The sequence below is a fragment of the Paenibacillus polysaccharolyticus genome, assembly GCF_900102085.1.
Taxonomy (GTDB): Bacteria; Bacillota; Bacilli; order Paenibacillales; family Paenibacillaceae; genus Paenibacillus; species Paenibacillus polysaccharolyticus.
This window is the reverse complement of record NZ_FMVM01000007.1, coordinates 57,672-173,014: the sequence shown is the minus strand read 5'-3', so window position 1 is coordinate 173,014 and position 115,343 is coordinate 57,672. Positions and strand designations below refer to the sequence as shown.

The window sequence follows — 115,343 nt, the reverse complement described above, 5'->3', positions numbered from 1 at the left end:
GAGGGAATAATATTTCCTTCCAAAAGTGTAAAGCGACAAAAACAGCTATAAACATTTGCTATTCTAATGACGATAAATTATAGTACACAAGGTTTCCTGAATTCTTAATGAATTCTCGTACGTGATAAAGTATAATAAATTTAATGAATATGGGACTTTTGGTGTGTGACCAATAACCCAGTGTGAGGAGGACATATACAGTGAAAGCGGAAGTAATTAACCCATTCCTGGAATCTGCACGCAACGTTTTTGAACAGCTCATCCAGGTTTCGCCTTCCACCGGGAATCTTGGCGTCAAGAATGTAGAGTACATTGCTGACCATGTCTGGATCGTGATTGGAATGACGGGGCAGTTGAGCGGAAATATTGTTTTTGGTATACAAGAAACGGTGGCCTTGAAAATTGTTTCAGCTATGATGGGTGGTTTTGTCATTACCGAGATGGACGATATGAGTAAAAGTGCGATCTCGGAGCTCGGTAACATGATCAGTGGTAATGCAAGTACAATCCTGTCCAACCAAGGCGTTGTCGTGGATATTACGCCTCCTCAGGTTATGCAATCTGAAATTTTAGCCACATTTACTGCAACGAAGGCGCTTAGTATTCCTTTGTTGATGGATGGGATTGGACAGATGGATATTCAGGTGATGATCTCGTAAAATAGAAGCATAGGCCTTCATGAGGCCCAATGTGTTTTATTACGGGAGGACATCAACCATGCTGAAAGATCAGGTTGTTTTTATAACAGGAGCATCGAGTGGAATCGGTGCGCTCTGCGCGCAAATGCTGATCGAGGAAGGAGCCATCCCGATTTTGGCTGCCCGTTCGCGGGACAAGCTGGATCAGATTGGTGCTTCACTACAGGGGCGGCATGAACTGCTTACGCTGGATGTTACAGACAGTGAGCAGGTTCAGACGGCTGTAGATGCGATGTTACATAAATACGGACGAATCGATATTTTGCTGAATAACGCCGGATACGGAAAATTTGCTGCCATGACAGACATGTCTGTACAAGAATTCGATGAGATGATGGACGTGAATTATATGGGCATTGTCCGCTGTACCAAAGCAGTGCTTCCACATATGTTGGAACGGGGCAAAGGTCAGATTGTAAACGTTGCTTCGATGGCTGGCAAAATTGGTACTGCCAAATCAGCCTCTTATACAGCTACAAAGCATGCTGTACTTGGATTCAGTAATGCCTTACGTCAGGAACTGCGTAAGACGGGCATCACTGTGACGACGATTAATCCAGGTCCCATTGATACACCGTTTTTTGATCGTGCCGATCCTTCAGGGAATTACGTAAACAATGTGCGCTGGCTGATGCTGACACCACAGAATGTAGCGGGCCACATGATTCGCGCCATGAAGAAACGTAAGGAAGAAGTGAATCTGCCACGACTGGCATCAGCTGGCATTTGGTTGTATCAGTTGTTTCCTAGACTGGCTGACCGCTTGTCACACGGTGTAATGAATCAGAAGTAGAATGTAACGAGTGCACTATATATCGGATGAAGAAGGGCTCCGCCGAGGGGCTTTTCTTTTTTTTTGCGCAGACTTGAACATTTCGGCAATAAGATTTGGTAAGCGGGCTTTTTTCGCATATAATGAAAGGTAATGTGATGACAGGCTTTGTTTTAAGCGTACAAGCAGGTTTATAGGCGAAATGATATATTTACACGACAACGGAGAGAGCAGAAAGATCCTGAAGAAGCGGAGCGGTCGCCTGAAAGCTTTCTGAAAGAAAGCTGCATCGGAAGCATACGCATATCACCGGATTTCTCCTTAATATAAGGAATAAAAAAAATCTGGGGATAACAGTGATCGGAAGGAAATTCTGCTATCGAAGTGTTTAGTGTAAAACGAAAAAAATTGAGCCTGTAAATCATCAAAACGAATAAATTTAAAGGATGGAATACATGACGAATCAAACTTTTGCATCAATTGGCGTAGCAGAGGATCTGGGAGCATTGCTAGCTGAGCACGGCATTAACGAACCTTCCCCGGTACAGGCACAGACCATTCCAGTTATATTGGAAGGCAAGGATGTCGTATCCAAGTCGCAGACGGGAACAGGCAAAACGCTGGCATACCTGCTACCACTACTACAATCCATTAAAAGTGATATTAAAGGAACCCAAAAACTGATTATTGCACCAACGCAGGAACTTGCAATGCAAATCGTACGTGAGGCTCAGCGTTACGGTACGGGTCGTGGCATCGGTGTACAAGGTCTGATTGGCGGCGCTGCCGTGAAACGTCAGATTGAGAAATTGCGTGAACATCCAGAATTGATTGTTGGTACACCTGGACGGTTGAAGGAACTGATCACACTTAAAAAGCTAAAAATGCACAATGTATCGACGATTGTTATTGATGAAGCGGATCAGGTGTTTCAGCTCGGCGGTGTAAGTGACGTGGAATTTGTGCTGAAAAGCGCGCTGCGCGACCGTCAATTAATCTTCCTGTCAGCTACAATTGACGAACATACGGCTACACTTGCTAAGCGCGAGATGAAAGAGCCTGTTCATATCGGTATTGAACCGGATCGTGCGACGGCTGCCGGACTTGAACATTATTATTTTGTGGAAGAGAGCCGCAACAAGATCGATATGTTGCGTCGTCTTGTTAGACAGTATAACCCGGATCGCGCTATCGTCTTTGTGAATGCAACGGAGGACATCGGTGAGGTTGAGGCAAAAATGAATCACCTCGGGTTGTCCGCAGCTGCGCTGTACGGAGATGCCGACAAAGTGACTCGCAGCAACGTACTCGCCGCCTTCCGTAACGGCAAAATTCAATTGCTGATCGCCTCCGAGGTGGCGGCAAGAGGACTGGACATTGAAGGTTTGCCAATGGTCATCAACTATGACCCTGCTTTTGACTCAGAGCACTATGTTCATCGTGCAGGCCGGACAGGCCGAATGGGACGTTCAGGAATTGTATTGTCCATCGTCGATGAAACGCAAATTTTCATCATGCGTAAATTCGCTCGTGAACTCGGCATTGAATTGCAGGAGCGTACGTTGTTCGGCGGTAAAGTGTTGGTGGCTGATCCGCGGCCAGATACGCGTCCTGAAGGACATTCGTTCTCGCGGAAACCAGGACAGTCCCGTGATCGTAAGCCAGCTCAGGGGAACCGGAAGCCAGGGACGAGAGCAACCATTTCGAATTCGGGTCAGCGTCCCGCAAGCGGCAAGCCTAGTGCTAATGGAGGCCGCACAGATAGCGACCAGAACCGCAAAAACAAGGGAGCACCCAAGTGGAGCAAAGACAGAGCGCCGCGCTCTGAGGAATAATCGGATGAAAGGGGTGCAGGGATAGATGGAAAATGTTCAATCGCCTGTGCTGCAAATCAGCGGGCTTAGTGGTGGTTACAGTGCCAAACGGCCAGTGCTTCATGACGTGAATCTGGAAGTAGGCCGCGGAGAAATGGTCGGATTGATTGGATTAAACGGTGCTGGCAAGAGTACAACGATGAAACATATTCTCGGTCTGATGACTCCGCAACAGGGAGAAGTTCGGGTAATGGGCAAAAAACGGGATGAGGATGCACAGATCTACCAATCTGCGATGGCCTTTGTACCGGAATCTCCCGAATTGTATGATGAAATGACCGTCATGGAGCATCTGGAATTTACGGCGAGGGCGTACAATGTGTCCGAGGCGGATTTCAAACAACGGACAGAGAAACTGCTGAACTTGTTCCGCATGAATGAGAAAAGCACAAGTCTATCCACACATCTGTCCAAAGGGATGCGCCAAAAGGTCATGATTATGTGTGCTTTTGTGGCAGGACCGCCACTCTACATTATTGATGAACCGTTTCTGGGGCTCGACCCGCTGGGGATTCGTTCACTGCTTGATTTTATGCTGGAGATGAAAGCAGCCGGGTCTTCTATTCTGCTGAGTTCACACATTTTGTCCACGATTGAAAATTATTGTGATCGCTTCATTGTATTGCATCGTGGACATGTCATTGCTCAAGGAACACTGAACGAATTGCGTACGGAGTTCGGAGAGCCTGACACACCGCTGGAGCACATGTTCTATTCCCTCGTGCAAGGCAGGGATTAGTATGGATCTCAAGCTGTTATGGAAGCAACGTCGGACAGGTTTTTGGAATGGAATTTTACCTTATGTGGGCTATGTCATCCAGAGCGGTGTAGCGATGGTATTTCTGTTTCTCGTCATCGCTTTCTCCGCTTGGTATACATCCTTTGTACAGAATATTCCTGCGGGATTTCCGATTCGCTGGATTGCTTTATTGTTGCTGGCTCCGCTTGCACTGTTTAGCAGTTATCGTACATATCTGCTTCCGGCAGATATTGTCTTCTTGCGGCCGCAGGAGTACCGGATGCAGGATTATTTGAAAAACAGCTTTGTGCGTGGCGTAATTTATAAAATGCTGTTGTTACTTTTTGTATTTCTTACCTTGTGGCCACTCTATGTAAGGTCAGATGTAGATGCCAAACCACTGGGCTGGTCCATGTTGTTTCTCGTGTTATGGAAAGTGTTGTCCAGTTACGGTGCATGGCAAGAACTGAGGATGGTTCAAGCTGGGGCGTCCAAAGGATATCGGATACTCCGCTGGGCCATAGCTATCCTTGCCGTTGCAGCCTGGTTATGGCAACCGCCGCTACGCAGCCTTTGGTTTCTGTTACTACTGGCCGCTGTTTATATCGTTGCACTGCGTGTACCTGTCAAACACCGAGTCGCTTGGGAACGTCTGATTCAGGTGGAGCAGACACAAGCAGGCAGAGTCATGCGTACATTAGGCTGGTTTGTCGATGTGCCATCGTCCGGGCAAAAGGTGAACTCTCGCCGCTGGCTCAGTAAATGGGGCAATGGTCTTCCATGGAATGCGGGACAGGCTTATCGATATCTCATGACCAAAACATTTATTCGAACGGAAGTATTCACCATTGTTCTGCGTCTGATCATCCTGGGTATGTTGTTTTCCTGGTGGACGGCAGGCAGTTACTTCGGAATTGGGGTATATCTGTTCTTCCTGCTACTTACAGGCATTCAACTGGGGGTACTGCGCCGCAGTCACGGTGAATCCTTCTGGATCATGATCTATCCGATCTCAGGAGAGAGCCGCCGTTCACAGGTGCTCGGTTTCATCTTCCAATTGCATGCTATAGCCGCATTGCTCATGTGGTTGCCGATGCTGGCAGCAGGAATGGAAGGACTGAGTATAACAGGCATTGCACTCATACTTGGTGTACTTGTCATCGTGCTGATGCGTCGTTCGCAGGGTAGCAAATGGCTCAAAGAGGAAGAGGACGAGTAGAAGAACCAAAGTAGTCTAAGCTTTCGCTGAGCCTTCAGGTCTATTTATCACAAGTGAATTATACGTAGGAGCAAGAGAAGAAGGGTATTTCGGGCTGTATCCCGAAATACCCTTCTTTTTGATGTGTGCTGTAAACTCATGATGTCTTGCGCGTATACATAGCGAAGACGTATTAGTACAGGAAGGATTTTGTGATGATGACGAGCAGGATGAACAGTACGAGAATGGCACCAATGTTTGTGAATCCTCCAACGCCACAGTATCCGTATCCGCCTCTTGTATCTTCAACTTGGGACATGGGTCATACCCCTTTCGAGTGATGGTTTGGCACGCCCTTGCGTACATCGTATATTATGTGCCATAGCGTTAGGCTGATTGGGCCTCTGCCCGTGTATATGTCTTTTGGGCTTCTGTCCAGAAAACAAAAGAACCCTTCGGCGATGACATTAGCTTTCGCAATGTGCCGAAAAGGGTTCTATTTTTGAAACCGTCTAAATTAGAAGGTTATATTTACTTATATGCTATGTCGTTTGCAGATCCTGCACGCCGCGATAGATCGTATCGAACAGTTCTTGCAGACCTGCTTCCTCGATACAAGAGAAGGCAATCCGCAGATCGGATTCACCGAGTGCAATCGTGCCTACACCATATTGGTGCAATAAATGGCTACGGAGTGCTTCAGCACCGACTTGTTTCAGCTTCAGACACATGAAGTAACCGGAATTGAATGGATAATAATCCCATACGTCTCCATACTTACCGCTGTCCAGGATTGCTTTAACTTTGTTGGCGCGGCCTTTCATAATCTCAAACTTTTCTTGTTTCTGTGCTTCAAACTCCGGTGCTTTCAGCGCATCCAGAACAAAAGTCTGTGAAGGATGTGGCCCGCTGGAAATCGTTGCACGGATAATACCAAGTGTTTTTTGCTCCAATGCATGCAAAACAGCAGCATCTTCATGAGCAAATGTAATGAATCCTACACGGAAGCCCCATACGAATTCTTCTTTCGTTGCTCCGTCGATCTTCACCGTTAATACACGTGGATGAATATTGGCCAGTTTACCAAAAAGAGATTCATGAATGGAATCTTCAAAAAACAGACCGAAGTATGCATCATCTGTAACCACAACAACATTTACACCGGCTTCTGCAGCTTGACGAATGGCATCTACGATGGCATCTGCTTCTGCGCCGCCTGGCGTGTAACCTGTCGGATTGTTCGGGAAGTTCAGCAAAACAATGGCTTTTCCTTTGTCCTTCTGTGCAAGCAACGCCTGAAGCAGTCCGTTGCTGTTAAAGTTCAATTGATCATCAAACAATGGATAATGAATCAACTGGCCGTGTCGACGAATTCCGAAAGTCAGCTCGTAATTCTCCCAGTTTTTATCCGGATATATAACAGCGTCCCCTTCTTCAGTGAACAGGTCGGCTACGATGCTGAGTCCATGAGTTAGTGCGTTCGTTACAATCGGGTTTCCGAAAGATTTGCCTTCCAGTGAAGGGGTTTCTCTCAGCATCTTTTCTCTCCAAACGGTTCTTAATTCAGGTTTGCCTGCAGGAGGCGCGTAAGGATACAGATCCTTCGGCTGGAATGCGGACAACTTTTCCTGAATCACCGGAAGATGCATAGGCACTCCACCCTCCAGAGCGATACCGATCGTTGCATTATAGGTCTTGGCCAAGCTTGCTGCTTCCGCAGATTGACTTAAGATACCTTCTTTTGGAAAATAAATTTCTTTGCCGAGTTGTGACAGCATGGAGTAGACGTGACTGCTGCCGGCCTGAATACTTTCGTTCAACTGTTCAGCCAGTGGATTCATTTTTTTCATCCTTCCAAGTCTTTGTGATTCACTGCCTAACATTATAACACCTTGACATGGCCCCGTCACGGAAATTACGCAATATGACAGTTATATCACTTCACCGCGTTGTTGCGCGGGGTCAGAATGCAATATTAGCATAAATTTAAGGCTGGATCTGGCGTGTTACTCCTGATGGTACGGACAATATTTTCGCATCATTTCAGCCGTTTCATGATCCCGGCCTTCGTTTCGTTTATGCAATTCACCGCTGATATGATCAAATCGTTCAGGCGTCAGATTCTGCCCGAATTTAAACTTGGCGCTGAGTCGATCTGGTACGATTCGAACTACAGCAACAGCTTTGAGTCGCCCGGTGTAGCGGGAGTCTTGTGCATCAATCGGTACATAACCGCCTTGCGGCTGGAGTTTCTCCATAAACCGCTGCAGTACCTTGCCTTTAATATCAAGATCTTCTACACGCTCTGCCAGACCGGATGCCATGACACTTTTGAAAAACGAGGTTGCAGGACAAGCCAGTTCAGGATCACTGAAAAAAGAAGGAATCAGCGAGAATTCCTCCGCCACGGTAAAGCTGACGGACGAGTGCTGTTTGATCTGTTTCATTTTTTCCCCGGCTAAACTTCCATGAAAATAAAAGCAACCATCCATATATACAAAATTCAGCGGTGTAACTCTCGGTTCTCCATCCGGGCTGACGGTACCCAGAAACCCAAAAGAGCACTGGTCCAAAAATGTAATGATTTCCTGTTCCTCTTCTACCGAAAATTCTTTGCGTCTCATGTGATTTCCCCCATTATTTTAGTAAGTATTAGAACATGTCGGAATGTAGAAACCGTTAGAACATATCAGAAATAGGATTGCAGTATTGTTTTTCATGAAGATAACCATAAAACGAATATTGACAGTAAAATAGATCCAATTTACATTCATTTTTATAGGCCAATTGGGATGGAAGATGATCTTAAGCAGGAAGCAAGACTAGGAAAAGATAGAAGTAAACATAGAAGTAAAGATCAAGAAGACATGTTAAGGGGGAGAACCACATGGAATTATGGCTGCCACTTGATTCATACGAACTCCAATATCGATATAAATATCAAGCGTTATATCACGCACTGCGGGATGCGATCCATTCAGGTACACTGGAAGCAGGAGCACGTTTGCCTTCTACGCGTTTACTGGCAAAACAGTACGACATGTCACGCGGGTCGGTAGCCCAGGTATACGATATGTTGCTTGCGGATGGATATGTCCATGCTTATCCGGGAAAAGGAACCTATGTTACGGAATCCTTGTCCGTGCATCACAACGATCATAGCGAAGCGGTGTTGTCTTTATCTCCATGGGGAGAGCGTCTTCGCGAACTAACCGCAGAACACAAACGTTCACGTGAAGAGGTTCAACTGGAAAAGGAATCCGTCTTCAATTTTCGGATGCAGCGCTTGCTGCCAGAACATTTTCCAAAAGCCGAGTGGAAAAGTGCGCTCGCTGCGGTTCATCGCAGTGGCTGGCGAGATGTAGATGGTGCAGCCGGTGATCCAGAGCTACGGGAAGCGATTGCCGCACATCTTCGCTGGACACGTGGCATTCAAACGGAAGCCTCCCAAATCGTACTGTTCAGTGGATCGATACAAGGCATTACGCTGTTGTCACAATTACTCATTCACGAGGGAAGCCCGGTGGTGCTGGAAAGTCCCGGTTATCAAGGCGTTCTGCATGCGGTCAGATCCTGCGGTGGTGTAGTGATACCAGCTGAAGTTGATGAAGGAGGTATTATCCCGCAAGATTGGCAGGCACAAACGTTATTTGTCACGCCGACTCGCCAGTTCCCGACCGGAGCGGTACTAGGGCTGGAACGAAGGCGGGCCTTACTGAACTGGGCATCAAAACAAAACGCCGTTATTGTTGAAGATGATTATGACAGTGAATTTCGCTGGGGCGGACGACCGATTGAACCACTTAAGGTGCTTGATCGTGAGCAACGCGTGATATACATCGGTTCCTTCTCCCAAACGATGCCTGCTTCGTTCCGCCTCGGTTATGCGGTATTGCCAAGCAGTCTGGTCGAGCCACTTCTGGCTGCCAAAGCTCTGTATGAACCGGTGTCACCCGCGCTGCTGGAACAGCGTGCACTAGCCAGATTTATGACACGAGGTGGATATATGCGGCATTTACGTCGATTAACCCGGCTATATGGGGATCGGCATGACTTTTTTGTGGAGGAAATGAATCGGTGGTTGCCACAAGCCTTCACCATGCAACCAGGTGATGCCGGTTTGACCATTTATGCGATCTGGAACGGGGACCAAGCAAGTTATGAACGGTTTACCAGAGAGGTTCATAAAGAGGGCGTTTTGTTCCGGGATGTGGAGCAGTACCGCTTAACTCCGGGGCATGCTGCAATATGTTTCGGGTTTGCTCATCTGGAAAAAGCGGAGATTCGTGAAGGGATACGGCGGATGCAAGCCGCGTGGGAGAAGTGTACATTTTCGTTTCAGTGAATTCCGCTGTATAATGGGATAAGTGTTTAAAGAGATTAACTGTCAAGGGGGAGTGGCGACATGCTGCAGGCATCGCCGTCATCATTTGTAATTTTGCCCGCTGTCGCCAAAATAGTCTGTGAACCGGGCTGGAAGTGGCAGAAGCGAGAAAAACCGATGCAAAATTATGATTTATTTTACGTGTGGAGCGGTGAAGGCACGGTTATTTTGAATGATCAGCCTTACGAGGTTGGCAAAGGAAGCTGTTTCCTGTTTCGTCCGGGAGACCATACAAGCGCAACGCATAACAGGCAGAAACCACTGGTGCTTACATATATTCATTTCGATGTGGACGAGCCTGTTGTGGATGTGCCTCAGTCTTACCGTGAAGTGCAGGAGACTGTGGAGTTTGAGCATTTACTTGCACGTTACGTAAGGCTGTTTTTGTCCGATGTGTATGGACGTGATGAAGAGAGCAGGCTGATTCTGAAGCAGTTGATGATCCATTTACTGCGTGCGGATACGGAAGAACCTGTGGAGAAAAAGGTAAGTAATCAGTTGTCCGATGTGATTCAGGAGGTAGCGAATTATGTTCGCCAGCATCCCGGAATTACACATCGTGTAGAGGATCTGGCCGCGCGAGCCGGTCTGTCGCCGCGTTATTTCTCAATCAAGTTCAAGGAACTTGTCGGATCATCGGTACAGTCCTATATTATTCGTATGCGTATTGAACGGGCAGAACATCTTCTGGTACATACCGGTATGAACGTGACCGAAGTTGCGGATGCACTGGGTTATCGGGATATCTTTTTCTTCAGTCGTCAGTTCAAGCAATATACGGGCAAAAGTCCGTCAGAGATTCGTTAAAACCATGTCAGCGTCTCGTATGCAAACATCACAACGTTTCAATGCTGGATGGCTAGGGTAAGTAACTAGCATTCCAGATGACCTTACAAGGAGGAACATGTGATGATGAACGGAAAAAGACGGGTTCGTAGCCGTAGAAATTCCATTAAGGGATGCAGTATTTTTCGGAAACGCCTGCGCCGGCTGAAACCCGTTGAAGAACTGCAGGACGTATGGTTTTAACGTTTGGAGAGATGGCCACACCTTATAATGAACTGGCGTTCCAACCGGAGAGAGGCAGCGCCATGCATGTATACATGAAATGATATTGAGTTAGGCAATTTAGAATGGTAACATTTCATATCATGAATTATAGGCAAATGAAGGATAGAGAATAAAGAGGATGGCATAACACCTGATTGCAGGTGCTGAGCCATCCTCTTTATTTACGTATGAAATTAGGGTTGTTTGGGTTTCAGACGACCAAGTAAAGCTCCCATTTTAACGGAATCTCCAGGTTTCAAATCAGGGAGCGGTTCGAAGGTATCGGTCTGCATAAGCAGTACAACGGTAGAACCGAACTCGAAATAGGCCAGATCATCTCCCTGAGCCCAAGTCTGGGTGTCAATATCGGCATATTGAATACTGCTGACATTCATTGCACCCACTTTGACGACAGCTACTTCACCATAATCATGCTGAATATACGTAATAAGCCGTTCATTGCGGCTGAGCACGGATTTCATATGGGTGAGTCCGAAATCATTCACAGGATAAACTTTGCCTTTGATATGCTCGCTCTCCATCTTACGACCGCTGACAGGTGCATGAATGCGGTGGTAGTCGCGCGGACTGAGATAGAGCACAAAACCATAACCATGCTTGTACTTCTCCAGATGTGGAGAGTGGTTTAACAATTCAGCAAGTGTATAATCTTGTCCCTTTACATTCAGAATGGTTCCTGCAGAAATCGGGCCTGCTGCCGTAATTTTAGCGTCGACAGGGCTGATCAATGCATGTTCCGAAAGGTCTAGCGGGCGCATCCCGGGTTTTAATTTGCGAGTGAAGAAATCATTCAGGGAACGATATTCTTTCCAATCCTTCTCGGCTTCCTGTACAGGGATGTTATAGGTCCGGACAAAATAAGGGATAAATGCTTTGCTTCCCCGGCTTTTGGAGAAAGCTCCCACGGTCCGGGAGATCCATTTGCGCGAAGAAAGCTCAGTCATTAATCGCAACAGCGTTTTTGCCATGAATATCCCCCTTAGGGTTAATACAAACTTCAAGGCCGCAAAAGCGGCCATTCTGCATAATATTGACACAAATCACGAATGAAATCAATACAATCCACGATCATAGGTTTGTGGCTGTCTTGGAATGCTGGAGTTGTGATTGACGAGCAGACGTCCGTACGCCATTGGTTTGTTATATGTCATCTGCCAATGTTCCTGCATGCCAGCTTTACGAAACCCATATCGCTGATCCCTGCCATTGCATTCGATAAAGTAAATGCCTCCGTTTTGGGTCACGCCGAGGTCGAGGCCCAGATCAGCCAGATGAGGCAAGTTGGAAGCCAGCGTGTGAGCAATACGAAGGGCGACCATAGTTATTCGGGCTTGCAGCTGGAATAGCTCCGGACTCGGTTCGGCCAGACCAAGTGCTCTAGCAACAGTCATGACTTTGCCGCCTTGCGCGATGTTTGTGACAAACGTATGCGCCGGAGCTGCCTTGGCAAACATGCCAGTGACACTCCATACCCCATCTCCCCCGCGTTGCACGGATACTCTAAGATCAACGGGCCTTCCCTCATACCGGATAAGCGGAACCCGTTCTTCAATCAGATAAGCATGACGGAATATCCGCCTTAGTGTAGCGCAAGGCAACTGTCCCCGGTTCAGCTTGAAGGTGGCCCAGCCTTTACGCGATGCCCTCGTTTCACAGGTTAGTCTCCAATGTCCCTCCTGCTGGAAGAGACGCATAATGCCATGACCAATGCTGCCGCTACACGGTTTAATGACGAGATCCTTATGATGTTCCATCATGTAAGTGAGCGATTCGGGCGTTGCTTTGACTGCGTGTGGCAGATGATCTTTTAAAAAAAAGTCTTGCCGCAGCATATCATGCACATGGTCCTTCCGATAACGATTACGCACGTTATACACCTGGATGCCTTGCAGGAGCAAACGTGTAATCAGTCGTTGTTCCGCACGGCGAAGCTGGAGCGCACGGTTATGGATTACGGAAGGAAGCGGTATACGCTCACGGACGTAACGACCTTCTTTTTTCACATAAGCCAGACATGTTTTACGATCCAGATCGATATCCTCCAGCCTTAAAAAGCAAGGCGTTAATCCGTAACAGGCTGCAGCCTGTTCATAATTGGCGAGTGATTCCTGACCGGTCCTTCCGGCCGGTATCCCCCGGTACATGCGTGAATCGAACATAATGCCGATCGTTTCTTGGAGCATGACCGTTCCTCCTTCATTGTTATCGCGCAACCATGAATTTTTTCAGTATGCCGGCCTGTCAATGCATGGTTTTAACATCGCGATAACGCAGACCGGTGTGCAGAGGCACTTTTATACATCCGTTGATGTCCAGACATCTTATCTTATGAAACGAGCGGATGCGGGGCGTGGACAGCCGCCTTCTCTCTTCACTTCGTACAGCCTAATTACGCCAGTGTAGATGTAACGTTAACCTGAGTAGACAGGAATCTGATCAAGGATGTGCAAAAGTAGGGCCATAAAAGTGGCAGATGCCCAGCTCAAAGCATATGATGCCGGAGATGAACGTTAGGGGAAGGAGCTGGCCTCATGAGTAAAAAAGGCAAAAAAAAGGTTGTGACGCCTAAACTGCGTCATATCAGTCCCAAATTCAGGGAGCTGGATCTGATGGATCGGCGACTGGAATTCAGCAAGCCGGAAAAAACAGTGAAAAAAGAGGAGGTTTCGACTTCGGATAGAGTTGCCTCCAAGGAAGTTATTGCTGATACCGTAACGACATCTGATCAGACGACGCCAGATGCATCGGTCAATAAATCTGAAGTTGTGGTGGAAGCGCAAGACATAGTGCAGGAGCAACAGCCCCAACAGCCGCAACAAATTGCCCCATTAAATGCAGAAAAAAATAATGTGGAAAAGGAAAGCGCAGAAAAAGAACTTCAGATCAGAAGCATTGCGCACCTTCCAGTGAAAGAACAGGATAACCCAAGCCGTTCAACAGGCAAGCTGCGTTTTGAACAATTAAACCAGAACCAGATGCCAGGCTATGAAGGACAGTATATTTATACAGATGACCTCAGTGAGTTTGCCGTCACGGAAAGTAAGCTGGCTCCTTTTTCGGTGGACGCCTCCAAGCTGAAATCAGGAGCTGTAGGAAGCGAGGCGCTTCAGGATTATGCAGTAACAAGTATTCATATTGCGGATGGTGCGATTGTTTCTGCTAAGCTGGCTGAGGCTTCGATTGCGGAGGAACATCTGATTGATGGCTCTGTATCAGGTCACAAAATCAGAAATGCATCCATCGCTGGAGACAAAATCCGAGATGGGAGCATTACCTCACAGAAGCTGGGCAATCAGGTCATTGATGCAGCCAAAATAGCGGATGGCTCCATCGGCACAAGGCATCTGAGTCGCCTGCTCGTCACAGAGGAATTAATCCAGAATCAAGCTGTTACTGGTGAAAAAATCGCGATTAGCGGGATCGAGACCCGTCATTTAGCTGGTGGAGCTGTCCATACCTCGAAACTGGCGGATGATGCGGTCACCAGTGCCAAGATTCGTGATGGAGCGGTGACAGGTAGCAAAATTGAAGAGCAATCTATTGATACACGCCACATTCAGGCCGGTTCGGTGAAACAGTCTCATTTGGCTGAAGGTTCTGTTGGACGTAATCAATTGCTGGCAAGCAGCATCGGCAGCGAACAGATTGAGGATGGCTCGATTCATACACGGCATATTGCCGAGCATGCCTTGAATGGACGACATCTGGTGGATGGTTCGATCGGATCAGTACAGATTCGAGCTGCTGCTGTAGGGAGCGAACAGATCGGCAATGCCGAAATCGGTAGTGAGCATCTAGTCGATGGAGCGATCATTAGCAGCAAGCTGGCAGATCAATCGGTGGGAACAGCGAAATTGCTGGAGCAGGCGGTGACGGCTTCGAAACTGGCAGATCAAAGCGTTGTCGCTTCCAAAATATCCGATGAAGCTGTGCTCGGGAAACATCTGGCTAAAGGCTCGATTCGCGGGGAACATATTGCCAATCGAGGCATTACACCGGTTCATGTTGATAATGGTGCTATTCATTCCATACATTTGGCAAGTGGAAGCATCGAGACAACACATCTATCCGAGGGAAGTGTGTCTGCGGATGCACTGGCTTCAGGTGTTGTGCTGGAAAAACATCTGGCAGAATCTTCTGTAGGATCATTCCAATTGCAGGATGAAGCAGTCACAACCGCAAAGCTGGCATCAGAGAGTGTCACGGCTGATAAACTCGCTCCAAGTGCGGTTACAAGCAAAGCTATAGCCTCAGGTACGGTCAATTCGTCCCACTTGGCCAAAGCAGCCGTATCAACGGCTCATCTGGCTCCCGGCAGTGTGGATTCCGAAGCACTGAGGCCGTATGCAGTGAAAGCCGAGCACCTGACAGAGCATGCCGTAGGTGCCCCTCACCTGCAGCCGGGCAGTGTTCAGACCGATGCCATATCACGTGCGGCAATTACGACGGACAAAATAGCTCCGGGCAGCGTGACTTCAGCACAGATGGCAGGCGGTTCCATCTTTCCACCACATCTTACAGATCATGCTGTGACATCACCTAAACTCTCACCGGAAAGTGTCTCTACAGATAAGCTGGCTGATCTATCGGTCACCTCGGCCAAACTGGCTGACGGCAGTATCACTTCCGCCAAGATTATGGCTGAAAGCATCGTTGCCAAACATATCCCTGCTGAAACGATTCGTGGATATCACCTGAAGCAGCATACGATCTCGCTGGAGCATCTGTCCGATGAGGTGCGTACGCCAGAATTATTTGCAAACGGCAGCATCCCCGGTAGCAAGCTTCGTCAAAGAACAGTGACGACAGAACATCTGGCCACCGACTCGGTATCTGGTGAGGAATTACAGTACGGGGCAGTGGGAAGCGAACATCTGCAACGAGCATCCGTTGATTCCATGCATCTCGCTGAAGGCAGTATAAAATCAGATCATTTGACTGCTCAGTCTGTCCATAGCGCTCATCTGAGAGAAGAGGTCATTCGCAGTGAGCATATTACCGAGCAGGCGATATCTTCCAATCATTTGATGGCCGGAGCGGTGCATACAGAACATTTGGCTCCGCTCTCTGTAACAGAAGCACATTTACAGCCAGGGCTGATCAGTGGTTTGCATCTGCAGTTGGAATCTCTGGGTGCTACACACCTGCAGCAAGGTGCAGTTCAATCTCGTCATATCCAGGATGGGGCTGTTTTCTCCCACCATATTCAGGAGCGGAGTATTGGAACGGAACATCTGGAAGAAGAGTCTGTCCGTTCCGTCATCTTACAAGATGGTGCAGTTACTACTTCTAAATTGGCGGATGGCAGTGTAGACGGCAGTAAACTGACAGAAGGCACGGTATCCAGCATTCATTTGACCGATGAGAGTGTGCAGTCTGCCCATATCGCAGAAGGTGCAATCCGTGCGGATCATATCGAGGATGGAAGCATCACGGCAAGCCATTTGACCGAAGAAGCTGTAAGCACAGCTCATCTGCAAGATGGTGCAGTTACTACGTCTAAACTGGCGGATAGCAGTGTAGGCGGCAGCAAACTGACAGAGGGTGCGGTATCCAGCATTCATTTGACCAATGAGAGTGTGCAGTCTGCACATATCGCAGAAGGTGCAATCCGTGCGGATCATATCGAGGATGGAAGCATCACGGCAAGCCATTTGACCGAAGAAGCTGTAAACACATCTCATCTGCAAGATGGTGCAGTCACGGCATCTAAACTGGAGGATGGCAGTGTGGACGGCAGTAAACTGACAGAGGGCACGATCTCGTCTGTGCATCTCGCTGATCGTGCTATTGATGGCAGCAAGTTAAGTGAGCAAAGTATCACGTCCAGTCACTTAAATGATGGAATCGTGGGCACATCACATCTAAGTGAAGAGATCTGGAATGCAATTCGTCAGGTCAGTGCAGAAACGCTGGAACAGCTTGCCGAGTTCAAAAGGCAAGAAGCCATGCAGGAAGTACAACAGTTTATACAGTCGGTTGGCCTGCCTAACGAAGGTCTGTTTACCTGGGGAGATGATGCGGAGTCGTCGCCGGATGTGCCTGCTGAATTCCAAGCCGGAAATTTGAATCTTCAAGAGCTGCTTGGGCTATACAATGATTCGGAAGTAGATGCCGTATTAACGGAAGGCGAGTCTGCTACGGGAATCACTGAAGCTGAAGATGCATCGGATGGAGAAAATGCATTATCACCGGATGTAGCTGTCATAGACTTATCCAACTCTATCACCCCTCAAGGGGCTGATACAGAGGTGCCAGTCTCCTATACCCTTGAGCCTCAGTCGGTCAAACAAGAGCATTTGTGTGATGGTTCTGTAGGCAGTGAACAGTTGCAGACTGGTGCTGTTCAAGCCGAACATCTGGCATTCCAGCCGGTACGTAGCGTGAGTAAACAGCCTGCTGTGCAGCAGTTTGGCATGGAAGCTTTTGTTCTGCCGGAGAATGAAACGTGTACCGAAGTGACGATCGTTTTCGAAGAGGCGTTTGATTCGGAGCATTATGTTATTGTAGCCATGAGCAATGACCGTGGCTTCCAGGTATCGCTGTTATCCCAGAGTGAGGATGAAGCTGTGCTGGAAGTAACACGGACAGCAGATTGCAAGCATACGTATGGTTTGTTGTCCTGGATCGCAGCGGGGCCATCGGCATAAAAATATACAGAAGCGGTGTCCAGAGTATGTCCCGGACACCGCTTTTGCTTGGTAAGCCTGACCGTTCGGACATGAGGGGTGCCGGAACGAGGCTACTTTTTAACACAAGATATAGAAGGGAAAATAATAAGTTCAGCTTTACTTTTTGTGAAGGTCGCAGACACTGCACAGGATCAGTTAACGATTATAGTCCTACAGCTTGATAAGCTTTGGTGATGGCAGTAGCCTCGGCAGAATTCGCGCCGTAGAGGTCTTTGGCCGCCTGAATCGTTGCTGTTTTGGCAGCTGCAAATTTGGAAGTTGGTGTCAGGTAATTCACCAGTGTGCTGTAGAAGATACGCACTGCTTTATCCCGGCCGATGCCGCTAACGGTTACACCGTTATGTGTACCCCCTTGGGCAGCAAGGTAGAACGCTTTGTTGATAATACCGCTGTTGGTGTGCACACCGCCGTTATCTGCACTGCCAGTGTAACGGTCACTATATTTGTCAGGCTGGTTATACAGGGTAGGGTCGGCTAAAGAGCGCAATGCATCTCCTGGAATGTTAGGAGTATAGATGCCGTCACCCAGCAGCCAGTTTTTACTCTCAATGGTGTTACCCATAATATCAGCAAACGCTTCGTTTAATGCTCCTGGTTCGTTGCGGTATTCCAGATTGGCGGTGTACTCGATCACTCCATGTGTGAGCTCGTGACCCACAACATCGAGATCCCCGGAGAAGATACCGAACAGTGAGCCATCCCCGTCACCAAATACAATCTGTGCCCCGTTCCAGAAGGCATTGTTATAGTTGGAGCCATAATGTACTGTGGAGCGAATCAACAGACCGTTGCCGTCCAGGCTGTTGCGGTTAAATTTATTTTTGTAAAAATCATAAGTAGCAGCAGCATAAGCATGTGCATCAACAGCTGCACGGTCCGTCCACACGTTATTAGAGCTGGTAGACAATGTTCCTGGTAAAGAGGAGCGATTGTTTGCTGTATACGTTTGAATGCCTTTTCCACGAGTGGTATCTTTCAGCTGGTAGGTGCTGCCCGATTGCGTTGTGGTCAGCGTTTTGGTGTCACCAAACACCCCGGTACCTGTTCCTGTAGCAAAATTGATAATATCAAACTGGGATACGATGCTTCCGTCCACGGCGTTAATAAAATATTTGGTTCGCAGCGGGGCAGGTTCAAGCACGTTCACTTCGGTAATGTAAACCAGATAGGTTTGACCGTCATCTTCATGATGATAAATTTGGAGTTCAGCCTTTGGCTCAAGCTCCGGTGCACCTAACTCGCCGATCCGGGATGTCGCTTCTTCCGAGGCCACTTTAATCGCGTCCTCTGCACTGATACCAGGGATTCCGTCATTAGGAATCGCTTGTTCTTCAACAGGCGGAAGTTCACCAAGAGCAGAAGTCACAGCTCCCGTTTTGTCCAGATGGAGGGTCTGCTCGGCACCGTAGACCGGAATACCTTTGATGTACTGTTGCAGACGGAAGTGCCTTACACCGGAAGTATCCGTGTTACGTTTAATGATTTTGAGCTGGCCTTTGACGTCAGAGTTCAGGAACTGTTCCTGTTGACCAAGATAATTATAGATCGTTTCGTCAGGATTGTTGTTCAAAAGGATACTCTCCTCGGAGGCATAAGGGGCCTCAAGCGGAATGGATAGATCAGATGGCGCTGCAGCAGCAGAGGATACGGAAGCGAGCAAAAGAGCTCCTCCAAGAATTGTTGGCATAACTTTGGCAAATTTCATTGTTAACTCTCCCATTCTCATCATATTTTTTGGAAAAAAAGGGTTTATGCCTAACTCGGATGGATTTCCGTCTGCATCTGGCAGGGCGGAGTGAGGGGCTCAAACAGAAGTATGTTTAAGAAGCAGGGGTTGTCCCCCTAGTGATTGCGGCAAACCGAAGGTTCTACGGAGAACCGGGATGTTCAATCCGTGTGTGGAATGCGGGAAGAAGAAGTCGGGTTGGGAACGGCATCACTCCTTTCAAGTTCAAGGTCTGTTTGTGTACAAAACGGAGGAGATCAAACGTCTGAACTAACCGAAGGTCAATAAAAGGACAGAAAGAGGTTTTGGGAACGTGAGTTCTCAACAAGGTTAAAAATGTAAATTGTGTGGCTTGAATCGTATAGTATCACAGTGTAAAAGATTGGAAAAGATACAATTTTAAATTTTTTCGAAAATTGTGTCTAAGGACAGGGAAGAGATGTCATTTTTAAAAATATTGACGATTCTTGTCGATTCACAGGATGGGTGTACTTACACTCCTGCCCAGAACCTAAGTAAGATAAGGACATACGCCGTTTCCACTGCTCCACGAATACATAGAATAACGTGTACTCCCTTGGCATGATCAGGATGGATTGTGGGAGGTGAATTTGTTGCGGAAACAACGTAATAGAGCCAGTTTTGCAACAAAAACAAGAAAAAAGCATACCAGACGGGTATCTGAAAAAAGACGAATCCAATCGAGAAGGAAAAAGGGTACAAAGACCTATGTTTTCTCCTTACCACCTAACCACTCATTTCATGCGAACAATCGAAGAGAAGCACATGAGATGATTGGAGAAGTTACTGAGCAAGACAGAGAAGTTCTCCCGCAGCCTGTGCTATCGGTGATTATTCCAGCGATGAACGAGGAACGCACCATTGCTGCTGTAGTCCGTGAAGCGACACGTATATGCCGCGATGCGGAAGTACTGGTTATCGTAAACGGGTCAACCGATGGCACAGCCAATGAAGCTGAACGGGCTGGGGCACGGGTACTCCACTATCCTGAAGCGCTGGGACATGATGCAGGACGAAGAGTAGGGGCAGCATCAGCCCGAGGACAGATCCTGCTGTTCACGGATGCAGACATTCTGATCCCGGCCGAACATCTGGCACCTTTCGTTCAGGCTGTGCTAAATGGAGTCGATGTTGCACTGAACAATTACAACGGTCCGGTGACACGTAGCCCTGTTCATCCGGTCGTTGAAGCAAAACATATGTTGAACAGTCTGCTCTCCAGATCCGATCTTGGTGGTGCTTCTATGACAGCCATTCCTCATGCGCTTAGTAGGCAGGCACTTGAGATCATTGGCATATCTTCACTGGAAATTCCGCCACTTGCTCATGCCAAAGCGATATTCGGCGGCCTTCGGGTGCAAGCTGTTCATCATGTGCCTGTAGGCAAATGGAATGCTGTTCGTTCGACGAAACGAGGCGGTGCTGATCTACTTAGCCAAATCGTACTCAACGATCATCTGGAGGCGATCCGCTGGATGACAGATACACGGGGGCCACGGGGGGCTTACCCTGATCTGCAACGTGTTCGCAGTCTGGCTCAATAGGAAGTTGTAAGAAATGAGGGGTTATGCGGTAGAGACGGCAACATGCGGAGGTGACAGCGATAAAAACACGATCAGGAGTAAGGGCAAAGAGACGGACGCGAGCCAAGCGAATGGCGGCGGGCAGACCCCGGAGCAGAAAGCAAGCTGAGGGGAAACGCGCGCCACGTACCCAGCATCTTGGGTGGAGCCGGCGGAATGTCCGGAAGGTGATGCCGGATCTACGTCCATTTTGGAGAGCAGGCCAGCTTGCAGGCAAACAATTCAGGGCAGACTCCGACAACCTGAATAAACATGCTTCTGATACGTGGCAAGTACACGCGGCGAATCTGCCGGAACAGACTAGCTACGAAGCTGCATTGCAGGCAGGCAGGGTGTTTATTCAAGGCTATGCGAATTCCTCAGGCCATGTACCAGAGATTGTACCGCTTCCCCTCCGACATGTTGCTGCTGCCGTAGTCTGTGCCTGTAATGAGGAACGCACACTTGGGCAAGTGCTGGTACAACTAAGACGTCTACCCCTCCGCGATATTGTAGTTGTATTAAACGGTACGACGGATAACAGTCTGGAACACGTGCTTCAACATTCAGGCATTACACTTGTGTATGAACCGGAACGAGCCGGGCATGATGTGGGTCGGGCGCTTGGAGCCAAAATGACAGATGCAGAGACCGTTTTGTTTGTGGATGGAGACATGGTTATACCTGCGGAACAACTGGCACCGTTCCTGTTCGCGATTGACCGGGGGCAGGATGTAGCGTTAAACGATCTGACTTCTTTACTTCCTCCTTTTGCCAAGCAGGACGAAGTCAGCCGAATCAAAGCCTATTTGAACCATACATTAGGTCGACGGGACCTTGGTTCGAATTCGATGACCGCTGTGCCCCATGCCCTATCTAGGCGAATGATTCAGGCTGTAAAATCTGCTTCGCTGGCCGTTCCGCCGAAGGCACAGATGCTTGCAATCCAGCAGGGATTTAAGGTATCCGCTCCATGCCAAGTGGATGTCATTCGCTCAAACCGACTGCGTGCCGGGAACACGGGTAGTGGTAATGGTGTTGCCAGATTGATTCTTGGGGATCACCTGGAAGCACTGGCAACATGGATGGGTACGAGTGAATATGCCCTTCGGACCAACCTTCCTTCCCGTGCAGAGGTAGCGTACAGGAGGAATGTGAGATGACGCTGACCAGCATCATTATACCCACGTATAACGGACTCTCGTTGCTGAGGCCTTGTATCGAGGCTATCCGAACATACACAGGAGAAGCAACATCGTATGAGATCATCGTTGTAGATAATGGGTCGACGGATGGTACTGCCGAATATTGTGCCAAGGAACGCATCCGGTTTGTTCGTTTACCCGAAAATCGGGGATTTCCTGCCGCTTGTAATGCTGGACTTCGGGCTGCGTGCGGGGATGAATTACTCTTGCTGAACAACGATGTTACCGTTACATCATGCTGGCTCGAAAATATGCGCACAGCACTGTACAGTGAAGATGATGTTGGCATCATCGGGCCAGTCACGAACTATGCCAGTGGTATTCAGCAGGTGCATATGACGTTTCGGGATGTGCCACATTTTCAGGAGCTAGCCTCTGCCAATAATGTTTCGGATGTGTCCAGGTGGAAGGAAGTACGCCGAATCGTAGGGCTGTGTATGCTGATGAAACGAAGTGTACTGGAGGCCGTAGGCTGGCTTGACGAAGCGTATTCCCCTGGCCACTATGAAGATGACGACTATTGTTATCGAGCTAGGTTGCAGGGCTTCCGTTTGTTAGTATGCGGTGATGTCCTTGTACATCATCAAGGCAGTGCGAGTTTTCAAAAGACAGATCATACGGAATGGAAACAGTTGCTGGAGCGTAACCGTTCCATTTTCATCAATAAATGGCAAGTCGATCCGCGTGAATTTATGGACATATCCGATGAAGGAGGGAACAAGGAATGAAAGGTGTAATTCTTGCTGGTGGCACAGGAACCAGGCTGTACCCTCTGACCCGGCTTATCAATAAACATCTGCTTCCCGTCGGTAAACATCCGATGATTATGTATGGTATCGACAGGCTTCGTCAGGCAGGGATTGAGGATATTCTGATTGTTATCAACAAACATTCCGCTGGTTTGTATACGGAGTATCTTGGTGGCGGAGCAGATCATGGGGTCAGGCTGACGTATCGTATTCAGGAAAAGGCTGGCGGTATTGCCGAAGCGCTTGATCTGGCCTCATCGTTTGTTCTTCCGGGCGAAAAATTTTTGGTGCTTCTTGGTGATAATCTGTTCAGCGATGATTTGAAACCGTATGTAGAGCGATATATGCAGCAACCTGCGGGTACGGCGCGAGTGTTGCTTAAAGGAGTGGACGATGCGCGTCGCTACGGGGTGCCTGTCTTTGATGAACACCATCCGGAACGTATCGCGTACATTGAAGAAAAGCCAAGTCAGCCGAAGACCTCTTACTGTGTAACGGGCATATACATGTATGATGACCATGTGTTTAGCCTGATTCATAACATTGTACCATCCGCACGTGGAGAGCTGGAGATCACCGATGTAAACAACCATTATGCCTCCGGCGGCGGATTGGAGTATGACATTTTGCAAAAATATTGGAGCGATGCCGGCACATTTGAATCGCTCCAGGAGGCAGCTGTACGCATGAAAGGGCAGCTACCTTAACCGGAAATAACAGGATACAGCCGCGGTGCGTTGCGTGGATCGAAACCGATGATTGAATCAGATGATGGAAACAGATGATGGAAACAGAATCCTCGCCGGAGCCTTGAAGTAAGCTCCGGCGTTTTGTGCAACGACCGCGGTCTTTCTCTAATATGCTCAGGGGAAATCGTGTGAGAGCAGTGGTATTGCCGGGGCGAAGTAAGACTACGCAGGCAGGAGAATAACGTGTGAGGTGTTTTAGGGCGCACAGGCAAAAAGGGGCAGATTACAGGGAAGTGATGTCGGATGTGTAAGGTAGGGGGAGAGTAGAGAATAGAAGAGGTCTGGGTCATGCGAGTGGTGTGAAGAGTGGGGGCAGAGCGGTGCAAGTGAATAATGCAGGGAAGTGGGGCATGTGAAAGGTACTGTAAGAGCAGGGAGCAGCAAGGGCGGAAGCAGTACGGGTGGTGTGATCAGGATAAGTAAGGCAGGCCGGACTGGAGTTGTGTTGAGTAGGGGCAAGGCAAGTACGGCTGAAAGAGTTGGGAAAGCGAGTATGGCTGGAAGTGTGATAGTCGCTGGCAAAGCAGATCGGATTGGAAATGTGGGCAATGTGGGCAAAGCAAGTCGGCCTGGAGGCGGCATTAGGGTGGGCAAAGTAGCGAGGGCCCGGGGAGTGGGAAAGACGGACAAAGCGCGAAGAAGCAGCAGAGCCGCAGGTGAGAGAGCGAGCAGGGCAGGCGGGGCAGCGCTTGCCCCGCCTGCACAGAGCCGCCTGCGCCAAGGCCCCGCCCCGCGCAGGCGCGCTTCTGCGCAGGGCCGGCGCGCCGCGGCCCGCGCCAAGCAGCGCACGGCGATGCGCCGTGCGCCCAAGCCAGCACCGCAAGCAAGCTCGCCACAGGCGATGCCTGCCAGCGGTGCTGGCCCCGCCCCGCGCCAGACGACACACCCGCAGGGTGTCGTCGTGCCCGCGGGGCGGGAAGGCGCTGCCGCGAGTGCGGGCAGCGCAAACGGCGTGCCGCCGCCGGCTGCGGAGCATGCCGTGCAGGCGGCAGGGCCCGGCGGTTACGCCGCGGGTTACCGCGACGGCGTATTCGCCGGGGGCGAGGCGCTGGTGGCGCAGCACATCCCGCCGGATCATATTCTACCCGCTGTCGCGGCGGCAGATTTGATCGCGGCGGGCTTCCGCCAGTATGCGCCCAGCTTGACCCGGCTAACCAGCCCTCATGAAATGGCTGGTCACATCATGGCGGCGCTGGATGCGCAGCGCCCCCTGTCTGTCGTTCGCCTCGGTGATGGCGAACTGCTTACGCTGGCAGCAGACACCGTGCTGCCAGCTGCAGAAGTGCAGGAGTTGGCACCGTTTCTGCCTTATGCAGGGGTGCCATGCTCCACTCCTGACATCCGCGCGACGCTTGCGGAAGCGATTCGGGGTGCAGACTGGGTGGGTGTGCCCATCTCACGTGCTCCGACGTTTCAAGGACTATTATTCCCGGTTCTGCGCCATTTCGGAATCGATTGGTCCCGTCTGAAATTGACCAGTTCCACCATCAATTACAGTCTGCATCAGTCTCGTCTGTTGCTGCCGATCTTGCAAGGACGGCGTGTACTGCTGATCGGCAGCCAGGCGGCAGAGCTTGGAGCCTTGTTACAACTGCATGGGGTGCAGGTTACAGGCATCATCCCTGCGGTAGCAGGCATGGCAGATATTCCGAGGGTAATGCAGCTGACGTCTGAGCACACCTTTGATATCGCTCTGGTCGCAGCGGGCATCCCAGCGGTGGTGCTATGCAGACGTATCGGTGGAGAACTGGGCAGCGTTGCCTTCGATTTCGGACATTTGGCGGACAAATTAGTGACAGGGGAGCTTCAACTCTAGTGAGTTGTCAGGGGCAGGATCACCGGGACCCTGCCTCTGGCACGAGTGGAATGGAGGAAGCAACATGAAGAAATCGGAAATACAGCCTCATCGTGTACGAAAAAATAATCAGAGCAATTCACAGCAGAGCAGTCAGCTTAGAGTGGGCGCGCAGTTATCGGGTAGCCATCCTCATCGTAAGGGGACATCTGCTAAGATTCTTCTTCATGCAGCCGATGGCCGTAATCGGCGTAATGCTTCACGGAAAGGCAAAAGGAGTCATCGTATTCTTCGAAACACCAAGTTATACAAGCAAGGATATAACCGAGGTTACGAAGATGGTGTTCTTCAGGGACAGAATTCATTCGGAATTGTGTTTGAAGGTGTCAGCATCATCATTCCCACCTACAATCAGCGGGATTATGTACTGCAATGTGTGTCAAGCATTGAGAAACATACCCCCGCTCCTTACGAAATCATCGTTGTAGACAATGCTTCTCAAGATGGTACGGCCGATGCACTGCTTCGCAAAGGCGGTATGGTGAGGGTTGCTGCACTGGAGAAGAATCGGGGCTTTGCCGGAGGCGTTAATCAGGGTCTGATGATGGCAAAGGGACGGCATATCGTTGTGCTGAACAATGATACTCTAGTTACCCCGGGCTGGCTGGAGAATATGATGACGTGCCTTAACAGCGATCCACAGATTGGTGTCGTAGGACCTGTAACGAACTACATTGGCGGAGATCAGCAGATTGAAGTGCCTTATCGTGAAGTAGAGGACATGTGGTCTTTCGCTGCGAACCAGAATCGTCCCGACCCGGAGAAACATCGAGTGACGGATCGGCTCGTCGGATTCTGCTGGCTGTTTTCCAGAGATTTGTTTGAGCGGGCAGGGTATCTGGATGAGGGTTACGCCGTAGGTAACTTTGAGGATGACGATTGGATTGTACGGGTGCGGATGTTGGGATACCGACTTGCTGTAGCAGGTGACGCCTTTATTCATCATTTTGGAAGTGTCAGCATGAAAGCGCTCGGAGAGCAGGACTTTAACACAGTGAACAAGGGCAATGAACAATTTTACAGTCAAAAATGGGGAGATCCCCAAGCGCTCATCGCGGAAACCTCCAGGCTGGCACAGACTCCGCACTCAGACCCTCAAACTCGATCTCAAGCGAACGTATCTTCGTTAGCGGCAAAAGGTGATTTACGCCAGAGGGCCGCAGGTTCCTCTTCTGTAAACAGTCCTGCAACATCACCGCTCAGACGAAGCAGTGATTTCTATCCCGAAGGTGCATTTCTTGTTGATCTAAAGGGTGATGTCTATGTACTAAGAAGCGGTCAGCGCCGAAAGCTGAACATTCCTGTTCCGCGCGGCATCTCGCCGGTGCTGGTAGCCAAACCTGATCTGCTGGGCATACCTGCGGGTGAACCGCTGGTGTCCGCCGGAGATATTCGGAACGGGTCGTTTGAACCTGACTTTCCTCTTGCCGTAATCTCTCCTGATCCTGGCGTGGCACCTACTGACTTAAGTATTGTATCTGTTGCTGATACACCGGAAGTTTGGTATCTGGTCACCGAAGGTAAACGCAGGAAGTTTGTATCCACCTATGCAGCGGAACGTTGGGGAATAAGCTCCAGACATGTGCATCAAATATCAACCGAACAACTCCATTCGATCCCGGAAGGATGGCCGATTATTGCTCCGCCCCAGTTGCTGAACAAGGATTTGTGATGGCCACCGCTCGTGGTTTGAAGCAACATGTAAACATGCGGAATGAACAACACTGAAGGGTGCGCTCTTCTTGGGCTAAACGCTCAGCTGATCTGTTCATTCCGTGTGAGGTCTTTCAATAAGAGTTATATAATTAGTGATCAGAGCAAGACTATTATATCTGTAAATACATATATGAAGTTGAAAGACTAATTTACTTCTAGGGAGCCGTAGGTAACGCATGTTAATAAGCTTGGAGGCTGAAAATGAAAAGAGCACTTTTTATTACTTTCTTAATCTTATTTATTCTCTCAGGGTGTAATGATCATGAAAAAATAGACATTAATTCACCATCTTACATGTTTAGCGAAAACTCCGGGATCGCTAGTGAAGTAAAAGTAAATTTAAATGGAATCTTTAACAAAAATGAAAATGCTTTTGAGGGATATTTATCTATCAATGATATGGCTTTCGAAAAGGTAATCTTCATGCATAAATCTTTGCTAATATCTTATGAAGGCGCAAAGAGAACCGTGTTAGGAGATATTTATTTAGATAAACAGGCTAATCAATTCGCAATTATTATTACAGAACCTGAACTATACACGAAATTAACGAATGAAAAATATCAGAATGAAGGGTTAGTTATCAGTGCTCCTGCATCAAATCTAGAAGAAGCAAAGACGATTGAGGAGAAATTAAAAGCATTGGAGTGAGTCTAAACTCACTCCTTTTTTTGAATCAAAATGGATACTGAATGGATAAATCAAAATTTAAATTTATTTTTTCTATTTTGTTATAGGATTGTTCTATTAGCAGAACCATTGACGATGCAAGGGGACGGGAGTACATTTATAGCCATAATTCTTATTTAACAGATTGGAATTAATGGTATATTTCGATCCGGTCTGTCTGATGATCTGGAACTATATTTTGGAAATCGGAGGTATGTCGATGTCATCATCCCAACAATGCGGCAGGATGAAGCAATGCTGTCTGAACGGAATGGAATAAGTCTAACAAGGCTAATGCAACAGGAGCACAGCGGTTATTTTTACATGGGTGCCATATAGAAAAAATCTATTAGAAGCACAGTTGACCGGTTCGGCGGGGCAATGATAAGCTGTGTGAAATTAAAACAAACCAAACTCATAGGAATAATCAATTTTGATTTCGAGACTCAATCATTTATTTAGATATGCCACATTTTGGTACCATCAAATTACCTTATTTCAGGGAAGGCGGAGTGTACATGACAGCAAAACGAAGTTTGAAATTTGGAGCGATCATTCATGGTGTTGGGGGAAGCAACACAACCTGGAGACATCCGGAGGTTCTATCTGATGCCAGTGTCAACTTTGGATTTTACAAACGTCAGGCGCTGAAGGCAGAAGAGGGCAAGTTTGATCTGGTATTCATTGCAGACGGCCTGTATATTACGGAAAAATCCATTCCTCACTTCCTGAATCGCTTTGAACCGATCAGCATTCTTTCCGCTCTTGCTGCGGTAACTTCACGCATTGGACTTGTGGGCACACTCTCCACATCCTATAGTGACCCCTTTACAGTCGCCAGACAGTTCGGTTCGCTTGATCTGATCAGTGATGGTCGTGCAGGCTGGAACGTGGTGACATCTCCCTTGGAAGGTACCGCAAAAAATTACAGCAAAAGCAATCATCCAACACATCCGGAACGTTACCGTATTGCTAAGGAATATTTACAAGTGACCAAAGGCTTGTGGGATTCATGGGAAGATGATGCATTTGTAAGAGACAAGGACAGCGGTGTGTTCTTCGATCCTTCGAAACTACACACGCTGAACCATGAAGGGGAGTTCTTCTCTGTACAGGGGCCATTGAACATCGCTCGTTCACGGCAGGGACAGCCGGTTATTTTCCAGGCAGGTTCCTCAGAGGATGGCAAAACACTGGCGGCACAAGAAGCCGATGCCGTATTCACTGGACACGATAACATTGAAGATGCAAAGGCGTTTTATAAGGACGTCAAAACACGGGCAGCTTCCTATGGGCGTTCAGCACAAGATATTGTTATTTTGCCAGGCATTAACCCGATTGTGGGACGGACGGCAGAGGAAGCGGAACAGAAATATCAGGAGATCGCGAGCCTTGTAACCATTGATAAAGCATTGGACTACTTGGGACGTTTCTTCGAGCACCATGATTTCTCCCAATATCCGCTGGATGAACCGTTCCCTGAACTGGATGGCATAGGCAGCAACAGCTTCCGCAGTGGAACAGACAAGATTAAAAAAGATGCCAAAGAACAGGGGTTAACGCTGCGCGAAGTTGCTCTACGGGCTGCAACACCACGAAGTCAATTCCTGGGCACACCGGAGCAGGTCGCAGACAAGGTTCAGGAATGGTTCGAGGCAGAAGCGGCAGACGGATTCATTATTGCTTCGGAGTTGCCTAGCGGATTGTCCGACTTTGTCGAGTTGGTGGTACCTATTCTGCAGGAACGCGGCCTCTATCGCACGGAGTATGAGCATGATACGCTGCGTGGCAATTTGGGTGTCCAGGTGCCTGTAAACCGTTATACAGCAGCAAGAACACAGGAAGAGTCGAACATTATCTAACCGAATGCCGAATGTCCTCTAAATCGAACATCATTCAATGGATTTAATTCATGTTATTAAGACGCGATAAATCTAACCCGTACTCACAATCCGATGCGTTCAGATCAAATAACAATATGATGCAATATAAGTTCCATCCAGTACAGTACAGTACAGTACAGTACAGTGCAATACAAGTAAAATCCATCGTTTAAACGAAGCACAAATGCATCTGGATCCATAGGATTAATAAACTCAATAAAGTCTTCTTGCTCTAAAACCTACTTTTCTCATAGGAAATATAAAATATATACAAGTTTGCTTGGCGTACACATTAATGACACCTGTATACACAGAGGGGGAAGCGATATGAACAGGTCTATCTCATGGACAAAAGTGGTGGCGTTGGCAGTAGCATTGGTGATGGTTTTGTCCGGATGCGGAGCAACATCAGGAGGCAAAACCAGCGGTGCGGCACAGGCTTCCGCCGACGGGGGTCAGGCTGGTAAAGCGGAAGGGGGTAACCTCACCTTTGCACTGGCGACTTCACCGGATACACTCGATCCGCATCGTAGCGGTCTTGCTGTAGCCGTACGAGCGATTCGCACGATCTACGACAATCTGGTGGTTCAGCTGCCAGATGGGTCTATTAAACCTTGGCTTGCCAAGGAATGGAGTGTATCGAAGGATGGCAAAAGTTATACCTTCAAGCTGCGTGAAGACGTGAAATTCCATGATGGAACTCCGTTTAACGCCGAAGCGGTGAAGTACAATCTGGATCGGGTCATTGATCCTGCCACCAAAGCTGCCAATTCCCTTGCCCTGATTAGACCTTATAGCTCCTCCAAGGTCATTGATGAGTATACGATCAAAGTTAATCTGAATGCACCTTCGCAAGCGTTTCTCGGCAACCTGAGTCAGGCATTACTGGGAATCGTGTCTCCAACCGCTGCGAAGAAATATGGAGATCAACTGGGCAAAAATCCGGTAGGCACAGGCCCGTATACCTTTGTGAAATGGGATGAAAACGCGGATATCGTTGTAGCCAAAAACAAGGATTACAACTGGGGCCCGGAAACGGTCGAAAACAAAGGCGCTCCTCATATCGATACGATTACGTTTAAAATCGTACCGGAAGAAGCAACACGTATCGGAAGTGTGCAAAGCAAGCAGGTGCTTGCCGCAGAGACCGTGCCGCCGCAAAATATCGCCGCCCTGAAAAGTGATCCGAACCAGCAATTGTTGCAAGCCAACACCGTTGGACTGCCGTATACCCTCTTTTTCAATCTACGTAAGGCACCTTGGGATGATGTAAAAGTAAGGCAAGCGGTACAATCCGCTGTTGACGTCGACTCCATTGTGAAAACCTTGTATCTGGGTAACTACGAGCGCGCATGGTCTGCCTTGTCTCCAGGCATTCTCGGCTATGACAAGGCACTTGAAGGAAGCATCTCCCCGGATATCAACCGTGCGAACCAGCTACTGGATGAGCAGGGCTGGGTTAAGGGAGCTGACGGGATTCGTGTCAAAGACGGGAAGAAGCTAACTTTGCGTTATGTAGATGGCTCCCCTAACCGGGAGAAACGCAATGACATTGCTGCCATCATCCAGCAACAGCTGAAACCGCTGGGCATTGCGGTAGAAGTGGTGATTACCAAAGACATTGCTACCGTGATCTATCAGAACTGGGATTATGATCTGTACGGCAACAGCCAGGTCAACTCCGATCCGAATGCCTTGTACGCCTTCTATCACACCAGTGCGGAAGGGGAACGTCCGACATTATCCGGTTTATCTGATCCAAAGATCGATCAACTTCTGGAGCAGGGAGCGGTAGAGACGGATTCGGCGAAAAGGGTAGATATCTACAGTCAGATTCAGAAATATCTCATTGAACAAGCGGTTATTTTGCCAATCTACGTATTTCCGTATACTGTGGCTGCATCCAAAAACGTGGAAGGTATCAAGTTCGATGCACTCGGTTATCCACTCTTTAATGATGTACGTATCCAGCCATAATGCAAATTGCGTTATCCAGTCTCATTATTCCAACACGGCGTACAGCCTGTTGTGGTTTCAGAAAGGAGCCATCCGGTATGATTCAACTGATCTTGTCACGGTTAGCAACGTCGCTTCTCGTTATATTTGGAGCTTCGGTGCTGGTGTACTGCATCATGTATCTTCTGCCGGGTGATCCGGTGCTGTTAATGCTGGACCCGTCCTCGGCTACCCCGGAGATGATTGCTAATCTCCGGGTACAGCTTGGGCTGGATCAACCGTTTTATATCCAGTTTGCGAACTATTTTGGCGATATGCTACGCGGGGATTTTGGTCAATCCATGGTTAACTCCGACCCGGTATTGCCCAAAATTCTGGAACATTTCCCGGCAACGCTGGCATTGACGGCACTCAGTTCGCTGATTGCCATCACCATCGGAATTACACTTGGCGTTCTGTCGGCCATTCACCGGAATGGTGTGATTGATGTTGTGGCTCGGCTCGTTGGATTGTTCGGCATCTCGATGCCAACGTTCTGGACCGGCATTCTGCTTATTCTGTTGTTTTCCGTACAGCTCGGCTGGTTCCCGGCGATGGGGTCGGACGGATTCAGTTCATTGATACTTCCGGCGGCTACACTTGGACTTGTCGGTGCAGGATTTATTGTGCGCATGGTGCGTAACAGCATGCTTGAAGTGATAAATGAGCCGTTTATCGTTGCTTTACGGGCCAAAGGATTGTCTGAACGGGCCATCATGTATGGTCATGCACTGCGTAATGCCCTGATCCCCGCCGTAACGGTCATCGGTATGTTAATTGGGGATTTGCTGGCAGGAACCGTGGTGGTAGAGACGGTATTCTCCAGACAAGGAATTGGTCGTATTATTGCTGATGCGCTAATGGCTAAGGATCTGCCGGTGGTACAGGGCGTTGTATTTTTTACATCGATCATCTATGTCGTGTTGAATTTGCTGGTAGACATCTCGTATTCGTACATTGATCCTCGGGTTCGGAGAGCTGTCCGTTCATGATCCAGATCAGGAACACCGCATCAGGAGCGTGCAGAATGTGAAGAAGCAGGAGAAGGAGGCGTTCATTTTTATGAGCATGAAACCTTTGGCGGGACACAAAAAGACATGGGCAGGAAATGCCAGAAGTACCGGAAGTACCGAAATTGTCGGGAAAGCTCGCCTATGGAGATGGAATCGCCTGCCTTGGCAGCGCCGTGTTTCATCCGTAGTATCGCGGTTATTTTTGTACACGGCGCTGCTCATCGTCATCTTCACTGTGGCCTGTGCCATCGTGCCTGGCTGGATCGCGCCTTATGATCCAACACAGATGATGACGGATGCCATTCTACAGGCTCCTTCTGCTGCACACCTATTCGGTACAGACTATTTCGGCCGAGACATCTTCAGTGTGGTTGTGCATGGCAGCCGGGATTCCTTGCTGATCGGTTTTGCTTCCGTGCTTGTTGGTGGTCTCGTCGGCAGTGCTCTTGGCATCCTTGCGGGATATACAGGAGGACTGGTTGATACGGTAACGATGCGGGCGGTGGATATTCTTATGGCCGTACCAGGCGTATTGCTCGCCTTATCTGTTGCGGCGGCGCTTGGGCCAGGACTGCTGAATATTGCACTGGCTGTTGCAGTAGCTTCGATACCAGGTTATGCAAGGGTGATGCGCGGTCAGGTGATGTCTGTCAAAAATCTGCCTTTCATTACAGCCACACGTTCATTGGGCGGTTCCAATGCCCGCATTTTCTGGAAACATGTCCTGCCACATTCCTTGTCTCCGCTACTCGTAATGGCAACGCTGGGTGTAGGTACATCCATCCTGACTGGGTCTGGACTCAGTTTCCTTGGGCTCGGGGTACTGAAAGAAATTCCGGATTGGGGTGCATTGCTGTCTCAAGGGAGAGGTTATCTGACAGTAGCTTGGTGGATTTGCACATTCCCGGGTCTGGCCATTACGCTGTTTGTTCTGGCTGTCAATCTGATTGGAGACGATATTCGCGACAGGCTTGATCCCAAAGTAAAAGGAGCGGCTTGACCGCTTTTCCAAGGAGGAAAATAATATGTCACATGTTGTCATTATCGCCGGAACCCCGTCCAAGCGTTCACGATTGACAGGACTAACGGATTATAGCAGCCATACGTTAAGCAAAGCTGGTATTTCCGTTGAAGTGATTCAGGTGACCGATTTGCCCGCTGAAGATCTGGTACAGGCAAAGTTCGACAGCCAGGCCATTCAGGATGCACTTGCCATTGTGGATGGAGCAGATGCCGTTATTGTGGCTACTCCGGTATATAAGGCAGCCTATTCGGGCGTGCTCAAGCTGTTTCTCGACCTGATACCACAAGAAGGACTTCGGGATAAGGTGACTCTGCCTCTTGTCATTGGCGGTTCAATTGCACATTTGCTTGCTATTGATTATGCTTTGAAGCCTGTGCTTACCGCACTCGGCGGACGATATATCCTTGGCGGTGTATACGCAGTGGATCAGGGAATTGAACGCAATGAGGACGGAACATTTACACTTGCAGCAGATATTACCGCACGGTTAGATCGCTCTCTGGAAGAATTACGATTGACACTGGAAAAGGATGGGATTACGATATCCTAAAACCAAGTTTTTATATAGGAAAAATAAGTAGATGCGGAGGCGCCCATGAATATAGAGAACATTGAAGCGTTTGTATATATCAATCACTACGGAAGCTTCAATAAGGCGGCTGAAGTACTTTTCTTGTCCCAGCCTTCGGTTACGGCACGTATCCAATCATTGGAAAGGGAGCTGGGATGCAAGCTGTTTGACCGACTAGGCAAGCAGATTGTGCTGACGGATGAAGGCCGCAAATTTTTGCCTTATGCGCAGCAGGTGCTGCAAGTGATCCAGAAGGGTAGACAAAAAATCCAACAGCGTAGAACGACACCTGAGGCACTACGCCTCGGAAGCACAGTGTCCGTGTCCAATTATGTCATTCCCGATTTTCTGCCCAGAATCAAAGAGTCCTATCCTGAAGTCAACATCAAACTGACAACAGCAACAACGGATCAACTGATTGCCAAACTGCTCGGTCAGGAGATAGATCTCGCGTTTGTGCGCAAGGTTATGCACCCTGCGATCCGTACCGTTGCTTTTTACGAAGATCCGATACAGCTATACGTGTACAGAGGGCATCCTTTCATTGAAAGCGGACATGTCAGCATGGAGGCGATCCGGAATGAAAAGCTGGTCTTTTTCGAGTGTGGCTCATTGGACTGGCTCCGCATTCACCGGGCCTTCGACTCCCTGGAGTATCCGCCGGATATTACATATCATGTGGATAATTCGGAAACAGCAAAAAAATTGGTTATGCAAGGTGCAGGCATCGCTTTTCTACCAGGGTTAACGGTGAAGAAAGAGGTACAACGTCAGGAGCTGTTTCCGATTCAAGTCCATGAGGTGGCAGGTGTGTCGCTGCAGATCAGTGTGGTGACTTTAAAAGAAGAATATTCGCCATTTGCAGAGCCTTTTGGAGAACTGCTACGGCAATTATAGATGGACTGACAAGGCGAACCAGATTTCAACGTTATAAATTGGATAAATGAAGCTTGAAAGGAGGGCCCAGGATGAAAAGTGATCTGGAGCAGACGAGAGGAAAGCTTGTGCAGCCGGAGGAAGAGAAGCAGCAAGTTGAGCAGAGCGAGCTACAGCGGGAAGCAACGCAGACTTTGGATCACCAATATGTGTTGCCATGGGTAGAAGATACGGAACAAGAGAAGGAGTTCGCGGCACATCTGACTGCAATTCGGCGGCATCTTCATCGTAACCCCGAGCTGTCTGGTGAGGAAAAGGAAACGACAGCAGCTATTCGCAGCTGGCTGGAAGAGGAAGGTGTTCGCCTTGCCGATGAGTATAAACTGCGAACAGGGCTTGTTGCTGAGGTAGGGCAGGGAAATGGCCCTGTCGTAGCGCTGCGAGCGGACATTGATGCCTTGCCTATTCAGGAGGAAACCAAGCTGGAGTTTGCTTCGCAGATTGCGGGCCGAATGCATGCATGCGGGCACGATGCGCACACCGCTATTTTGATTGGAGCTGCAGGGTTGCTGAAACAGCGTGAATCCAGTTTGCCCGGGAAGGTGCGATTGATTTTTCAACCGTCAGAAGAGAAGGCAACAGGTGCCCGCCAAGTTATCCAGAGCGGCGCACTCGCCGATGTTCAGGCTATATTTGGTTTACACAATAAACCGGATCTGCGAGTAGGCACAGTGGGTATTCGCGAAGGTGCATTGATGGCAGCAGCGGATGGATTTGTCGTTAAAGTGCAAGGGGTGGGCACCCATGCGGCTGTACCTGAGGCAGGCATCGATCCGATTGTGGTTGCTGCACATATCGTTACCGCATTGCAAGCCATTGTCAGCCGGAATGTAGGTGCTCAGGAGAGTGCAGTACTCAGCGTTACGAAAATAAACAGCGGTACAGCCTGGAACGTTATTCCGGAGGAAGCGATACTTGACGGCACAGTGCGCACATTTGACGAGAAGGTGCGCGCCCGTATCCGGGAACGTTTCAACCAGGTCGTAGCTGGTGTGGCTGCAGCCTACGGCACAACGGCGACGGTACGCTGGATTCAGGGGCCACCTGCTGTGGTCAATGATGCATCGCTGGCATTGGACGCAGAACAAGTCGTGAGTGAACTTGGGTTGAATCGTGTCAGACCGCTGCCTTCGCCGGCAGGAGAGGATTTTTCCTTTTATCAAAAAGAAGTGCCGGGTCTGTTCCTCTTTCTCGGGACATCGGGACCGCACGAGTGGCATCATCCGGGCTTTGATGTAGATGAGCAGGCTTTGCCAATTGGTGCACATCTGCTGGCAGAGCTGGCTGAACAGGCTTTGAAACGTCTGCAAGCCTAAATGGCAGTGATGTTGAAAAAAGTTGGACGTTTAATTTTGAATTCAAAATATATTCCTATTCTCGATCTGTAACATTTGTTTCAGAGCTGGCGCTAGTCGTCAGCTCTATTTTGTTTTATGTTCAAAAAATCGGGCAATCCGCAGAAACTTTTCGGTTATTCTAACACCGGAGTGTACGCATAAAATCAGGTTGTACAACAGGTATAGATGGAAATATTTGTTGACGCCCCCCAATGAGTGTGCTATATTTTTCTCGTCCTTTAATCGTAATTATTACTATTAATATCGAAGTAATGCAACGGAGAACTTCAATTCGAATCTAAAGAACAGGAGCCGCCGCCGCGATGAAACAAGAGATTGATTTTATCAAATGTAATCCGACGCAGAACATGACCCTTCTGGTGAGAACGGATCACGCATCCGAACATTACAGTGATATCGCTTCCAGCCTGATGTCCTATGATCATGTTCACGCTGAACAAGTCGGGTTCATCAAGCAGTCACGAAGGCCAGAAGCCGTTGCCCGCCTGGAGATGGCAGGAGGAGAGTTTTGTGGCAATGCTTGTATGGCACTGGCAGCCCATATTGCAGCAGAAGCAGGGCTGGAGAAGCAAGCGTCCATGAATATCAAGCTGGATGTTTCAGGCACAGAGCACTTGATCAGCTGTCATGTGAAGCGGCAAGAGCATCGGTATGATTGCCGGGTTACGATGCCTGTTCCCGATCAGATCGAGCGGCGGAAGATTACGTTTGAAGGTATGGAGCTGGATCTGGTCATTGTCCGGTATGCCGAATTCATTCACATCGTGATTGAAGTGCAGGATGTCGATGACCTGATGAAACGAAGGGCAGAACATCTCGCACGGTTACTGGGACTCACGATGGGAGACAAAATGATCGGTGTGTTGTTAGTTCACCCCGCTACAAAAGAGATGGCTCCCCTTATTTATGTCCCGCAGCTGGACAGTCTGATCTGGGAGAGAGGTTGCGGATCAGGTACGGCCTCTGTAGGTGCTTATCAGGCCTGGCTTAGACAGAGCGAAGTCACCCAGTTGGTCAAACAACCTGGAGGTACGATTAAGGTGAGCGCTCAGTGGGAGGCCCAAGGAGTGAAGGCCATTACGATTGAGGGAACTGTTGGTATTGTTGCCTATGGCACGGCTTTCATTGATACCTTACAGGAGCAGAGCAGGAGCGTCGTAGAGGTCTGAGCGAATACCTGAGACTGAGATGTAAGAGGTTGACCATAACAAGGTTCAGGAGGAGAGATTTTGATAACGTTAATGCACTTTGAGACGAGACTTCGAGTGTTTGCTGAACAATTTGGCAAGCTTGCGGTCAAATATGATCAGACGCTTGAGCACAGCGCGGAACTGGAAGCGGTGATTAACGAGTATTCACGGTTTGTGACAGACCCTGATCACAAGATCGCTTGGGGGATGTTGAGGCAAGCCGAACTGCAGGAGCTTGATCCGCTAGTTCAGGCGCTAAGACAAAAGTCCGCTCAGTGCGTCGCGATTATGGAGAAATATCGGGCATTGAAGCTGCAGGATGGAGAAGTGCAGATTGCGGATTATTTTAAAAATATCGAAGAGTGCATCGACAAAGAGTTTGGAAGCTTTCAGGTGACACCTCAATCCAAAGTGTTGCTGGTGGGTTCCGGTTCATTTCCGATGACCCCTTTACTAATCGCTAAACGTACCGGAGCCGAGGTGGTTGGCATTGATATCGATGCAGAGGCGATCACGCTTGGGCGAAAAGTGGTGGAGAAGCTAGGGGCAGGCTTGAACATTCGTTTAGAGCAGCAACTGCTGGAGGACTTGGCGTATACCAGGCAGGCGACTCATATTATTTTCAGCTCCACGGTGGCTAACAAGTATGACTTGCTCGATCAATTATACGCATTGACCAATGAACAAGTCGTTGTAGCTATGCGGTATGGCAATGGGTTGAAATCACTGTTTAATTATCCTATGAAAGAGACGGACGGCAACAAATGGAGAATGGCAGATAACATTCTACGCCCGCATGATGTGTTCGATATCGCGTTGTATCAGAAGGAGTAAGACGTCGAGTGAAGTGTAATTTGGTCTATGATTTGTTTACAGGGAGGTATGTATGGACGGCGTTGAAAAAGTTCTGTTATGCGGCACGGGTCCTGTGTCCATTCAGCTTGCGGTAATCTTGAAAATACATCTGGGCTGTCAGGTGGGTATGGCGGGCAGGCAATCGGTGCGGTCAGCATCGTTCTTTGCATCACTGGAACAGAGCCAGCAACAGGTTCAGGTGACGATTCAAAATGAGAAGCATCGACCCTTGGCCGGGGGATGTACAGTGGATCAAGTATTTAAAGGATACAACACCCTTGAAGGGGAGTGGGATATACTAATATTGGCAGTCACCACGGATGCTTATATCGATGTACTCCAAGAAATCAATGATGAGTTCATCAAACAACTTAAATACGTTATTTTGGTTTCCCCTACCTTTGGTTCCAGTCTCCTGGTGAGTCAGTATTTGCTTGAGCGGAATGCTTCCCCGGAAATCATCAGCTTTTCCACCTACTTGGGCGATACTCGCTGGATGCATGAACAACCGTCGAATGAAGTGATCACCACGGGGGTCAAAAGGAAGGTTTACATTGGCTCCACGGTTCCCTCTTCAACCTATGTACAGCAATTAAGCGATTTATTCCAGCGGTTGCATATTTCACTCGCAGTCATGTCTTCCCCGCTGGAAGCCGAAACAAGGAATATTTCGCTGTACGTACACCCACCGTTGTTTATGAACGAATTTTCGCTAGAGGCCATTTTTGGTGAGCAAGGTGTTCAAAAATATGTTTATAAGCTTTATCCCGAAGGGCCGATTACACCCAAGCTCATTTGTAGTATGCGGTCACAGTGGGAGGAGATCCGGCAGATTACAGACAGACTTCATATTCAGGGAGTAAACCTGCTGCAGTTTATGACGGATGACAATTATCCGGTACGATTAGAGAGTTTATCACGTCAGGATATCGAGCAATTTGATCAATTAGAGGCCATCCATCAGGAGTATTTATTATACATACGGTACGCCTCATTATTGATTGATCCGTTCTCGAAGCCGAATGCTGCTGGCACATATTTTGACTTCTCCGCCGTGCCGTTCCGCCGAATATTTATAAACCGCGAGGGTGAACTCGACGTTCCGAGAATGCCAAAGGAGGATTATTACCGCATCAAAATGATTCAGGGCATCGCGAGACATGTGAATGTCGACTGTCCAACGATAGATCGTTTCATTGCCACATATGAAGCTAAGCTTCAGGAGGTGACGCGCAGACATCCAGATCAGCGCCTGTCGACCGCGTTTGTGATCCAGTCGTTTGGGCAGGATATTCGCATGATCTGTAGCGGCCTTACGGGCAGTAAGGTCTAATCACATCTGAAGAAGAAGAGCTAAAAGTTTTCTGAAAGAAAGCCGTATTGCAAGATGGTACTGCAATCGAAGTGGCATGGAGTAACAAGCAATGATCTGCTTGAATTTTATTTGTTTATCAGGGGGAACAGTGATGAGAAAAAGACGTGCTTTTATACGGATCGTAACAATGGTTGCGGTCATTGCGATGGGTTCAGGCTGTGCTCAGAATGCCACCAAGGAGAACAGCCAAGCGGCATCATCAGTCAGTAAGATCAACAATGAAATTATCTATGCTTCCGCGAAAGATATTAACGATATGAACCCACATCTGTACACAGGTTCGATGCCTGCGCAAGGCATGGTGTATGAATCTCTGGTGGAGAACACGGCTGAGGGAATCAAACCATTGCTGGCTGAATCATGGGACATCTCCAAGGACGGCAAAACGTACACCTTTCATCTGCGCAAAGGGGTGAAGTTCCATGACGGCGAGCCATTTAACGCCGAAGCGGTCAAACAGAATATCGAAGCGATTCAGGCCAATGCCGAGAAACATGCCTGGATCAAGCTCTCCACCAAGCTGAAGGATGTCAAAGTGAAGGACGAATACACCGTGGAGTTGGATCTGTCAGATGCCTATTATCCGACGCTCGTGGAGTTGTCCATGACCAGGCCGTATGTCTTTATCTCACCAAAGGATTTCAAAAATGGTGGAACCAGGGACGGAGTGAACGGTTTCCATGGGACTGGGCCGTACAAGTTAATCGGGCACAAGGTCGAAGAAAATGCCACCTTTGAAGCCAATACGGAATACTGGGGCGGTGTGCCTGCCATTCAAAAAATCACGGCCAAAGTGCTTCCGGCCGGAGAAACGACCTATTTGGCACTGCAAAAAGGGGAGATCAATTTTGTCTTCACGGATGACCGCGGGGCAGACAGCATTGACGTAGAAGCGATGGATCAGCTGGCTGCATCCGGCGAGTATCAGGTGGTGCGAAGTGATGCGATGAACACGGCCATGATTGTGGCGAATAGCAGCAGGCAGAACAGCCCGGTTCACGAAAAGGCTGTGCGGGAAGCGTTATGGATCGGTATCGATCGGGAGACGATCAGCAAAGATATTTTCAATGGCACGCAGACGGTAGCGAGTACGTTGTTTTCATCGAATGTGAACTACGCCAATGTCGATCTAAAGGTTCGAACGTATGATCCGGAAGCCGCCAAACGTCTGCTGGATCAGGCAGGCTGGACTTTGGCAGAGGGCAAAACCGTACGTGCGAAGAACGGCCAACCCTTAGCGATGAAGCTGTATTATGACAGCAACTCGTCCTCTCAGAAAATGCAGGCGGAGTTCATCCAATATGCGATGAAAGAGATCGGTATGGAACTGGATCTGACAGGCGAGGAGTCCTCTTCCATTGCGAACCGAAGAGCGACGGGGGAATATGACCTGTTGTTCAACCAGACCTGGGGACTGGCGTATGACCCGCAGAGCACCATCGCCGCGTTTACATCGGATTCAGCATACAAACATACGACAAGCGGCATCGCCGAAGCGGATGAACTATACCGGAAGATCGATCAGGTGATGAGCTCGACCGACGATGACTCAGCAACCGCATCTCAACATGGAGAATCGAGAAAAGCACTTTATGCGGATATTTTAAAAGTAGTACATGATGAAGCGGTGTTCATCCCGCTTACGAACGGGCGTGTCACCATTGTTGCTCCGAAACGTCTGCAAGGCATTACCTTTAAACAGACACAGTATGAATTGCCGTTTGAAAAGATGAAATTCGAGTAGAGGGGGAGGGGACTATGGGAAGTTATATTGCCAAACGACTGTTGCTGACCATCCCTTTGCTGATCGTCATTTCTTTGATTACATTTCTGTTGATCAATCTCTCTCCACTCGACCCGGCAGTCGTTGTCCTACAGGCTCAGGATGTGCCGCAGATCACCGATGAACTGATCGCTCAAACGAATGAAGCGCTGGGTTTTAACCAGCCCTTCTTCGTTCGTTATATGGACTGGATGGCGGCCGTTGTACAGTTTGACTTCGGATATTCTTACGTGTCTGGTGAGTCGGTGTGGTTTTTGATCGGGCCGGCTTTACTGAATACGTTAAAGCTTACGCTGGTATCATCCGTCTTCATCATCCTGTTGTCCATAGGGCTTGGCGTGGTATGTGCTTTGAAAGAAGGGAAGCTGCTGGATCGATCGGTCAGAGGCGTTTCCTTTTTCCTGACAGCGATGCCGTCTTATTGGCTTGCGGCCATCCTGATCTGGTACTTTTCGGTGAAACTAGACCTGCTGCCGACCAGCGGCATGGATTCTTATCGTAGTTACATTCTGCCTGTGCTGGTGATCACGGTCAGTTATACGGGCATTTATTTTCGGACGGTACGCAGTGCGATGCTAAGCAACATGAATGAGGATTATGTGTTATATGCGCGCGCGAGCGGCCTTAGCGAGCAGAAGGTCATGCTGCACATCCTGCGTAACTCCCTGCAAGTCGCGGTGTCCATCTTCTGCATGGCGATTCCGATTGTACTGGGCAGTACCGTTGTTATTGAAAATGTATTTGCGTGGCCGGGGCTTGGCCGGCTAAGTGTAAAGTCGATTCTGAGCCGGGATTTTCCGATCATTCAGGCCTATGTGCTTATTTTGGCGGTAACGTTTGTAGTATTTAACATGCTTTCGGACCTGATCAATGCCGCGCTTAATCCTCGTTTAAGAAAGGAAATCTGATGCGACTATTCAAAAATCTGAGCCGTGACAAACTCGCCGTGACCTCTCTTGCCGTTATTGTCGTAACCCTTATTCTGGGAATCTGTGCACCTATCGTTGCACCTCATGACCCTGGAGCCGTCAACATGAAACTGCGCTATGCCTCACCCTCCTGGCCTTATCTGTTAGGCAATGATCACCTTGGCCGATGCGTCTTATCCAGACTGATCTACGGTATCCGTCCGAGTGTGTTATGGGTGCTGGCGGCACTCGGTTTCTCGGTACTGATCGGTGCGGCGGCGGGATTTGCCGCAGGGTATTTCAAAGGTAAAGTGGATGCGTGGTTGATGCGAATCTGTGACATTATGCTGTCTTTTCCCGGATATGTGATGACGCTGGCGGTGGTTGGCATTTTGGGGGCGGGACTGGAAAATATTCTGATCGCCTTTGTCTGCATGAAATGGGCCTGGTTTGCGCGTGTCATTCGTACTTCCGTGATGCAGTTCTCAGACATGGATTATGTGAAATTCGCCAAAGCTTCCGGCATACCCAGTTGCACGATTATTTCACGTCACCTCATTCCAGTAACCTTTGCCGATATCGCGGTAATCTCCAGTGGTGCAATGTGTTCCATGATGCTTCAGGTATCGGGGCTATCTTTCCTTGGTCTGGGCATTCAGGCACCCCATGCAGAGTGGGGCATGATGCTGAATGAGGCGAGAGAAGTCATGTTTTCCAGACCTCAATTGATGCTTGCACCGGGGCTTGCGATCGTTGTTGTGGTATCGGCTTTTAACTTTTTATCGGACTCACTGCAGGTGGCGTTAGACCCTAAATTAATGAACTCTCCTGACAAGCGGGATAAATCTCGTGAAAGAGAGGTGAGAAAGGCGGCTTATGAATATAGTCGAGGTTGAGCATCTGAAAGTGTGGGATAACCATACCAATCAGGCCATTGTTCATGACAGTTCATTTACGGTGCGGCAGGGGAGCTGCATGGCGATTGTTGGGGAGAGCGGTAGCGGCAAATCCGTCACATGCAGAGCGCTGATGCGGCTGAATAAGCCCAATATGCGCCAATCGGGAAAGATGCTGTTTCAGGGTACAGATCTGAATCAGCTCTCCGAAAAGGAGATGCGGCGGCGAAGAGGTAAGCAGCTGTGTATGATTTTGCAGCAGGGCATGAGTGCATTTGATCCTTCCTGTGTGATCGGTGTACATATCCGGGAGACGTTGCAGACGCATTACCATTGGAATACCCGTGAGCTAGAGCGGAGAATGCGGATCGCAATGGAAAGTGTCATGCTCCGAAATCCGATGGACATTCTGAACAAATATCCACATCAACTGTCTGGCGGCATGTTGCAACGAATTATGATTGCACTCGCACTTGTGCTCGAACCGGATCTGATTATAGCGGATGAGCCAACCACGGCGCTGGATACTATCTCCCAGTACGAAGTGCTGGAGCAACTGATTCAGCTGCGTGAACGTATGGGATGCTCCATGATTTTTATCTCCCATGATCTCGGCGTTGTGCAGAAGATTGCAGATGATGTGATGGTTATGAAAGACGGCAAAATTGTCGAGCAGGGTAACATGCAGTCTGTTTTGCAGGAGCCTACCCATGCCTATACCCGTTATCTCGTATCAACTCGGCTGGAACTGAGCAATCATTTCAAAGCATTGATGCAGGAGGGATCATAGATGCTAACGGTAGAGCAGGTTGAGAAATCATATGTCCAAGGCGGACTATTCTCGAAGCATCGACAGCAGGTGTTGAAAAAGGTGACTTTGGAATGCCGTCATGGTGAATGCCTCGGCATTATTGGCGAGAGTGGCAGCGGCAAATCTACACTGGGTCGGTTGATGCTGGGACTGGAAAGCCCGGATCGTGGGGCCATCCGGCTGGAGGGAAAAGATGTGAAAGACCGGCGCGTGCGGATGGGCCGCATCAGCGCAGTTTTTCAAAACTATACCTCATCCATCAATCCGTTCCTTACGGTGCAGGATGCAATTATGGAGCCGATGAAGGCACTCCAAAAGTCAGCACAAGGACAACAGGTTCATGCAAAAGTGGATATGCTGCTTACCCAAGTTGGACTGGACTCATCGTACCGAACCAAGTATCCACATGAGCTGTCCGGCGGGGAAGCACAACGAGTCTGCATCGCGAGAGCAGTGTCGACAGAGCCGCAGTATCTTGTACTGGACGAAGCCGTCAGCTCGCTGGATGTGTCGGTCCAGATTCAGGTTTTGCAGTTGCTGAGATCATTGAAAAGCCTGTACAAGATGAGTTATGTCTTCATTACGCACGACATTCAGGCGGCAGCCTATATCTGCGACAGGTTTGTTTTTTTCAGAGAAGGCCAGATTGAAGAAACGGTTTCGGTTGATCAGTTAAAACATGTAAAGTCTGACTATGCTCAACAATTGTTGAGCCATCTCATTTCACTATAGCGTGGAGAAGTGGGGGAGAAGGTTGTGATTGAAAGGAGTGAATATCCGTTGTGAGTGGGGCAATGTCATGGCCTTTTCTGCGTTTGTACATTTTGGTGCTACTCTACTTCAGTGCCAATGCCATTCTGAATGTGATTATTCCGTTGCAGGGGGCATTCCTGGGTGCGAGCAGTACGACGATCGGGCTGATTATGGGTGCGTATATGTTTACAACGATGTTTTTCAGACCGTGGGCAGGTAAAATGATTCAAAAGCATGGGCCGATCAAAATGCTGCGGATCATTCTGATAATCAATGGATTTGCACTGATCCTCTACACGTTTACAGGGCTTGGCGGTTATCTGATTGCCCGTATTTTGCAAGGGGTATCGACAGCCTTTTTTTCCATGGCGCTACAGATGGGCATCATTGATGCACTACCGGAGAAAGACCGTTCTCAGGGCATTTCTTATTATTCGCTGTTCAGCTACATTCCGGGCATTGTTGGCCCGGTGCTGGCTTTAGCCGTTTGGCAGACCGGAGGCATGGATTATTTTACAGTGGTGCTAATCGGAATTGCAGTTTGTACGGGGGTATTTGGATATACCGCCAAGATGGAACAAAATAAGGAGAGGACACAGACGGCTGCAGATGTATCCGGGCAGAACGTGAGTATGTGGGAGTCCTTCGGGCAGCTGGTGAGAAATCTATTGTTGTTCCGTTGCTGTGTGCTGATGCTGAGTGCATCGGTGGTATTTGGCGCGGTCACTACATTTATTCCGCTGTATGCAAGTCAGGTTCCTGGCGGCAATGCTGGCGTATACTTGATGTTGCAGGCGGGTACAGTGGTGCTGGCTCGAATCGCACTCCGCAAACGCATTCCTTCGGACGGGAAGTGGCATTCACCGTTTATCATGACCACGATGCTGTTGCTGGCAGTTGCGGCGCAGTGTGTGAGTTTTTCGGTTACGGGAGGCATGCCCTTCTTTTATTTGGGTGCTGTTCTGATGGGAATCGCTCAAGCCATTTTGTATCCAACACTCACGACGTATCTGTCCTTTGTTTTGCCTCAGCTGAACCGCAATGTACTCATGGGTTTGTTTATTGCGACGGCTGATTTGGGCATTTCGCTCGGGGGTGTGGTCATGGGACCGATTGCTGATCTGTCGTCCTATTCATTTATGTACACGATCTGTGCTATTCTAGGAGCGGTAATGATCGTTTTTGCCTATGAACGGCGTAAAGCGACTACCGGAACCTCATGAGCTGACGGCCAGAGAACGTGGGTACGTGTTAGAGAAAGCAGGTATGATCTATTGAAAGATTCTAGAACAACAACATCCAGTGGAAAATTAAACCCGGTATCGTTTTCCTTTATCGGGTTTTACATACTGGCTTTTTTATTTTTTGCGGCGAATGCAGCGTTGACGATTATTTTACCTTTGCGTAGTGAAGCGGCCGGGTTAAATCAGGCTGAAATTGGTCTGATGATGGGCAGTTACATGTTCACCTGTATGCTATTGCGACCATTTGCTGCACAGATGCTGGGCAAATATGGACCGCTCCGGGTTATGCGATGGCTGCTGATGTTACATGCCGGGACGTTGCTACTGTTTATCGTGTCCGGGGTGGAAACGTACCTGTGGCTACGGGCATTGCAGGGCGTGGCGACCGCATTTTTCTCAATGACGATGCAGGCAGGCATTGTAGAAAGACTGGAGGATAAGGATCGTGCGCAAGGCCTGGCGATGTACACCCTGTTTACGATGGTGCCTTCGCTAGTCATCCCGATTCTGGCCGTACAAATCTGGCAAAACGCCAGTGAGCTGGCGTTCACGCTGTTGATGATTGGACTGGCGGCACTCCCCTTGTTGCTCGGATACAAGGTGGATTTACCACAGAGTACGGTGCAGAACAAAACGTATACGCTGGGGGATATGCTTCGCTCGTTCAGTGGCATCTGGCGCAGTACACCCCTGCTCGTCAGCAGTGTGGTGATGCTGTTTGCATCCTGTGTATTTGGTGCGACAGCGACCTTTCTTCCGCTATATATGGTATCGACTGGTATGGCGAGCGCGGGTATCTTTTTGACGATTCAGGGTCTCGTGGTGATCCTGTGCCGATTCATTTTGCGCAAAAAAATACCGTCAGACGGCAGCTGGAATACGTGGCTTATGGCAGGTCTGATGTTATCTGCGGCACTGGGGACACAGCTGCTTAGCCTGATGGATATGCTGGGGCCATTTGTGTATATTTCTGCGGTGTTTAGCGGTTTTGCATTGGCTTTACTGTATCCAACGCTGACCACGTATTTGTCCTTTGTATTGCCTGCGGATTCGAGGTATGTGCTTATGGGCATATTTATGTCCTCGTATGATCTCGGTTTTTCACTGGGCGGGCTGGCGATGGGCGTTGTGGTACAGATCAGCTCTTATTCCGTGATGTTTACCGTTTGTACGATGCTCTCTGTTGCCGCACTCATTTTGGTGGTGCTTTTCAGACAGCGGATGGAAGCCGGGAATAAGTCTATTACTGCGCGAGTGAATTGAGTTGGAAGGCTGAAGGAAAGGCAGAGGTACGATGTAGATTTAGGTGCAGAGCTATAAATGAGACGGTACGGTTAAAGCTTATGGTTCTTCTGCGAAGCGCATCATGAATGCGAATGTGCAGGGGATTCATAAGCTTTTTTTAATTATTTTTTACACGAGATACGAAAAAAGATTTGACAACGGCGTCAGGCAGGATTATAGTCATTGTTGTTAATCGTAATAATTACTATTAAATTCAGGGATCCACCGATCAAGGTGAACTGTACCTATAAGGAGTAGATCTATATGACACAAAAGCAAATACCGGTGACCGTTCTCAGCGGTTACCTTGGGTCAGGCAAAACGACGGTTCTGAATCATGTGTTGCACAATCGGCAAGGGCTGAAAGTCGCTGTAATCGTGAACGACATGAGTGAGGTCAACATTGATGCGGCTATGGTAAAAGGAGAGGCAACGCTCTCTCGTACCGAAGAGAAACTAGTGGAGATGTCCAACGGTTGCATCTGCTGCACTCTTCGTGATGATCTAATGCAGGAGATCGAAAAGCTCGTAAACGAAGGCAAGTATGACTACATCCTGATTGAGTCGACAGGCATCAGCGAACCTGTTCCGGTGGCACAGACATTTACATATGCTGATGAAGAGACGGGCATCGATCTGACACGACTGGCGAAACTGGATTGTCTCGTGACTGTCGTTGATGCTAACCGTTTCTGGCATGACTATGCTTCGGGACAAAGCTTGCTGGATCGGAATCAGGCAACCGGGGAAGGCGATACCCGTGACGTAGTGGATTTGCTCATTGATCAAATTGAGACCTGTGATGTGTTGCTGCTGAACAAATGTGATCTCGTGGAAGAAACGGAACTTCACAAACTGGAAGGTATTATCCGCAAGTTGCAGCCGAATGCGAAAATTATTCGTACGGTGAACGGACAGGTGAACCCGGTGGAGATTTTGAATACGGGACGGTTTGATTTTGAGAAAGTGAGCATGTCGGCTGGCTGGATTCAGGAGTTGGAAAAAGAGTCCCACACGCCTGAGACCGAAGAATACGGTATCGGATCATTTGTGTACCGCCGCAGGAAGCCGTTCCATCCTTCCCGTCTGGCTGATTTCATGAGCTACTGGCCGGAAGAGGTTGTACGTGCGAAAGGGCTGGTATGGCTTGCCGCTGAAGGAGATGTGGCTGCCAGTCTGAGTCAGGCGGGGCCATCCATTCAGTTTGGGCCTGCCGGACATTGGGTTGCCGCGCTGCCGGAAGCGGACAAGCAAGAGATTTTGCGGACAGAGCCGGATGTGTTTGCTAAATGGGATGCCGAGTGGGGCGATCGCCAAACGGAACTGGTCATGATCGGCATTGATATGGAGCGTTCCATCATTGAAGATGAACTGGATCAATGTCTGCTCAGCGATGAAGAGATGCTGGCGGATTGGGGACATTTTGAAAATCCGTTACCGTGGCCTGTCGAGACTATGTGAATTAATCAAATATTATACAAGACTTAAGAGGATAAGGAGCTGTAAAAGATGGCTAAAAAATCAAAGGTCGTGCGTGAGAAACAACGTCAGGCAATCGTAGCGAAGTATGCGGATCTACGCCGGGAACTGAAGGAAAAAGGTGATTATGAGGCGCTGCAAAAGTTGCCCCGTAACGCATCACCAACGCGATTAAAAAGTCGTTGCGAGATCACTGGTCGTCCGCGTGGATATCTGCGCAAATTCAAAGTTTCCCGGATCAAATTCCGTGAACTGGCTCATCAAGGTCAGATTCCGGGTGTTACCAAGTCCAGCTGGTAAGCATGATAAGCGGAGTACTTGATAAGGAGGTCTCTCCCATGTTGGATATGTTTACGCAGCGGCGCATTGTATCCTTGATGAACGGATATGTCCATGAGAAAGTACCAGCAGAGCTACGGACGATGGTGAAGTTAACCTATGAAATGAAGGATAATGAGTTGATTCTCAATGAAGAACGTCCTGCTGGACAACGACATCAGTGGGAGCGAATGCCGATCGCTCGCTTTTACTGGGAGGGAAACCAGTGGAAGGTGTACGCTAGCGATGATCAGCACAGCTGGAGTCCTGCGGACATTGTTGTGCCATGTTTCAATTTCGAGGATGCGTTGGAGCAAGTGGAACGTGATGAATCCGGGATGTTTTGGCGTGAACGTGATTAAACAAAAATAACTGGAGAAGCTCGCATTGGCTATACGGGGATCGGAATCGTGAACAACGATTGGGGTCCTCTTTTTGTTTATGGTGGAAGATTGCACATACGGAGATGGAATACCATAATGTTAGACACTGGAACAGGCTGGTAGAAAGAAGAGAAGTGAGAGAGTAGGTGGAACAGCTGGTGGTGCGCATAAGTGGAGTATGTAAATGAAATTGCTGCAGTGGGCCTGGCTCGTGCCCCTGAAATTTTCTAGTCCAAAATTCTAACGATCCCCAGAAACGCTATTCATCTCAAAAAAGCGGGTTTGAAATTCTAACGATCCGTAGAAGCGTTATTTTGCTAGAATTAGCGATTTTGGTGGGGAAATCGGTGATTTTCAGCCGAATAAGCTCTGTGGTGATCATTAGAATTTTCAAACTGCGAAATGTGGCTAAATAAGCTCTCTGGTGATCGTTAGCGTTAGGAAGTACAGGTGGAGAAGCGGTCATTTGTTGAGAGCAAACAAACTGCTGAAGAGCAAAATTGGATGGAGTGGAGTATACTGGCTCCCTGCCCCCGTAGACCGTTCAACCGTGCACCGTGCAGCTCTAGACCAAACCGAACAGCCCATACACCGTACAACCTGTTACCCTGCTGCCATCCTCACCAACGCTCCTAACCCTTTCCTCCGTTCACATCGTCCTTCTCTCTTTCATCTCGCACACACTCCAAGCTACTCACCTCTCCCACAGCTAAGCCTCGAATAACACTTCGCCCGTACGCGATACGTCATATCCTTCAAATGCTCGCAGTTCTTGTCTGAACTCTGGAGATCGGAGGATGTGCAGAACGGATTCAATCCAGGCCTCGTTCCCCTGTTTTCTCAGCATGACCAAGTCGTAGCGCTCCTGCACGAGAGGAATGAAATCGACTTGCCCGACAAGGCGAGCGGCCTTCTCTATGCCGACACCTACATCGGCTTCGCCGGAGCTGACTTTGGCTGCGACGCCCATATGACTTGTTTCCTCCACATCATATCCGAGTAGTCCAGCAGCAGAAATCCCGTGTAGCCGTAACTGCTCGTCCAGCAGCACTCTGGCGCCAGAACCTTTTTCCCGATTCGCGAGGCGCAGGTTAGATTGGTTTAGATCGGTCCAGTCGTTCAATTGACGGGGATTACCGCGTGGAACATATAGACCGGCAGGGCGAGACAACAGATTGACAACGACATAGGACCAGCCTGTTAAAATTTTGCGGATATAGGGAAGATTATACTCCCCCGTGTCTCCGTCCAGCAGATGAGTGCTGACCAGGTCGGACTCCCCCCGATACATCGAGATTAGCCCATCCAGACTCCCCATGAAAGAGCGAAGAGGACGAATGTCTCGGGATTGCTTCTCCATATGACGCATCAGAATATCCAGACTGACATCTTGTCCCGTAATCACCAGATGTCGGGCCGAACCCGCAATGTTCTGACCGTACCCGGTTAGACCGCTTGCGAATGAAGTTGAAGCCGTTTGAGAAGGGGACGCTACCCTATGATTAGATGTCATCGCATGCTGAGACTCGCTTTGATCCGTGACTGTGGATAAGCCAGCAACTGGGCTATGCTTCTGGACAGCCTCGGTCGATAGTTGCTCGGTTGTTGTCGTTCCAGGCAATACATTTGGCCTCGCCTGTGCCGGGGACTGGAGTTGCTTGGAACGGCGTTTGTAAGCATCCAGATCGGCAGCATCGATGCGCATCTGTTTGCCCACTCGGTAGGCGACAAGGTCTCCCTTTTTGATCAAATCATAGACAGTTAGTTTGGATATTTTAAGCAGCTTGGCTATTTCTTCGGTTGTGTAGGATTGCTCCTCCGTCATTAGTGAAGAACCTCCCTCTATATTATAAAGGCGTTAAAATTTTATATTGAAACCCTATATGTGTAGTCCACTCATAATCCAATTCTTATTTCCATCGATACAATGGCGTTTCTTGTACTATACCATTATTTGAAGACACGCATAAACCTTAGAACGCACAATAAAAAGCTGACATATTGTCTCGGATGTAGAATGTGATTAATGTCACCTTCCTATTTCGTATGTTCTGTGTATAATTAGTTATAATCTATTATATCTAGTTATAACTAAACATGATATTAAACATGAAATATGGGGGAGAACAAATGAACAAACGAGTTACATATGTACTTGGAACGATGTCACTGGGGCTGGCGCTTGTACTAGCTGCTTGCGGAGCCAACACAGACACAAACAAGCAAGATGCGGCTTCTTCCGCAACTCAACCAGCAGCTTCTGCACCAGCGGCATCCGGTGAAAAGACAACACCAGCAGCGACTGAGCCACAGGAAAAAGTCGAGCTGACGATATCCGCTGCAGCAAGTCTGACCGATGCAATGAAGGAGATCCAGACGAATTTCGAACAAGCCAATCCCAATATCAGCCTGAGCTTTAACTTCGGAGCGTCCGGTGCATTACAGCAGCAGATTGAACAGGGAGCACCGGCAGATATTTTTGTATCCGCGTCTGCGAAAAATATGAAAGCCTTGGTTGATGAGAACCTGATTGCCTCAAGCGACCAGAAGAACCTGCTTCAAAATTCATTGGTAGCTATTGTACCGACGGATGGGACAAGCGCAGTAGCAAGTGAGAAGGATTTAACGAATGAGGGCATCAAAACGGTAGCCATTGGCATTCCGGAGAGCGTACCTGCAGGTACTTATGCGAAGGAAGCTTTGACCAATGCGAAGCTTTGGGATCAGCTTGAGAAGAAGCTTGTTCAAGGCAAAGACGTAAAACAGGTTCTTCAATATGTAGAAACAGGTAATGCGGATGCAGGTTTTGTGTATAAAACCGATGCGCTGACTTCCAAGCAGGTAAAGATTGCGTTTGAAGTAGATAAAAACAGTTACACACCTGCCAATTATCCGCTAGGCATCATTGAAGGTACGAAACATCGTACGGAAGCTGAACAGTTCTATGCTTATCTGCAAACACCTGAAGTGCTGGATATCTTTGCGAAATACGGATTTTCGATTCCGAAATGAATATGAACGCGATCGATTGGTCCGTGTTCTGGCCCCCGGTGCGTCTGTCCCTTCAGGTGGCGCTGTTATCCAGCGTTATAGCGGTTGTGGTGGGGGTAGCTGTCGCTTGGAAAATGTCACGTACTACATTTCGCGGCAAAATTTTTCTAGAGACGATTCTGATGCTTCCGCTTGTGCTTCCTCCAACGGTGGTTGGATTCTTGCTACTGGTTATTTTGGGTCGCAGAAGTCTGCTTGGACGCTGGATCGAGGCGATCTTTTCGGCCCCTGTCATTTTTTCGTGGTGGGCTGCGGTCATTGCTGCTGTCGTTGTGGCCTTCCCACTGGTGTATCAGACGATGAAATCCGGTTTTAACGGGGTGGATCGAGACCTAGAGGATGCAGGCAGATCGATTGGAGCTAATGAATGGCAGGTGTTCCGCTACATTACGTTGCCACTGGCAGGCAGAGCATTAATGACAGCATTTATTTTGGGCTTTGCCCGCGCGCTGGGGGAGTTTGGCGCAACATTGATGATCGCTGGCAACATTCCAGGCAAAACACAGACGGTGCCAACGGCCATTTATGTCGCTGTGGATTCAGGAAATCAGACGATGGCCTGGGCTTGGACGATATCGATTGTGATCATCTCTTTTCTAATGTTACTTATGACGAGACAACAGCGCGATAGCAAAGCATCCTTTTAGTTTAAATAACTTGCGAATCATTGGTAATAATCTGCTGTAACAGGCAAAATGATATAAAACCCGCTCAGAGAATTTATTCTCGGATTGCGGGTTTTTATTATGAATCTGATGACATATGTCCTCAAAAGGGATGAAAATCATCATTATGGAAAAGTAAAGCCCTTTTGAGCGAAAAAAAACAAATATTTTCCCGAAATTTTACCTTTCAGCACTCGCTTTCCATGGGCTTGTTCCTGTAAAATAGGAGGTAACTGATTCCAGCCAAGCATTGAAATAAGGAGAGACGACGATGAAGACTAAACCTGATTGCGACATATCGTTGCAAATCGATGATTATCTGGATCTTTTGCATTTTGCCATCCAAATTCAAGATCAGGAATGGCGCCAGTCCCTTATCCAGCAACTCAAAATATTTCAAACGGCACCGGAGCAGCAACATACTCCTGAAGAAGAATTATGGATGAGATTCGATTATATCAACAGCAAACTAACAGGTCTGTGTCATCAGATCCACGCCGCTCATTCTGTGGATGAACGCAAGAAGTTTGAAGAACGTGTTGGTGTTTTGCAACTACAGCGAGTGGAAGTGGCACGTAAAATCAAATGGGCAAGTCGCAGATAGCACGAAGTAAACAACATTGAAATACTACTTTGAAGTACAACGATGAATGACCCAATTCAAGAACAAAGCCATTCTCCTGTTCAGTCCAGGAGAGTGGCTTTTTTGCTTATGAATAAAAGTTTGCCCTAGTCATTTCCTCAGCTGTTATTTTCCTGGCAGAAGTATGTAATTTGAGGACATCGAAGCCAAGTAATTCATAGGATATGGGGATTATGCAATTTAACGATATAGGCGCAAGCTGGAGTAACTGACGCTCCCGGCCCGGCATATGCTGTAGCAGGCAAATGCTGATAGGCCGGTTTTTTTCTATGGGTGAAGCAGGCCTTAACCGAAAGGAGGAGCACCATGCAGAGCAAAATCGATGAAATTATTAACCATATCGCGCATTCCCACCAGCAGATTGCACGGGTATTGGACGCCAAACGTCAGGTTGCTGTGCGCATGTCGGAGATCATCCACCATTTGCCGGATAACGAGCCGGAACTGGATGGGGTTGAAGGTTTGCTGGACAGCTCGGGACAGATTAACAAAAGCATTATCTCCTACCTGGGAGGGCTTGCGGATCTGGAAGAAGCTGTGGCTGAGACGCTGACCCAGGTTATGCGGGAGATCGCGGTACAAGAGGAAGAATAGGCCCGGAAGGCGGGTGATGAAACATGAGCAGAGAACAAAGTCTCATTCTAATGCTGGATGCTGCAGCCAAAATGCAGTGGAACATTGCGTTAATTCTGGAAGCAAAAGCCATTGAGGCGGAAAAGGTACGGAATTGGACGCTGAATCATCTGAACGGGGACAGCTTTTTAACTCATGGCGATCAGGTTGGTGAACCCCTTAAAATGCATGAGCAACTGGTGGAATTGCTGGAAGGATTAACGCGCATGGAAACGGGACTGTGCAACAACCTTAAAGCTGTGATGGTCCAGAATGACAGCGAAGATGGCGGCGGAATGGACGGGGGCATGTTTGGCGGCATGGATCTCGGGGATCTGGAAAAATGAGTCTGTTGCAGCGTGAGCAGGAGGTCAAACTGGCACTCATCGAATCGATTGCACATAGCCAGCAGGCGCTCGCCCGCATTCTGGACAGTGTAGCCAGTGTGTCTTCTCATTCGGAAGTATCCGCCCGCAGTCTCGCGGAGAATATACGTCTGCTTAGTCGTTATCAGGAAGAGATGTCTCGTATGATCACGGGGATCAGGCTGGCCCGAATTCGCCATGGGGAGCCGGGTCTGCCTTGGCTCAAAGACCCCGGATGTGTCGTTCGTACCGCCGGGGACCTACAGGAGGAATGCTGATATGTTAAAAAAGAAGTCCAGATTAAAATCCAAACGTGCTTTATTAGCGCGTGGTGCCCGCTTGCGTAAGATCCGCAAGTTGCGTGCGCTGAAATCTAAACGTGTCGTTCACAAGCGCACTGGCAAAGGACGTAGCGCGTGGCTGAAAAAAAAGAAACGTACGGTGCAGAGGCACCGGAACAAAAAACTTGTTCGACCTGTCGCCCCGGTTACCCCTACCGATCCAAACCCGGACAGTGCGTACAGTCAGGGATACAACGAGGCGTACAACGAGGGATTCAACGCGGGTTTCGCCAAGGGATTCGAGGACGGACATCAACTGGCATACAAAGCGCAGTAATCGATGGAGTTGTTCAAGACATAGCTAATACTGACAATGCTATAAAAGATACAGATGATCCGGATAGTTCGGCTAAAGAAAAAAGCGAATGACAACCATATCTCGATGATTGCTTATGGAGAATATACAGGTTAAGGCTACAGCCCGGAGGGACAGATCCCTCCGGGCTATTTGCATGACCGCAGTAGCGGACATGCCCGTGCAGGCGAACATGGAGGGCAGACGCCAATTTTGAGCCTTGCAGGACACCCGTCCATGATGCATCTGACCCCGAGGCATATCCTTTAGAGGGAAGACCAATCTCGTGGAGAGTCAGGAATGAGATCTCCTTGAAGGAAGACAGGGTGAAGAATGTGGCAAAACGAAGACACCGCCCGCTGACTGAAGCGGAGGCGGCCTACCGCGGCGGATATGCAGAAGGCCGCAGGTTTGGCGGCTGTCAGGCCATCATGGAGCGGGTGCAACCGTTCGAACCGACCCTGCGGGACATGAAGGTACTGTATATCCCGCAGGGATTCGATGCCATTGATCAGGGTGTCATTCTGGCACTGCAACAGTCGGTTCGAGAATGCGTTGTTGGATCGCCAGCAGCGATGTTGCAAGAAGCCAGCCAACACCGGCCTGATGTTGTTCTTGTGATGAACGGTCTGCACGTATTTCCCGAGAATCACCTGGAGCAGGTGAAGGGAATACGTGAACTGGGGATTCGAACGGCGGTATGGTTTGTCGATGATCCCTATTTCACGGAGGATACCGCGACCATCTGTCAGCATTACGACATCGTGTTTACTCATGAAGAGGCAGCTGTGCCCTTCTACACAAACCAGGGAGCACGACGGGTCATTTACATGCCACTGGCAGTAAATCCAGGCATGTATCATCCGTGCCGCACCGAGCCGCAATATCAATACGATGTTTGCTTTATTGGCACTGGATTTTGGAACCGGATTGATCTGTTTAATCAGCTTGCACCTTACCTTGCGGATAAAAAAGTGTTCATTGCCGGAAGTCAGTGGAATCGGCTGGCACGGCTGGATGTACTGGGGCAGTTCATTCACGAAGGATGGATTGACCCGGAGGCAACGGTTGATTATTACAATGGCGCCAAAATCGTGATTAACGTACACCGAACTTGCGAGAATGGTGAGGATAATCGAAACACCCATCATTTACAGGGGAGATCGATCAATCCGCGCACCTATGAGATCGGTGCCTGTGGCACGATGCAGATTACCGATACTCGCGGAGATTTGCCCCGTTATTATCAGCCAGGGTATGACATTGAAACGTTCTCCTCAGCGGCAGAATTGCAGCGCAAGATCCACTATTACTTGCATCATGAAGAAGAACGCCAGACTCTCGCTTGGCGAGGTCTGCTCACTACCATGAATCGTCATACGTTTAACCGCCGCATTACCGAGTTGTTAGGACATCTGTAGTGTCTCTTCAGTGGAAGGGCAACCTCAGGAAGCAACGTTATCCCAAATAAAAAGGAGTGGCGGTATGTCTATCAAACACCGTAAAACCAGAAAGGTTCATCAACCACCTATACTCAGCCTGGCAGATCAGGCTCGTAAAAATGGAAGGCAGGCCGGATTTGACGCAGGCAAAGAAGAAGGGTATCTGCGGGGCCGCGCCAACTATATTGTAAATTGTGCTCAGGAGCCGCTACCTTTCCGGCAACTTCATGTGCTCTATGTTTCTTCGGGTAAAGGCTTCCCTTACTCTCCGCTAGATGAAGCCATTATGTCCACGCTTCAGGGGATGGTTGCTCAGGTGACGCTGTCTGATCCTCGCCAGCCGGTCTCTCAAGTTGCACTGGAAACTCGTCCTAACCTGGTGCTTGTGCTGGACGGGATGGATATCCCTATCGAGCAGATCGATGCCATACGTCAAGCGGGTATTCAGACGGCGATCTGGCTCACAGATGATCCGTATTATACGGATATGACTCTGGAGATCGTGAAGCATTATGATCATGTATTCACACTGGAACTGAATTGTGTAGAACTGTATCGCCAGCATGGCTGCGCATCCGTGCATTATATGCCTTTTGCCGCTTTTACGAACCACTACTTCCCAATCACAACCCCTTCCCCACTGAAAAGAGATGTCAGCTTTATCGGCTCGGCATACTGGAACCGCGTATATTTCTTCAACCCGATTATGCCGCAACTCATGTCACATAATACAGTCTTTAACGGCATCTGGTGGGATCGACTGCCTGACTATACGGCTTATGGCGAGAAAATTGAGCTGGGTCGCTGGATGAGTCCTCAAGAAACAAATGATGTGTACAACGGCACCAAAATCGTTATCAATCTGCATCGCTCCCATGAGGATGACTCAGTCAACAATAATCAGATCAAAATTCCGCCAGCCTCACCAAACCCGAGAACGTTCGAGATTGCCGCCAGCACAACATTGCAGTTAACCGATGCACGCGACGATCTGGCGCGTTTCTATAAACCAGGGGTAGAGATCGAAACGTATTCTTCACCGCAAGAAATGCTTGAGAAAGTCGATTATTACCTCGCACATGAGAAAGAGCGGCGTGAGATTGCCCTGCGTGGGCTTGAACGGACATTAAAAGATCACACGTATGATCGAAGAATCAATGAGTTGCTAAGCATTATATTCCCTTAATCTCGGCCAGGAGGAGGTGTGCACAGTGCCCCGTATCAGCTTGTCTGTTGTATACGGGGTCCGTGTGCGGCCATGGCAATGAAACCAAAACTGATGCTGTTTTCCCATGTGTGTAATACCCGCAGTATTACAGGAGCGGAGAAGCTTTTGCTTCATTTTATGAGAGAGATTGGCACGATCTTTGAATGTGTGCTTGTTGCACCGCAGGAAGGGAAACTTACCGGACTTGCACGAAGGTTTGGCATTCAGGTTCATATATGTAATTTGCCGATGCTTCACGGTGTGTACACACCGTATCAGGGGATTGCACAAGATGCGGAACATCTGCGGCACACTCCGGCATTTCAGGATGCGCTCTGGCTGATCCGAAGTCACGAGCCGGATATGGTTTTGACTAATACCTGCGTGAATGTCATGCCTGCTGTAGCAGCAAAATCGCTCGGGATTCCAGTCATCTGGAAAATTACCGAGATTATTCAAACGAATGAGCACACACCTGAAGCGATCCAGATGATTGGCCGGTATGCAGACTGGATTATCGGGATTTCCGAGACAGCAGCGTTACCGTTCAAACAAGCAGGTATGAGTGACAGGGTGACGATTATTCCTCCGACATGGGAGCCTGCTCTGCCTGCACCGGACCGCTGGCTTCATCTGCGTGAGCGAAAACGTAAGGAGCTTAGATTCAAGTCTTCGCACACCTGTATCGGTTATATTTCTTCCTTTATATATGATGCCAAAGGATTAAAACCCTTTGTTGATATGGCACTGAAGCTGTGTGAGACTCATTCACGCTGTCGCTTCTGGATCATAGGCGCACCGTCAGACAAAAAGTATTACGACGAATGTGTTTATCAGGTGAAACGCTCCGGGTATGCAAGGCGCTTTACGTTTACCACGTTTGAGGAAAATGTATCGTTGGCCTACTCCGCAATGGATATTGTGGTCATTCCCAGCATGGTAAAAGAAGGCTTCGGTATGACTGCGCTGGAGGGGCTTTATTTTGCCAAACCAGTCATCGCTTTTGCCCAGGGTGGCCTCAGTGAATTGATGGAATCCGTAGGCAGCGGTGCATTTCTGGCTCCGCCTGGGGATAGTGATGCACTCGTTACGCTGGCTACGACATTACTGAATGATTCCGAGCTTGCTTCCGATACCGGATGGCGTAACCGGACAGAAGCGGAAAAGCTGTATGGAATCGAAACCTACCGGGTGAAGTTGCATACGATGGTCACACAGTGGTTATTGCGTTTTCCCGGATGGTTCACATATATCCAGCCACCGAGTGGTCCTGTGCTGGCGTGGGGAGAAGGCGGACTGCGTACAGTGATGAATCCCGATCCGGCCCTTATTCGAACGTTGTTGCTTCCAGAGAGTATTGTACAGCTTCTTCCTCGTTCTTCGTTGCCTCCGATAACCGTAACACAGCAGGGAGAGGGGGCAGGGAAACCCCGCGAAGAAGATCAACGGACTGAGCCAGAAATTCTTGTAGGTAAACGCCATCGTAAAAAACAGGTTCCCACTTCTCGCCGCAAGCTCAAAGAGTTGAAACGAACGATTCAAACCGGGAAGAAGAGCCGTTCGGCTCGTACTCGTAAAGTCAAAAGGCGGCACACATCTGGCTCGAATTTGTCCACTCGCAGACGCTCTTCCAGGAACAGACGACGTAGCCGGACGGCACGCAAAGGTTCCAAGTCACGGTAATAGACAAGGTTCATAACGCACGTTAAAAGAGAGGGACTTTAATACAAGAAAAGGGGTTTCTAACACACGACAGAAGGCAGGGATGACGATGAAGATCATGACGGTGCTGGGTACGAGACCTGAGATTATTCGACTCAGCCTGATCATTTCCAAGCTGGACCAGTATGCGTCCAAACATATTCTGGTGCACACGGGACAGAACTTCACAGAAAGTCTCAGCGGTCTTTTTTTCAAGGAAATGGGTCTGCGTGCCCCGGATTACGTTCTTCAGGATGAAGCCGCCTCATTGGGGCGACAGCTGTCCTCCATGTTTACTCAAATGGAAGATTTAATTCAGCAGGAGAAGCCTGACAAATTGCTCCTGCTTGGAGACACCAACAGCGCTTTGTGTGCGGTACTTGCTGAACGTATGGGTATTCCGGTAATTCACATGGAGGCTGGCAATCGTTGCTTCGATCTGGATGTGCCAGAGGAGAAAAACCGCCGCGTGATTGATGCGATCTCGACCATTAACATGCCTTACACCGAACAAAGTAAGAAACATCTTGTCAGTGAAGGTGTGCCTAGCCGCCGCATTGTGCTTACGGGCAATCCGATCTACGAGGTGATGGAACATTACGGTCCACAGGTCAATGCCAGCAAAATTCTGAAAAAGCTCAAGCTGAAGCCCGGACAATATTTTCTCGTTACCGCTCACCGGGCTGAAAATGTCGATCACCCTCCTCATCTGCTGGAGATTATGAAAGGGCTAAATCAAGTCGCGGAGGAACATGGGCAACGCGTGATATGCAGCATTCATCCGCGAACAGCGATTCGCATTGCCGAACATCTGCAGCTGGAGATGCATCCGCTGGTGGAATTCCATGAGCCGTTTGGATTTTTCGACTTTGTCATGCTGGAGCGACATGCACGCTGTGCGCTCACAGACAGCGGAACGGTTCAGGAGGAATGTTGCATCATGGGGGTGCCTACCGTAACGATGCGTCGCACGACAGAACGTCCGGAAACGGTAGACTGTGGCAGCAATGTGGTCTCCGGCCTGGATGCCGCCCGCATTGCGGATTGTGTGAACGTGATGACCAAACTGCCAAATGACTGGGATTGTCCGCAAGGTTACAAGGCAACAGATGTGTCCAGTAAAGTGGTCAAATTTCTGCTTGGAGGGAAAATGCATGTTTGAAAATAAGCGTATACTCGTGACTGGCGGTACGGGATCATGGGGGTATGAGCTTGTCGCTCAACTGTTGCCCCAGCAGCCAAAAGAAATTATTGTGTACTCTCGCAACGAGTCCAGTCAGGTAGCGATGAGCCGTGATTTTGAAGACCCGCGCCTTCATTTCCGCATTGGTGATATTCGTGACAAGGATGCCTTGACGGCGGCCTGCCAGCATGTGGACTATGTTTTCCATCTGGCTGCACTGAAGCATGTACCGGTATGTGAAGACCAGCCTTATGAAGCACTCAAAACAAATGTGATCGGCACACAGAATGTCATTGAAGCGGCGATTGAAAATAAAGTGAAAAAAGTCATCTATATTTCGACCGACAAAGCGGCCAATCCTTCGAACTTCTATGGAATGACCAAGGCGATCGGTGAGAAATTGATTGTTTATGCGAACCTGCTTCATAGTGATACGAAGTTTGTCACGGTACGGGGCGGCAATGTGCTCGGCACCAACGGCAGTGTAGTGCATCTGTTCAAAAACCAGATTCGCCAAAAAGGCCAGGTATCCATTACGGATATGGGCATGACCCGGTTCTTCCTTACACTTAAGGACGCGATCAAACTTCTGTTCAAAGCCTCGGTAGAAAGTGTTGGCGGCGAAATCTTTGTTATGACGATGCCAACATGCAAGATTGTCGATCTTGCCGAGGTTCTCATTGAAGATTCCGGTGTAGAAAACGTAGCGATTGTAGAACGTGGCGTTCGTCCAGGTGAGAAAATCCATGAAATTCTGATGAGTGAATTCGAGAGCATGACGACGGTTGTCTACGACGAACAGTATCTGGTGATTTTGCCTACGCTCGGCATTCCAGGATTGCGTGAACATTACACCAACTGCCCACCGGTGCCATACAGCAGCTTTAGTTCCGAGCACCAACTTATGACCAAAGAAGAGATTCGTGAAATTCTGAAGCGTGGAGGGTTTCTATCATGAAGCTGCTGATTCTTGGGGGAAACGGAATGGCCGGCCATATTCTGGTCGACTATTTCCGCCGTCAAGGTGTGCATAGCGTCTTCTACACCACGCGGGACGTGACTGATCCGAATGGGTTGATCCTGGATGTGAATGACAGCTTCATGGTCGACAGGCTTGTAGAAGCGGTGCACCCGGACGTCATCATTAACGCGGTTGGTGTGCTGAACAGCTTCGCGGATGAAGATAAAATTGGCGCCTATCATATCAACGGTTTTCTGCCGCATCGCCTGCGGCGGATGGCCGATTCCATTGGTGCACGTCTAATCCATATCAGCACAGACTGTGTATTCAGCGGTGATCGCGGAGCATATCGGGAGGACGATGTGACGGACGGTACGTCCTCCTATGCGATTACGAAAGCACTCGGTGAAGTACAGGATGAAGGGCATCTGACGATACGGACGTCCATTATTGGACCTGAAATCCGGCAGGGTGGTATCGGTCTGATGCAGTGGTTTATGTCCAGCACGGGTGAGGTCGGCGGGTACACACGTGTCTTCTGGAATGGCGTAACCACACTTGAACTTGCCAAATGGGTAGACCATTATCTGGATTCTCCAGTCAGTGGCCTGATCCATCTTGCTCATCCTGCACCAGTCAGCAAACATGATCTGCTTGTATTGTTCCAGCAGGTCTGGAATAAACAGGATGTGAAGATTATACCGGATGATAACATGGTTCAGGATCGCACGCTGCTATCCACCCGTGAGGATGTGAAGACAAACCTGCCGGACTATTCAACTATGCTGAAGGAGCTGGCATTATGGATGGAGCAGAGCTGACGGGCAAAAAAGTACTGATTACAGGCGCCTCCGGTTTTACAGGACGACATGCTGTAACCTATTTTCAAGGTGCCGGTGCGGATGTTGTAGCCGTTGTTAGGCGGCCGGATGTATATTCGTTTGGTAAAAACGTGGACGTATATGTCTGTGATCTCAATAATAAGGAACAAGTTCGTGAACTGATTCAGGAGATCGAGCCGGATTATGTGCTTCATCTCGCTGGCAAAAACTCGGTACCAGATTCCTGGGCTGATCCACTGTTAGTGCTCGAAACGAACGTAATGGCGGTGTTATACCTGCTGGATGCTCTACGCATCTGTCCGAAGGCGAGAACGGTAATTGTAGGGTCCAGACTCAAGTACACACCGGAACCTGGGCGCATACCCCAGCCACCACATCCTTACAGCTTAAGCAAAGCGCTGGAAGAGATGGTGTCACTGTCTTGGAAGTCCCTGTTCGGTCAGCAGATCATGCTGGCAGAACCGGGTAATCTGATCGGTGCCGGGCCCTCTACGGGCATCTGCTCTCTGCTTGCCCGCCATGTGGTTGCTTGTGAGCAGACGGGCAAAACAGAAGCGTTTCGTCTATCCGGGCGAGATAATACACGTGATTTTCTGGATGTACGGGATGCGGTTCGCGCGTATGCTACCTTACTGGTGCATGGCACCAGCGGAACCGTATATCCGGTGGTGTCCGGGGTGGAACGGAGCCTTGGCGAGATCGCTGATCTGTTGATGTCGATGACAGAAGCCAAAGTACCGATCCGCTGGGATGGTACTTCATCTGGGCCGGATGGAGCAGGGAAACAAGAGGAAATGTCGGAACTGCGCAAATTGGGCTGGCAACCGCAGATCACATTTGAGGCATCACTACGCGATATTTTGAGTGATGTTCGTACCCAGCAAGGGAGGACAACAGGATGAATCCGCGTGTATCCATCGTGATTCCGTTCTACAATTGCCCTTACGTGCCGATGGCGATTCAGAGTGCGCTGGATCAAACCTATCCCGAGGTCGAGATTATCGTTGTTAACGACGGCTCAACAAGACATGCGGAGCTACTCCAGCCTTATCTGCCCCGGATTAATGTACTGGGCAAAAGCAACGGCGGCACCGCCTCTGCACTGAACCACGGCATTCGGCATGCTTCGGGGGATTATGTGGCTTGGCTGAGCTCGGATGATTTCTTTTATCCTGATAAAATTCGTTACCAGCTTGAATTCATGCAACGTGAAAATGTTCTGGTCTCCCATACGAATTTTCACTATATCAATGAACATTCGGCGGTGACCAAAATGCATGGCGGGCCTGAGCCGATGTCTGAACTGGATTGTCTACGCCGTTTTAATGGCGGTAATCCGGTCAACGGATGCACGGTCATGATTCGTAAGGATCTATTCAGCGGCGTAGGGCTGTTTGATGAACTGTTGCCTTATACCCATGACCTGGATCTATGGCTGCGAATACTGCTTAATGGTCATCGCTTCCCGTACCTGAATGAGCCGCTAACGGCGTATCGCTGGCATGGGGGGATGGGATCGGTGCGTCATGCGGACGTGATCGGCAGAGAAGCGTCCATGGTCTGGTCGAGGTATCGCGAACCGTTGTTGCAGCGTATTGCTGCACTCGGCGGGTAGCGTAAGGGGCCGTTATGAAGCCGCGTAGCGTGCTGATTAGCGGCTTCTTTGGCGCAGCCTTTTGGTAAGAGAGAGGTTAGGATATGGGACGTACGCATAATCATGAGCTCTATATGCATGAGGATGCCGAAGACTGTGACGGTTCTGCGATACGCTGCAAAATGTACGTTCACCCTGCTGTGAATGCCCGATACTGCGGGTTGAAACCTTCATATACTGGAGGAGACGCAAGAGTTTGCTTTGCACAGATTTGAGGAGGAAGGGGATACCCGGATGGAGCCGAAGGTTTCGATCGTGATTCCTTTTTATAATTGTCCATATATCGAGCAGGCCGTTCATAGCGCCCTTCACCAGACGTATCCACATATTGAGGTGATCGTGGTGGATGACGGATCGACCAAACATGTGGAGCGGCTGGATTCGTTTATGGATGAGATTCATTACATTCGCAAAGAGAATGGCGGCACAGCGACCGCGCTCAACGAAGGCATCAAACATGCAACAGGGGACTACTTTGTCTGGCTCAGCTCGGATGATGTGATGCTGCTGAACCGGGTGGAAAAACAGTTGAAGTTTATGCTTGATGTCCAAGCGTCGTTCTGTCATGGGGCGTATCATTACGTAAATGAGCATGGCGAATGGCTGGATACGGTGCAGCCTGAGGTGGGAAGCCGTCTGGAAATGTTGCAGGTGCTGATGGAAGGCTGCCCGATTAATGGATGTACGGTAATGGTGGAGATGGAGGCGTTTGAGCGCTTTGGGGTGTTCGACACGGATTTTCGGTATACGCATGATTATGAGATGTGGCTGAGATTATTCCCGATGTATGAGCTGTTTTACTTTAATGAACCACTGATGTGTTACCGGCTGCACGAGTCGATGGGTACGAAACGTCATTTCAAGGAACTGGTCGCGGAGATGGAACGTGTTCAGGAGAAACACCGTCCAATCTTGCTTAATTTGTTGCACGTTGGCGGGTATTGGAAATGATGGGCGATTGCAATTGTAGGTCTATCTAGCAGAGCAACATGGATCAGCAGGATGATTAGCTAAAATACGGAGTATGAGGAGCGAACACCTGAGCAGCAGTGGAAGATGCTACTCAGGTATTCGCTCTTTTTTTGAAAAGGATGAGATAGCGAAATTCCTGTATAATGAACGGTGACTTGTACATAGAAGGGACTGAATGATGCGCAGATATCAATATTGGATAACCGGACTATTAACTACTAATAATGGAGGTTAACGTATTGATTACCGAATTACACACGACAAGACTACATTTAAGTCAAATGAAAGCTTCCGACTCGACTGAGCTCTTTCAGGTATGGTCTGACCCAGAGGTCGCCATGTTTATGAATATTTCCCCGTTCTCGGATGAAAAACAAGCGCTGGAGATGATTCAGTTGCTCGCTGATCTGGCTAAGGAAAAGAAGGCTATCCGCTTCTCCATTATTGAAAAGGAATCGGGTGTGATCATGGGCTCCTGCGGTTATAACTATCTTGATAATGAACAAGCTAGAGCCGAGATCGGGTACGATCTGGCCAAAGCTTACTGGGGTAGAGGGTATGCAATGGAGGCTGTATCTGTTCTATTAACTCACGGCTTCTCTTCTTTGAAACTCAATCGGATTGAGGCAAAAGTTGATCCCCGTAACGTGAGCTCTATTAAATTGCTGGAGAAGCTAGATTTCACACGGGAAGGAACGTTGAGAGGTTACGAGAGAGTGGGAAGTGGAGCAGAACCAGGTTCGATGGATACGTTTAATGATCTGTATATGTATTCAAAGTTGGCATCCGATTAATTAGAAAAAAGTTGAGGTATGAGTAGATTATGAAAAAAAGAAGCTACAGATTTAGATCTGTGGCTTCTTTTTGTAATGCTTGCACATTAGCCTTGAAGAGGCTGCTCAGGGAGCAATTTTTTAGTCCTTTTCATTCAAAATAACCATGGATACCGGATCGGGAAACACATATCCTTTCGGAAGCTTTTGCATAAGTGCGTTCATCGTCTCGTAATCCACCTCAATGTGGGGCGTGGAGACGGGAACGGAAAACCAGCGATTATACAGATCACTTGGAACAAGCAAGGTCATGCCCGGAGTCCTCCTCTATAGATCGCTTCTTGATATACATCCAGTGTACGTAACCCCATTTCTTCCAAGGAGCGATGCTGTTCAGCCCATGATTTGGCGGCGGCTCCTACCTTTTTGCGAGTTGCATCATCCTCAAGCAGCGCATGCAGCAGCTCGCTGAGTGAATCGGCATCTTGCGTGGGAACAACCCACCCGGTGTGCCCCGGTTCAACCATTTCGGGCATGCCCGCTGTGCCGCTGACGATGACTGGAACGCCTGCAAGCTGTGCTTCGGTAACAGAAAAAGGCTGTGTGTCCTGAAGGCTTGGCTGCACATAAATGTCCGCATGTTTGAGAAAAGAAGGGATGTTGTCCAGCTTGCCCCAGAATACGATATCTTCGGCAATACTAGCGTTAGAAGCCTGACCACGTAACTCATCCAGCAGATTGCCTTCTCCTGCAATCCAGCACACCCAATCCGAACGTTTGGTCTTCAGGCTGGCGAGCGCCTTGATCAGCACATGAACCCCTTTGATATACTCAAGTCTTCCGGTAAAAGCAATAACCTTCTTGCCCGCAGGTGCGCGATGAGGGAACCTGGCAGCGGCAGCTTTACGATAATTCGGCAGATCGACAGCATACGGAATTTGTCTGAATTTGGACTCCGGCACGCCGAGTTCAGTCACCGTGCTTTTAATCCAGTGACTCGACACCAGAATCAATTCAGATTGCGCCGCGCTGCGTTGCTCCAGTGAGAGGAAATAACGTCCGCGTTTGGATTGCAAATAGGCAGATAGTATTAACTGTGGGTTGGAATTTTGCTCATCGTAGAACGCTTCGCGAGCAAGAGCTCCATGGTAACTTGTAACGAGCGGTATGTTTCGCTTCATAATCCGTTTGATCGCTACAGCTGCAACAGGGTCTTGAGCATGAATAACGTCATACTGTTCCACGCCAAGATAGGAAGCAGCCATCTCAAAAGCATATCTGTTCAATTCGTAATAGGCCAGCAGTGAGTCAGCTGTGAATTGTGGAAGGTCGGTTGGGTTAAGCTTGGCTTGCAGCATGGGCCATACCAGATCTTTCGAGAATGAATGATTGAGATTACGAACATATACTTCATTTCTGGCGCTGTTTGTGCCCATGATATCCACTTCAACACCGAGGGCACCGAGTCTGTCGGCGAGTTGTTTAATATATGTCCAGATGCCTCCCATATGTGTAAGTTCCCAATACGTAACGAGCAGAACTCTCATAATGACCTCCTTGTCGCGGCCTGCACAGGCCGAACTCCTATCCTGTTATTCTATGAAATAAACGGGAGTTCAGGTCGGGCATCCGTTGCAATCCTTAAAATTAGGTGACTGTACATGCCAATGGACGAGAAGAAACATATTCTGTCTACAGGGAGAATTGCGAAGAATTCAGGCTCCGCAGGAGGGATACAAGATGGCCGTATATATTATCCAGATGCATGAGAATTTGCTTCAGACGTTTATTCCTGTGAAATATATGGATGTGGAAGTTGCTTATGTTGGAGATGGGGAAGGAACAGATATATACGTTGGAGTAGGCGGAATTTACGGAGAAATGTACCGAAACTTATTTCATGTAAACCCAGGCTCCGGAACGGCAGCAAATAGTTATGTCATTCATAATCTGAATGTGTCCGGCGAAATCTGTGAGTTGAAAATCATAAGTAATAGTTCTGTACCAAACCATCTGTTGATTCGAATCTACTGTCGTAGCGGGGAAGGACAGCTCATCGGTGTATTGTCGGAGCATCAGATGATCAAACTTGCTGATTAATGTGTACACAACGATACGGAGCAGGCGAGAGGCCTGCTTCTTTTTTTTGTCGTTTTTTTATATAAAACGGTGCCTTGAAAAATAGCTTGACAGCAAAGGTATTTTCATTAAAATTAAACCAGTATAAAACGAAAGTTTAAAACAATGATTTAAAACGATGGTTTGAAACAATCGTCATTATAGGCAGTCCGCAGGCCGGGTCATCCTGAAGCCATTGCGACGCCGGAAAAGAGAGTGAATGCGTGAAACAACAAACATCAGTACCACAGGAGACAGAAGAATTTTCAATTAAGACGATTATCCTGCCGCTTCTATCGATTATCGTCGGCATGATTATGGTCATTCTGGACAGCACGGTCGTTAACGTAGCTATTCCAAATCTGGTACAGTACTTCGAGACAGACCTGAAAACCATTCAATGGACAGTTACAGGGTATACACTCGCCTTGTCCGCTGTAATTCCACTAGCAGGATGGCTGACCGACCGTTTCGGGGCCAAAAGAGTATTTTTATTCACGATTGCCATGTTTACCCTTGGCTCTGTATTGTGTTCGATTGCTCAATCCCCAGAGCAGCTGATTCTATTTCGTGTCATTCAAGGACTTGGCGGAGGTATGGTTGCTCCAATCGGGATGGCCATGGTGTTTCGTCTGGCTCCGCCAGAACGCAGAGGTTCCATTATGGGGATGCTCGGTATTCCGATGCTGCTTGCTCCTGCGCTCGGTCCGGTATTGTCCGGCTGGTTTATTGAATCGGTCAGCTGGCACTGGATTTTCCTGATTAACCTGCCGATTGGTATTGCGGCTTTCATTCTCTGTGTTCGATTCTTACCGGATACCGACCGTGGTCGTACACCTGCTCTGGATTTGCTGGGAATGATTCTTGCACCAATTGCTTTTTCCATGCTGGCGTATGGTGTAAGTGAAGGCGGCACGAGCTGGACGTCTGCGACAACACTTACGGGTGTTATTGTTGGCGGAGTAGCGCTTATCCTGTTTATTATCGTAGAGCTTCGTCAAAAAAATCCGTTGCTTGAGCTTCGGGTGTTTACCTCTTCCGACTTCTCCAGAGGTATTGTCCTAGCTTGGGTAGCCCAAGTGGCTTTGTTCGGCTCCATGATTCTGATCCCGCTCTACTTGCAGCAGATCAAAGGATACACGGCACTCGAGACAGGACTAATCCTGTTGCCTCAAGCGCTGGCTTCCGGGATTTCCATGCCACTGGGTGGCCGATTGTTTGACAAGATTGGAGCAAGACCGCTCGCCTTTGTAGGTCTGGGTATTATTTCAGGAGCGTTGTTTATTTTGTCCTCGATTACAGCTACGACAGGGCTAGGTCTTATTATTACCGCCTTGCTTATGATGGGATTTGGTATGGGCTTGTCCATGATGCCACTGAACACACACGTATTGAATGCGGCACCGCGTAAACTGGTGGCCCGTGTGACACCATTAACTGCTGCTGCGCAGCAGGTTGTTGTTTCCTTTGCGGTAGCGGGTCTGACGGGATTCCTTACCTCTCGTGTGACAAGCAACACAATGGGCACGGAAAAAGCAGATATCGTTAACGGACTGGTGAGCGGATTCAATGATACGTTTCTCCTCGCGGCGTGTATTGCGCTATTCGGTTGTGTGCTTAGTCTGATTCTGCGTAAACCGAAGCGTACGGCTGAACCGGAACCGGAATTACAGACAGGAGATAGTCCTGACCCTGCGATGATGATGGGACATTAATAGATTTCCAATATATAACAAATTTAAGGCAGTTCAGAAGCATATGCTCTGGACTGCCTTTTGATTACCCAATTCTCGATATAACTTGCACTAATTTATTTACACAGAAACGGAGAGGACAGAAAAAACCAGGAAAAGCGGAGCTAAAAGCTTTCTGGAAGAAAGTTGCTTCGGAAGGATTCGCTTCGCCTTTATCACCGGATTTTTCCCTTTGGAAAAGGGAATCCAAAAAATCTGGGGATAACAGCGATTGGATGGTTATTCTGTCATCGGAGTGGTCCGTGTAAATCATACATAGTTCAAGTTAATCAGTCGTTCAATGAAAAATTCTCAACGCCGTCATCATTTCGCGGAAAGAGGCTGCGTATCGGTCGGGTGAAAAGGATATACTCAGATGCTGTCTTCCCTGGATACGAATATATTCCCGAAGTTTCTTGTTGTTCATTAGATCCATTGCCTCGTTTACTGCGGCATGCACATCGCCAATCGAATAGAATTTACCCGTTTTGTTGTGAGTAATAAATGAACGAACGCCATCCGAATCTGTACTGAGTACAGGGCAACCACAGCTAATGGCTTCGGCTACGGCATAACCGAAACCTTCGAGTAAAGAAGTGGATAACATAATCCCTCCTGAAGCAGCAACCATGGAATAGAAGGTTGGCATTTCCGAGTGGGGAACGTTCACAAAGATCCCGATGCGATCTTCTAATCCATACTCGGCGAGCAGATGCCGAAACATGACCTCATCTTCCGGATTAGCCAAGGTGGGATCGTGGAAGAGCCACAGCCTGGCTTGTGGTTTCTTTTTAATAATCGCATGGGAAATTTCGAGGAACTCACGCCAGTTTTTGTTGTGCTCCAGACGTCCGACCCACGCAAGAACCGGGTAAGGCGGAGTGTCCACAGCGATCGGGGCAAAAGCATCCGTATCCAGCATGTTGGGGATGACAAAACGATGAAGCCAAGGGCAAATATGGATGAACATATCCAGTAGATGATCGGTTGGGGGTATTACAGCAGCATCGCAATGAGCTTGAAGGTAGGGGACGGCCATTTCAATGGTTTCCAGTGCTTGTTCTCGCGTGCCTAGACCTTGTGCTTCAAAAATAATCCGTCCTTTGTAACCCAGACCTCTCAAACGGCCAGGCATGGCAATATCCGAAGTGGTAATAATGGCATCATAGTGCTGACTATGGATCAGATGATGAATATCCTGGTCACTGGATGCGGTGAAAATACGAGTATCACTGTTATTCTGCAAGCCTGAACCTGTATTTAAATACAATAGATGTGCCTCTATGCCATGACGTTTCAATACAGCAGTTCGCAGTCGGTTAAGCGTATCTACACCGCCGCTGGGAACATAAAACGTGAACAATACTTTCACACGATTCACCCTCTGACTTTTGGTCAGGAGCTCATTCTCCTGTACTGTATGTTACGTATGACCCAAGGGCGGGGTGTGGGTACAATGTTGAAAGTTCACAATTTAGACAAAAAAAATTAAGCTTTATTTTAAGTGATCTTAAGCTGAGGCTAGCCTACATCCCATATCATACAAATAACTTCCCGTGTTGTGTTTAATCGCGCTACATGGGTATTTTTAACGGGAAAGGATGAAGGACGTGCTCGAAGTGAGACAGGTGAGCAAAGTGTACGAAGGCCAGCGCGGTGTGCACCAATTGGACTTCACCATGGAGCGAGGCGAGATCGTTGGATTTTTGGGACCCAATGGTGCTGGCAAAACGACGACGATGCGAATGATTACAGGATATCTGCATCCAACAGAAGGTTCAGTTCTGGTCGATGGTGTATCGGTCCATGATCAGGGGCGTAGTGTTCGCTCGAAGATTGGGTATCTTCCAGAAACGCCGCCGCTTTATCCGGATATGACGGTGCAGTCATATCTTAAATTTGTCGCTAATCTGAGGGATGTTCCGGCGCGTGAGGTCAAACTTCGGATTAGTGAGATGGTCAGCAGGCTGGGATTGCAGGGTAGGGAAAAACAACTGGTGCGCGGATTATCCAAAGGTTATAAACAGCGGCTGGGATTAGCAGGAGCGATCATACATAAGCCAGACCTGCTGGTGCTGGATGAACCTACCTCTGGACTTGATCCGAACCAAATTATCGAGATTAGAGATTTGATTCGGGAACTGGGTGAAAATCATACCGTATTACTTAGCACGCATATTTTGCCTGAGGTAAGCACACTATGTAACCGAATGCTGATTATTAATCAAGGGAGGCTTGTGCTCGATGGATCTCCGCAGGAACTTGGGTCTGCAGTGGGAGAGCGTTTCAAAGTGTCCCTTGAAGTCAAAGCAACGGAGCAACAACTGCTACAGGTGCTGAATCCTTGGGAGAAGGCAAAAAGTGAAGTTATTCCATTATCATCAACCTCTTCGTTGTCTTCATCCTCTGATAGTAATCTGGAAGCAACAGCAAGTGAACTAGCAGGGGAAGATAATATAGCAGTTTCAGTAGCAGAGACAACCGATACACCAGATGCAGGCGATACAACATCTCATGTAGCTTCTACTGTTCACGTAAGGCTCACCGGGGAAACGTCCGAGGATTTCCGGGAAGAGCTGTTTTATCTGTTATCGGGTGCAGGTTTGCCAATTCTGGAGATGAAACGTGAAAACCTGAGCTTGGAGCAAATATTCCTGAAGTTAACAACGTCCGAACCAGAAAACTATAATGCTGCAGACGCGCAGGACGTATCTGATCCCAAGGTCTCGAATCGGGGTTCAGAGGAGGGAAGCCAATGAGAAGAATGCTGGCAATCTGTAACAAGGAGCTACAGGCGTATTTCCTGTCACCAACCTCTTATTTTGTTTTTGCCGTATACGTGCTGATGACGAGTCTGTTGTTTTACTCCAGCTTTGTATATGTTCAGCCGAGCATTGTAGACTATCGCCTGGTCTTGGGTGATACATTGTCCATGCTACTTTTTGTCGTGCCATTGTTAACGATGCGACTCGTTGCAGAGGAGTTCAGGCAGGGAACAGACGAGTTACTGTTGACTTCACCGACACGAGTGATCGAGATTATTTTCGGAAAATATTTGGCTTCACTGGCCATTTTGCTCGTGCTCATTCTGTGCAGTCTAGTGTATCCATTCATCATGTCTTTCTACGGGAAGCTGGATCTGACATCCGTCTGGTTGTCTGCACTTGGTTTGTTCTTCCTCGGCGCCAGCATGATGGCGATTGGAGTGTTTGCTTCCACGTTGTCTCAGCATCAGATGGTGTCTGCGGTGGCGGGTTTTATTATGTTGCTCGTTTTGTGGATGCTTGATTCATTCGCAGGTAATACGGGGTCCACTTTACAGAAATGGCTTGATCCGTTTGCGCTGACAAAGCACTTTGACAACTTTACCAAAGGTGTGCTGAGCGGACCGGATGTTCTATATTATGTCACACTTACGGGTGTGTTTTTATTGTTAAGTATTCAAATTGTGGAACGGAAGCGGTGGAGGTGAGAAGATGAAAAAATGGTTAAGTCATACCAACAGTACCGTCTTGTCCGTTGCGGTGATTGGCATCTTTATTTTGCTAACCCTGTTCCTGAATTCGCTTGGCGGCTTCCAGCTCGACCTGACCTCGAATAAACAATATACACTATCCGAACAGTCCCTAACGGCGATCAAAAATGTCAAAGATGATGTCAACATTCTCGTGTTAACGGTTGAAAATGCAAACAATACTGTCCTGAACCGCGAAGTGGCGGATATGGTTGAAGAATATACTAAACGCAGCAGTAAGCTGAAAATGAAACAGTACAACTTGACGCAGGAACCTGCGCTTGCCTCCAAATACGGGATCACAGGTAGCTCGATTGTGCTGGAGCAGGGAGACCGGCATAAGGTCATTGATATTGCCAGCTTGTTCACTGCGAACGGGGACGGTAGCGACGGGTCTTACCAGTTTACGGGTGAGGAGAAATTAACACAGGCACTGATGAACCTTTCCTCTACGGAGACGAAAAAAATGGTATTCCTGACCGGACATGAAGAACTAAGTCTGGATCAGATGGGCACTTTGCGATCTTCACTGGAACAGAATAATGTCACAACAGAGGAGTTGCAACTGAATCAGGCTGGTAAAGTACCTGAGGATGCCGATGTACTCGCTATTATTGGGCCACAGCGTGATCTGAGTGATGCTGAGCTTAAGGCCGTACGGACATATATGAGCAATGGAGGTAAGCTGTTATTATCCCTCGGTTTTGCAGAAGATATGAAGTCCAGTTGGAAGAATATCGACGCATTGATCGCTGACTACGGTGTAGTTGATGAGCATGCAGTTATGGTGGATAACAATCAAGCCAGTACAATGGGCCCGCTGTGGGTGTCCCCTGAGTACGGAAGTCATGCGATCACAGACAAGCTTGCTCAGAACAAGCTGTACCCGATGCTGTCTCTGTCGATTGCACTAACCAGCAAGGAGCAGGACAAATACAAGCTGTCTCCGTTAATGCATTCCTCGGATGACAGTTACGGAGAGACCAATATTAGCGGTTTGCTGCAAAATGAAACGAACAATGACAAGGAGGTGGACATCCAGGGCCCTGTCGAACTCGGTTATGCCGCGGATACGTTGGATGGCAAACCCAAAGCCGTCATTCTGGGGTCGTCCATTTTCATGCAGGATTCGGAAATTGCGAGTGGCGGCAATCGGGATTTCATTTTGAATACCGTGAATTATTTGAGTGAAAAACAAGACGGTCTGACGATTCGTCCACGCGTACAGGCTGGTTATGAGATAGCGTATCTGAATGGTCAGCAGGCCAGAACGATCTTTTTTGTAGCGATTGTGGCATTCCCGCTTATCTTTGTGATCATCGGTGTACTCTTATGGTGGAGGCGCAAACGGGTATGAAAAAAATAATACCAACATTGGTGGTCGTTGTTATATTGATTGCAGGCTGGGTGTATGCGGCCAATCAGAATTATTTTCGAGAAGAAGAGGCCGTGCAGGCCAAACTTCTTGGTATATCATCAGCAGATATTCAGGCGATTACACTGCATGAGGGGACTGAAGATAAGTCCGGAACAGGTACAGATTCAGATGCTGTGTCAACGTTAGAACTAAAGGACGGCATCTGGCATATGACTGAGCCGAAGAACTATCCTCTTAATGAGTACAGTGTTGGTAGTTGGCTCGATGCGATGAGTAGTGCTGACCAGGAGATGGTTGTCGAAGAGTCGCCAAAGGATGTTGAGAAGTACGGCTTGGGCACTGCGGCTACACGTCTGGATATTAAAGTGAAAGATGGGCGTGAATTCAAGATTGCTATTGGTAACCAGTTACCTGCGGGGGATGCACATTATGTTCAGGTGAATTCAGGAGCGGTGGTTGCTGTGAAAAATGATGCGGTGACCAACATTGCTCTCACACGCCGCCAACTGCTGGATACAACTCCATTTAATATGGATGAATCTAATGTGCGTACGCTGGAATGGGAAGGCGAAGCATCAAGCTGGATGTTGAAGGCATCAGCAGAAGGGGATACGGCGTCTGAACATACGTGGACCATCAATGGAAAATCCATTAAGGCAGAAGATGCGATATCGCTGATCGGTCAAATTAAAAATTTGACTACCGCCGATGACGTTCGTAAGGCGTCCGAATTAAAAGATGCGATTCCTCGATCCACTTTGTCAGTCCAGCAACAGGTAAACGGGAAAGAGACGACTACGGTATATCGATTGCTGACGACCTCTTCCGAGCCAGATACCATCTGGGTGATCACTCCGGATGAAGGGTGGGCCTATGCGATGGATGCGGCTGGTCTGAAAGAAGTGGAGAAGGATGCGGAAAAGCTCAAAACTTCCACTGTATCTTCAGAGCCTGCAACGTCCCAGACATCTTCGAAGAAGTGAGGTAAGTTAGAACAGAGCAGTGTTGCTATAGATGCAGCACTGTTTTTTATTTTGCAAGGGAAAAAGTACAAAGTAAAATGACACAAACCTATAAAAGTGAGCCAGCTGGGCAGGTTAGAGTACCATATCCTTTCAGCATATCGATTACGCCAGACGCGCATCCTATCTATGTGAATCAAACCAACCACATTGGAGGATGAACATTACATGCCAACAGTCAAAAAGGCAACAGCGATTACGTTATCATTGTCTACTGCAATTTTTGTAATGGCCGGTTTGACGGGTTGTGGGAATCGCGATAATAACATGCATACACAAAGTGTTCGTGAACAAGCCCATGGTATTAATCGTTACGGCGTTGAAACTAACGGAATGGACGGCATTCGTGCAAGAAGTTACCGGATGCACAATGTCACAGACCTGAGATCCAGTGACGAACTGGCAAAACGTATTACTGAAATGAAGGAAGTCGAGTCTGCTCACGTCATGTTAACGGACCGTAATGCCTATGTTGCTGTACGTCTGGCTCATGGACATGCAGGTAAGCTCGGCAGCAAATCGACAGATCATACAGGCAGACGTTTAAATGGCACGATGCGTAACCATGCCAGCGATACGATGCGTGGGGGCTTGATGAATGAGGATATGGGCGGGATGCGTGTTCATGGCGGGTCAGGTACGAACTCTCCGTATAGCACAAGCGGAATCGCTCCGGGACTTAATACGGGTACGGCAACAGACCGCAGTCATATGGGCAATAACCGCGGCCTTTATGGGACGATGGGCACGGGAACAATCGGTATGATGCGCGGTTTGACGGATAGCGGCAAAGCCCGCCCGATGAACGAGAGTCAGTATGGCACAAGAAGCGAGCGTCCACGTATGATGGACAGTTCGGATGACAACACACCTGAGGAAATCAAAGGTAAAATTTCAGCCAAAATCAAGCAGTTTGCACCAAACGTGGAGAACGTATATGTGTCTGCTAACCCCGATTTCGTAGGCCAGGTGGAGAACTATGCAACTGATCTGCGCAATGGTAAGCCAGTCAGCGGTATGATTGATACGTTCCAGTCGATGGTGGAGCGCATTTTCCCAACGAACGCAGGTGATACCCATAACCGCGATGGTATTCTGGGTGATGGCGTCATGAACCGTAACCACAATGACGGCGGCATGATGAACCGCATGAATCGGTAGGACGGTGGAATGAACAAGTTTGCCTTTGCGGAGGGGGTACCCGATGCAAGGGCATATTTGTTTCTACATAAGTACATTACTTGGTCAAAAAAACACTACATATCTATTTAAGATTCATGAATACTAATTAATTGTTGTAAGAATGGCTTTAACTCTGTGGTCGTTGCGTTCAAGTGGTTAATCGTTTCCATGAATTCGCTGACGAGCTCAGCCTGTTCCTGTGAACTTGCCGTAATTTCGCCAAGGTCATTATCTAACAATTGGATGGACTGTCTCACCGTCAGTAGGGACTTCTCAATTTCGTTAGTGGCGTTTTTAGTATCAACAGACAGTTTGCGAATCTCCTTGGCTACTACACCAAAACCGGCTCCTGCATCACCGACACGTGCAGCTTCAATGGCCGCATTAAGGCCCAGTAAGTTCGTCTGCTCGGAGATCTCACGAATAAATCCAGCCACCTGAGTTACAACGCCAGAAGTCTGAACCGCTTTTTTCGTATTGCCTAACATCTCTTCGGAAGTAGCGCTCAGCTCTTCCGAATGAGCTGCAACATGTTGTACACTGTCCACCAGTTGGTTGGTTAGTCCTTCAACGATGTCCATTAGCTGCTGTAGCTTTTCCTGGTTTTCCATGCTATATACGAGGGTAAATACAGCGACAATCTCGTTAGCAACATTTTTGACAGGGATAAAAGCAACATCAAAGGGAACGCCAAATATCTCCTTCGGAAAGTGACTGTAAGTGGATCTCCCGTCTTAAATTTCAGTTCCTTCAGCGATTCTCCCGAAGAGAAGTACAGATATTTCTCTCGATCAATTAAGGATAACGTCACATCTTGTCGGATGGCTGCCCGAAAATAAGGCATGCTTTCAATTAGTGCTTGGATAATGTCCATTAATGTGTGGCTCCTTTTATGGAAGGCTATCAATTATAATACAAGTTGTTTTAGGTATATCGGCTCTCAATTGAAGAAAATGAATAAAAGAGTAAGGACGAATTTGAAATATCGCAAGCATCAGAATTCACTTATTGTTACACAATGAAAAATGAAGCAAGCAGTGATTGCTTAAATCGATTGTTATGTGCTGGCACGCCTGAAATATCCATTCACCTGCCCATTTTTCTTATAAAACTGAACCAACGCCCTTGATCTGACATAAGATGAGTTGACTGTATCCCCTTAACCTTGTTACACCAACACAACCCGAGCAAGGAGGGGTGAACATTGAAGGGTATCGATCATCATAAAAGCAAATTTTTGTTAACCCACCGTGAACGCGAAGTATTCGAATTGCTGGTTCAAGACAAAACAACGCGTGACATCGCAGGGCAGTTATTCATCAGCGAGAAAACGGTGCGTAACCATATCTCCAATGTGATGCAGAAACTCAATGTTAAGGGTCGTTCGCAGGCAGTTGTAGAGCTAATCAAGCTCGGAGAACTTAAGATTTAGCCTGCGAATTACAGTTAAAAATGAGGGTAACACAAAAGCCTTTCTCTATCCTTCAGTATGAAGCATGGGGAAAGGCTTTTATGTGGTTGTTCTTTTCAAAAGCTGTGTTTTTGAAATCCTTCATAGTCAGATTCAAAAAAAAAAATAAAATTACTCTTGAGATTAAATAACCAGCCAAACCTGTATCTACTCTGTTATAGTAGAGTATCTCCAGTAACCCTTGAATGTACAGTAATAAAATATGGGAGTCTTAATTTCATGTCTCTGTCTTTATTTCTTTAGAAAATTCTTTTGCCATAGCTATCTTACTTTTATCTTTTGTACAAATCACGAGTAGATGTGACTTTATATACATATGCATACTCTCTCAATCGGCACAAACAATTTTTGAACCTTTAATGCTACAGTGATAACCATCCAAAATTAGAATACGAAGACACATAGCACAATGAACCTTTTTCAGATTCTACTAACCTTGGATGGATTAACATTAAATTGGTTCCGAATTCTCTGTAAAAACAATCTCTATAATCGTGCTTTGCAAACCGAGTTTACAATGTTGATGTATTTTAATCTTTGAATGATTAACGATAACAATAACAATATTCTTAAAATAAACATAAAATTACGAATCTGCGTATACTCAAAAAGTGGTACAATTTTATAGAAAATAATAAAGAAATCTAAAGAAAGGTGAAGGTCCAATTATGAACAACTTAGTATAGTGAGAATTATTAAACTAAAATAGTGGAGGAAATAATATGTTTATGTATGAAGCAGAAGAAATTAAATCTGCAGAGATTCTCAATAACCTAATTCATGATACATACCAGAATTATAATTTGGATGAAGTGTTGAAGATTATAAAAATGACAGGATTTTGTGTAGACTATTTTGGTTCGGGGAAACCAAAAAATGAAAAAATGTATGATAAAGCAATAGAAACATTAGATAGTTTAATATCGGATATTGATGAGGTCAAAAAGCTTAGAGCGTTTCAGACAGAAGTCACGATCTTAAACAGTTTATACAAAAAGTTGACTGATGAATATGTCGTTCCAATTGAACAGCAAATTCCTAATGATATACATGTAGCTGCATATTTGATTGGACTAGAGTTGTTTTTATCTAATGATATTAATCTATTAAAGTATAAATCGGAACTAAATAATAATAGAGCTGATTATTTTGAGAATGTAGCTGAATCAGCAGGGAACGTTTTACAGTATCTTTTGAAGTATAAAAAATTTCCATTGAAAAATTCTGAATTGAAAATTGATTTTGAAATGACGAAGCTCGCATTCTCCCATGTAAGAAGTTCTGGCAATAGAGAAATTCTTGATATATTACGTGAAGCTTGGAGTTACTTTGATGTAGATATTAAGCAGGGAGATATTATCGAAGCAACTTCGAAGAGTGACAAGACAATGGGAAAGCAAATCTCTCACATGAAATTTTTAGATGTTCGTAATGCTAAGCAAGCTAGACATGGTTATACACAGATGCAAATGTTCGGAAATAATTCAACAATTTCAAAAACGCGAAAACTCCCGCCAAATGGATTCATTTCTTATAATGAACGAATGACTTGTGATTTTATAGAAGAATATTTCTCTACGAGAAATTTATCGCTGAAGTTCCTGGATATATCCATTGCTGAATTTGTTAGAGCCTATAGTATTGTTGCAGTTGAATGCGAAAGATATTTAAAAAAGCGAAAATTAAAATCAAAGTATACCGACATTTCCATAAGTGATGTTTGCGTATCGAAAACAAAGAGAAAATGGATTTATTTATTCGTAGAATGGGGACTGTCACACAAGAATGCTGAGAAAATTTTTGATGTATTGGTATTTGACAATAATTCAAAGGATTTGTTTGACTGCCCTCTAATAAAGGTTGGAGAAGAATATATTGTTCTTCCTTCCATAGCTTCAGTTACAGATCCCTCTCGTGCGTTGCTATCCAATTTAAAAAGCAAAAAAGTTGAGATAAATATAAAGGGAGAGCTATTTGAAGAGCAAGTCAGAACAACTATTCAAAGAGCTGGTATACAATTTATCCACTTAGAAAAAAATAATTATGAATGCGATGTTGTATTCGCCTTGGATAATGATCTGTTTTTCGTTGAAGCCAAGCACTTGAACGATCCGACTTCATATCGGGAGTATATAAGAAACTTAGACGAAATACACGATGCAGTAAATCAATTGAATCGAATTGTAGATTATTATGAATTACAAGAAAATTTGGAGGTAATAAAGAATAAACTTGGTATTAATTCTGTAAACAATGTTTTTAGAATAGTCGTTACAAATACAGCACAAGGTGAAAAATTAAAAATTAATGGAGTTTATGCGATTGATGATATAGGATTTTCAGGATATATGTTAAGGAGACCTCCACGCAGACATTTAATGCATAAAGAAGCTGTACATTCAACTCCGGTTTTTCAAGAATTTTATGAAGGGGTTCCAAACTCTAAGCAGTTAATAAACTTTTTAGAGGAAAACCCGTTTATTGAGCATTATAAGAGAAGGATTGAATATGTCACTTACGATTACACTGAACAACTTGGATTAAAATTCATCGATTTTGGAGTGAAAGTGAACACGATTGTTAACATTGATAAGTTGACGCAAAATGAACTAAAAGAACTTAATGAATTATTTTGAAAGTAAATAACCAAAATTTTGAATAATTAAAATAGAATCTTCATTTATAATGTGTTTCAAACCCAAACTCTAATATAACGCAAACTTACTTAATATTGAGGGTTTTTGCGGGTATTGGGACTGAAGATTTAGTTGCGAACCGTAGTTAAAATGAGGGTAACATAAAAGCCTTTCTCTATCCTTCAGTATGAAGTACGGGGAAAGGCTTTATGTTTGTTTTGAATGGGAGCATTGATGTAGGTAAGCCGTCAATAAGTTTTAGCTTCATGTTCGTTGCCTTACTCCTGAGAAAAACTCCTCAACAACTTCCACATCGCTTCTACTTGTATGAAAAACATACAACTCGCGTGAGGGGTGAAGTTTATGCATCTCTTTATACCCACTCCATGCCTTTTGAGGGTCATCATAGTCTTGAATAACTGACATGTCCTCCAACTGACGTAGCTGATTATTGGAACTCGCCTTAATTGCCTCAACTAGCACAAAACGACCTGGATGCAATTCAGTAATGTCCTCCCATTTCACTGGCTTCACCTCGCTATGAATCTGATGATCTAAGTATAACATAATCCTCCAACGTTAAAAGGAAGCAACAATCCCAATCCACTTCTTGATCACTTTAGTGGAGCCTGCTTATGCTTCTGAAAAAAACCTTCCATCTTTTCCTCGAAAACGGCTGATAAAATAACTGCTCCAATTCTTCATACTGTGCTTGATTTAAATGCAAAAACGATGCCTTTTTGGCGATCTTAGCGGCAGGTTGTGATGAGTGTGCACGTCCTTCTACTTTTCGTTTAATCGGCACATGAAATTGCAAAAAATCTTCGTAACGTTTCCAACCTTCCCAGCTCAATCTGGCTCCACGTTTCCAATCCATGGCATAGAGGGCAAAGTAATTGTCGGCGGTGTCACTACGCTTGGCGGCAATGATCCAAATGTTTGGGACAATTTTATTGCATTGTCTACGATTCATAAGCTGCTCTCCTTTTTTGATCCTCGAATGGGAGTATCACATATAGACGCGGTTATTTGTTCTGCTGTTGTTAAATTACATACGATTAACTTTATCAAACTGTGTGAAAACTTCAAATCAATTGAAGGTTCGACTAAGTCTATTGGATTAAACGAACTAGACCACAACAATACAGCGAAAATCCTCTTGCTTTGCCAGAGCACCTTGATTAAAATAAGGGTGTAAAAACTATTTTCTTATTTATAATAAAAATTATAAAAATAATTTTCATATTAAAGAGGTGCTTATGGCAGCCATCTTACATGCTTTGAAGCAAGAATTGCACAATTTGCCCTCTCAGGAGAGACGAATTGCCGAGGTGATTATTCAATCGCCATCGGACGTGCCGGGGATGACCATCAACCAGTTGGCTGAACAGAGCGGGACAAGCGCGGCGACCGTGACTCGTTTTTGCAAATCATTTCATTTCAAAGGTTTCCCCGATCTCAAAATGAAACTCGCCGCCGAACTGTCGCACGCACCGAATGAAACGGCCTATCAGGATATTGTTGCAGGCAACCCGTTATCCAAAATCGTCGAGGCTATTGAAGCAAATCATCTCGCTTCGATTGCAGATACCACACGTTTGCTGGATTTGGGCAGGCTGGAACAAGTGGTGCAGCTGTTGTGTCAGGCCCGGCGTATTGACCTGTACGGGGTGGCGACTTCGTCTATTGTTACACAGGATTTTTATCAGAAGCTTGTGCGGATCGGCAAAAGCTGTACTGCCTTTTCCGATTCCCATATGCAGATTACATCCGCTTCCTCGCTTGGGCAAGGAGATGTGGCGCTGGCCGTATCGTATTCAGGTGAAACACCAGAGACGATCGATGCCTTGACCTGTGCCAAAGAGGCTGGAGCTTCCACCATCTCGCTGACGTCATATGGCAGTAACTCACTCGCTGCCGTAGCGGATATCCCGCTTTTCACATCTTCTCTCGAAGAAGGGATGCGGCGCGGGGACATGGCTTCACGCATTGCGTTGCTACATGTGATTGATATTTTGTTCACAGGCATGGTCAGTGCAGATTTTGATCAATTTATACCTAAACTTGAGCAGTCGTATCACAATGTGCAGTCCTATCGTTTCCATCACACCGGAGGTGCTTGACAGATGAATATTCGTATTTTTGAAAATGAAGAAGATTTGAACGCGACAGGTGCAGGCTTGATCGCCAGCTTGCTACAGACGAAACCTCGTGCCGTACTCGGACTTGCAACAGGTAGTTCACCTGTGGGTATTTATAAACAGTTAATTACGCTGTATCAAAAAGGTTTGGTGAGCTTTGCCCAGGCCTCTTCTTTTAACTTGGATGAATATGTAGGTTTACCTACAGAGCATCGTGAAAGCTACCGCAGTTTTATGAATGAGCAGCTGTTTAATCATATCGACATCGATCTATCCCGCACGAATGTGCCGAATGGCGAGGCAGTAGATTTGGAGGAGGAATGTGTGAATTACGAGCTACGTTTGGAGGATCGTGGGCCTGTGGATCTGCAACTGCTCGGGATCGGACATAACGGCCATATCGGTTTTAATGAACCTGGAACGGAATTGACGGGGCGCACCCATGTGGTGGGTCTGAAGGAAGAGACCAGAAAGGCGAACGCCCGCTTTTTTGATAGCATCGAGGAAGTTCCAGCGCAAGCGATTACGATGGGGGTCGGTTCGATTTTAAAAGCAAAACAGATCCTGCTCATTGCCCGTGGAGAAGAGAAAGCGGAGATTATTCGCGAAGCGTTCATGGGTCCGATTACCACATCCTGCCCTGCATCTCTGCTGCAATGTCATCCGAACGTCGTTGTATTGCTGGATCGAGCGGCAGGGAGGCTGGTTAGATGAGCGAAACCAATCCTAAAGTCAGTGAGGCTGAAGGTGAGAAAAGCATAACCTTGCTCCGCGGCAGACTGCTACTTGCCGATGAGCTGCTGGAAGACGGTCTGATCGCCTGGCGCGCTGGGAAAATCGTATATGCCGGCATACCGAAAGGTCTGCCTGAATCCCTTCGGCAAGAAGCGGGAGCGATTCCTGCCAAAGGGAAAGGCTTAATTGTGCCTGGTTTTATCGATATCCATGTCCATGGTGGTAACGGGGAAGATTTCATGGATGCCAGTCCTGACGTATTGGACAAGATCACTTCATTTCATAGTTCACAGGGGACGACCGCGATGCTGGCGACATCGATGACGGCTCCGAAGGAACGTCTGGATCATGTTTTGGCTGAAGTAAATCGCTACCGTTCGGATGAAATGCCGTACGCTCAGCTGGAAGGCGTGCATTTGGAGGGACCTTTTTTTAGTCCAAAGTGGCCTGGGGCACAAAATCCGGATCATATCGTGCTTCCTGACGTTAGCTGGCTACAAGGGTGGGAAAAGCAATATCCCGGTCTCATCCGTCAGGTGACGTTGGCACCAGAACGTGAAGGTGCACTGGAGGTCATCTCCTGGCTACGGGAACAGCGGATAACGGCTGCGCTCGGTCACACAGATGCAACTTACGATGACGTACAACGCGCAGTGGAGGCCGGATTGCATCATGCCGTGCATACGTTTAACGCGATGACACCGCTACACCACCGTGAGCCGGGAACAGCAGGAGCCGTGCTGAGTGACCCGCGTATTAGCGCCGAAGTCATTGCCGATGGTATTCATGTGCATCCTGCCGCGATTTCGATCCTTGCTCAACTGAAACAAGGCAACGATCAGCTGGTGCTGATTACCGATGCGATGTCAGCGGCAGGGCTGGAAGATGGCGAATACAAGATCGGTGATCTGCCCGTTATTGTGAAGAACGGCGAAGCTCGTTTGAAAGAAGGCGGCGCTCTGGCAGGAAGCACGTTGACTATGGTTCGTGGATTCCGTTATCTTGTGCAGGAAGTAGGGCTGAGTCTGATCGCTGCTTCTAGAGCAGCCAGCTTGACGCCAGCTCGTTTGCTGGGTATCGACCACCGAACGGGTTCCATGACGAAGGGGAAACAGGCAGATATCGTTTTGCTGAATGAGGATTTGGAGATTGATACGGTGTGGGTAAAGGGCAGAAGGATCAGCTGTTGAGAGGAAATACGCTGAACAATATGTTAAAATAGATCTCAAAAATGAGATCTGCGGATCATCAACGGAGGCATGAATCATGGAACGTAACGCCATGCTGGAACATGATCCGTTTATCCCCGTGCTGGCGGAGAAGCTGCACATTCACGGATATTATGCTTTTTATGGTGAGCATTACAATGAGACGGATATGGAACAGTACCGCAAACATCTGTTCACAACCTTTAATAACATCGTATGGATTGAACTGGATGAGCGTAAAAAATACATGATTGTGGATCATCGTGGACGCAATACGGTCATGAAACTCATCGAAGGGATGTTAAATACGCGCAGAACGCTACGAGCTAATCAGGCAATGGCGGGAACTGATACGAGAGGGGTAGATCAGGAGATCGCTCATTTCTCCAAGCAGGTGCACATGCTGAAATTTACTACGTTTCGCCCGTAAAGTTAGAACAAAGACGGAGCTGGTTGAGGATGGATGCATGCCTGTAACTGTATCCTGACGACCAGTAGAGTGGGGAAAAAAAGTCATAACCCCAATATGTCGAAGAAGTATCGAACCATGCTTGGAACTAATCTAATCGTCCACATTTGAAACCGTTGCGGTTAGTGGCGAGTAGCGAGCCAGCCTGTGGCAATGATGCTTGAAGCTCTAACGATCCTGAGGAAGCTTATTTGGCCTATTTCGGAGGGTTCTCTATTCTAACGATCACCAGACATGCTATTTCATGTAAATGAGCAGTTTGAGGGTGTAAAAGAGCCGTTTTATCTCAAATAAGCTCTCTGGTGATCGTTAGAGCATCAAGTAGCTGGTTTTTGTCTATGCTTGTTGGTGTGCTCTTTGTTTTGTTGTTTTGTTGGTTTGGTGCTCTCGCGAAGGGTGTGTTTCTGGCATTGGCGCTTCGATTTATGGTGGTTGTTTCTTACAAACTTTTTAGCTTTCCAAAAGATACATTTCAAAAAGAGTCCTGTCAAAGAATTATAATGTCCTTTACTAAGGGTACATTTTAATTCTGACAGGGCTCTTTTGATAGTTTCGTTGGATATCTTTATTTAATATTTGATATTAACAGTCATAGAAATGAATCCAAATCACACCTAAGCTTCAAGTATTCAATTACTATCGAAACGAAGTCACGAAACTGCTGAACAGCGTCCGCACGTCGTATTGATATTGATGGATCGGCTCAACCGGACGGTTGATGCCAAGTAAGGTGTAGACGGCGATGCGTGCCGCGCGTACCGAATATTCCTCCGTGAACACGACATCATCAGGAATCTCGCAAAATTGACTGATAAATGCCAGATTCGTTGAACCTTTCGGCACGACTTGAGGGCGGTCACTGTTCAGCCTTGGCATGAATTGTGCGGTGATATACGGCATCATACAAGGGATACAGTTGGCTGTAGCCATGATCTCTTCTTGGTGCTCCTGAAAATGAAGATGGCCGATCAATTCTTGCATAATCTCTTCACCGGTACAATCACACATTCTTTTTTTCACAAAATCCCCTACGTTGTCAGGGTATAACCCATAGCCCCAGAAGACTTTGACATGGTCAGGCTGATCCCGGAAATGCGGCTGGAAGGCCAACACGACTGACATGAACCAGCTCGAATCTTTGAATGTAACAAGGGCTCCAGTACCCGCGCGGTTGCGTGTGAATTTTTCCATCAGATCAAAGAAAACGGAATCCTGGAAAGTGACGGTGAATGATTCCCATTTGGACTCATCGACGTGATCATCGAACGAAGAAGGGTTGCCTAGCATCGGTTTTTTCGCCGCAATGTTCTCCCACAGCTTCCAAGAGCTACCCTTGCCGTTCAGTTTGGGAGCGGAAGTCATCGAACCAAGGTCAGCACCTTCCGTCATCGAGCCGTTCGTAACAATGACCAGATCGCCTTCAAGAATGTCGATCACTTCCTCGGCACCGTTCCGCCGCACATGCATACCTGTGACCGTGATTCCGTCGCCCTCTTTGAAGTCCAAATCCGTAACGGTGCATTTTAGCGTGAAATCTACGCCGTACGGCTCCAAATATCGATGCAGCGGCAGAATGATGGAGTCATATTGGTTGTAGGGGGTACGTGTGACCCCTTCGAGCGTTTGAATTCGTGGAAACTCGTGGAAAAATCGAAGCATATATCGTTTGAACTCCACCGCACTGTGCCAAGGCTGAAAGGCAAACGTCGTCGCCCACATGTACCAGAAGTTCGTATGGAAAAAGTGGGGTGCAAACCAGTCGTTGATCCGCAATTTACCCAGCGTGTCTTCAGGAGTAATGATGAGTTTGCCCATCGCCAGCCGATCGGCCATATCGAATCCCATGGACAACACGTCTTCAACCTGACCATCACGGTTAATTAACCTTGCATTGGAATGTGTGGGATTAGCGTTATCAAAGGCCGTAATTTCTTCTCTGACCGACATATCCGGACGTTCGATAGAAGGAATGGTTGCTAGAAGCTCCCATAGATTTTCATATGCCTCATCGTTGAGCATCCGTCCACCGCGAATGACGTAACCTTGTTCCGGATTACCTGCACCGTCATTGCTGCCACCGAGAATCGGCATCTCCTCAATGATGTGAATGTTTTCGCCGGGGAAATCACAGTCTCTGACCAAATAGGCTGCTCCCGCGAGAGAAGCAATACCGCCGCCGACAAAATAAACCTGTTTAGAGCCATGTTCTTTTTTCACGATCAATCGCCTCCAAAAGATGGTGTATTCTTCACATTTCCAATGTAAACCTGCACCGGGAAAGAAGGTATGAGCAAAAGAAGATAGCTGTCTGTTTTTTAGTCACTTTTGGAAAAATGTCTAGTTTTAGGTTTGAATATCGAGCGATGGCTTGATTCGAACTACGATCATAGAAAAACAAGCCGCACATCCTTAACGGGATGGCCGCTTGTTATGTGCCTTATCTACACTCCTATTAGTTCTTTATCCTTTAATCAGTGCTGATACTTATGCTCATACTTATGCAGTGCTCTGACTACATTTCCTTCAATCAGTTCACTCAACTTGTCGATGATGTGTTTGGGTGGTTCTTTCATGTCATTCCGCATCCATTGGATAATGAGACCCGTGAAAGCCAGTGTATAGAAATTAGCAATAAATTCTTTATCCTCTCCGCGAACCTTGACTCCGCAAGCAAGCTCATCAATGACACCCATAATCAGATCATGCGTCACTTGATAGAGATAACCATCCAGATGAGAACGCCCAAGGGATTCAAGGGTATTACAGCAAAAGGCCTTATTATTTTCGATGTAACAGAAAATTTTGTAGAACCCTTCTGTCCACGTATCATAACTGCGGTATTCATGGATACTTTCTACCGCTTCCGTTTCGTAAATCCACCCAAGCAGGGCGTAGATATCCTGAAAATGATAATAAAACGTTTGCCGGTTTACACCGCAGCCATCCACCAGATGCTTCACTGTAATTTTATTGAGCGGCGTGTGTTCCATCAGGCATTTAAGCGAATGAGCCAGCGCGGTTTTGGTCAAATGGGAAGCAGACATTACCGTTCACCTCATCATTCAGAATCATTCAGATTGTGGTCATCATACGACTTGAGTGTACTACTGAAAACGTACATAAGAAGGCTATCACATTTTACCTAAATATGGTATTGCAATGATCACTGCAAAATACAGAAAATAAAAAAACGATGACCGTTTAGGCCATCGTTTTTACGTTATTACATTATTGAAACGAGAATAACAGCGATCGAAAGAACGGTTCGCCACCGGAACGCCTCCACAAGCGCGCCCTGTGTTATTTTGCTCATCCCCGAAAAAGCTAGATTACGTTTTTAAAACGACTTATAGGAACGCGCATAACGTAGTGGAGGGGGCGAAATCGATTCTGAAGAAGCGAACCACCTCTCTTATACATTATCCTCTATAGGGGTTAAATAAAAATTTACACGTTAAACGGAGTGGGGAGAAAAAAGCTGTAGAAGCGAAGCGCTCGCCTTTATTACCGGATTTCTCCCTTTAGAAAAGGGATCAAAGAAATCTGGGAATAACAGCGATCGAAAGCTTATTCTCCCTGCGCAGTGACCTCCGTGTAAGCGTGTTTTTTAACGATTATAAGCTTTTAATAAACTCCACGACCGTCAGCAACCCTTTATCAAAGTTCTCCAGGTTAAAGTGCTCGTTTGGTGCATGCAGATTTTCGTCTGGCAGACCAAAGCCCATCATCACGGCAGGCACGCCAAGCACGCGGGAAAGCTTCTCGACGATTGGAATGGAGCCGCCATCTTTGGTGAAGAGAGCACGCACGCCATATACTTTTTCGTAAGCGTCTGCGGCTTTTTGCAGGATAGGATCGGTCGGATCGGTATTGAAAGCAAAAGCCTTCTCGATCTGTTTGATCTGCAATGTCGCCCCTGGTTGTACATGAGCACGCAGGTGAGCTTCAATCGAATCAAGCACATGTTGCGGATCTTGGTCAGCGACAAGACGGCAAGTGATTTTAGCGTGAGCTTCTTTTGGAATAACGGTTTTACTGCCTTCGCCCTGGAAACCGCCCCATACGCCGTTCAATTCGAGGGTTGGGCGCGCCCCGACACGTTCCACAAAGGAATACCCTTCTTCGCCATACAATTGCTCCAGTCCGAGATCTTGACGAAGCTGTTCTTCATTGAAGCCTTGCTTCACGAATTCTTCTCTCATCTCAGGAGACAACGGTAGAACGCCGTCATAGAATCCATCCACGCTCACGCGGCCTTGCTCATCGTGCAAAGATGCCAGCAGGGAGACGAGGGCATGAAGCGCATTCGGTACACCGCCACCGAAGGAACCGGAGTGCAGGTCGGTATTGGCGGTGAACAGATCCACATGCATCGAGCACAGGCCGCGCAGGCCCGTGGAGATGGCAGGTTTTCCTTTTTCCAAAAGAGATGTATCCGAGATTAACACCATGTCTGCTCTCAGTTTGTCCGTATTATCGTTGAGATAGATTGGCAGGTTCGGGCTGGAGATTTCCTCTTCGCCTTCGATGCAGAATTTCACGTTGATCGGCAACTCTTTATTTTCGGCAATCAGTGCTTCAACGGCTTTGATATGTATAAAAATTTGTCCTTTATCATCCGTTGCACCCCGAGCATACAGCTTCCCGTCACGAATAGTTGGTTCGAAAGGTGGTGTCTCCCACAGATTTAGCGGATCAACAGGTTGTACATCATAGTGTCCATAGATCAGGGCTGTTGGTTTGCCCGGTGCGTGCAGGTGGTCTGCATAAACAATGGGATGACCAGCTGTTTGGATAATCTCGACATTTTCCATACCCGCACGTGTAAGTGCATCCGCTGCCCATTGTGCCGCACGTTGAATGTCTTCTTTATGCTCAGAAATGGCGGAAATACTCGGAATGGATAACCACTCGTTCAGTTCTGCCAGATGTTTGTCCCGGTTTTGCTCAAAATATGCTTGTTCGTTCATTGAAAAAGGCCTCCTTCAAATCTGCTTTCAATCTATTGTAATCCATTTTGCCATGTTAATAAAACATTGGTTAAAAAAATGCTTCCTAATGCTGGATTCCCATATTGATAGTTCTTTTTACTTATGTATTAATAAAAGAGTAAGAACATTACTTTTATATGGAGGAATAGTGTTGAAGAAAAGACCAGCATATCAGAGATTCACTACAATTCTGGGCATTTCATTCTTGGTACTCATTGCGTCAGTACTTATGATACCGAGGGTTGCGCTAGCAGCAAACGAGCCAGTTTATCATGAGTGGGACAAGGCGCAGGAACATGTGGGATTGAGCCATCTGTGGTTCACTGACCGAGCAGATAATGGACTCATCCCGGTTCGTCAAAACTGGCAGTGGGGATTCATCAATTACGAAGGGAAATTTGTTATTAAGCCACAGTTTCAATTAGCAAGAGATGCGTTCAACCAGGGTGTAGCAGTCGTAAATAGAAATCAGTTAATAAATAATAAAGGTAAAGTGATATTTCAGGACAAAAGCATTGAATATATTGGTTGGTTTGATTATGGGCTCGCCATCGCTAAGAAAAATGGGAAGATTGGTTACATGAATACGAAAGGCAAATTTGTTATTTCTCCTACATATGAAGAGGGAACAAGCTTTTACAATCAAGTCGCAATGGTGAAAAAGAATGGTAAGTGGGCATTAATCAATACCAAAGGGAAATTACTAACGACATTTAACATCGAAGAGATGGATTATAGAATAGATTATCGTAAATCCGGGGTATTTCCTGTAAAGATCGATGGGTTGTGGGGAAGTATGAATTATAAGGGGCAGCTCGTGGTACCTGCAGAGTTCAAAAACAAACTTGAATTTACAGGTAATACGTTAGATTGGGGGCTCCGCCGCGATAACCATAGCGCTATTGTTAGGCAAGATGGCTTAATTGTTTCGTTCAATGAATATTATTCCAAGTTAGGCGAGCCACAGAGTGGACTTTGGAAAATAAAGCAAAATGGCGAAGGCATCGTGGATGTATCCGGGCGTATGATTGTAGAACCTCAAAGTGAACAAAAGGTTATTCTTTCAGAAGATGGAAGTTACGCGGTAAGAGATATGAAAGATGAAAGTTCCGGATGGGCTTTTTATAAAAAGGATCAAACCCTACTATTTAAGTCCAGTTATACAGATATGCAGGCTTTTTCAGAAGATCTGGCGGCTGTGAAAGTTAATCAAAAATGGGGATATGTTTCAAAGAATGGAGACATTAAAATACCCGCTCAGTACGAAGAGGCCAATCTGTTTCAAGCGGGAAGTGCTGTCATTCGTAAGAATGGTAAGTATGGATTGATCGGAACTCGTGGTGAATCCATACTAGCTGCGAAATACGATGAAATGATTCCACTTATTGAGCGAACGAATTACATGAATAACCAGATTGAGAAATTGACAACAAAAAATCCACTATACCGAGTAAAGTTAAATAAAAGCTATGGGATTGTGGATAGTCGAGGGAACATCGTGATGGATGTGAAATACGAGATTATGGATCTTGATCGTACCGACTATTATCACGACATTGATCCGATCGCAACAGTTCAATATGCATTAAAAGCCAAGGATGGTTCAATCTCGGCATCAATCAATATTAAAACGGGCAAACGGATATTTCCAGCCTATTCCATGGTAAACTACCTTGGTGACGGAATGTATAGCGGGGTGCCTGTAGGGAAGAAGAGTCATTATGTTATTTTCGATGCAAAAGGAAAAGAAGTATTTCGCTCAGGTTTTGAAGGTTAAATACCTTTCGGTACATCAGTGTTTGGGATAATGAGCCGTAGTATAGTTACCATGTCATTGGCGTTCATACGATTCGTTGTATGGGAGCCAGGATAAGGTGCCTCAACAGAGGCACCTTTTTAGGTTGTTTATTTTAAATATTTGAGTTCAGATATGAACACTAACTGATTTAACTATAGGTGAGTCCCAATGTACTGTCTTTTTTTTCTGTTTAAAACAACTCCAGCTGCTCAGGACCCTCTTCCTTTTCTGGCTCGGTGCGGTCGGGGAATGGTTTGATAGGCTGACCTAGCAGTTCCATCATCATCTGGGCGTTGGTTGCTGCATCTCCGGCAGAGTTATTGTTAAAAATAACAAACACATCCTCACTCTGCTCCTGCAGCTGTTCCAGATAAACTTTCCATTCCGACAACTCCTGTTCGTTGTAGCGATACAGATAACGTGTCTCACGCCAGTTTGGTGCGCCGTTTTGTTGCCAGCCGGATACGTTGCGTCCATGCATGCGGACGAGTGTCATCCGGGAATCCGTTGCGACGGGCACAATGGGAATAGAGCCTGGCCCTGCCTGTGGTTCGTCACAGACGCTATGAATCCATCCTTGTTCTTTTAGAAAATGAAGCGTGCGCTCACGCATGTTGTCCGCATACCAGCTCTGGTGACGAAATTCGATTACGCATGGAATGCCCTCCATACGGAGCTTTACTTCCCGTAGTTCATTGACGTTGTCCCGGTTGCACTCAAACCAAGGGGGATATTGAAACAAGGCAGCCTGCATCTTGCCTGCTTCGATCACAGGTTCAAGCGATTCACGAAAAGCTTTGTACATCTCGGACGTGCTGGCAAAATACGGCTTGCCCCGTAGATGTCCCGTCATTCCCTGATAGGCTTTCACGATAAATGAAAATGATTCAGGAGTCTCCGAAGCCCAGCGGGCCATCCGGTCGCGAGGTTGCACGGCGTAGAAGGAACTGTCTACCTCCACCGTGGAAAAATATTGTCCGTACAGACGCAGCTTGTCCTTCGCTTGGGTACGGTTTGGATAGAGGTCTTCCTGATCGCCCCATCCCGTAAGTCCGATACGAATCATAAGAACACCTCCTGTTGTATGTATTTAACCGATTCGTAGGAGCATGATATGTCTAACATTATATCTTGCGTTGTAGAGGCGTTCAATGAGGGTGGCAGACGATCATTTTGAGTTTGGGTTCTAGGCCGTGTCTTAAAACTCGCTGAAGTGCATCTTTTATCGTCTTTTCGCCCCCTGCTGCGTCACTTCCCCTTGACGTGCTCCGGCACGCCTGCGGAGAACTTCCTGGCTTGGAACGAAAATCCGGCAAAATCTGCTCCCTTCGGAGTTTTCAGACACGCCCTAAAGCGTTACAATAATTTGAAATGATTCAAAACGGACGCTAGTTTTAGCTTAGCGTGGGGTGTTCTGGCCAGCAAAATCTGCTCAATGCGGATAAGGATAACTTATGATACGGAGGGCGAAGATTGACATGACGGCATGGTACGAAAAGAGTTTTGGCGAAGATTATCTGCTCGTATACAAACACCGGGATGTGCATGGTGCTTATGAGGAAGTACATAAGATGATTAACTGGCTGAAGCTTCGCCCTCGTGCAGAAGTGCTCGATCTCTGCTGCGGGATGGGCAGGCATTCTCTTGCGCTTGCGGACGCTGGCTTCCAGGTGACGGGAGTAGACTTATCCGATGTGCTTCTGCGTGAAGCCAGAGAACTGGATGCCGATCATCGGGTTAGATGGTGTCATGCCGACATGCGCAAAATCCCTCTTGGCGGTGGATTCGATGCTGTAGTTAACCTGTTCACTTCGTTTGGATACTTCCCTGAGGATATTGAACAATTGAAGGTTCTGCGTGCCATTCATCGAATGTTGAGGCCTGAAGGTAGTTTCATTCTTGACTTTATCAATACAGCCTACGTGCAAAAACATCTGGTACAGCACTCTGTTCGTGAAGATGAAGGGCAACGGATTGAGGAATATCGCAGGATACGAGACGGGTTTGTGCAAAAGGAAATACATATCACGGACATCTCTGCCGGAACTGAGCCACGAATCTATAAGGAAAGTGTCAAGCTTTACTCGCGAGAGCAACTGAGTGAAATGCTGGAGGATGCAGATCTTCAGGTTGATCAGGTTCACGGGGGATACGACGAAGAGAAGTATGACGAGCAGACTTCGCCGCGCATGATCTTTGTAGGACATCGTCCTACTGACTAATTGACTCGAGAGAGGGGAAAGACCATGAAACGTACAAGAACCGAATCCTTATCTATGCCAGAGGGAATGCACCGTATTCAAATCACGATGTCTTTTCCACTTCGATGGGTAAACAGTTATATTTTAACCGAACCGGATGGCAAGGTCAGCATTATTGATCCAGGACCGCGTACAGCGGAGACGGAGCAGGAGTGGCATGAAGCGTTGGCTGGACTCGGCTTGACCTTTCAACATATTCATCAGATTGTACTGACACATCATCATCCGGATCATCTGGGATTGTCCGGCTGGATGCAGCAGATGTCGGGTGCACCCGTGTTAATGTCAGCACGCTCCCGCCAGGAGACAGATTTTATGTGGGGAACCGGGGCGAGCATTGAAGAGAGACTGCCGGAGTATTACCTTCTTCATGGCATGCCGCAACAAAAAACGGTTGAGATTAAGGAACATATGAGAACATTTATCTCACAAATTACCCCGCTCCCGGAGGTAACCATCGTTGCAGATGGTGAAACCGTGCATATGGGTGGAAAAGCATGGACCGCTGTGGAAACGGGCGGACATGCCCCGGGTCATCTCTCATTCTATGCTCCTGAATCAAGAGAGATTTTGTGCGGAGATGCCGTTTTACCCCAAATTTCGCCCAATATCAGTTTGCAACCGGGCAGTGATACAGAACCTCTACTGTCATACATGGACGGATTGCGGCGTCTGAGCACTTTTACAGTGGAACGTGCATATCCGGGTCATCGAAATCCGTTTACCCGTTTTACGGAACGAACCATCGAATTGCTCGCTCACCATGAAGAGCGTCTGGGCAAACTGACGGAACGTATGCAGGAAGGCCCTGCTCACGCATATGATATCTGCTTGCATTTGTTTGGTGATCGGCTTGGAATACATCAATTACGTTTTGCCATGAGCGAAACACTGGCGCATCTGCAGGAATTAACTCGGCGTGGTTTGGCGGGACAGGTACAACAGGCTAACGGAATCATTTATTTTCAACATTTAACTAGCTAGTAGTCATAGGTTGCATATAAACACATTTTGGCACAGATATTAATAGCTTTTTTCAAATAGTGATCTCATCCCTATCCCTAAGCAGGATTTACCTGTTTGGGGCTTTTTTTGTGAGAAAAAACAAAAAGCTTTAGGCGCGGTTAACCGTTTATTCAGCTTCCTTTAAGCCAGGGAGCCTATTATACAACTATGAACTTCGCTATGGAAAGCAGGGATAAGCGATGACAAGACGTAAACGGAACCAATGGCGGAAATGGCAAGCTTCGGCTGCGGCTACATTAACGGTGGCTGCACTCTTTCAATATGTAAGAACCTCGGATGCATTTGACGTAGCTTATGCGGCGGCGAATGGGACAGACACTGGAATAACAGCTTCCACACGGGTGGATTCACGTGACGATGTGATGGATGAATGGTCTCCAGACGGTACGGATCAGTACAATTGGGGTACAGACGGATACTCGGTTGGGTCAAATCAGGATCAGGCCAATTCGCTGCGCTCGGGCTCTGAAAGCAATCATGGCAATTACCAGTCACGCACAGGTGCATCATGAGCCGCACAGAGCAGGCTGTACGTCCCCTCCGATTTTATTTTCACGCGATGAACACGAAGGTGGAAGTGCAGTTTCTGGCAGATAGAGAACAGGCGGAACACGCCGCCTCCCTCGTCAAAAACTGGTTTGAAACACAGGAGCAGCGTTTTAGCCGTTTTGTGGCTGACAGTGAATTAAATCGTCTGAATGAGAGTCAAGGATGGATCTCTGTCTCGGCTGCGATGGATGAGGTGCTCAGCTTAGCATATGGATATATCGGACAAACGGAAGGCATCTTCCAACCCGGCATCATGAAAGCTCTTCGTTCATCGGGATATGATACAAGCTTTGAAAAGATACATCAGCGAGCATCCCAGCGGCCTTTGCTGGAGCGTCTATTACCTATATTAAAATCGGAAGCCGCTGGCATGAAGGGAGATCCATATGACTACAGTCGTCCAAGCTGGATTCAGCGGGAAGGGAGCCGGATGGTTCATCTCGACCCGGGAACGGAGCTGGATCTTGGCGGTATTGTAAAAGGCTGGGCTGTAGAACGTATCGCGGACTGGCTGCAGAAGAGAATGAACATTCCTGCGGGAATGATTAATGCAGGCGGTGATATTCAGGTATGGGGTACGACAGACCATCCTCAATGGACGCTGGAGGTAACCAGTCCGTTTCCACAGATGCAAGATGTGTCGGGGACGGTACGCCTACAACGAGGGGCTGTCGCCACATCAGGGATTACACGTAGACAGTGGCAAGACGACAAGGGTTATACAGCACATCATCTTATCGATCCACGGACGATGAAACCGGCGGACACAGACATTTTACAATGTACCGTCGTTGGTCAGCATGCTTCGCAGTGCGAAATTATAGCCAAGACTGTATCAATCTTGGGAAGTGCGGAAGCAGTGAACTGGCTTAATCGACATTATGACCGACATGATGTTCTTTGGATCACTCGAGAGGCAAACGTTTATTTTAGAGGAAATCCATCAACACTTGCTGAGTGCTGGCCTGGCTTCGACCCGGATCATCGTTTTAGCTTGATCGAATAGGAACGGGACAAGTCTCATAGATTTGGGGGAACCGGTTATGGCACAGTGGATTGTAGATTATCTGCCAACGTGGAATATCATTCGTATTAGTGGGATTGCTGCATATGTACTGCTTTTTGCTGGTGTATTTCTAGGCATTGCTCAAGGGATGCCTATCGCCAAGGGGAGACCCAAAGCTGTCATGTTTGAGTGGCATACACGAACAACCTGGCTTGCTTTTGGACTTGGCATCACTCATGCACTCACATTGGTTATTGATCACTACAGCCCGTTTACCTGGAGAGAACTGTTGATTCCTTTTACAGCGTCGGTGCACCCGATTGGCACGGGGCTGGGCACGCTAGCTTTCTACGGCTTGCTGATCGTGTTATTGTCCAGTGATCTACGCAACAAGCTGGGGCGCAAATGGTGGTTTATGTTCCACATGTTATCCTATCCGGTATTTGCCGGGTTATTGATTCATGGCATGGTAACGGGAAGTGATTCGGGTCACGTGATCATGCGTCTGATGTATGTATTTACCGGAATCAGCATTATTGGTATTACGGTATTGCGTGGTCTGATGCGAGAGCGAAAAGGACCGGAGATCACGATTGGACCCAAACGGAATGAATCAGAATCGATGAAAGATAGAAAATGGGCAGAAACCTACGGATTGGCTGTGCCTTTGAGGCAAGAGCAACTCAAATAGGTGTTGCAACATGAATTAGCCATATAAAATAAAGAAGCGGCCTGCACCGGCCGCTTTTTTGACTTGTTTTCTTCGACTACCCATCTAAAACTAAATCTTGTCGTCGCTGACTGGCTTTTCTCCGAGTGCCTCTTCCATCTCGGATTGTTTGCGGTGAGCGATCCGGCTACTCGCGGCTGAAGCGATGGCCCCGACAATATCGTCGAAGAACGTATGCACAGGTCCCAGGCTTTTGTCATTGAGACGTTCCAATACCCCAGGTTTCAGCTTGTCCACATAACCGTAATTGGTAAATCCGATACTGCCATATACATTCACAATTGAGAAGGCGAGAATTTCATCTACGCCATACAGTCCTTCATCGTTCTCAATCATCTCTTGCAAAGGAGAGATCAGTTGTCCTTGTTCTGCCAGCAGATCAAGCTGGATACCCGTCAGGACAGCGTTCTGAACCTCACGTTTTTTCAAAACCATCTCCACGTTCTCAATGCATTCTTCCATCGTCAGTCCAGGATAGTACTTTTTCTGAAGCAACATGACCAGTTCTGCGATCTCAGGGATCGTGACGCCCCGTTTGTGTAACCATTCCCTTGTTGCTTCAGCAACTTTGCGGCTATTCAGACTGTAAGGGATTTTTTCCTGCTCCGGATGTTCCATGGGCGAATCCTCCTCTGGTGTAAATATAAATTGAACGAAGAGGTTTACACGGGAACACTCCGATGACAGCAGAACCTTCCGATCGCTGTTATCCGCAGATTTTTTAATTACCTTTTATCAAGGTGAAAATCCGCTGATAAAGGCGAACGCTTCGCTTCTTCAGGTTTTTTCTGTCCTCTCCGTTAACGTGTAAAAGAATCGTTCAACTTATATATTGATGATTGCATACATCTTACTTACATACGTTATTAACCGTATCGCGTTGCTTTTATGTTGGTATCACATGAAGATTGCCAGATTAAGCAGGAGCTTGTGCAAAAAGTAGTTATTTTTTGAACGAAGGCTCGTATACATGGTAGTACAAACTGTAAAAATGATGAGGGGGAACGTGAATCATGAGAAAAATCCCATCTTTACGTAAGGCATCGGCAGCGGCTTTGCTTGGCATTCCTGTCGTATTATCTGGTTGTGGAATGTTCGGTGCTCAATCTTCAGAAGCGATTGATCCGCCGCCACGTATTCAGGAAGCCGCTATGATTCAGGCCGCTGAAGGTAATGGAAAGCTCGCAACGCTTCCGCTCACGACGGTGTATTTACAAGACCAGCAAGGGATGCTCGCTCCAGTCTCGTTAACCCTTCCATCCGGAACCGATGTAAGTAGCCCGAAGACAGCTCTGGATACTTTGGTTACAGGCGGAGCATATGCTGGAATGTTACCTGAAGGCTTCAAGGGTGTATTGCCACAGGGAACGGTAGTGCAGAATGTAACCATTCATTCGGATGACAAGCTTGCTGTTGTCGAGTTCTCGGGTAACTTTGCCAAATATGATGCCAAAGATGAGCGTAAAATGCTGGAAGCCGTAACGTGGACGCTCACAGGAACGCCTGAGGTAAACCATGTACAGATTTGGGTGGATGGCAAAAAGCTGAGTCAAATGCCTGTCAATAGTACACCCCTTCCGGAGCCGCTGAATCGTGCGGTAGGCATTAATCTGGATTTAGGTGAATCCTTCACAACAAACAGCAGTCCTGTGACGGTTTATTTTTCAGCCGCTTCTCCTGCTGGTGTGCAGTATTATGTTCCAGTTACACGGCTAGTTGCTCCAAGTGGAGACCGCGTTCAGGCCGCTTTAAACGAGTTGATCAAGGGACCAGCCAAGGATGGAGAACTGGAAGAAGTGATGACAGGTGGAACGGAATTGCAGTCGGTTAAGACGTCTGAGGATGGCACGGTAACGGTTGCGCTGAAGGATGATATGTTCACAGAAGGGGATATGGTACCTAGTGAGTTGTTGCAGTCCGTTGTCCTGACAACCGCGGAGAATACAGCCAGCAAAGATGCCAAAGTGCAGATTGAATGGAACGGGCAGAAAACGGTCAAAGGTGATGATAACCGGGATTACAGTGCGCCGGTGTCCAAGCCAGAATACATTAACGAAATCCCGATTTAACAGATAAGAGAGCCTCGAGGGTGCTTTTAACTAAACTCTTTGGTAAAATATAAAGGATGGTTGCAAGAGAGAAGAAGTTCAACATTACAGGATGCTTAAGTCGTAGGAGGCAGAAAATATGAGATCTAACGGACGAACTAGCGAACAGCTACGCCCGATGAATTTAACAATTAACACGAATAAATACGCCGAGGGCTCTGTATTGATTGAAGTCGGTGATACAAAGGTAATCTGTACGGCAACGGTGGAGGAACGTGTTCCGCCTTTTATGAAAGGACAGGGCAAAGGCTGGGTTACAGCGGAATACTCTATGCTTCCGCGTGCTACTCATACTCGAAACCAGCGTGAAGCGAATCGCGGCAAGCTGACAGGACGCACGATGGAGATTCAACGACTGATCGGCCGTGCTCTTCGTTCGGTAGTGAACTTGCAGGCACTTGGGGAGCGGACCATTACGCTGGATTGTGATGTCATTCAGGCAGATGGAGGCACACGCACAACATCCATTACCGGTTCATTTGTGGCGCTGGCGCTCGCTGTGAACAAAATTGCGCAGCAACATAAACTGCAGGTGTTCCCGATCACGGATTTCCTTGCTTCCGTGAGTGTAGGTGTTGTTGGAGAACAGCCGGTACTGGATCTGAATTATGATGAGGATTCCAAAGCTAAAGTGGACATGAATCTGGTGATGACGGGCAGCGGGAAATACGTGGAGCTTCAGGGAACAGGTGAGGAAGCACCCTTTGACCGCCGTGAATTGAACGCGATGCTGGAACTTGGCGAACAAGGAATTTTGGAAATGATCGAGCGGCAAAAAGAAGCTCTTGGGCCGATTGCGCTGAAGATTGGTTCACGTGGATTGGGTGAGGCTTAAGATGAGTCTGGACAGCCCGGTTATCATTGTTGCCACCCGCAATGCAGGAAAAGTGCGTGAATTCGCGCATGCTTTTGCTCCGCTGGGCAAAGAGGTCAAAAGCATGTTTGACTATCCGGAGCTGCCGGATGTCGTGGAAGATGGCGTTACCTTTGCCGAAAATGCATGGAAAAAAGCAAAAGCTGTTGGCGATACGCTCGGGCTTCCTGTTCTGGCAGACGATTCAGGACTTTGTGTAGATTTGCTGAACGGAGAACCGGGTGTTTATTCCGCAAGATATGCTGGTGAAGGTGCGACTGACGCCCAGAACAATGCCAAGCTACTGGATGCTCTTGCTGCGTTAAAATCAGGTGAGGATTCCCAGCAACCGTTGTTAAGTCCTGCTCAATTTGTGTGCGCACTGGTGCTTTACGATCCAGCAAGTGGAGATAAGTATGAAGCTGAGGGTTCGGCTGATGGCTGGATTACAGCTGATGCTGCAGGCGAGGGTGGCTTCGGATATGATCCCCTCTTCTATGTGCCGGAGTATGAGAAAACGATGGCAGAACTTACGTTGGAACAAAAACAAGCGATCAGTCATCGGGGTCATGCACTTCGAGCACTCGTTTCCCGCTTGCAAGCATAAAAGAAGAGGTAGGCTAAATGCTTCGCTAGTGCGCTGAATCGATTGACATTCTTGATTGCATGAAGCAAGTGGAGCATTGAATTCATCAAGGCGTTAATGGAAACAACTTTCATTCCTGTGGGATCGGATAAGGTTGTTACTCTGTTAACGTCTTTTTGATATGCGTTGTTAAGCTAATCAAGTGTGGTCCTTCCATGTACCTAGATATCATGACTGATTAAGGATTTTAGATATGGGGAACGTGTGTTCTTTTTCCTATACCGAACAGGAGGTGGTTTGCACGATTGGGAATGGCATTGGGACTGGGGTTGGAAGAAGTTGCAAGTCATGCCGGGTATGGGTTAACATTCAGATTAGTGAAAGATGATACACCTTACACGGGAGGGATTTGGCATGCAAGAAGTGAAGCTGGTTGTAAATTACGATGACTATGAAGAAGGTATTCGAATGGAGACACTTCTTCAAGATTTGGCAGCAAAACCGGAAGCGGCTACGCTGGAAAGTCTAATCATTGGAGATTGGGGACAAGCTTATGAAAATTCTCCTCAGGAATTCAAAGATACGTTAATTCAGCTTGCACCAAGTTTTCCGGCTCTAAAACAATTGTTTATCGGAGATATGGAGTCCGAAGAGTGCGAAGTTTCCTGGATTGTTCAAACGAATCTTGCGCCAATTCTGCAAGCTTTTCCGAATTTGACCTCGTTTGTGATCAAAGGCAGTAGCGGACTTGAACTTGAGCCTCTTCAGCACAGCAAGCTGGAAGAGTTAGTGATTATCTGTGGTGGTCTTCCGAAAAAAGTGTTACATTCCATTGCCTCCGCTGAACTTCCCGAATTGCGCAAGCTCGAACTGTATTTGGGTGTGGAAGACTACGGATTTGACGGTTCAATAGAGGACGTACTGCCATTGCTTGAAAAAGGACGTTTCCCTAAACTGGAGTACCTTGGTTTGAAGGACAGCGAAATACAGGATGAGATTGCCAAGGCTACTGCAGATGCATCGATCTTGGAACAGATTCAAATACTTGATTTCTCCGAAGGCACATTATCCGATGAAGGTGCAGAGGCACTGCTGGCCAGCGAACAAATCAAACAATTAAAACATTTGAACCTAAGCTATCACTTCATGACGGACGAAATGATGGAGCGCTTTAAGCAATCAGGCATGTCGGTAGATGTCAGTGACCAACAGGAAAGTGATGAGGATGACTGGCGTTTCCCGATGCTGACAGAATAAATGATGTTGCATGAAAAAGATCTGTTATTAATTAGCAATCCAGATAATCGACGAACGGCAGGGATACAAGAAGCCAGAAGACAAATGGGGATGAAACCTGCGACGGTGTTGTCTTATGAGAATCTTCTTCGAACCTGGAGACGGGGAGGCGGTCTTGCCGAACTTGTGGAATTCATCCCACCTAGTCCGCTGATTCGACTGGATGCTCCCGGGGAAGATTGGGAGGTAGAACGCGGGCTGTTACATCTCGGGGCAACAGACTACGATGTCTCGGACAGCAAAGTGCTGAGTGATCAAGTGCCGAGCTTTAAGGAATTGAAAGCCTGCGTAGAAACTGATCTGCCGTCCTCCTTGCAAAAGTTGAAACGGGAATCTTTCTCTGCCGAAGCAGCGCTCACATTAGAGCAACAATGGGGCAGAATTTACGCGCCTGCCCAATGGTTCAGAGGCTGGAAGGTTTGTCTTGACCGAATCGCCCAAGAAGCGCGTGAAGTATGGCCTGGTGTGCAATTCTGGAATGATCCTGATGAGATTGGCATGATGTTTGATAAAAGAGAATGCCAGCTTCACCTCATGCGTCAAGGAATTTCGGTGCCACCGATATTACCTTCTTCCGAGCCAATTCAGTGCTGGGAACAGTTGCGAGCAGCGATGGATGCATCACGGATGCATCGCGTTTTTATTAAGCTAGCCTGTGGCTCGGCTGCTTCTGGAGTAGTTGCATATCAAGTGAATCCGCGAACAGGTGTAGAGATTGCTGTGACAACCGTAGGTATGGAGACCAGCCAGGGTCAAACGCTCTTTTACAATGAAGGTAAACTGCAAAAGTATACACATCCTGAAGAAATTCGTACGCTGCTGGACTGGCTTTGTGCTGAAGGAGCTCAGATAGAACGGTGGATGCCCAAAGCTATGCTGGATCAACGTGTTTATGACATTCGCCAACTTGTGATGGCAGGACAGGCCGGTCATGCAGTCATGCGTCTTAGCCGTACCCCAATCACCAATCTTCATTTACGAAATGAGCGCATGCTACCGGCGGAAGCTGGTCTGCCCGACCCACATATGTCGATGATCCAGAGAGTAGCTCGTGATACGATGCTGGCTTTTCCCAATTCATGGTCGGCAGGCATTGATGTGATGCTTACCAGTGGCATGGAACCACGAGCGTACGTGCTGGACGTGAACCCGTTCGGAGACTTGTTATACCGAGTCAGACATCAAGAGTTGACCCCGTATGAATGGGAGATGAAGCTTTTGCGAAAGGAGCCTGTTAGACATGCCTGATATGAACACCATTGTAGGCTCCCATGATATATTGATGATTACACTGGATACGTTACGATATGATGTTGCCAAGCTGGAAGAACAGCATTGCCCCAATCTGTGTGGCTCCGGTTCGTGGGAGAAACGGCATACCCCGGGGAGCTTTACGTATGCTGCTCACCATGCTTTTTTTGGCGGTTTTATGCCCACACCTGCCAATACAGACAAAGCATCGCATGTAAGGTTGTTCCATTCTCGAAATACGGGACTTCAAACCCATCCTCATACTTGGTTGTTTGATACGCCGGATATCGTGTCCGGCTTTGCCGCTGAAGGGTATCGAACGATCTGTATCGGTGGCGTCATATTTTTTACGAAAAAGAATCCTCTCGCCAAAGTGTTGCCTGGTTATTTTCAGCAAAGTTATTGGCGCATGAATTTTGGGGTTACCAATCCAAGGTCAACAGAGAATCAAGTCAACCATGCCTTAAAGTTACTTGATCAGATTGGGCCAGACGAGAAGCTTTTTCTTTTCATGAACGTTTCTGCCATTCACGGCCCCAACCGATACTTCGTTGAGGGAGCCCGGGAGGACTCGGTAGATACGCAGCGAGCCGCATTGCGATATGTGGACAAGGCGTTAGGACCTTTGTTTGAAGCGATGAGAGCGCGCGAACGGCCAACGTTCTGCCTTGCTTTTTCTGACCATGGTACTGCCTATGGTGAGGATGGGTATCACGGACACCGACTGGCGCATGATGTTGTTTGGACGGTTCCATACCGTGAATTTATTTTATAAGGAGGGAAGCCGATGAGTGAGTATGCAGAGCAAACGACAGCAGGTGTCACACAATCTGCCTCCGATCCAGAAACAAGTCTTCGTGATGTGCTGACATTCCCTTATCGTTCCTATCTGTACTCTTACCCGCATAAGACCGCATATCGTGAACTGAATCCGCCCGTTCCGTTGCAATCGCTGTGGGAGAAGGAAGACACGGAGACTTACTTTTTATACATGCACATCCCTTTTTGTGCTGCTCGTTGCGGGTTTTGCAATCTGTTCACACTGCCGGACAAGCGGCAGGACAGCCATGAACAGTATGTGGACGCACTTGAACGTCAAGCAAAGCAGTGGGCGCCAGTGACTTCGCGTAGACCGTATTCGAGGTTTGCAATTGGTGGAGGAACACCGACATTGCTGAATGAGTCTCAACTTAGCCGTCTGTTTGACATTGCTGAACATACGATGGGACTGGATGCTTCTCAAGCTTCGATATCGGTGGAGACATCCCCGGACACTGTTACGGATGGGAAACTAAGCATCTTGAAGGAACGGCGCGTGGATCGGGTGAGTATGGGAATTCAGAGTTTTATTGAAGCAGAGGCTTCCGCCATCTATCGTCCGCAAAAACCACAAGAGGTAGAACGCGCTCTGGAGAAGCTGGTCCGTTATGATTTTCCGCTGTTGAATCTGGATCTGATCTATGGTTTACCGGGTCAAACCGAGGAGACATGGATCTATTCCCTTGAACGTGTCCTGGCTTATGATCCGGGCGAAGTATTTATTTATCCTCTATATACACGGGAAAACACGATCGTAAAGCCAGAGGATATTCAGCGTCAAGGACCCGATATACGAATGCAACTTTACAAAGCTGCACGTGAACTTTTAAAAAGCAAAGGGTACACCCAATATTCGATGCGCAGATTTGCGAAGGAGCAGTCTTCTGCCAAAGCACTTTTACCGTACAGTTGTCAGGAAGAGGGCATGGTCGGTCTGGGATGTGGTGCCCGTTCCTATACGAGCGAGGTTCATTATGCATCTAAATACGGTGTGACCTATAAGGCAACACAAAGCATTATTGCAGACTATGTAGGCACCGAGCGTTATGATGTAGCTGATTATGGCATTGTGTTAAGCCGCGAAGAGCAGAAACGCCGATTTATATTAAAAGCGCTGCTACATCGGGAAGGACTCATGTTGTCCGCCTACCAAAAGAGGTTCGGAACAGATGTGATGTCTGACTACCCTTGGCTGAACGAATTGTTGGTCGAAGAGATGGCATGCTTCGATGTCGAAGAAAATGAGCGAGTACTGCGTTTGACAGAGAATGGACTTGGATATTCCGATGCCATTGGAGACTGGCTTATTTCTGCGGATATTCGGGAGCAGATGGAAGGATTTGTTTTCTCATGAGAGCGACCTTATATTACCGGGGGAAGTTATCCTCTTGTAACTATGACTGTCCCTATTGTCCGTTCAGCAAAACAGTGGATTCCAAAGAAACGTTAAATGTGGACGAACAGCAGCTACGCCAATTTGTAAACTGGGTCAGAGAACAGGAGATTCATGGGCATCGATTTTCGATATTCTTTAACCCCTACGGAGAAGCTTTGGTGCGGCGCTGGTATCGGGAAGCGATGGTTGAATTGTCACATATGACTCATGTGGATAAGGTAGCGATTCAGACGAACCTTTCTGTGAAACTGGATTGGGCAAGTGAGTTGCATGTAGACAAAGCGGCCTTTTGGGCAACGTATCACCCTCGCGAGACCAAAGAGACTTCCTTTGTAAACCAATGTATGACATTACGGCAGATGGGGCTGTCTTTCAGCGTCGGCACGGTTGGACTACGCAGTGCATTTCCAGCCATAGAATCCATGAGGAATGCCCTACCTGACGATGTATATATGTGGATCAATGCGTTCAAAGATCGGCCGAACTACTACACCCCGGACGAAATCAAGTTTCTCAAGGACATTGACCCGTTCTTTGAGGGGAATCTGCAGGACTATGATAGTTTGGGCAAGCGCTGTGCCGCAGGCACGGATGTGTTTTATGTTCAAGGCTCGGGTCATGTAAAAAGATGTTATAAGGATCGACGGATCATCGGTCATCTCTATCGTGATGGCTTGCAGGCTTTGGCTAAAGATCGTCCTTGTGGCATGAAAAAATGCGGCTGTTACATCGGTTATATTCATATGCAGGATTCCCCGTTCAGAGAAACATTTGGCACAGGGCTACTGGAACGGAATCCGACCTTTATTCATCAATAAATTCATCTTACAGTAAGTGCTTGCCTCAAACCTTAAGGTTTGTTTGCAAGTGTACTGGAAGGTGTTTTTTTTATTTCTGTAATAAAGGAATGATCCCAAAATCCTTGGTAAATAGGTCTTGACTTATTTTATTGAAAATTCAAAATAATTTCTGATTCAAGTTTTGGTGGTTTTGGGTTAGTATTAATTAGGAATAAAGACCTGTTTATTAGATGGTATATATATTTATTATATTATCCTATATATTTTATTGGGTCTTTAGTCTTATTTTTAGGAGGTGAGTATGAAAAAATATAAATTATTTTTACATACTTGTATCGAAATTCGGGAGGAACTCAAAGTGAAAAGGATATCCATCAGTCGAAAATTGCTTGTCGGTTTTTCATCCGTTCTATTGTTGTTGATAGCGGTTACAGCTATCTCATACTTTCAATTTGTAAGCCTGGAGAAAACGTTCACCGATTTAATCAATGATAGAACAAGCAAATTGCTTAAAATTAAAAATATGACGATTGACCTGAAATCACAACAAGTGGCTCTCAGGAATTACATCATGAAACCTGACCAGGGGAATGAGGACGCATTTCAGCAAGCGTATGAAGATTACATAAAATTGAGCGAAGATTTAAAAGCGACAGTTGCGAGTTCCAATATGAAGCAATATCTGGCAGACTCGAGCGAATTGATGATCAAATATTATGACATTGCCAAAAATATAATGTCTTTGACTAAGCAAGGGAATGTGGAGGAAATATCCGGGTTAATGGAGAATACCGTCCCGCCGCTTATAACTGAATTTGAAAACATTGTCGAGTCGATGGAAAATCATCAGCAAAAAGCAATGGATGAAGGAATCGCCGCGGCCAATGTCCAGACAGCTACGGTTCTTCGATTGATCATTATCCTAGGTGTCGTTTCTATTCTTATTGGCTTAGCAATCGCAATTATCATCGGCCGAATGATCTCCAAACCGGTGCAGGCTGTTGCACAAGCCGCTAGCCGTATTGCGGAAGGTGACTTAACAGGGGCAACATTGAAGGTTCGTAACAAAGACGAGATCGGGGAGATGGCTGAAGCATTTAATGTGATGTCCGTCAATTTGCGTTCTCTGATTCATCAGGTGAATGATGGTGCAGAACGTGTAGCAGCTTCGTCGGAAGAATTAACAGCAAGTACCGAACAGACGGCTATAGCTAATGAACAAGTAGCCACTACGATGGGTGAGATCGCAACAGGGATGGATGCCCAGGTTCGTATGGTCAGCGAAGGATTCCAGACGATGAATGAACTGGCTACCGGTTTCCGGCAAGTGGCTGAAAATACAACTGTTGTTTCCGAGAAGGCTGCTGAAGCTTCTGCTCAGACGATATCGGGTAGTGAATCCATTCGCACAGCGGTTGGTCAGATGAATTCCATTCAGAATACAGTTTCGAGCCTTGCAGGAGTTATTGAAGAACTCAGTAAGCACTCGACAGATATTGTGAAAATGGTAGACGCGATCTCGGAAATATCTGCCCAGACGAATCTGTTATCTCTTAACGCAGCCATTGAAGCTGCGAGAGCTGGAGAGCACGGAAGAGGATTCCAGGTCGTGGCTACCGAGGTTCGAAAATTGTCAGAGCAATCTGCACAGTCTGCAGGAGAGATTGTCGGACTTGTTTCTTCCATTGAGACAGGCATGAGAAATGCTGCGCATTCGATGAGTGTGGTATCTTCTGAGGTGCAAGAGGGAATTCAATTAGTGAACCAGGCAGGATCTACTTTTGACCACATTCGAAGTTCAGTTAGTGGTGTTGCGGGACAAGCGCAGGAGGTGTCTGCTTCCATTGAACAGATGAATGCTGGTGTAGAGCAGATTAATGCGTCTATGAAATCAATCATGGACGTAACGGAGAACGCGGCAGCGGGCACAGAAGAAGTAAGTGCAACAACCGAAGAACAATTGTCTGCAATGCAAGAGATTGCATCGGCTGCGAATGATCTTTCATCTATGGCGGAGATGTTACAGCAGTCTGTTGCTCGTTTTAAAGTTTCTTAATTTAAGAAAAGATAAATATGAGAAATGCCCCTGCACCATGTTAATGGTACGGGGCATTTTTTATTGCGGTTTTGTGGATGAACGCTCTAATTATCAGGATAGCTTACAGGGAAGTGCAGTGCTTAAAGTTGTACGTGAAAGAAGGCGAATTGAATTATCGGATCGCAACGTTATATGTTTTCAGCCAGCTATTGATTTGAGTCAGATAAGCGAACAACTGGGGCCCTGACATTAATTGACCAAACCACGGCAGATTGGATGAAGCATCTGGTGAAGAGGCGAGATTACGAATCTGTACTTTGTCGATAAGAGGCAGTAATGGTGATGTTGGATCATCCAGTATTTCAAGGACCTGTTGCTTGACTGCTGCGAGATACTGAGGATTATGTGTTTTGGGATAGGGGCTCTTCTTACGATACAGCACATCGTCAGGCAGGACACCTTCAAGCGCTTTTCGCAAAATGCCTTTCTCTCTTCCACCGGTAATTTTCATTTCCCAGGGAATGTTAAACACGTATTGGATCAGCCGATGATCGCAATAAGGAACGCGGACTTCCAGACCGGCACCCATACTCATCCGGTCTTTGCGATCCAGCAGGGTAGGCATGAAGCGGGTAATATTCAAGTAAGACATAACACGCATCTGAGCTGTTTTCCCCGTTTCCCCTTCCAGTAACGGAACCTCTGCTACGGCATCCGAGTATCGGTCTGCAAGGTAGTCGAGCGGTCTGATCCACTCCCGAATGTCTGGGGATAACAGCCCTGCTCGCATGTCGGGTGCAACGGACCAAGGGAATGTACCTGAATTCAGCATTTCATCTCGGTGGAACCACGGGTACCCGCCGAATACCTCGTCAGCAGCTTCGCCGGAGATGGCGACAGTTGCTCCTTTTTTGATTTCTTTACAGAATAGATACAAGGATGAATCGACATCTGCCATACCCGGCAAATCTCTTACCAGCATAGCTTGAGTCAGTGCATGAACGAGTTCACCATTTTCAATCTCGATCCAGTGATGATCGGTTTTGAGCTCATCCACCATCCGCTGAATCCATGGGCCATCTGCCCCGGGCTGAAAGGAATGGGCTTGAAAGTGTTTCGCATTATCCACATAATCAACCGAATACGTACTCACTTGACCTTGCCCTGTTCGGTTATAATAATCGACAGCCAAAGCTGATAAAGCACTTGAGTCAAGGCCGCCGGATAAAAGAGAACATACAGGAACATCGGAAGCTAACTGGCGTTCTAGCGTATCCTGCAACAGACGGCGTACTTCAACTGCAGTCTCTTCCAGATTATGTTCGTGTTGCACGGATTCTAACTTCCAATAGGCATAGGTCTTGATCCCATTCCGGCTGTATATCATGGCGTGAGCGGGCTTCAGTTCATGAAGTGAAGAGTATACACCATGTCCTGGTGTTCGTGCAGGTCCTACAATAAATACTTCGGCGAGTCCTTCTGGTCCTACTGCAGCTTCCACATCTGGATGAAGGAGCAACGCTTTGGGTTCTGAACCAAATACAAGTGTATCTTTTGCATTACTGTAAAACAGAGGTTTGACGCCCAGCCGGTCACGGGCTAAGAAGACCTGTTCTCTTGCGCCGTCCCATATTGCAAAAGCAAAGATACCGTTAAACTTTTCAACACATACCGGTCCCCATTCAATATACGAGGCGAGCAGAACTTCTGTGTCACATTGGGTACGGAAATGGTGCCCACGCTGAAGCAACTCTTTTTTTAATTCGGGTGCATTGTATAGTTCTCCGTTATACACAACGGTATAGGAGGTGTCTCCTTGTAACGCATGCATGGGCTGTGCCCCGTTCTCCGGGTCCATTACGCTGAGGCGGCGATGTCCAAAAGCACAGGGGTTGGAAATCCATGTACCCGAAGCGTCGGGGCCACGGTTCGATAAGCTATTCGTCATCCGAACGAGCAACTCCGATTCCTGTGTCAAATCCCGATTCCACTGTACGAAGCCGGTTATACCGCACATGGTTTGTTCATCCTTTCTTGATCGAGTCATTCATCCGTATGCTTCCAAAAATCGAAAGCAGTTAGCAAATGTTGTCTTTTTCGTCAGAGGTCGTAACAAATATATGCCGAATGCAGGCATAAAATGTCTGTCCTCTTCGGAAACTACATGTAGGGATAACAGCTTTAAGCGCCTGTGAAGGGGAGTGCATGCAATGGACAGGACCAACTATTATGTGTCCGTCATGGGCCGCTCTGTCATACCGGATTCGTCTGTAACGTCATATGAATGGGTGATTCAGGCAACGCCGCAGGAAGCCGAACATTTACTGGGATTGCTATATCTTATGCAGGAAAAGGAAGAAGAGGCTTTTCCAGGAATGGTATTTCCTTGGCCGGACACGCCAGAACATGATGTGAATCGTGCTTATGAAACTGTTTTGCAACAGGTATACCGGGAAATTTACCGGTTGGGAACGCCAGAGACCAAGCACCAGATTGAACAAACGACATGAACAGAGTGAGCAACATGATGAAAACGAAGCAATTAATACAATTGCAAATGATCAGAACAAAAGGAGAAGATGACGATGTATGCCATTCAGGACGCTAAAATACGCAGATTAACGGAAGTGGACGGGTTATCTTGTGCAGAGGTTGAAGTACAGCCTGGCAATGCGGGAGATCCATCATTACTTGTATATGTAGCTAGTACTCAGCCCGCCAATGAACTGCAAGTGGTACGTATTGTGCGGAATCACTCGGATGGAGCCATTGACTGGTATAACAACAACATGCATACCGCCTTTGAAGATGCGACGGAAACAGCATTTGAAAATAGCGAGGGCATTACGGCAGAAGAGGATAAAGCTCAATTTCAAAGTAATTTGTTTGCTTTTGGATTGCTTGGCCCTACGCTGCAACGGTACCTGATTGGTCAGGGGTAATCAGATAGCAGAATTGTACATGTGATAATTGATTAGGGTAGTGAAGAATGGGATGTGAAGTAGAGGAAGTTTCGAGTAACAGAAAACAACGTAGCGTAAGGTATGCAGAATAAAGAGTAGTGTTGATAGACAAACAACCCGCCGTAACATCATAGCGGGTTGTTTGTGTTAGGGCATATTTTGATATCGATGCGCTAGTATAAGTAACATTCAGTATTATCAGTAATATTCACGTAGAACTTGAATTCCTTTTACCACATTGTATACAAAACTCAAGCCGTATATGACAAAGAACAGAACGACAAACCCGATTGCTGATGCTAAACTGTGGGCTGTTATGAAGAAATACAGTAGCGGGATCGCCGCAAGGAAAGGGAAGACATGGGAGAAAAGTGCTCGCTTCGCATGTCCTGCAATGTATTCATCTTTCGCCACAATCCATACGATAATGGGAAACAGAAACGGGGCAAAAAAAATGCTGAAATAGGATAGTGATGATAAAAGTTGTCTCATAAATATTCTCTCCTTCAATAGAATGTCATAATGTATGTATGCAACAGATTACCCAGATGGAAGGGTGCTGAATAAGTATACACTTGGTACGGTTACGATTGATAGTTCTCGTTATTACTTCAATATTACCTCAAAAAGATTAGCTTATTCGGCTTTTTGTCTAAGTATACATACTCATACGATACTGGTTGTTATTGGGATGCATTATTAATTTTTAATAAAACTATTGCTAAAAATAGAAATCGGAGTATAATAGAGATCGTGCCGAATTTTATTGTACATATTTGTCTCAGTAGCTCAGCAGGATAGAGCAACGGCCTTCTAAGCCGTCGGTCGGGGGTTCGAATCCCTCCTGGGACGTCAGTAGAAAAGCTTCCTTCGGGAAGTTTTTTGCGTTATAGGGATGAGAACCTCGGGCGATTCGTCGGAACATCCACATCGATAGGATTCATGTGATGTGCATATTTCTCCTTCATCTTTTTCCTTCATCGAGCTAAGCATTGGTTCTGCTTACAATATTGTTGTTTAATTGGTTTTTCCTATAAGTGAAATAGAATATATATATTTTATCAATAAGAAAATCTGTGCCACAATGAGGATATCAACAGTGAAAGCGACGGTGGAGCAGATGAAATCAATTAATCAGTGGCAGGCGCAAGAGTATGACAATCAACTGGCTTTTGTATCGGAGTATGGAAAAAGTCTCATACCCTGGCTTCGTCCGACAGAAGGAGAATCTATCCTTGACCTTGGCTGTGGAACCGGTGATTTAACGCATGAGATTTCCCAATACGAGGTAGCAGTGACTGGTATAGACGCTTCCTCAGATATGATTGCTCAAGCGAAAAAAAAGTTTCCGGAATTGGAGTTCTGGGAAGCGGATGGTCAGCAGTTCGAAACAGAGCGACAGTACGATGCGGTCTTTTCTAACGCTGCGTTGCACTGGATGCGAAAGCCTCGAAATGTTGTAGACGGTGTGTGGCATGCACTGAAGCCTGGAGGACGATTTGTGGCCGAATTTGGCGGTAAAGGGAATGTGCAGATCATCGTTAACGCACTGGAGGAAGTGCTGGAACGGCATACAGGGATCAAGGCTTCCGAACGTAATCCATGGTATTTTCCGACGATTGCACAATACAGCACTCTTTTGGAAGACAGAGGCTTTGTGGTTCGTCAGGCCTATCACTATGACCGTCCTACCAAACTAGCAGATGGGGAAGATGGCATCATAGGCTGGTTGGCTCATTTTGGAGATGACTATTTTGAGGGTTTCAGTTCTGAGAAGGTGAAGGAATGGTGTCAGGAAATTAGCGAGATCGTGATTCCTAAGCTGTGGAAAAACGATGCGATCTATGCCGATTACAAACGTATTCGTATTGAGGCATTCAAACCCGAAGTTTAAACATTGAATCGCTTAAATTTAATGTTATATGAATTTATATCACTCAACTGGTAACGATTCTCTCCCATTCTTACATCGGTGAAAATCGTATAAAACCAATCAAAACTGAAAATCCGCAATGGTAATCATAGAAAACCATGCCTTTCTTTCGTTCAGAAAAGCGTGGTTTTTTCCTGTTTTCATATTGGAAATTTAAAATTTAAATATCCAAACGACAAAAATATACAAATGCGAATATTTACCCTACTAAAGACCCATATAAGTAATTTCTATATCAAAATGTAAGTAATTAGAAGGAATTTGTGATATTTTGGTAGAATAATTTACCAGGGGTCAAACATCTTGCAGATTGGCGGTGAACTTGGTCGAAAGTATTGCAGTGCTTCTGGCAGCAAGATCCCATTGGTGAGACATCTACACGAAGAAGGAGGGCATAGCCTTGAATAAACGATTGATATCTATGTTAATGAGTGTCCTTATGGTTTTTTCCCTTATCCTGCCTGCAGCTGGAGCTGCTTCTGCAGACTCCGCAATTCAACTGGATAACACGTTAAACAGCACCAAAGCAAAGCAAATGAGAGAAGTGCTTGCCAATAGGGAAGCTCGAATTGCTGCCGATCCAGTTTTGGATAAAAGCCTGAATGGTCTCGGCGGAGAGAACACACGAGTCATTGTTGAGCTTTCTAACAAACCTGTTGCTGTAGCTCAAGGCGAATCAACCCTCTCAGGAAGATCATTTACCTCCTCTATGGAAACAAAGGCTGTGACTCAGGTTGAAAACCAACAACAGTCATTTGTACATAGCCTCACTCAGAAAAAAATCAAACACGAAGTGCTGGACAATTATGCATATGCTCTTAATGGTGTAGCCCTTGAAATAAAAGGGAACCAATTGGGACAATTGCTTCAAATACCAGGTGTAGTC

The 115,343-nt window shown here is 47.4% G+C and carries 105 protein-coding genes and 1 tRNA gene (1 of these 106 only partly in view); 86 read left to right on the top strand and 20 right to left on the bottom strand.

The annotated features are described in order from the left end of the window. The first annotated feature begins 200 nt into the window (after positions 1-200). From BLQ13_RS11570 to BLQ13_RS11550, 5 genes are all read left to right on the top strand, one after another. Complete coding sequence (locus BLQ13_RS11570) at positions 201-659, top strand: chemotaxis protein CheX (protein WP_090919417.1); 459 nt, start codon at positions 201-203, stop codon at positions 657-659. Between the two features lie 58 nt (positions 660-717). Next, entirely contained in the window at positions 718-1,491 is a 774-nt protein-coding gene (locus BLQ13_RS11565) for an SDR family NAD(P)-dependent oxidoreductase (protein ID WP_090919414.1), read from the top strand. Positions 1,492-1,925: 434 nt separating this feature from the next. Then, entirely contained in the window at positions 1,926-3,305 is a 1,380-nt protein-coding gene (locus tag BLQ13_RS11560) for a DEAD/DEAH box helicase (protein WP_090919410.1), read from the top strand. 25 nt (positions 3,306-3,330) lie between these two features. Next, positions 3,331-4,083 (top strand): ABC transporter ATP-binding protein, encoded by a 753-nt coding sequence (locus BLQ13_RS11555; RefSeq protein ID WP_090919407.1) that lies wholly within the window; start codon positions 3,331-3,333, stop codon positions 4,081-4,083. Between the two features lies 1 nt (position 4,084). Beyond that, positions 4,085-5,302: an ABC transporter permease gene (locus BLQ13_RS11550; protein WP_090919404.1), complete on the top strand. Its 1,218-nt coding sequence runs from the start codon at positions 4,085-4,087 to the stop codon at positions 5,300-5,302. 172 nt (positions 5,303-5,474) lie between these two features. Here BLQ13_RS11550 and BLQ13_RS28685 read toward each other — a convergent pair whose 3' ends face one another. The 3 genes from BLQ13_RS28685 to BLQ13_RS11540 all read right to left on the bottom strand — a co-directional run bounded on the left by BLQ13_RS28685 (position 5,475) and on the right by BLQ13_RS11540 (position 7,905). Then, positions 5,475-5,600 carry a YjcZ family sporulation protein gene (locus tag BLQ13_RS28685; RefSeq protein ID WP_208606778.1) on the bottom strand — a complete coding sequence of 42 codons (126 nt, stop codon included), beginning with the start codon at positions 5,598-5,600 and terminating at the stop codon, positions 5,475-5,477. Positions 5,601-5,823: 223 nt separating this feature from the next. After that, complete coding sequence (locus BLQ13_RS11545) at positions 5,824-7,122, bottom strand: aminotransferase class I/II-fold pyridoxal phosphate-dependent enzyme (RefSeq protein ID WP_090919398.1); 1,299 nt, start codon at positions 7,120-7,122, stop codon at positions 5,824-5,826. Positions 7,123-7,287: 165 nt separating this feature from the next. Continuing rightward, positions 7,288-7,905, bottom strand: a complete 618-nt coding sequence (locus tag BLQ13_RS11540; protein WP_090919393.1) for a pyridoxamine 5'-phosphate oxidase family protein — start codon at positions 7,903-7,905, stop codon at positions 7,288-7,290. A 263-nt stretch (positions 7,906-8,168) separates the two neighbouring features. Between BLQ13_RS11540 and pdxR the strand changes: the two genes are divergently transcribed. Together pdxR and BLQ13_RS11530 are read left to right on the top strand one after the other, a co-directional pair. Further along, a complete protein-coding gene (gene pdxR, locus BLQ13_RS11535; RefSeq protein WP_090919389.1) occupies positions 8,169-9,626 on the top strand; it encodes a MocR-like pyridoxine biosynthesis transcription factor PdxR in 1,458 nt (485 codons plus the stop codon). A 60-nt stretch (positions 9,627-9,686) separates the two neighbouring features. Next, positions 9,687-10,472, top strand: a complete 786-nt coding sequence (locus BLQ13_RS11530) for an AraC family transcriptional regulator (protein ID WP_090919385.1) — start codon at positions 9,687-9,689, stop codon at positions 10,470-10,472. A 437-nt stretch (positions 10,473-10,909) separates the two neighbouring features. Here BLQ13_RS11530 and asd read toward each other — a convergent pair whose 3' ends face one another. Continuing rightward, on the bottom strand, positions 10,910-11,704 hold the full coding sequence (gene asd / locus BLQ13_RS11525; protein ID WP_090919382.1) for an archaetidylserine decarboxylase: 795 nt from the start codon (positions 11,702-11,704) through the stop codon (positions 10,910-10,912). 84 nt (positions 11,705-11,788) lie between these two features. After that, on the bottom strand, positions 11,789-12,919 hold the full coding sequence (locus tag BLQ13_RS11520) for a YheC/YheD family endospore coat-associated protein (protein WP_090919379.1): 1,131 nt from the start codon (positions 12,917-12,919) through the stop codon (positions 11,789-11,791). A 348-nt stretch (positions 12,920-13,267) separates the two neighbouring features. Here BLQ13_RS11520 and BLQ13_RS11515 point away from each other — a divergent pair, with 348 nt between their 5' ends. After that, the gene (locus BLQ13_RS11515; protein WP_090919376.1) at positions 13,268-17,386 is read left to right on the top strand and encodes a WIAG-tail domain; all 4,119 of its coding nucleotides are present in this window, start codon (positions 13,268-13,270) and stop codon (positions 17,384-17,386) included. A 184-nt stretch (positions 17,387-17,570) separates the two neighbouring features. Here BLQ13_RS11515 and BLQ13_RS11510 read toward each other — a convergent pair whose 3' ends face one another. Beyond that, positions 17,571-19,133 carry a M4 family metallopeptidase gene (locus BLQ13_RS11510; RefSeq protein ID WP_090919373.1) on the bottom strand — a complete coding sequence of 521 codons (1,563 nt, stop codon included), beginning with the start codon at positions 19,131-19,133 and terminating at the stop codon, positions 17,571-17,573. Positions 19,134-19,945: 812 nt separating this feature from the next. Here BLQ13_RS11510 and BLQ13_RS11505 point away from each other — a divergent pair. From BLQ13_RS11505 to BLQ13_RS11375, 28 genes are all read left to right on the top strand, one after another. Then, entirely contained in the window at positions 19,946-20,719 is a 774-nt protein-coding gene (locus BLQ13_RS11505; protein ID WP_244159295.1) for a glycosyltransferase family 2 protein, read from the top strand. Between the two features lie 13 nt (positions 20,720-20,732). Next, the gene (locus tag BLQ13_RS29000; protein ID WP_276326736.1) at positions 20,733-20,867 is read left to right on the top strand and encodes a hypothetical protein; all 135 of its coding nucleotides are present in this window, start codon (positions 20,733-20,735) and stop codon (positions 20,865-20,867) included. A gap of 61 nt (positions 20,868-20,928) precedes the next feature. Next, a complete protein-coding gene (locus tag BLQ13_RS11500) occupies positions 20,929-21,900 on the top strand; it encodes a glycosyltransferase (protein WP_090919367.1) in 972 nt (323 codons plus the stop codon). Then, complete coding sequence (locus BLQ13_RS11495; RefSeq protein ID WP_090919364.1) at positions 21,897-22,670, top strand: glycosyltransferase family 2 protein; 774 nt, start codon at positions 21,897-21,899, stop codon at positions 22,668-22,670. The genes BLQ13_RS11500 and BLQ13_RS11495 overlap by 4 nt, the downstream gene beginning before the upstream one ends. Next, positions 22,667-23,398, top strand: coding sequence for a sugar phosphate nucleotidyltransferase (locus tag BLQ13_RS11490; protein WP_090919361.1), 732 nt, complete (start codon positions 22,667-22,669; stop codon positions 23,396-23,398). Before BLQ13_RS11495 ends, BLQ13_RS11490 begins: the two co-directional genes overlap by 4 nt. A 1,093-nt stretch (positions 23,399-24,491) precedes the next feature. Next, complete coding sequence (locus tag BLQ13_RS11485; protein ID WP_244159294.1) at positions 24,492-25,256, top strand: GT-D fold domain-containing protein; 765 nt, start codon at positions 24,492-24,494, stop codon at positions 25,254-25,256. Between the two features lie 64 nt (positions 25,257-25,320). Further along, positions 25,321-26,967 carry a glycosyltransferase family 2 protein gene (locus BLQ13_RS11480; protein ID WP_090919359.1) on the top strand — a complete coding sequence of 549 codons (1,647 nt, stop codon included), beginning with the start codon at positions 25,321-25,323 and terminating at the stop codon, positions 26,965-26,967. Between the two features lie 245 nt (positions 26,968-27,212). Continuing rightward, positions 27,213-27,662, top strand: coding sequence for a hypothetical protein (locus BLQ13_RS11475; protein ID WP_090919356.1), 450 nt, complete (start codon positions 27,213-27,215; stop codon positions 27,660-27,662). 536 nt (positions 27,663-28,198) lie between these two features. Beyond that, positions 28,199-29,542: an LLM class flavin-dependent oxidoreductase gene (locus BLQ13_RS11470; RefSeq protein WP_090919353.1), complete on the top strand. Its 1,344-nt coding sequence runs from the start codon at positions 28,199-28,201 to the stop codon at positions 29,540-29,542. A 348-nt stretch (positions 29,543-29,890) separates the two neighbouring features. Next, on the top strand, positions 29,891-31,540 hold the full coding sequence (locus BLQ13_RS11465) for an ABC transporter substrate-binding protein (protein WP_090919350.1): 1,650 nt from the start codon (positions 29,891-29,893) through the stop codon (positions 31,538-31,540). A gap of 77 nt (positions 31,541-31,617) precedes the next feature. Then, positions 31,618-32,550: an ABC transporter permease gene (locus BLQ13_RS11460; RefSeq protein WP_090919346.1), complete on the top strand. Its 933-nt coding sequence runs from the start codon at positions 31,618-31,620 to the stop codon at positions 32,548-32,550. A gap of 70 nt (positions 32,551-32,620) precedes the next feature. Beyond that, the gene (locus BLQ13_RS11455) at positions 32,621-33,571 is read left to right on the top strand and encodes an ABC transporter permease (protein WP_090919774.1); all 951 of its coding nucleotides are present in this window, start codon (positions 32,621-32,623) and stop codon (positions 33,569-33,571) included. A 25-nt stretch (positions 33,572-33,596) separates the two neighbouring features. After that, on the top strand, positions 33,597-34,145 hold the full coding sequence (gene ssuE / locus BLQ13_RS11450; RefSeq protein ID WP_090919343.1) for an NADPH-dependent FMN reductase: 549 nt from the start codon (positions 33,597-33,599) through the stop codon (positions 34,143-34,145). A 45-nt stretch (positions 34,146-34,190) separates the two neighbouring features. Beyond that, entirely contained in the window at positions 34,191-35,063 is an 873-nt protein-coding gene (locus tag BLQ13_RS11445) for a LysR family transcriptional regulator (protein ID WP_090919340.1), read from the top strand. 71 nt (positions 35,064-35,134) lie between these two features. Further along, positions 35,135-36,418, top strand: a complete 1,284-nt coding sequence (locus BLQ13_RS11440) for an amidohydrolase (RefSeq protein WP_244159293.1) — start codon at positions 35,135-35,137, stop codon at positions 36,416-36,418. A gap of 344 nt (positions 36,419-36,762) precedes the next feature. Further along, on the top strand, positions 36,763-37,629 hold the full coding sequence (locus BLQ13_RS11435; protein ID WP_090919337.1) for a histidine racemase CntK family protein: 867 nt from the start codon (positions 36,763-36,765) through the stop codon (positions 37,627-37,629). Positions 37,630-37,701: 72 nt separating this feature from the next. Further along, the gene (locus tag BLQ13_RS11430; protein ID WP_090919768.1) at positions 37,702-38,484 is read left to right on the top strand and encodes a nicotianamine synthase family protein; all 783 of its coding nucleotides are present in this window, start codon (positions 37,702-37,704) and stop codon (positions 38,482-38,484) included. A 52-nt stretch (positions 38,485-38,536) separates the two neighbouring features. Continuing rightward, positions 38,537-39,838 carry an opine metallophore biosynthesis dehydrogenase gene (locus BLQ13_RS11425; RefSeq protein WP_090919334.1) on the top strand — a complete coding sequence of 434 codons (1,302 nt, stop codon included), beginning with the start codon at positions 38,537-38,539 and terminating at the stop codon, positions 39,836-39,838. 133 nt (positions 39,839-39,971) lie between these two features. Beyond that, the gene (cntA, locus tag BLQ13_RS11420) at positions 39,972-41,624 is read left to right on the top strand and encodes a staphylopine-dependent metal ABC transporter substrate-binding lipoprotein (RefSeq protein ID WP_090919331.1); all 1,653 of its coding nucleotides are present in this window, start codon (positions 39,972-39,974) and stop codon (positions 41,622-41,624) included. 14 nt (positions 41,625-41,638) lie between these two features. Continuing rightward, a complete protein-coding gene (gene opp1B / locus BLQ13_RS11415) occupies positions 41,639-42,571 on the top strand; it encodes a nickel/cobalt ABC transporter permease (RefSeq protein WP_090919328.1) in 933 nt (310 codons plus the stop codon). Beyond that, positions 42,571-43,467 (top strand): staphylopine uptake ABC transporter permease subunit CntC, encoded by an 897-nt coding sequence (gene cntC / locus BLQ13_RS11410; protein ID WP_090919325.1) that lies wholly within the window; start codon positions 42,571-42,573, stop codon positions 43,465-43,467. The genes opp1B and cntC overlap by 1 nt, the downstream gene beginning before the upstream one ends. After that, positions 43,448-44,257: a staphylopine uptake ABC transporter ATP-binding protein CntD gene (cntD, locus tag BLQ13_RS11405; protein WP_090919321.1), complete on the top strand. Its 810-nt coding sequence runs from the start codon at positions 43,448-43,450 to the stop codon at positions 44,255-44,257. Before cntC ends, cntD begins: the two co-directional genes overlap by 20 nt. After that, on the top strand, positions 44,258-45,010 hold the full coding sequence (locus tag BLQ13_RS11400; protein WP_090919318.1) for an ABC transporter ATP-binding protein: 753 nt from the start codon (positions 44,258-44,260) through the stop codon (positions 45,008-45,010). It abuts the gene before it with no gap. A gap of 50 nt (positions 45,011-45,060) precedes the next feature. Then, positions 45,061-46,254, top strand: a complete 1,194-nt coding sequence (gene cntE / locus BLQ13_RS11395) for a staphylopine family metallophore export MFS transporter CntE (RefSeq protein WP_090919316.1) — start codon at positions 45,061-45,063, stop codon at positions 46,252-46,254. 51 nt (positions 46,255-46,305) lie between these two features. Next, positions 46,306-47,538, top strand: coding sequence for a staphylopine family metallophore export MFS transporter CntE (gene cntE / locus BLQ13_RS11390; RefSeq protein WP_090919313.1), 1,233 nt, complete (start codon positions 46,306-46,308; stop codon positions 47,536-47,538). 285 nt (positions 47,539-47,823) lie between these two features. Next, positions 47,824-49,020, top strand: coding sequence for a GTP-binding protein (locus BLQ13_RS11385; RefSeq protein WP_090919310.1), 1,197 nt, complete (start codon positions 47,824-47,826; stop codon positions 49,018-49,020). 48 nt (positions 49,021-49,068) lie between these two features. Beyond that, positions 49,069-49,338, top strand: coding sequence for a 30S ribosomal protein S14 (gene rpsN, locus BLQ13_RS11380; protein WP_090919307.1), 270 nt, complete (start codon positions 49,069-49,071; stop codon positions 49,336-49,338). Between the two features lie 38 nt (positions 49,339-49,376). After that, positions 49,377-49,718, top strand: a complete 342-nt coding sequence (locus BLQ13_RS11375; RefSeq protein ID WP_167375714.1) for a DUF3024 domain-containing protein — start codon at positions 49,377-49,379, stop codon at positions 49,716-49,718. A 730-nt stretch (positions 49,719-50,448) separates the two neighbouring features. On the opposite strand, the gene BLQ13_RS11370 is transcribed toward BLQ13_RS11375, so the two are convergent. After that, entirely contained in the window at positions 50,449-51,564 is a 1,116-nt protein-coding gene (locus tag BLQ13_RS11370) for a substrate-binding domain-containing protein (RefSeq protein WP_090919300.1), read from the bottom strand. 305 nt (positions 51,565-51,869) lie between these two features. Between BLQ13_RS11370 and modA the strand changes: the two genes are divergently transcribed. The 17 genes from modA (at position 51,870) to BLQ13_RS11285 (ending at position 66,467) form a co-directional block, all read left to right on the top strand. Next, a complete protein-coding gene (gene modA / locus BLQ13_RS11365) occupies positions 51,870-52,751 on the top strand; it encodes a molybdate ABC transporter substrate-binding protein (protein ID WP_090919297.1) in 882 nt (293 codons plus the stop codon). Continuing rightward, entirely contained in the window at positions 52,748-53,437 is a 690-nt protein-coding gene (gene modB / locus BLQ13_RS11360; protein WP_167375713.1) for a molybdate ABC transporter permease subunit, read from the top strand. The genes modA and modB overlap by 4 nt, the downstream gene beginning before the upstream one ends. A 289-nt stretch (positions 53,438-53,726) precedes the next feature. Beyond that, complete coding sequence (locus BLQ13_RS11355; protein ID WP_090919294.1) at positions 53,727-54,059, top strand: hypothetical protein; 333 nt, start codon at positions 53,727-53,729, stop codon at positions 54,057-54,059. Positions 54,060-54,404: 345 nt separating this feature from the next. Continuing rightward, complete coding sequence (locus tag BLQ13_RS11350; RefSeq protein ID WP_090919291.1) at positions 54,405-54,692, top strand: nucleoside-diphosphate sugar epimerase; 288 nt, start codon at positions 54,405-54,407, stop codon at positions 54,690-54,692. A gap of 23 nt (positions 54,693-54,715) precedes the next feature. Beyond that, positions 54,716-55,057, top strand: a complete 342-nt coding sequence (locus tag BLQ13_RS11345) for an alpha-helical endospore appendage domain-containing protein (RefSeq protein ID WP_090919289.1) — start codon at positions 54,716-54,718, stop codon at positions 55,055-55,057. Beyond that, on the top strand, positions 55,054-55,353 hold the full coding sequence (locus tag BLQ13_RS11340; RefSeq protein WP_090919286.1) for a hypothetical protein: 300 nt from the start codon (positions 55,054-55,056) through the stop codon (positions 55,351-55,353). The genes BLQ13_RS11345 and BLQ13_RS11340 overlap by 4 nt, the downstream gene beginning before the upstream one ends. Before the next feature lies 1 nt (position 55,354). Then, positions 55,355-55,693: a hypothetical protein gene (locus BLQ13_RS11335; protein WP_090919282.1), complete on the top strand. Its 339-nt coding sequence runs from the start codon at positions 55,355-55,357 to the stop codon at positions 55,691-55,693. 344 nt (positions 55,694-56,037) lie between these two features. Then, positions 56,038-57,132, top strand: coding sequence for a CgeB family protein (locus tag BLQ13_RS11330; RefSeq protein ID WP_090919279.1), 1,095 nt, complete (start codon positions 56,038-56,040; stop codon positions 57,130-57,132). 64 nt (positions 57,133-57,196) lie between these two features. After that, positions 57,197-58,339, top strand: coding sequence for a CgeB family protein (locus BLQ13_RS11325; RefSeq protein ID WP_244159292.1), 1,143 nt, complete (start codon positions 57,197-57,199; stop codon positions 58,337-58,339). 72 nt (positions 58,340-58,411) lie between these two features. Continuing rightward, the gene (locus BLQ13_RS11320) at positions 58,412-60,043 is read left to right on the top strand and encodes a glycosyltransferase family 4 protein (protein WP_244159291.1); all 1,632 of its coding nucleotides are present in this window, start codon (positions 58,412-58,414) and stop codon (positions 60,041-60,043) included. A gap of 88 nt (positions 60,044-60,131) precedes the next feature. Continuing rightward, positions 60,132-61,223 (top strand): non-hydrolyzing UDP-N-acetylglucosamine 2-epimerase, encoded by a 1,092-nt coding sequence (gene wecB / locus BLQ13_RS11315; protein WP_090919756.1) that lies wholly within the window; start codon positions 60,132-60,134, stop codon positions 61,221-61,223. After that, positions 61,216-62,202, top strand: a complete 987-nt coding sequence (locus BLQ13_RS11310; protein ID WP_090919276.1) for a polysaccharide biosynthesis protein — start codon at positions 61,216-61,218, stop codon at positions 62,200-62,202. Before wecB ends, BLQ13_RS11310 begins: the two co-directional genes overlap by 8 nt. Next, positions 62,199-63,026, top strand: a complete 828-nt coding sequence (locus BLQ13_RS11305) for a dTDP-4-dehydrorhamnose reductase family protein (protein ID WP_090919273.1) — start codon at positions 62,199-62,201, stop codon at positions 63,024-63,026. Before BLQ13_RS11310 ends, BLQ13_RS11305 begins: the two co-directional genes overlap by 4 nt. Continuing rightward, positions 63,008-63,949, top strand: a complete 942-nt coding sequence (locus tag BLQ13_RS11300; RefSeq protein WP_090919271.1) for an NAD-dependent epimerase/dehydratase family protein — start codon at positions 63,008-63,010, stop codon at positions 63,947-63,949. The genes BLQ13_RS11305 and BLQ13_RS11300 overlap by 19 nt, the downstream gene beginning before the upstream one ends. Then, positions 63,946-64,662 (top strand): glycosyltransferase, encoded by a 717-nt coding sequence (locus tag BLQ13_RS11295; RefSeq protein WP_090919268.1) that lies wholly within the window; start codon positions 63,946-63,948, stop codon positions 64,660-64,662. The genes BLQ13_RS11300 and BLQ13_RS11295 overlap by 4 nt, the downstream gene beginning before the upstream one ends. A 273-nt stretch (positions 64,663-64,935) precedes the next feature. Further along, complete coding sequence (locus tag BLQ13_RS11290; protein ID WP_090919265.1) at positions 64,936-65,652, top strand: glycosyltransferase; 717 nt, start codon at positions 64,936-64,938, stop codon at positions 65,650-65,652. A 260-nt stretch (positions 65,653-65,912) separates the two neighbouring features. Beyond that, positions 65,913-66,467, top strand: a complete 555-nt coding sequence (locus tag BLQ13_RS11285; RefSeq protein ID WP_090919262.1) for a GNAT family N-acetyltransferase — start codon at positions 65,913-65,915, stop codon at positions 66,465-66,467. Positions 66,468-66,587: 120 nt separating this feature from the next. On the opposite strand, the gene BLQ13_RS28515 is transcribed toward BLQ13_RS11285, so the two are convergent. Both BLQ13_RS28515 and BLQ13_RS11280 read right to left on the bottom strand, forming a co-directional pair. Continuing rightward, positions 66,588-66,758 carry a hypothetical protein gene (locus BLQ13_RS28515; RefSeq protein WP_167375712.1) on the bottom strand — a complete coding sequence of 57 codons (171 nt, stop codon included), beginning with the start codon at positions 66,756-66,758 and terminating at the stop codon, positions 66,588-66,590. Then, positions 66,755-67,993, bottom strand: a complete 1,239-nt coding sequence (locus tag BLQ13_RS11280; protein WP_090919259.1) for a glycosyltransferase family 4 protein — start codon at positions 67,991-67,993, stop codon at positions 66,755-66,757. The genes BLQ13_RS28515 and BLQ13_RS11280 overlap by 4 nt, the downstream gene beginning before the upstream one ends. 193 nt (positions 67,994-68,186) lie before the next feature. Here BLQ13_RS11280 and BLQ13_RS11275 point away from each other — a divergent pair, with 193 nt between their 5' ends. Both BLQ13_RS11275 and BLQ13_RS11270 read left to right on the top strand, forming a co-directional pair. Continuing rightward, entirely contained in the window at positions 68,187-68,546 is a 360-nt protein-coding gene (locus tag BLQ13_RS11275; RefSeq protein WP_090919256.1) for a hypothetical protein, read from the top strand. 242 nt (positions 68,547-68,788) lie between these two features. Then, positions 68,789-70,279 (top strand): DHA2 family efflux MFS transporter permease subunit, encoded by a 1,491-nt coding sequence (locus tag BLQ13_RS11270; RefSeq protein ID WP_090919253.1) that lies wholly within the window; start codon positions 68,789-68,791, stop codon positions 70,277-70,279. Between the two features lie 316 nt (positions 70,280-70,595). Here the strand turns inward: BLQ13_RS11270 and BLQ13_RS11265 are convergent, their stop codons facing one another. Then, entirely contained in the window at positions 70,596-71,669 is a 1,074-nt protein-coding gene (locus tag BLQ13_RS11265) for a glycosyltransferase family 4 protein (protein WP_244159290.1), read from the bottom strand. Between the two features lie 238 nt (positions 71,670-71,907). Here BLQ13_RS11265 and BLQ13_RS28820 point away from each other — a divergent pair, with 238 nt between their 5' ends. The 5 genes from BLQ13_RS28820 to BLQ13_RS11240 all read left to right on the top strand — a co-directional run bounded on the left by BLQ13_RS28820 (position 71,908) and on the right by BLQ13_RS11240 (position 77,372). Then, the gene (locus BLQ13_RS28820) at positions 71,908-73,056 is read left to right on the top strand and encodes an ABC transporter ATP-binding protein (protein WP_244159289.1); all 1,149 of its coding nucleotides are present in this window, start codon (positions 71,908-71,910) and stop codon (positions 73,054-73,056) included. Beyond that, entirely contained in the window at positions 73,053-73,769 is a 717-nt protein-coding gene (locus BLQ13_RS11255; protein ID WP_090919248.1) for an ABC transporter permease subunit, read from the top strand. Before BLQ13_RS28820 ends, BLQ13_RS11255 begins: the two co-directional genes overlap by 4 nt. 4 nt (positions 73,770-73,773) lie before the next feature. Beyond that, positions 73,774-75,168 (top strand): GldG family protein, encoded by a 1,395-nt coding sequence (locus BLQ13_RS11250; RefSeq protein ID WP_090919244.1) that lies wholly within the window; start codon positions 73,774-73,776, stop codon positions 75,166-75,168. Next, the gene (locus BLQ13_RS11245) at positions 75,165-76,172 is read left to right on the top strand and encodes a DUF4340 domain-containing protein (RefSeq protein ID WP_167375711.1); all 1,008 of its coding nucleotides are present in this window, start codon (positions 75,165-75,167) and stop codon (positions 76,170-76,172) included. Before BLQ13_RS11250 ends, BLQ13_RS11245 begins: the two co-directional genes overlap by 4 nt. A 207-nt stretch (positions 76,173-76,379) precedes the next feature. Then, the gene (locus BLQ13_RS11240; RefSeq protein WP_090919238.1) at positions 76,380-77,372 is read left to right on the top strand and encodes a YhcN/YlaJ family sporulation lipoprotein; all 993 of its coding nucleotides are present in this window, start codon (positions 76,380-76,382) and stop codon (positions 77,370-77,372) included. Between the two features lie 107 nt (positions 77,373-77,479). On the opposite strand, the gene BLQ13_RS11235 is transcribed toward BLQ13_RS11240, so the two are convergent. Further along, complete coding sequence (locus tag BLQ13_RS11235) at positions 77,480-77,974, bottom strand: methyl-accepting chemotaxis protein (RefSeq protein WP_276326735.1); 495 nt, start codon at positions 77,972-77,974, stop codon at positions 77,480-77,482. Positions 77,975-78,597: 623 nt separating this feature from the next. Between BLQ13_RS11235 and BLQ13_RS11230 the strand changes: the two genes are divergently transcribed. After that, positions 78,598-78,825: a helix-turn-helix domain-containing protein gene (locus tag BLQ13_RS11230; protein WP_090919235.1), complete on the top strand. Its 228-nt coding sequence runs from the start codon at positions 78,598-78,600 to the stop codon at positions 78,823-78,825. Between the two features lie 761 nt (positions 78,826-79,586). After that, complete coding sequence (locus BLQ13_RS11225) at positions 79,587-81,500, top strand: hypothetical protein (protein ID WP_090919232.1); 1,914 nt, start codon at positions 79,587-79,589, stop codon at positions 81,498-81,500. 264 nt (positions 81,501-81,764) lie between these two features. Here BLQ13_RS11225 and BLQ13_RS11220 read toward each other — a convergent pair whose 3' ends face one another. Then, the gene (locus tag BLQ13_RS11220) at positions 81,765-82,067 is read right to left on the bottom strand and encodes a hypothetical protein (protein ID WP_244159288.1); all 303 of its coding nucleotides are present in this window, start codon (positions 82,065-82,067) and stop codon (positions 81,765-81,767) included. Positions 82,068-82,119: 52 nt separating this feature from the next. Further along, positions 82,120-82,473, bottom strand: coding sequence for a hypothetical protein (locus BLQ13_RS11215; protein ID WP_090919229.1), 354 nt, complete (start codon positions 82,471-82,473; stop codon positions 82,120-82,122). Between the two features lie 286 nt (positions 82,474-82,759). On the opposite strand from BLQ13_RS11215, the gene BLQ13_RS11210 reads away from it, so the two are divergent. The 4 genes from BLQ13_RS11210 to BLQ13_RS11195 all read left to right on the top strand — a co-directional run bounded on the left by BLQ13_RS11210 (position 82,760) and on the right by BLQ13_RS11195 (position 86,014). After that, a complete protein-coding gene (locus tag BLQ13_RS11210) occupies positions 82,760-83,623 on the top strand; it encodes a MurR/RpiR family transcriptional regulator (protein WP_090919226.1) in 864 nt (287 codons plus the stop codon). A gap of 3 nt (positions 83,624-83,626) precedes the next feature. Beyond that, positions 83,627-84,355, top strand: coding sequence for a glucosamine-6-phosphate deaminase (nagB, locus tag BLQ13_RS11205; protein WP_090919223.1), 729 nt, complete (start codon positions 83,627-83,629; stop codon positions 84,353-84,355). After that, the gene (gene nagA / locus BLQ13_RS11200) at positions 84,352-85,566 is read left to right on the top strand and encodes an N-acetylglucosamine-6-phosphate deacetylase (RefSeq protein WP_090919219.1); all 1,215 of its coding nucleotides are present in this window, start codon (positions 84,352-84,354) and stop codon (positions 85,564-85,566) included. Before nagB ends, nagA begins: the two co-directional genes overlap by 4 nt. A 76-nt stretch (positions 85,567-85,642) precedes the next feature. Continuing rightward, positions 85,643-86,014 carry a hypothetical protein gene (locus BLQ13_RS11195; protein ID WP_090919216.1) on the top strand — a complete coding sequence of 124 codons (372 nt, stop codon included), beginning with the start codon at positions 85,643-85,645 and terminating at the stop codon, positions 86,012-86,014. A gap of 675 nt (positions 86,015-86,689) precedes the next feature. Here BLQ13_RS11195 and BLQ13_RS11190 read toward each other — a convergent pair. The 3 genes from BLQ13_RS11190 to BLQ13_RS11180 all read right to left on the bottom strand — a co-directional run bounded on the left by BLQ13_RS11190 (position 86,690) and on the right by BLQ13_RS11180 (position 91,023). Beyond that, on the bottom strand, positions 86,690-88,270 hold the full coding sequence (locus BLQ13_RS11190) for an oleate hydratase (protein ID WP_090919213.1): 1,581 nt from the start codon (positions 88,268-88,270) through the stop codon (positions 86,690-86,692). A 254-nt stretch (positions 88,271-88,524) separates the two neighbouring features. Continuing rightward, a complete protein-coding gene (locus BLQ13_RS11185) occupies positions 88,525-89,097 on the bottom strand; it encodes a TetR-like C-terminal domain-containing protein (RefSeq protein WP_090919210.1) in 573 nt (190 codons plus the stop codon). 570 nt (positions 89,098-89,667) lie between these two features. After that, positions 89,668-91,023: a dipeptidase gene (locus BLQ13_RS11180; protein ID WP_090919207.1), complete on the bottom strand. Its 1,356-nt coding sequence runs from the start codon at positions 91,021-91,023 to the stop codon at positions 89,668-89,670. Positions 91,024-91,195: 172 nt separating this feature from the next. Here BLQ13_RS11180 and BLQ13_RS11175 point away from each other — a divergent pair, with 172 nt between their 5' ends. Then, a complete protein-coding gene (locus BLQ13_RS11175) occupies positions 91,196-92,821 on the top strand; it encodes a WG repeat-containing protein (protein ID WP_167375710.1) in 1,626 nt (541 codons plus the stop codon). Between the two features lie 211 nt (positions 92,822-93,032). On the opposite strand, the gene BLQ13_RS11170 is transcribed toward BLQ13_RS11175, so the two are convergent. Next, positions 93,033-93,908, bottom strand: a complete 876-nt coding sequence (locus tag BLQ13_RS11170; RefSeq protein WP_090919202.1) for a DUF72 domain-containing protein — start codon at positions 93,906-93,908, stop codon at positions 93,033-93,035. 412 nt (positions 93,909-94,320) lie between these two features. Between BLQ13_RS11170 and BLQ13_RS11165 the strand changes: the two genes are divergently transcribed. The 5 genes from BLQ13_RS11165 (at position 94,321) to BLQ13_RS11145 (ending at position 98,375) form a co-directional block, all read left to right on the top strand. Next, positions 94,321-95,064, top strand: a complete 744-nt coding sequence (locus BLQ13_RS11165) for a class I SAM-dependent methyltransferase (RefSeq protein ID WP_090919200.1) — start codon at positions 94,321-94,323, stop codon at positions 95,062-95,064. 24 nt (positions 95,065-95,088) lie between these two features. Then, positions 95,089-96,087, top strand: coding sequence for an MBL fold metallo-hydrolase (locus tag BLQ13_RS11160; RefSeq protein ID WP_090919197.1), 999 nt, complete (start codon positions 95,089-95,091; stop codon positions 96,085-96,087). A 221-nt stretch (positions 96,088-96,308) separates the two neighbouring features. Then, complete coding sequence (locus BLQ13_RS11155) at positions 96,309-96,641, top strand: hypothetical protein (protein ID WP_090919194.1); 333 nt, start codon at positions 96,309-96,311, stop codon at positions 96,639-96,641. Continuing rightward, complete coding sequence (locus BLQ13_RS11150) at positions 96,638-97,684, top strand: FAD:protein FMN transferase (RefSeq protein ID WP_090919190.1); 1,047 nt, start codon at positions 96,638-96,640, stop codon at positions 97,682-97,684. The genes BLQ13_RS11155 and BLQ13_RS11150 overlap by 4 nt, the downstream gene beginning before the upstream one ends. Positions 97,685-97,721: 37 nt before the next feature. Further along, positions 97,722-98,375 carry a ferric reductase-like transmembrane domain-containing protein gene (locus BLQ13_RS11145; RefSeq protein WP_090919187.1) on the top strand — a complete coding sequence of 218 codons (654 nt, stop codon included), beginning with the start codon at positions 97,722-97,724 and terminating at the stop codon, positions 98,373-98,375. 90 nt (positions 98,376-98,465) lie between these two features. On the opposite strand, the gene BLQ13_RS11140 is transcribed toward BLQ13_RS11145, so the two are convergent. Further along, positions 98,466-99,032, bottom strand: a complete 567-nt coding sequence (locus BLQ13_RS11140; protein ID WP_090919184.1) for a phosphatidylglycerophosphatase A family protein — start codon at positions 99,030-99,032, stop codon at positions 98,466-98,468. Between the two features lie 395 nt (positions 99,033-99,427). On the opposite strand from BLQ13_RS11140, the gene BLQ13_RS11135 reads away from it, so the two are divergent. From BLQ13_RS11135 to BLQ13_RS11095, 9 genes are all read left to right on the top strand, one after another. Then, complete coding sequence (locus tag BLQ13_RS11135) at positions 99,428-100,483, top strand: GerMN domain-containing protein (RefSeq protein ID WP_090919181.1); 1,056 nt, start codon at positions 99,428-99,430, stop codon at positions 100,481-100,483. Positions 100,484-100,601: 118 nt separating this feature from the next. Then, on the top strand, positions 100,602-101,357 hold the full coding sequence (rph, locus tag BLQ13_RS11130) for a ribonuclease PH (protein WP_090919178.1): 756 nt from the start codon (positions 100,602-100,604) through the stop codon (positions 101,355-101,357). 1 nt (position 101,358) lies between these two features. Continuing rightward, on the top strand, positions 101,359-101,982 hold the full coding sequence (locus BLQ13_RS11125; RefSeq protein ID WP_090919176.1) for an XTP/dITP diphosphatase: 624 nt from the start codon (positions 101,359-101,361) through the stop codon (positions 101,980-101,982). 393 nt (positions 101,983-102,375) lie between these two features. Then, the gene (locus BLQ13_RS11120; protein ID WP_090919173.1) at positions 102,376-103,218 is read left to right on the top strand and encodes an STM4015 family protein; all 843 of its coding nucleotides are present in this window, start codon (positions 102,376-102,378) and stop codon (positions 103,216-103,218) included. Continuing rightward, positions 103,219-104,505: an STM4014 family protein gene (locus BLQ13_RS11115; RefSeq protein ID WP_090919171.1), complete on the top strand. Its 1,287-nt coding sequence runs from the start codon at positions 103,219-103,221 to the stop codon at positions 104,503-104,505. It abuts the gene before it with no gap. Then, on the top strand, positions 104,498-105,283 hold the full coding sequence (locus BLQ13_RS11110) for an STM4013/SEN3800 family hydrolase (RefSeq protein WP_090919168.1): 786 nt from the start codon (positions 104,498-104,500) through the stop codon (positions 105,281-105,283). The genes BLQ13_RS11115 and BLQ13_RS11110 overlap by 8 nt, the downstream gene beginning before the upstream one ends. Positions 105,284-105,295: 12 nt before the next feature. Further along, entirely contained in the window at positions 105,296-106,681 is a 1,386-nt protein-coding gene (locus tag BLQ13_RS11105) for an STM4012 family radical SAM protein (RefSeq protein WP_090919165.1), read from the top strand. Then, the gene (locus tag BLQ13_RS11100) at positions 106,678-107,541 is read left to right on the top strand and encodes an STM4011 family radical SAM protein (protein WP_090919162.1); all 864 of its coding nucleotides are present in this window, start codon (positions 106,678-106,680) and stop codon (positions 107,539-107,541) included. Before BLQ13_RS11105 ends, BLQ13_RS11100 begins: the two co-directional genes overlap by 4 nt. A 283-nt stretch (positions 107,542-107,824) precedes the next feature. Next, positions 107,825-109,579 (top strand): methyl-accepting chemotaxis protein, encoded by a 1,755-nt coding sequence (locus tag BLQ13_RS11095; protein ID WP_244159287.1) that lies wholly within the window; start codon positions 107,825-107,827, stop codon positions 109,577-109,579. 154 nt (positions 109,580-109,733) lie between these two features. Here the strand turns inward: BLQ13_RS11095 and asnB are convergent, their stop codons facing one another. Continuing rightward, entirely contained in the window at positions 109,734-111,578 is a 1,845-nt protein-coding gene (gene asnB, locus BLQ13_RS11090; protein ID WP_090919159.1) for an asparagine synthase (glutamine-hydrolyzing), read from the bottom strand. Positions 111,579-111,771: 193 nt separating this feature from the next. On the opposite strand from asnB, the gene BLQ13_RS11085 reads away from it, so the two are divergent. Then, entirely contained in the window at positions 111,772-112,071 is a 300-nt protein-coding gene (locus BLQ13_RS11085; protein ID WP_090919156.1) for a hypothetical protein, read from the top strand. Positions 112,072-112,146: 75 nt separating this feature from the next. Further along, positions 112,147-112,503 carry a hypothetical protein gene (locus BLQ13_RS11080; RefSeq protein ID WP_090919153.1) on the top strand — a complete coding sequence of 119 codons (357 nt, stop codon included), beginning with the start codon at positions 112,147-112,149 and terminating at the stop codon, positions 112,501-112,503. 219 nt (positions 112,504-112,722) lie between these two features. On the opposite strand, the gene BLQ13_RS11075 is transcribed toward BLQ13_RS11080, so the two are convergent. Further along, a complete protein-coding gene (locus BLQ13_RS11075; RefSeq protein WP_090919151.1) occupies positions 112,723-113,016 on the bottom strand; it encodes a magnetosome magnetite crystal formation protein family in 294 nt (97 codons plus the stop codon). 286 nt (positions 113,017-113,302) lie between these two features. On the opposite strand from BLQ13_RS11075, the gene BLQ13_RS11070 reads away from it, so the two are divergent. The 3 genes from BLQ13_RS11070 to BLQ13_RS11060 all read left to right on the top strand — a co-directional run. Beyond that, positions 113,303-113,376: transfer RNA gene (locus BLQ13_RS11070), tRNA-Arg, on the top strand. Positions 113,377-113,623: 247 nt separating this feature from the next. Continuing rightward, positions 113,624-114,418, top strand: coding sequence for a class I SAM-dependent methyltransferase (locus BLQ13_RS11065; protein WP_338060871.1), 795 nt, complete (start codon positions 113,624-113,626; stop codon positions 114,416-114,418). 439 nt (positions 114,419-114,857) lie between these two features. Further along, a protein-coding gene (locus tag BLQ13_RS11060; protein ID WP_090919149.1) for a S8 family serine peptidase crosses the window boundary here: on the top strand, positions 114,858-115,343 show its start. Its footprint extends 3,375 nt past the window's final position; only the first 486 of its 3,861 coding nucleotides appear in the window; the start codon lies at positions 114,858-114,860; its stop codon lies beyond the right edge, outside the window.

Coding starts and splice junctions, on each gene's coding strand:
- BLQ13_RS11565 (WP_090919414.1), top strand. CDS start 718: ATGCTGAAAGATCAGGTTGTTTTTATAACAGGAGCATCGAGTGGAATC.
- BLQ13_RS11560 (WP_090919410.1), top strand. CDS start 1,926: ATGACGAATCAAACTTTTGCATCAATTGGCGTAGCAGAGGATCTGGGA.
- BLQ13_RS11555 (WP_090919407.1), top strand. CDS start 3,331: ATGGAAAATGTTCAATCGCCTGTGCTGCAAATCAGCGGGCTTAGTGGT.
- BLQ13_RS11550 (WP_090919404.1), top strand. CDS start 4,085: ATGGATCTCAAGCTGTTATGGAAGCAACGTCGGACAGGTTTTTGGAAT.
- BLQ13_RS28685 (WP_208606778.1), bottom strand. CDS start 5,600: ATGTCCCAAGTTGAAGATACAAGAGGCGGATACGGATACTGTGGCGTT.
- BLQ13_RS11545 (WP_090919398.1), bottom strand. CDS start 7,122: ATGAATCCACTGGCTGAACAGTTGAACGAAAGTATTCAGGCCGGCAGC.
- BLQ13_RS11540 (WP_090919393.1), bottom strand. CDS start 7,905: ATGAGACGCAAAGAATTTTCGGTAGAAGAGGAACAGGAAATCATTACA.
- pdxR (WP_090919389.1), top strand. CDS start 8,169: ATGGAATTATGGCTGCCACTTGATTCATACGAACTCCAATATCGATAT.
- BLQ13_RS11530 (WP_090919385.1), top strand. CDS start 9,687: ATGCTGCAGGCATCGCCGTCATCATTTGTAATTTTGCCCGCTGTCGCC.
- asd (WP_090919382.1), bottom strand. CDS start 11,704: ATGGCAAAAACGCTGTTGCGATTAATGACTGAGCTTTCTTCGCGCAAA.
- BLQ13_RS11520 (WP_090919379.1), bottom strand. CDS start 12,919: ATGCTCCAAGAAACGATCGGCATTATGTTCGATTCACGCATGTACCGG.
- BLQ13_RS11515 (WP_090919376.1), top strand. CDS start 13,268: ATGAGTAAAAAAGGCAAAAAAAAGGTTGTGACGCCTAAACTGCGTCAT.
- BLQ13_RS11510 (WP_090919373.1), bottom strand. CDS start 19,133: ATGAAATTTGCCAAAGTTATGCCAACAATTCTTGGAGGAGCTCTTTTG.
- BLQ13_RS11505 (WP_244159295.1), top strand. CDS start 19,946: ATGATTGGAGAAGTTACTGAGCAAGACAGAGAAGTTCTCCCGCAGCCT.
- BLQ13_RS29000 (WP_276326736.1), top strand. CDS start 20,733: ATGAGGGGTTATGCGGTAGAGACGGCAACATGCGGAGGTGACAGCGAT.
- BLQ13_RS11500 (WP_090919367.1), top strand. CDS start 20,929: ATGCCGGATCTACGTCCATTTTGGAGAGCAGGCCAGCTTGCAGGCAAA.
- BLQ13_RS11495 (WP_090919364.1), top strand. CDS start 21,897: ATGACGCTGACCAGCATCATTATACCCACGTATAACGGACTCTCGTTG.
- BLQ13_RS11490 (WP_090919361.1), top strand. CDS start 22,667: ATGAAAGGTGTAATTCTTGCTGGTGGCACAGGAACCAGGCTGTACCCT.
- BLQ13_RS11480 (WP_090919359.1), top strand. CDS start 25,321: ATGAAGAAATCGGAAATACAGCCTCATCGTGTACGAAAAAATAATCAG.
- BLQ13_RS11475 (WP_090919356.1), top strand. CDS start 27,213: ATGAAAAGAGCACTTTTTATTACTTTCTTAATCTTATTTATTCTCTCA.
- BLQ13_RS11470 (WP_090919353.1), top strand. CDS start 28,199: ATGACAGCAAAACGAAGTTTGAAATTTGGAGCGATCATTCATGGTGTT.
- BLQ13_RS11465 (WP_090919350.1), top strand. CDS start 29,891: ATGAACAGGTCTATCTCATGGACAAAAGTGGTGGCGTTGGCAGTAGCA.
- BLQ13_RS11460 (WP_090919346.1), top strand. CDS start 31,618: ATGATTCAACTGATCTTGTCACGGTTAGCAACGTCGCTTCTCGTTATA.
- BLQ13_RS11455 (WP_090919774.1), top strand. CDS start 32,621: ATGAGCATGAAACCTTTGGCGGGACACAAAAAGACATGGGCAGGAAAT.
- ssuE (WP_090919343.1), top strand. CDS start 33,597: ATGTCACATGTTGTCATTATCGCCGGAACCCCGTCCAAGCGTTCACGA.
- BLQ13_RS11445 (WP_090919340.1), top strand. CDS start 34,191: ATGAATATAGAGAACATTGAAGCGTTTGTATATATCAATCACTACGGA.
- BLQ13_RS11440 (WP_244159293.1), top strand. CDS start 35,135: ATGAAAAGTGATCTGGAGCAGACGAGAGGAAAGCTTGTGCAGCCGGAG.
- BLQ13_RS11435 (WP_090919337.1), top strand. CDS start 36,763: ATGAAACAAGAGATTGATTTTATCAAATGTAATCCGACGCAGAACATG.
- BLQ13_RS11430 (WP_090919768.1), top strand. CDS start 37,702: ATGCACTTTGAGACGAGACTTCGAGTGTTTGCTGAACAATTTGGCAAG.
- BLQ13_RS11425 (WP_090919334.1), top strand. CDS start 38,537: ATGGACGGCGTTGAAAAAGTTCTGTTATGCGGCACGGGTCCTGTGTCC.
- cntA (WP_090919331.1), top strand. CDS start 39,972: ATGAGAAAAAGACGTGCTTTTATACGGATCGTAACAATGGTTGCGGTC.
- opp1B (WP_090919328.1), top strand. CDS start 41,639: ATGGGAAGTTATATTGCCAAACGACTGTTGCTGACCATCCCTTTGCTG.
- cntC (WP_090919325.1), top strand. CDS start 42,571: ATGCGACTATTCAAAAATCTGAGCCGTGACAAACTCGCCGTGACCTCT.
- cntD (WP_090919321.1), top strand. CDS start 43,448: ATGAATATAGTCGAGGTTGAGCATCTGAAAGTGTGGGATAACCATACC.
- BLQ13_RS11400 (WP_090919318.1), top strand. CDS start 44,258: ATGCTAACGGTAGAGCAGGTTGAGAAATCATATGTCCAAGGCGGACTA.
- BLQ13_RS11385 (WP_090919310.1), top strand. CDS start 47,824: ATGACACAAAAGCAAATACCGGTGACCGTTCTCAGCGGTTACCTTGGG.
- rpsN (WP_090919307.1), top strand. CDS start 49,069: ATGGCTAAAAAATCAAAGGTCGTGCGTGAGAAACAACGTCAGGCAATC.
- BLQ13_RS11375 (WP_167375714.1), top strand. CDS start 49,377: ATGTTGGATATGTTTACGCAGCGGCGCATTGTATCCTTGATGAACGGA.
- BLQ13_RS11370 (WP_090919300.1), bottom strand. CDS start 51,564: ATGACGGAGGAGCAATCCTACACAACCGAAGAAATAGCCAAGCTGCTT.
- modA (WP_090919297.1), top strand. CDS start 51,870: ATGAACAAACGAGTTACATATGTACTTGGAACGATGTCACTGGGGCTG.
- modB (WP_167375713.1), top strand. CDS start 52,748: ATGAATATGAACGCGATCGATTGGTCCGTGTTCTGGCCCCCGGTGCGT.
- BLQ13_RS11355 (WP_090919294.1), top strand. CDS start 53,727: ATGAAGACTAAACCTGATTGCGACATATCGTTGCAAATCGATGATTAT.
- BLQ13_RS11350 (WP_090919291.1), top strand. CDS start 54,405: ATGCAGAGCAAAATCGATGAAATTATTAACCATATCGCGCATTCCCAC.
- BLQ13_RS11345 (WP_090919289.1), top strand. CDS start 54,716: ATGAGCAGAGAACAAAGTCTCATTCTAATGCTGGATGCTGCAGCCAAA.
- BLQ13_RS11340 (WP_090919286.1), top strand. CDS start 55,054: ATGAGTCTGTTGCAGCGTGAGCAGGAGGTCAAACTGGCACTCATCGAA.
- BLQ13_RS11335 (WP_090919282.1), top strand. CDS start 55,355: ATGTTAAAAAAGAAGTCCAGATTAAAATCCAAACGTGCTTTATTAGCG.
- BLQ13_RS11325 (WP_244159292.1), top strand. CDS start 57,197: ATGTCTATCAAACACCGTAAAACCAGAAAGGTTCATCAACCACCTATA.
- BLQ13_RS11320 (WP_244159291.1), top strand. CDS start 58,412: ATGGCAATGAAACCAAAACTGATGCTGTTTTCCCATGTGTGTAATACC.
- wecB (WP_090919756.1), top strand. CDS start 60,132: ATGAAGATCATGACGGTGCTGGGTACGAGACCTGAGATTATTCGACTC.
- BLQ13_RS11310 (WP_090919276.1), top strand. CDS start 61,216: ATGTTTGAAAATAAGCGTATACTCGTGACTGGCGGTACGGGATCATGG.
- BLQ13_RS11305 (WP_090919273.1), top strand. CDS start 62,199: ATGAAGCTGCTGATTCTTGGGGGAAACGGAATGGCCGGCCATATTCTG.
- BLQ13_RS11300 (WP_090919271.1), top strand. CDS start 63,008: ATGGATGGAGCAGAGCTGACGGGCAAAAAAGTACTGATTACAGGCGCC.
- BLQ13_RS11295 (WP_090919268.1), top strand. CDS start 63,946: ATGAATCCGCGTGTATCCATCGTGATTCCGTTCTACAATTGCCCTTAC.
- BLQ13_RS11290 (WP_090919265.1), top strand. CDS start 64,936: ATGGAGCCGAAGGTTTCGATCGTGATTCCTTTTTATAATTGTCCATAT.
- BLQ13_RS28515 (WP_167375712.1), bottom strand. CDS start 66,758: ATGACCTTGCTTGTTCCAAGTGATCTGTATAATCGCTGGTTTTCCGTT.
- BLQ13_RS11280 (WP_090919259.1), bottom strand. CDS start 67,993: ATGAGAGTTCTGCTCGTTACGTATTGGGAACTTACACATATGGGAGGC.
- BLQ13_RS11275 (WP_090919256.1), top strand. CDS start 68,187: ATGGCCGTATATATTATCCAGATGCATGAGAATTTGCTTCAGACGTTT.
- BLQ13_RS11255 (WP_090919248.1), top strand. CDS start 73,053: ATGAGAAGAATGCTGGCAATCTGTAACAAGGAGCTACAGGCGTATTTC.
- BLQ13_RS11250 (WP_090919244.1), top strand. CDS start 73,774: ATGAAAAAATGGTTAAGTCATACCAACAGTACCGTCTTGTCCGTTGCG.
- BLQ13_RS11245 (WP_167375711.1), top strand. CDS start 75,165: ATGAAAAAAATAATACCAACATTGGTGGTCGTTGTTATATTGATTGCA.
- BLQ13_RS11240 (WP_090919238.1), top strand. CDS start 76,380: ATGCCAACAGTCAAAAAGGCAACAGCGATTACGTTATCATTGTCTACT.
- BLQ13_RS11235 (WP_276326735.1), bottom strand. CDS start 77,974: ATGGACATCGTTGAAGGACTAACCAACCAACTGGTGGACAGTGTACAA.
- BLQ13_RS11225 (WP_090919232.1), top strand. CDS start 79,587: ATGTTTATGTATGAAGCAGAAGAAATTAAATCTGCAGAGATTCTCAAT.
- BLQ13_RS11220 (WP_244159288.1), bottom strand. CDS start 82,067: ATGTTATACTTAGATCATCAGATTCATAGCGAGGTGAAGCCAGTGAAA.
- BLQ13_RS11215 (WP_090919229.1), bottom strand. CDS start 82,473: ATGAATCGTAGACAATGCAATAAAATTGTCCCAAACATTTGGATCATT.
- BLQ13_RS11210 (WP_090919226.1), top strand. CDS start 82,760: ATGGCAGCCATCTTACATGCTTTGAAGCAAGAATTGCACAATTTGCCC.
- nagB (WP_090919223.1), top strand. CDS start 83,627: ATGAATATTCGTATTTTTGAAAATGAAGAAGATTTGAACGCGACAGGT.
- nagA (WP_090919219.1), top strand. CDS start 84,352: ATGAGCGAAACCAATCCTAAAGTCAGTGAGGCTGAAGGTGAGAAAAGC.
- BLQ13_RS11195 (WP_090919216.1), top strand. CDS start 85,643: ATGGAACGTAACGCCATGCTGGAACATGATCCGTTTATCCCCGTGCTG.
- BLQ13_RS11185 (WP_090919210.1), bottom strand. CDS start 89,097: ATGTCTGCTTCCCATTTGACCAAAACCGCGCTGGCTCATTCGCTTAAA.
- BLQ13_RS11180 (WP_090919207.1), bottom strand. CDS start 91,023: ATGAACGAACAAGCATATTTTGAGCAAAACCGGGACAAACATCTGGCA.
- BLQ13_RS11170 (WP_090919202.1), bottom strand. CDS start 93,908: ATGATTCGTATCGGACTTACGGGATGGGGCGATCAGGAAGACCTCTAT.
- BLQ13_RS11165 (WP_090919200.1), top strand. CDS start 94,321: ATGACGGCATGGTACGAAAAGAGTTTTGGCGAAGATTATCTGCTCGTA.
- BLQ13_RS11160 (WP_090919197.1), top strand. CDS start 95,089: ATGAAACGTACAAGAACCGAATCCTTATCTATGCCAGAGGGAATGCAC.
- BLQ13_RS11155 (WP_090919194.1), top strand. CDS start 96,309: ATGACAAGACGTAAACGGAACCAATGGCGGAAATGGCAAGCTTCGGCT.
- BLQ13_RS11150 (WP_090919190.1), top strand. CDS start 96,638: ATGAGCCGCACAGAGCAGGCTGTACGTCCCCTCCGATTTTATTTTCAC.
- BLQ13_RS11145 (WP_090919187.1), top strand. CDS start 97,722: ATGGCACAGTGGATTGTAGATTATCTGCCAACGTGGAATATCATTCGT.
- BLQ13_RS11140 (WP_090919184.1), bottom strand. CDS start 99,032: ATGGAACATCCGGAGCAGGAAAAAATCCCTTACAGTCTGAATAGCCGC.
- BLQ13_RS11135 (WP_090919181.1), top strand. CDS start 99,428: ATGAGAAAAATCCCATCTTTACGTAAGGCATCGGCAGCGGCTTTGCTT.
- rph (WP_090919178.1), top strand. CDS start 100,602: ATGAGATCTAACGGACGAACTAGCGAACAGCTACGCCCGATGAATTTA.
- BLQ13_RS11125 (WP_090919176.1), top strand. CDS start 101,359: ATGAGTCTGGACAGCCCGGTTATCATTGTTGCCACCCGCAATGCAGGA.
- BLQ13_RS11120 (WP_090919173.1), top strand. CDS start 102,376: ATGCAAGAAGTGAAGCTGGTTGTAAATTACGATGACTATGAAGAAGGT.
- BLQ13_RS11115 (WP_090919171.1), top strand. CDS start 103,219: ATGATGTTGCATGAAAAAGATCTGTTATTAATTAGCAATCCAGATAAT.
- BLQ13_RS11110 (WP_090919168.1), top strand. CDS start 104,498: ATGCCTGATATGAACACCATTGTAGGCTCCCATGATATATTGATGATT.
- BLQ13_RS11105 (WP_090919165.1), top strand. CDS start 105,296: ATGAGTGAGTATGCAGAGCAAACGACAGCAGGTGTCACACAATCTGCC.
- BLQ13_RS11100 (WP_090919162.1), top strand. CDS start 106,678: ATGAGAGCGACCTTATATTACCGGGGGAAGTTATCCTCTTGTAACTAT.
- BLQ13_RS11095 (WP_244159287.1), top strand. CDS start 107,825: ATGAAAAAATATAAATTATTTTTACATACTTGTATCGAAATTCGGGAG.
- asnB (WP_090919159.1), bottom strand. CDS start 111,578: ATGTGCGGTATAACCGGCTTCGTACAGTGGAATCGGGATTTGACACAG.
- BLQ13_RS11085 (WP_090919156.1), top strand. CDS start 111,772: ATGGACAGGACCAACTATTATGTGTCCGTCATGGGCCGCTCTGTCATA.
- BLQ13_RS11080 (WP_090919153.1), top strand. CDS start 112,147: ATGTATGCCATTCAGGACGCTAAAATACGCAGATTAACGGAAGTGGAC.
- BLQ13_RS11075 (WP_090919151.1), bottom strand. CDS start 113,016: ATGAGACAACTTTTATCATCACTATCCTATTTCAGCATTTTTTTTGCC.